Genomic DNA, 115,343 nt, shown 5'->3' with positions numbered 1-115,343 from the left:
TCGCCCCTCCCCTCCCATGCAGTTGCGCGTCAGGGCCCAATAGTTCGCGACTGTACGGCTAAAAGCAATGCCCGCTGTATGACAAGGATCAAGCGCGCCCGCGTTAGTCTGAAAAAACTGCTTACACATGGACAAGGACTTACCCCATGACCGATGCCACTTCCGCACGCCTGCGGCCCCTGGCAGACAGCTCCCCGTCGGCGGTGGTCGCCGGTTTCATCGCCATGCTCACCGGCTACACCAGCTCGCTGGTGCTGATGTTCCAGGCCGGCCAGGCGGCGGGCCTGACCAACGCGCAAATTTCATCCTGGATCTGGGCCCTGTCGATCGGCATGGCGGTCTGCAGCATCGGCCTGTCGTTGCGCTACCGCACGCCGATTACCATCGCCTGGTCGACGCCCGGCGCGGCGCTGCTGATCACCAGCCTTGGCGGGGTCAGCTACGGCGAAGCCATTGGCGCCTACATCACCTGCGCCGTGCTGGTACTGATCTGCGGACTGACCGGCAGCTTCGAGCGCCTGGTCAAACGTATTCCGGCCTCGCTGGCCTCCGCCTTGCTGGCCGGGATCCTGTTCAAGATCGGCAGCGAGATCTTCGTCGCCGCGCAGCACCGCACGCTGTTGGTGCTGGGCATGTTCTTCAGCTATCTGCTGGTCAAGCGCCTGTCGCCCCGTTATTGCGTGCTGGCCGCATTGCTGGTCGGCACGGCGTTGTCCGGCGCCCTTGGCCTGCTGGACTTCAGCGGTTTCAAACTGGAAGTGGCTACGCCGGTGTGGACCACCCCGAGCTTCTCGCTGGCCGCAACCATCAGCATCGGCATCCCGCTGTTCGTGGTGGCCATGACCTCGCAGAACATGCCCGGTGTGGCCGTGTTGCGCGCCGATGGCTACCAGGTGCCGGCTTCGCCGCTCATTTCGGCCACTGGCTTTGCCTCGCTGCTGCTGGCGCCGTTCGGCTCGCATGGGGTCAACCTGGCGGCAATCAGTGCAGCCATCTGCACCGGGCCGCATGCCCATGAAGACCCGAGCAAGCGCTATACCGCAGCGGTGTGGTGCGGGATTTTCTACGGCATTGCCGGGGTGTTCGGCGCCACGCTGGCAGCGTTGTTCGCCGCGCTGCCGAAGGAGTTGGTGCTGTCGATTGCTGCGCTGGCGCTGTTCGGCTCGATCATGAATGGGCTGACCGTGGCCATGGGTGAGGCGCGGGAGCGGGAGGCGGCGTTGATTACCTTCATGGTGACGGCTTCGGGGTTCACCCTGTTTTCCATTGGGTCGGCGTTCTGGGGGATCGTCGCCGGGGTGTTGACCTTGCTGATCTTGAGCCCGCGTAAGGGCTGAAGGTTTGCACCGTTTGTACCGGCCCTTTCGCGGGGCAAGCCCGCTCCCACAGGTACTGCACTGCGCTCCAGACCTGTGGTGTACCTGTGGGAGCGGGCTTGCCCCGCGAAAGGGCCGGTCCAGGCAATCACAAACGGAAGTGCCCCACCATCCCCTTCAAGTCACTGCCCAATTGCACCAACTCGATACTCGACCGGGCATTGCCCTGCATCGCCAACGCCGCCTGGTCCGCACTGCCGCGAATCTGCGTGACACTGCGACTGATCTCCTCCGCCACCGAACTCTGCTGCTCCGCTGCCGCTGCAATCTGCTGGTTCATCTGCTGGATCAATGACACCGCCGCCGCAATGCTGCCCAAGGCACTTTCGGTCTGCAGCGCGTCGGCCACGGCCAGACGCACCAGCTCGGTGCTGCCGCGAATCTGCGCCACCGACTGCTGGGCATTGCCGCGAAGACTGGCCACCAGCCGTTCGATTTCCTCGGTTGACTGCCGGGTACGCCGGGCCAGGGCCCGAACTTCATCGGCTACCACCGCGAAACCACGCCCCTGCTCGCCCGCCCGGGCCGCTTCGATGGCCGCATTGAGCGCCAGCAAGTTGGTTTGCTCGGCCACGCTCTTGATCACCGCCAGCACGTCGCCAATGGTATGGATCTCGGCACTCAGGCTCTCGATGCCGGTACTGGCGGTTTCTGCCGCCGCGGCCAGTTGCTCGATACGCTGCATGCTTTGGCGCACGACCTGCTGGCCGCTATCGACCTTGGCATCGGCGGCCTGGGCGGCCAGCGCCGCCTCTTCGGCATTGCGCGCCACATCGTGCACGGTGGCTGTCATCTGCTGCATCGCGGTGGCCACCTGCTCGGTCTCTTCCTTCTGACTGCCCACTTCACGGTTGGTCTGCTCGGTCACCGTCGACAGCGCCTGGGCGCTGCCCGCCAATTGCTCGATCCCCTGCTGCAAGCCGCTGACGATGCCCGACAGCGCAATGGCCATGTGCTGCACGGCCTGCGTCAGTTGCCCGACCTCATCGTCACGTGCCGCTTCTGGCTCCAGGCTCAGCTCCCCGGCAGCGATGCGCTGGGCCCGGCCAATCACACGCTTGAGCGGGCCGACCACCGCGCGCGTGATCAGCCAAGCGGCCAGCACGCCCACCAGCAGCGCCAGAACGGTCGCAGCAGCGATGGCCAGCGCGTTACGCGTCAAGTCGCCCTGCATTGCCTGCTCCTCGCCGACATAGGCTTGCTCCACCCGCCCGGTGACCTGCTCGGCACGCGCCTGCAACTGCGCCTTGAGGCCTTGTTCCTTACCCAGCAGGTCGGTGTATTCGTTGAGCTTGTCGGTGAATCCGGCAATGTGCCCGGCCACCTCGCCCAGCACGCCCTGGTAACCGGCGTCGGCAACCACTGCCTTGAGCTGATCGACCAGGGCTGCGGCCTCGACCGTCTCGGCGATGCGCCCTTGACTGGCGTCCGCTTCGCCCTTGCGGCTCTGTTCCAGGCGCACCCGGGCCTGGTCCATGGCCTGCAGCATCAGGCGCGACACTTGCGCCACCTGCGCGGACTGTTCGAGGAACTCACTGCCTTGCTGGCCCTGGGACTGTTTGAGGGTGTAGGCCCCGTCATCGGCCAGCCCTGCCTGCATCACGTCGAGGTTGTTGGCCACGCTGGACACCGACCAACTGGCCATGTCCAGCGCCAGCTCCTTGGCCTGCACCACCTCGACGAACGCGTCGAACGCCTGCCCATAGGCCGCCAGGTCAGCCTCGGCAGCCGTCAGTGCCGGCAGGCCTCGGGCGCGCTCGCTCAGGTTGCCCAGGCCGCTGCGCAAGGCCTCGGCCTGCTCGCTGTCGGAGCGCAAGGCGAAGGCTTGCTCGTGCAGGCGCAGCCGCAGCAGGTCGGTATTGAACCGGCCCAGCTCGCGCAGGCTGTCGAAACGCTGGCCGACACTGTGCAAGGCGCCGATGCCGATGGCCGCCACCGCCAGGGTCAGCAGCAACACCAGGGCAAACCCCAGCCCCATCTTGCGGGCCATGCCCAGGTTGGCCAGAACACCGTGCCTGCTCGCCGCCATCGCCGATCCCCCTTCACCTTGTCAGGTTTTCCCGAGGGCCAAGCGTGGCAACCTTGCCGACCCACGCACAAGCGGTCGACGCCACAATAGTGTCAAATGGCTATGTGCGTGTCGTTTTCAGCGCGCTGAAGGTCGCCCTGCGTGCAGAAGGAAGGCCTGGGCGCGGGTGTCCTGCCCGTAAGCGACATTGATCCGCAGCCAGTCGCTGGGGGCGCCTTGGTAGTCGAAGGCGCTGCCGGGTGTCAGCAGCACGTCATGCTCAGCCGCCAACCGCTCCAGGCTGGCGAAATCGCGCCCAGGCACTCGCGCCCAGACGAACATGCCGCCGCACGGCTCGCAGAACACCTCCCAGCCGTAACCCTCCAGTTGCCCGAGCAGCTTGGCCATGTGCTGGCCCAGGCGTACCCGCAGGCGCTGCACGCTTTTGCGGTAGCTGCCATTGGCCAGCATCTGCCCCACCACCTGCTCGATGAAGCGCGAAGTGCCGATCCCGCTGACCATCTTCAGCTCCGCCAGGCGCGCCAGCAGCGGCGAGTCGGCCACCAGATAGCCGACCCGCAACGAACTGCTCAGGGTCTTGGAGAAACTGGCCAGGTAGATGACCCGCTGTTCGCTGTCGAGAGTGGCCAGGCGGGTGGCCTGTCCTTCCTGGAAATCGGCATAGATATCGTCCTCGACGATACGCAGGTCGTGCTCTCGCGCCAGCTCCAGCAGTCGATAGGCCACCTTGGGCGTCAGGCTGGTGCCGGTCGGGTTCTGGTACAGGCTGTTGATGAACAGACAGCGCGGGCGGTGTTCGACCAGCAACCGCTCAAGCTCCGTGACATCCGGGCCGCTTGGCGTGCGCGGCAACGGCAGCATGCGCACCTGGTGCTGACGCAGCAGGTTGTACAGGTTGTAGTAACCGGGGTTTTCCACCAGCACCGTGTCGCCGGGGCGCAGCAGGGTGCGCACCAGCAGATCGAGGCCATGGCTGGCGCCCTGGGTCGTGAGGATGCGCTCGGGGCCAGCGGCGATGTCGAGACGCGCCAGGCGCTTGTGCAGTTGCAGGCGCAGGCTGGCCAGGCCCAGTGGCGGGCAGTAGTCGAACATGTCCTGCGGGTTGCCGCGGCTGACCTGGCGGATCGCCTGGGCCAGTTCGGCGTCTGCCCGCCAGGCTGTGGGCAGCCAGCCGCAGCCTAGCTTGAGCAGCTCGTCGTGGCCCTCACGAAACTGCCGCCAGCTGCCATCGGCGGCTTCGCCCCAAACGGGCTGGTCCTGCAGGGCCAGGCCAGGCTTGCGCTCGGCGACGAAGAAGCCGGTGCCGTGACGCGCCTCCAGCCAGCCACTGGCGACCAGGCGATCGTAGGCTTCGATCACGCAGGACGCGCTCACGGCCTGGTTGCGTGCCAGGGTGCGAATCGACGGCAGGCGAGCGCCGGGGCGCAGACGCTGCTGTTCGATCCAGGCTTGCAGGTGGTCGGTGAGTTGCTGCACCAGCGGGATCTGGCTTTGACGGTCGAGGGGCAAGTGCATGGCTTAGCTGTTTGGCTGTTTTGAGCGAACAGTTAAGCATAAATGGGTGGTGCGTGTGCCTTGTTGGGAGGTTGGCTTGATAGCAAGGTTGCCAGTACCGGCCCTATCGCCGGCGAGCCGGCTCCCACAGGTACTCCACAGCCAGTGAGTCCTGTGCTTTACCTGTGGGAGCCGGCTTGCCGGCGATAGGGCCGGCACAGACAACTCAAAACCAGGATCAGCCCCATGCCCTCCCACCCCGCCCTGCTGGCCTTCGCCTTGTGCCTGATCACCCTCGCGGTCAACCTGCAGGCCCCGCTCTACATCACCTACGCCGACCTCTCCGGGCAAGGCGCCACTGCCACCGCCGTGGCCTTCTCCGGCTATGTCCTGGGTGTATTGCCCGTGCTGCTGGCCCTCGGCGGCCTGGCCGACCGGGTCGGGCGCCGGCCACTGATCCTCGCCGCGCTGCTGCTGTCGATGCTCGCCACCCTGCTCATGCTGCTGGCCCCCAGCCTGCAGACCCTGGGCCTGGCCCGCCTGTGCCTGGGCCTTGGCACCGGCCTGGCCTCGGCCACTGCCACGGCCTACATGGGCGAACTGATGGGCGCCGACAGCACTGCCCGCGCCGCCAACTGGGTGACCGCCAGCACCTCGCTGGGCTTTGGCCTGGGTGCGGCGCTGACCAGCCTGTTCCTGCTGCGCGGCCCGAGCCTGACACCGGGCAGCTTCCACCTGCAGCTGGCGCTTGCCGCCGTGGCCCTGGCGCTGGTCTGGCGCCTGCCCGACCCACGCCCGACGCAACGCAGCGCCATGCTGCGCTTGCCTGGCTACCCAACCGGCAGCGTGGTGTATGGCCTGGCCATTCTGCTGGCCTGGGCCTGTGTCGGGCTGGTCATCGCCCTGCTGCCAGGGATTCTGCGCCAGCACGGCCTGAGTGACTGGTCGGGCTTTTCGACATTCTGCGTGATCAGCTGTGGCCTACTGTTCCAACCCCTGGCACGGCGTATGGCCTGCGCCAAGGCTACGTTGCTGGGCCTGGGAATCTTGCCGTGCAGCTATGCGCTGCTGGCCTGGGGTGCCGACCGTGGGCAACTGGGTGCCGTCCTGCTGGGGGCGGTGGCGGCGAGCAGCGCGTGCTATGGGTTCATCTACCTGGGCGGGCTGGCGGCGGTGAACCAGCTGGCAGGAAGCGAAAAGACCCGGGGCAGCGCCGGGTTCTTCCTGCTGGCTTATCTTGGGTTCAGTGTGCCGGTGATCTTTACCGGGGTGCTGAGTGACCAGCTGGGGCCACGCGTGGCGCTGCTGGCGTTTGGTGGCGTGCTGGTGCTGGGGTGTGCAGCGGTCGCGCTGGCATTGGTGCTGTCTGCGCGGGCAAGCCCGCTTGCGCAGTCCTGCTGAAAAGCACAATCCCCTGTGGGAGCCGGCTTGCCGGCGATGAGGCCAGGGCAGGCAAGCAGCGGCTCGGGCGCTATCGCCGGCAACCCGGCTCCCACAGGATTCTCGACAGGCCTGGAGCTTCCATGGCGAGCTTGCAGCCTTGAGCTTTCAGATTGCAGTAGCCCCGCCATCCAGAGTCAGACTGTGCCCCGTGGTGAACGCCGCGCCATCACTGCACAGGTACAGCACCGCGCTGGCGATCTCCTCGACCTTACCGATGCGCCCGACCGGGTGCATGGCTGCGGCGAACTCGGCCTTGCGCGGGTCGGCCTCATAGGCCCGGCGGAACATGTCGGTATCGATCACTGCAGGGCACACCGCATTCACCCGGATGCCCTTCTTGGCGTACTCGATGGCCGCCGACTTGGTCAGGCCGATCACCGCATGCTTGGACGCGCTGTAGATGCTCATCTTCGGCGCCGCGCCCAGCCCGGCCACCGACGCGGTATTCACGATCGCGCCGCCGCCCTGGGCCAAGAGCAACGGCAGTTGATACTTCATGCACAACCACACGCCTTTGACATTGACGCCCATGATGGCGTCGAACTCCGCTTCGCTGCCTTCGGCCATGCGCCCCTGCTCGATCTCGATGCCTGCGTTGTTGTAAGCGTAATCCAGGCGGCCGTAGGCTTGGATGACGCGCTCATGCAACTGGCGCACCTGGGCATCCTGGGTCACGTCACACGCCACGAACAGCGCCTGGCCACCGGCCTCGACGATTTGCACCACCGTGGCCTCGCCGCCGACCGGGTCGAGGTCGGCCACCACCACCTTCAGGCCTTCGCGGGCAAAGGCCAGCGCCGTCGCCCGGCCGATTCCCGCCGCGCCGCCGGTGACCAGGGCTACTTGCCCGGAAAAGGTCATGCTCATGGTTCGCTCCTGATCGTGAAATATCGGTCATGAGTCTAGTCAGCCCACCACCCGGCTGGGCAGCATCATCAGGGCAACGGTTGGGCTACCATGCTTACCAGTGATTTTGCGCACCTCCCTGCATCAGCAGGCTAAATTCATCGCTTTCGCCTACCGCCCTCAAGGACCTGCCATGACCCAGACCAACCGCCGCTTCCTGCTAGCCAAACGTCCGGTCGGCGCCGTGCGCCGTGACGACTTCACGTTCGAGACAGTACCCGCCGAAGCGCCCGCCGAGGGGCAGATCCAGGTGCGCAACCTGTACCTGTCGCTGGACCCGGCCATGCGCGGCTGGATGAACGAAGGCAAGTCGTACATCCCGCCTGTGGCCCTCGGCCAGGTGATGCGCGCGCTCGGCGTGGGCGAAGTGGTGGCCTCCCGGCACCCAGACTACAAAGCTGGCGACCACGTCAGCGGCGCGCTGGGGGTACAGGACTATTTCACTGGCGAGCCCCAGGGCCTGCACAAGATCGACCCCCGGCTTGCGCCCCTGCCCCGCTACCTGTCGGCCCTGGGCATGACCGGCATGACGGCCTATTTCGCCCTGCTCGAAGTGGGCCAACCCAAGGCCGGCGATACCGTGGTGATTTCCGGTGCAGCAGGCGCGGTGGGCAGCATCGTTGGCCAGATCGCCAAGCTCAAGGGCTGCCACGTGGTCGGCATTGCCGGTGGCGCGCAGAAGTGCCAGTACCTCAAGGACGAACTGGGGTTCGACGGCGTCATCGACTACAAGGCCGAGGACGTGCTCGCCGGCCTCAAGCGCGAATGCCCCAAGGGCGTGGATGTGTATTTCGATAACGTCGGCGGCGAGATCCTCGACGCGGTGCTCACCCGCATCAACTTCAAGGCCCGCATCGTCATCTGCGGCGCAATCAGCCAGTACAACAACAAGGAAGCGGTCAAAGGCCCGGCCAACTACCTGGCGTTGCTGGTGAACCGTGCGCGGATGGAAGGCTTCGTGGTGATGGACCATGCCAAGGACTATGGCAAGGCGGCGCAGGAGATCGCCGGGTGGCTGGCCAGCGGCAAGGTCAAGAGCAAGGAAGATGTGGTGGACGGGCTGGAGACGTTCCCGGAGACGTTGCTCAAGCTGTTCAGCGGGGAGAATTTCGGCAAGCTGGTGCTGAAGGTCTAACCCGAAAGCAGGGGCTCAGCACCTCCCCTCCTGTGGGAGCCGGCTTGCCGGCTCCCACAGGGATCGCGCAAGCTTTGCTCCCCCAGATCTTGTAAGATCACCCATCGCCACTGAAACCAGTGACTGGGATTTGCAGAGAAAGAACATGATCAAGATCACCCCAACCATCGAGTGCTCCAACAACGCACCTTTCGTCCTCTTCGGTGGCATCAATGTCCTCGAATCCGAAGACCTGGCCCTGAAGGCCTGTGAAGAATACGTGCGCGTCACTCAGAAGCTGGGCATCCCCTATGTCTTCAAAGCCAGCTTCGACAAGGCCAACCGCTCCTCCATCCACTCCTACCGTGGCCCGGGCATGGAAGAAGGCCTGCGCATCTTCGAAAAGGTAAAAGCCGAATTCGGCGTGCCGATCATCACCGACGTACACGAGATCTACCAGTGCGCGCCGGTCGCCGAAGTGGTCGACGTGCTGCAGCTGCCGGCCTTCCTGGCCCGCCAGACCGACCTGGTGGTGGCCCTGGCCAAGACCGGCAAGCCGGTCAACATCAAGAAGCCGCAGTTCCTCAGCCCTTCGCAGATGCAGAACATCGTGCAGAAGTTCAAGGAAGCCGGTAACGACCAGCTGATCCTCTGCGACCGCGGCACCTGCATGGGCTACGACAACCTCGTGGTCGACATGCTCGGCTTCGGCGTGATGAAGCGCACCTGCGACAACCTGCCGATCATCTTCGACGTCACCCACGCCCTGCAGAACCGCGACCCGTCCGGCGCGGCCTCCGGCGGCCGTCGCGAACAGGTCGTCGACCTGGCCCGTGCCGGCATGGGTGTTGGCCTCGCCGGCCTGTTCCTGGAAGCCCACCCGAACCCGGACCAAGCCAAGTGCGACGGCCCAAGCGCCCTGCCGCTGGACAAGCTGGAGCCGTTCCTGGCCCAGATCAAGGCGCTGGACGACCTGGTCAAGTCGTTCCCACCGCTGGTCATCGCGTAATAAAAAAGGGGCTGCACATGCAGCCCCTTTTCTTTTGTCGACCTGTCAGCCGCGGATTTCCGCCACCACCGCCGCCAGCGCCTGGGCCGGGTCAGCCGCCTGGCTGATCGGGCGACCGATTACCAGGTAATCGGAGCCGGCATCCAGTGCCTGACGCGGGGTCAGGATGCGGCGCTGGTCATCCTGCGCGCTACCGGCCGGGCGAATACCTGGCGTCACCAGCTGCAGCGATGGGTGCGCCGCCTTCAGTGCCGGCGCTTCCAATGCCGAGCACACCAGCCCGTCCATGCCCGCCTTCTCGGCCAGTGCCGCGAGGCGCAGCACCTGCTCCTGCGGGTCGACATCCAGGCCGATACCGGCCAGGTCCTCACGCTCCATGCTGGTCAGCACGGTCACACCGATCAGCAGGGGCTGCGGGCCGCTGCGCTTGGCCAGTACCTCGCGGCAGGCCGACATCATGCGCAGGCCACCGGAACAGTGCACGTTCACCATCCAGACGCCCATCTCGGCCGCCGCCTTGACCGCCATCGCGGTGGTGTTGGGGATGTCGTGGAACTTGAGGTCGAGGAATACCTCGAAGCCCTTCTCGCACAGGGTCTCGACAATGCCCGAAGCACTGCTGGTGAACAGCTCCTTGCCAACTTTTACCCGGCACAGGGCCGGATCGAGCTGGTCGGCCAGCTTCAGGGCGGCGTCACGGGTGGGGAAATCCAGGGCGACGATCAGGGGCGTCTGGCAGGCGGACATGGTCAGGGTCTCTTGGCAAGTCGAAATCGGCGCGCATTGTAAACGAAGTGGCGCAGGCTTTGGGGGCCGCGGGTCATCAGAATTGGCCCGACTGGGCATGGCCCCTATAATTGAACCAATGGTCAAGGAAATCGCTCAACCGTTGTACACGCGAAGCCCTCGACGTCCACAGGAGAACGACAATGCCCTGGTATGCCTGGCTGATACTCATCATAGCCCTCGGCTCGATCGTCGGCGGGTTGATGATGCTGCGAGATACGGCGAAAAAACTGCCGCTGACCGAAGAACAACTGCGCAAGGTGCATGAACGCAATGCCGAGGCGGATGCCAAGGATGCGCAGGACCGGTAGTCGAAGTTGAATTCTCTGGCCTCTTCGCGGGCAAGCCCGCTCCCACAGAGTGGGAGCTGCCCTTGAGGCTTGCACAATCACCCTTGTGGGAGCCGGCTTGCCGGCGATGAGGCCATGGCAGGCAACGAAGCGGCTAAGGCCCTATCGCCGGCAAGCCGGTTCCCACAAAAACCAACCAGCCTTATTCCACCATCACCCTATCCCGATTGCGCTCCAGCAGCGCGCTGCCGATCCCTTTGATTTCAAGCAGCTCATCTACTGTGGCAAACGGCCCGTGGGCCTCCCGATACGCCACGATCGCCTCGGCCTTGGCTTTGCCGATCCCGTTCAGCGCCTTCTGCAACGTCAATGCATCGGCCGTATTCAAGTTCAACCGCTCCACTGATGCTTGCGCTTGGCTCACCACCGGTATCGGCTCCAGCGGGACAACGGCAGCACCAGGCGCGGCACTGAGGGAAAACGACAATCCCGCGAACAGTGGCAACAGCAGGTAATTGAGGACGGTATTGCGCATGAGGGTCACTCCTGTGAGTTGAAGTTGCATGCAGCAGTTTCCTTGGCTGCCCCTACAACCTAGCGGCTCACAGGCACTTGTTCCCAGTGGGCAATGGTTACCAAATCAGACGTCACAACATGTTGCACGCCTGCTGGATAAATATCCTACGCCAGGCGTGCACAGTGCCTTCAGCCCTGCAGGACAGGGTCGCGCAGCAACCGCAGCAGGTACTGCCCATAGCCATTCTTGCGCATCGGCGCGGCCAGGGCTTGCAGCTGATCCGCATCGATCCAACCCTGACGGAAGGCCATTTCCTCAGGGCAAGCGACCTTGAGGCCTTGCCGACGCTCGAGGGTGGCGATGTAACCGCTGGCTTCGAGAAGCGAATCATGGGTGCCGGTATCGAGCCAGGCGTAACCACGGCCCATCACCTCCACCGACAAGTGCCCCCGTTCCAGATAGAGCCGGTTGATGTCGGTGATTTCCAGCTCACCGCGCGGCGACGGTTTCAGCCCCTTGGCCATCTCGATCACGTCCTGGTCGTAGAAGTACAGCCCGGTCACCGCATAGTTGGACTTCGGCTGCTGCGGCTTCTCTTCCAGGCTGATGGCCCGTCCACGGGCGTCGAACTCGACCACGCCATAGCGCTCGGGATCGGTCACATGGTAGGCAAACACGCTCGCCCCTGCGTCGCGCGCCATGGCACCGTCGAGCAACTTGTGGAAATCGTGGCCGTAGTAGATGTTGTCACCCAGCACCAGCGCCGACAGGTCGTTGCCGATGAAGCGCTCGCCAATGATGAACGCCTGGGCCAGGCCATCCGGCGATGGCTGTACCGCGTAGGTGATGTTGATACCCCACTGGTGGCCATCGCCCAGCAATTGCTCGAAGCGCGGCGTGTCCAGGGGGGTGGAGATGATCAGGATATCGCGGATACCCGCCAGCATCAGCGTGGTCAGCGGATAGTAGATCATCGGTTTGTCGTACACCGGCAGCAGCTGCTTGGAAATCGCCAGTGTCGCCGGGTGCAGGCGCGTGCCCGAGCCCCCGGCCAGAATGATGCCTTTACGCTGTTTGAGTGTGCTCATATGTCGTGCTTCCCTGAACGTGCGCTGTAGTTCTTTTCTACCCATTCGCGATAACTGCCCGACTGCACGCCCTCGACCCAGGCAGCATTGTCCAGATACCACTGCACCGTCTTGCGGATACCGGTTTCAAACGTTTCGGCCGGCTTCCAGCCCAGCTCGCGCTCGAGCTTGCGCGCATCGATGGCATAGCGGCGGTCGTGGCCGGGGCGGTCGGCGACGTAGGTGATCTGAGCCGCATAGGGTTTGCCGTCAGCCCGTGGGCGCAACTCGTCGAGCAGGGCACAGACGCGCGTGACGATTTCCAGGTTCGGCTTCTCGTTCCAGCCACCGACGTTGTACACCTCGCCCACCGTGCCGGCTTCCAGCACGCGGCGGATGGCACTGCAGTGGTCCTTGACGTACAGCCAGTCGCGAATCTGCTGGCCATCGCCATACACCGGCAACGCCTTGCCGCCCAGGGCGTTGACGATCACCAGCGGAATCAGTTTTTCCGGAAAGTGCAGTGGCCCATAGTTGTTCGAGCAGTTGGTGGTCAGCACGGGCAGGCCGTAGGTGTGGTGATAGGCGCGCACCAGGTGGTCGCTGGCGGCCTTGCTGGCCGAGTAGGGACTGTTGGGCTGGTACTGATGGGTTTCGGTGAACGCCGGCTCACCGGCCTTGAGCGAGCCGTAGACCTCATCGGTGGACACATGCAGGAAGCGGAACGCCTCGCGCGCCGCTGGTTCAAGGCCTTGCCAGTAACCACGCACCGCTTCGAGCAACTGGAAGGTGCCGACCACATTGGTTTCGACGAACGCCTGCGGGCCATGGATGGAGCGGTCGACATGCGACTCGGCGGCAAAGTTGAGCACCGCGCGCGGCTGATGCTCGGCCAGCAGCCGCTGCAGCAGCGGCCCGTCGCCGATATCGCCGTGCACGAACACATGCTGCGGGTTGCCTTGCAGGCTGGCCAGGCTTTGCAGGTTGCCGGCGTAGGTCAGCTTGTCGAGGTTGATCAGGGTTTCGCCCGATTGGCTTACCCAATCCAGTACGAAGTTCGCACCGATGAAGCCGGCGCCGCCGGTAACCAGGATAGTCATGGGTTCAGGTCGATCTCATGCGGGTCGGTAGGAAGATGCCGTAAGTGTAAACGGGATCGCTGAAAGCGTTATCGGCCGGGAGGGGTTTGTCGTTAGATGTTCTGTACCCTCGCGATCAAGGGCCGCCCGCACGGGGCTAGCGTCGCTTCCACAGCTTTGAACTCACTGCTCCCACAGGGAAGGCGCTGGCCCGATCGATTTTGACCAGGTCAGTGTCATTGCGACGTCCAAACCCCTTCTGAAGAGCGCCACCAAAATTGCCATTCGAGCATCCCGCCACAACAAACCCGACATACGGCAACTTGGGCCGAAATACCCTCATTGGATCCAACATGAAACACGATCAACGGCGATATTCACCAAACAGACGGTCTGAACTTTCGTACCAAAACGTGGTATTCACTTGACGCTTATGCCATCCCGCGCTTAACCTCGCGCCCCTTAGAACACGGAAGTTCCGGAACACACCCTGGTCAAAGCGCCATGGGGTCGGGCCTTTCCTGAAGATGAATTCCGGCGTGCCTTGGCGCGCTGCTTTGCTTTGCGGTAAACATCTTGAAGCCTCGTTCCTCGCTCCAGATCCAGAAGTCGGTCATTTTCGCCCTCGTCCTGCGTGAAGCCCGCTCCCGTCTTGGTGACCGCCGCATGGGTGCCGTGTGGCTGCTGTTCGAACCGATCGTTCACCTGCTGATTTTCTCCTTGCTGTTCGGCATGCTCCGCGGCCGTACCGTCTCCGGCGTGGAATACCCGGTGTTCATCCTGGTCGGCATGGCCCCCTTCCTGCTCTACCGCAACACCGCCCTACGTCTGATGGACAGCCTGCGCGAAAACCGCTCGCTGTTCGGCTACAAACAGATCAAGCCCCTCGACACCTACGTCGCCCGGGTCATCGTCGAAACCTGCATCGCCGCGACCGTCTACGCCATCCTGGTATTCGGCTTCGCCTGGTTCGGCTTCGACATGTCGATCCACAGCCCGCTGCAATGGGTCGCCACCCTCCTGCTCGGCCTGCTGTTCGCCTTCGGCCTGGGCATGCTCCTGGCCCTGGTCACCCACGCCCTGCCCAGCCTGAAGATCGTCATTCGCATCGCCTTCTTCCCGCTGTACTTCATTTCGGGCGTGCTGATTCCTGCGTCCTACCTGCCTGCGGCCATGATGCCTGTGCTGTTGCTCAACCCCTTCCTGCACATCCTCGAACTGATCCGCGCCGAGGTGCTGCCGCACTACACCCCGGTCGATGGCGTATCCGAAACCTACGTGATCGCCTTCACAACGGTACTGCTGTTCCTGTCGCTGGGTGCCTACCGTGCCCGCAGGATGCACCTGATTTCCACCAAGAACGGTTAACTACAGGCCACCCGTGTTCGAGCTCAGAAACGTTACCAAGTCGTACCTCACGCCCAACGGCCGCCGGTACGTCTTTCGCAACCTGTCGCTGGCCATCCCGCCCGGCAAGAACATCGGCCTGATCGGCCGCAACGGCGCCGGCAAGTCGACCCTGATGCGCCTGCTCGGCGGTGCCGACGTGCCCGATTCCGGCACCATCGCCACCGACCGCAGTATCTCCTGGCCGGTTGGTTTGACCGGCGGCTTCCAGGGCAGCATGAGCGGCCGCGACAACATCAAGTTCGTCTGCCGCATCTACGGCGCCACCGGTGATGCGATGCGGGAAAAGATCCGCTACGTGCAGGAGTTTGCCGAGATCGGCGACTGGATCGACGAGCCGATCAAGACCTATTCCTCCGGCATGCGCTCGCGTGTGGCGTTCGGCCTGAGCATGGCCTTCGACTTCGACTACTACCTGATCGACGAAGTGATGTCGGTGGGCGACGCCCAGTTCAAGCGCAAGTGCGCCGACGTCTTCAAAGAAAAGATGCAGAAATCCAACGTGGTGCTGGTTTCCCACTCCATGCCGGAAATCGAAAAGCTCTGCGACATCGTGCTGCTGGTACGTGATGGCGGCATCCAGGTGTACGAAGACGTCGCCGAAGGCATCAAGGCCTACAACAGCTGATCAACCCTTCTTCCAATTAAGCAGCACCGTTCCACATCAAGGATGCATCCAACTATGAGCAGTACGGGTAACAAGAAAGGCTGGCGCCTGGCGTTGGCCATGGTGGTTCTGCCAATGATCCTGGCGGCCGTGTACTACGGCGTGTTCGCTGTCGACCGTTTCGTCAGCTCCGCCCAGGTGGTGGTGCGCCAGGACGGCAACAACCAGGGCGCCCAGATGCCTGGCCTGGCCACCCTGCTGACCGGTACCAACCCGGCTTCGCGCGAAGAAACCCTGTACCTGCGCGAATACATCACCTCGATGGACATGATGCTGCTGCTGGAAAACAAGCTGCACTGGATCGAGCAGTACGCCGCCCAGCGCAGCGACGTGTTCTTCTGGCTCGACAAGGAGGCCCCGCGTGAAGACCTGCTGGAGTACTACCAGCGCATGGTCTCGGCCCACTACGACGAAACCACCGGCCTGCTGCGTGTGGAAGTCCAGGCGTTCACCCCGGAACTGTCCGAGCAGATGCTGCGCGAGATCCTTCAGGCCAGCGAACACTTCGTCAACGAAGTGAGCCACAACATCGCCCGCGAGCAGATGAAGTTCGCCCAGGGCGAACTGGAAAACGCGCGCCAGAACTACGCCAAGCGCAAGACCCAGTTGCTCACCTTCCAGAATGACAACAAGGTACTGGACGGTGGCAACACCGCACAGAGCCGCGCGACCATCATCGCCGACCTCGAAGGCCAGTACACCAAAGAGCAGGCCGCCCTCACCGAGATGACCTTCAAACTGCGCGCCGACGCCCCGCAAGTGCGCCAGCAAAAGCAGAAGGTACAAGCCATCACCCAACAGCTGGCCAAGGAAAAGCGCCTGCTGGTGTCGTCGCCACAAGGCTCGCAGCTGAACGTGGTCGCCTCGCGCTTCCAGCAGTTGACCCTGGACGCCGGCATTGCCGAAGAAACCTACAAGACTGCCGTCGCCGCGCTGGATAATGCCCGCATTGAAGCGAGCAAGAAGATCCGCACCCTGGTCACCGTGGTCAGCCCGAACACCCCACAACTCGCCCTGTACCCAGAGCGTTGGTACAACCTGGCGACCATTTTGCTGGGCCTGCTGATGCTGTACGGCATTACCCGCTTCATCCTGGCTTCGATCGAGGATCACCGTGATTAAATCCCTGGCTGTCTCCAAACGCGTCAACTTGAAACTGGCAGCACTGGCCCTGGCGACCCTGGGCCTGTCGGGCTGCGGCGGCACCCTGTCTGGCGCCGGCCCGTACAAGGGCGAGATCGAATCCAAGAACGAGGCCTACAACCTCGTCGATATCAATGCCAGCACTATTGCCCCTTACATGTTTGGTGCCACCCGCCCTGCCCTGGCCACCGTGACCAAACCGGTGTCGGCGGAAGTGCGCCTGGCATCCGGTGACGTGCTCAACGTGCTGATCGCCGACACCGCGCCGGAGGGGTCCTCCCTGTTTGCACCGCTGGCCACTGGCGGTACTCAGCTGAAGTCCCGCGTCGACTCCCAGGGCATGATTTCGCTGCCTTACGTTGGCCGCGAGTTCGTGGCCGGCATGACCTTGAACCAGGTCGAGCAGATGATCCGCCGCAAGCTCAAGGGCATTACCACCGACGTGCAGACCCACGTTGAGCTGGTCGGCGACCTCTCGGGCTCGGTACTGGTTGCCGGTGCGGTGAAGACCCCAGGGCGTTTCAGCACCCTGCAAGGGCCGCTGACCCTGCTGGATGCGGTCAACCAGGCTGGCGGGCCGGTGCTGGAACCGCATCTGGTCAACGTGACCGTGCGCACCGGTAGCCAGGTGCAGCAGTTCAACTACGAGGACGTGCTGGCCGGCAACAACATGGTGCTGCGACCAAACTCGGAAGTAGTGCTGGACCGTGCGCGTCAGCGGTTTGTCGCGATGGGCGCTGTGGGTGAGCCTGGGCTGAAAGATCTGCCTAGCCAGAACACCAGCTTGCTGGATGCACTGGGTAGCGTGGGTGGGCTGCGTGAGCAGAATGCCAACCCGGAAGGTGTGTTTGTGTTCCGTATGGCCAATGGCGCCAATACCAAACCCACCGTATTGCGCTTGAACATGCGTGACCCGGCGGCTGTTTTCTACGCTCGCCAGATTGCTGTCAAACCTGACGACACCATTTATGTCACCAACGCAGCTGTGTACGAATGGCAAAAGGTTATTTCGCCGATTGTGCAGACGATGCTGTTGGGTAACGCCACTGGCGCCTACAAGTAAAATATGAACTCAATCATCAACAATAGGGAAATTAGATGATCCCCGTCGTACTTTCTGGAGGCTCAGGTTCGCGTCTTTGGCCGCTTTCCCGAGCCATGCATCCGAAGCAGTTTCTCAATATCGGCGCTGACCATTCGCTGTTCCAAGCAACGCTGATGCGGTTAGCGAAAATTCAGGGCGAAGCCTTGATGCCAATCGTAGTAAGCAGCGAGGACCATCGCTTTCACGTTGCCGAGCAGTGCCGGGCGCTGGGAGTCACACCGAGCGCCATATTGCTTGAGCCGGTTGGCCGTAATACTGCGCCAGCCATCGCCGCTGCAGTAGTGCAGGCATTGAGTACGGGCAAGGATGACTTGCTTCTGGTGCTTCCGGCTGACCATGCAATCGAAAACCTTGATGCGCTGCAGAAGGCTTTCGAAACAGGCGCCGTCGCCGCACGCGATGGCTGCATCGTGACCTTCGGCATCGTGCCCAATAAAGCCGAGACCGGATATGGCTATATTCGCGTCGCGGAAAAGGGCCAATCAGTACAACTTGTTGAAGCATTCGTCGAAAAACCTGACCTGGCGACTGCCCAACAGTATCTGGACGATGGCAGGTACTACTGGAACAGTGGCATGTTCCTGTTCAAAGCTTCAGTGATGCTTGAGCAGCTGCGCCGCCATTCTCCTCAAGTACTGCACGCTGTGGAAGCGGCGCTCGAATCGGCCAAAAGAGATCTCGACTTTACCCGTCTTGATGCCCAGGCATTCAGCGCCGCCGAGAACATCTCGATCGACTATGCGGTCATGGAGCGTTCTGACCAAGTGGCTGTCGTGCCATTGGATGCAGGCTGGAATGATGTGGGGTCCTGGTCGGCTGTCTGGGAGATCGCAGACAAGGATTCGCAAGGCAATGCCACTCACGGCGATGTGATCCTTGAAGCTACCCAGAATGCTTATGTGCATGCTGAACACCGCATGGTATCGGTGCTGGGGCTAGATGACGTTGTGGTAGTCGAAACCGCGGATGCCGTCATGGTCGCGGCGAAAGACAAGGCGCAAGACGTGAAACTGCTGGTTGACCGGATCAAGCAGGCCAAGCGAACTGAGGCCACGAGTCATCGGAAAGTCTATCGACCGTGGGGGAATTACGACTCTATTGATAATGGTCCCCGATACCAAGTCAAGCGAATTACTGTTGCGCCAGGGCAGAAACTTTCGGTTCAGATGCATCACCACCGGGCTGAGCATTGGATTGTTGTCAGCGGTACCGCCCAAGTGACTATCGATAACAAACAAATAATGTTGACCGAAAACCAATCGACGTATATCCCAATTGGTATCGTTCATGCCCTCGAGAACCCAGGAAAAATTCCTCTAGAGATGATTGAGGTACAATCTGGGACCTACCTTGGCGAAGATGACATTGTGCGATTCGAAGATAGATATGGTCGAGCGCCAGCTGCAGCGATTCAAGCAATTTAATTAACTTTCAACACTCGAGTTTGCAAAGATGAAGAACGGTGTATTTGAAATATTGGCCTTGGGCGACCGCTTTTCGGCGGCCTACAGAAGCATTGAGGAAACTATTCGCTATTTCGGCCAACTTACCTTCAGGGAAGAAGGGTCTTTCGCAAAAGCCGATGACGTTATTTCCTTCCTGCGCAACTCCTCTTTCGACATGGTCATCATGCCGAACCCTTACGGCAATGAACGCCGCCGCTGGGTCTATACGCACCTAAAAAACTTTGGCTTCCCTGTTTTGGTTTTCGATCGGGGCGCACTTCCAGGATCGTGGTTCTTTGACATTGGCTTTAACGCAGACAGCGCGACATACCACCCGATTCGCTGGGATAAACCACTCACTGCAGACGAGAACAATGCAGTTGAAGCTTACATCAGCGATGCGAAAAACCATGCCCCTCTTGAGGCACAAAGCCCAGCGATTGGTGGAGAAGCTCTAAAAAAAGAACTTGGCCTTGAGGGCAAGAAGGTTCTGTTTGTTCCATTCCAGCGCCCATCTGACACCACCATCAAGTTCTTTAGCGGCCCCGTAGGCAACTACCAGAACTTTGTAAAACTTGTTGCCGACACTAAAACCCAACTCCAACAACTCTCCAACGAATGGGTTGTAGTTGCCAAAAAGCATCCACTTGAGCAAACACGCCCAGTCGCTGATGTCATCTTTGTCGATGATGACACTCACGTTCACGATCTGATCGAAATGTCTGAAGCTGTACTACTTGTAAACAGTGGTGTGGGTGTTATCGCCGCCTTGTTCGACAAACCAGTACTCTACGCAGGTGACGCCTTCTACGCCCACCCCAACTTCAACCGTAACGTGCAAAAGCCACAAGACATCATCTATTTGTTGCAAAATGGCTTCCATTTCGACAAAGAAACCCGAAACAGATTTATCCACCACCTCGTAAACTCCGTCTACTCTTTCGGCACTTTCGAGACCGAACTCGTCGCACAGAAAGATGGATCGTACAGAAACATCACTCGAAAAATTAATTTTGACAAAGTAAACCTTCCAGACGAATTTAAAAAAAAAAGAACCTTCTCTTTGTAAGCCCTGTCATTCCGATTCCGATTAATCGGGGGAGCGCTCATCGCACTGATCAGATGATCCGAGCGCTCTTAGACTTGAATATCAAGATCAAACTTTTGATCTTGAATCAGAGCGAAGAAAAAACCTCATCCGCTGAGTTGAAAGAGCGCTTAGAAACTCACTACAACTCTATCAACCTTACGGTTGAGGTTCGCCGCCACCCCAATTACTCTGAAAAAGGAAAAAAGAAAACCCGCATCCAGAGTCTATTGGCAAAAATCCAGGATAGACTGGATAAGCTTCGTTACGAGGATGCCCTGATCAACAACAAACAAGCGCTCCCCGAAAAATTCGAGAAGCTTGTAAAGGATCAGCTCGCGAGCGGGGACTACGACCTTGCCTGGTTCAACTACATGAAAATGATGCCAAGCAATCTGCCAAAAGGGCGAACCCGTATCATCGTTGACATGCACGACATGCAATCTGCCCGCATTAAAGCTGACGTACTCCCCACCTTACCAAAAATGCGTCAAGCCAAATACCTCAAGGTATTTACCAATAGCGAAATCAAGTCTTTGAACAAGTGCGACCTGGCAATTTCGATCTCGCCCATTGAGACAAAAGCAATCGAAGATATTTACAAACCAAGCGCCAAAGTCGTAACACTAAAAGCAACAGACGACCCAAGATTTGGCTATAGCAGAAAGCGCACCTATGACATCAGCTTTATTGGCTCTAATTCCGCACCTAATGTTGATGGGCTAGTATGGTTTATCGAGCAAGTGCTGCCAATCGTCGCGGCATCCTTGCCACGGGTTCGATTCCTCATCCAAGGGAACGTGACCCGTGGAAAAATCGTGAAAGGCGCTATTGCTAACTCTCCACACCGGCAAGTGATCAAGCAACAAGGTTTTGTTGAGTCTCTAGCCTCTGTATATGCCGAATCCAAGGTAATGATTTGCCCTATCCGCTACGGTACCGGCATGAAGATCAAAGTCGTTGAAGCCATGGCATATAGCAAAGCAATTGTTGGCACCAGCATCGCCTTTGAAGGTATCGATATCTCTGAGGGATTGATTTGCCACGATGACGCTAATGCATTTGCAGAAAGTGTCATTGAACTGATTAAAAATGAAGATTCCAGACGCTCAGCTGAAAAGGCTGCAGCTGTGACATTTGCTAATCAACATTCCTATAAGTCGCTGATTGAAAGCATCCGCGACGAGGTTTTAGCAGCTAAAGAAGTATCATAACACCACACAACAGCACCGAAGCATGATCCAAGCGCTTTAACCACCATGATAAATTTGATGACAAGAAGACACACACAAACCAATCAAATTAGTGGGAAATGCTTTGGAGGAGTGCCTCTGGCTTCGAGGCTGGTAGGTAGTATCGCCTTGCGAGCCGTATCACTGGTAAATTCTTGCTCAGCCGGTGTATGCGACATCCTGGCAACATCAACACAAGAGATATTAAATTGAAAATTTCTCCGACAATTCAATGCTCCAACTCTAGCCCCTTCGTACTTTTTGGGGGTATCAACGTTCTTGAGTCTGAAGACTTGGCCTTGACTGCCTGCGCTGAGTACGTCCGCGTTACCGAAAAGCTCGGCATCCCTTATGTATTCAAAGCGAGCTTCGACAAGGCAAACCGATCCTCCATTCACTCTTATCGTGGTCCTGGCATGGAAGAAGGCCTTCGGATCTTTGAGAAGGTGAAGGCCGAGTTTGGTGTACCAATCATTACTGACGTACACGAAATCTATCAAGCTGCACCAGTGGCCGAAATCGTCGATATTTTGCAATTGCCCGCCTTCCTTGCGCGTCAAACCGACCTAGTTGTAGCCTTGGCAAAAACCGGCAAGCCTGTAAATATCAAAAAACCTCAGTTCCTGAGCCCATCTCAGATGCAGAATATCGTTCACAAATTCAAAGAAGCTGGTAATGATCAGTTGATCCTTTGTGATCGCGGCTCCTGCATGGGCTACGATAACCTGGTTGTGGACATGCTCGGCTTTGGCGTCATGAAGCGCACATGCGACGATCTACCAATCATCTTTGACGTGACCCACGCACTACAAAACCGCGATCCATCCGGTGCAGCATCTGGCGGTCGTCGCGAACAAGTTGTAGACCTGGCTCGCGCCGGCATGGCAGTGGGCCTAGCAGGCTTGTTCCTTGAGGCCCATCCGAACCCAGACCTCGCTAAATGCGATGGCCCAAGCGCGCTGCCACTGGATAAACTTGAGCCATTCTTGAAGCAAATCAAAGCAGTGGATGATCTGGTAAAGTCGTTTGCACCGCTGACCATCGCCTGAAGCCAAGCCAATCGAAGCAAGGATTGTGAAAATGGCAAGCACTGAACAACGGGTCGCGATTGTAATCCCGGCCCGCTATGGATCTACCCGTCTACCGGGTAAGCCTTTAGCAGACATCGCTGGCAAACCAATGATACAGCACGTCTATGAAAGGGCATTGCAGGTAGCTAATGCTCACGCTGTAGTCATTGCCACAGACGACGAGCGCGTTGCGCAAGCCGTACATCGTTTTGGGGGCGAGTGCGTGATGACCTCAGCCGATCATCCCTCTGGCACAGATCGCCTGGCAGAAGTAATGGCCAAGATCGATGCGGATATTTACATTAATCTACAAGGTGATGAACCACTGGTACGCCCTGCTGACATTGACTTATTGGCCGAAGGCATGCTGATCGACGCAAGCGTTAATGTTGGTACCCTGTGCCATCAAATAGATGCTCTCGAGGCTGTCAATCCCAATACAGTGAAAGTGGTATTGGCGGCCAATGGCAATGCTCTTTATTTCAGTCGTTCCCCCATTCCCTTTCCCCGTGAAAAAGAGTCAGCAACTTACCTCAAGCATGTTGGTGTATACGCCTATCGTCGGAAAGTGCTAGCCGAATATGCAGGGATACCACAGCCGATGATGGAGAATGCTGAGAAGCTGGAGCAATTGCGACTGCTCGCAGCTGGATACTGTATTCGGGCTTTCCAAGTCGAAGCTACCGGCCCAGGTGTCGATACACCAGAATGCTTAGAGCAGGTTAGAGCCATCATCAGTGGTAAGGCGGCCGTATCAAAACCGACATTAGCAGATGTCCGACTTGTAATCACCGATGTGGATGGTGTGCTTACTGACGGCGGCATTTATTATGACGCGACTGGAGAATGCCTAAAACGCTTCCATGTACGTGACGGTATGGGTATGCGTCTGCTAGAAGAGAACGGCGTACGGGTCGCCGTACTATCAGGGCGTGACTCTACCACTTTGCGCAAGCGGGTAGCCGACCTTGGCATAAGCCTTTGTCAGTTTGGCGTGAAAGACAAATTAGCAGCCTGCGAACAACTCATGACAGAAGCAGGGGTGAACAAAGCACAGACTGCTTGCATTGGTGATGACAGCATAGACCTGCCAGCTTTTGCTGCATGCGGCATATCATTTGCTGTAGCCGATGCACCTGTATATGTAAGCAAGGCAGCAACCTACACGCTGAACTCCGCCGGCGGCACCGGCGCCTTCAGAGAGGTGGCTGATGCCATTTTACATGCACAGGGCAAGGAAGAAGTTTTGAGCACCGCCACAGGATATGCAAGTGTAATGGCAAAAATGGCACAATAACCCATATAAAACCTAGTATTTCGGTTTAATACTTCGACACATAAAGCCAGGCCGACAAGGCGCAGCTGTTATGTGTCGATTCCCTAAGACCTAACGATACTATGCCGCGACAGTTTCGCTGAACTGTACCATTCAGTGTTTCCGATATCTCAATTCGAATAAATCCTCAGCCAACCCGCTTAGGACTAGCTGCCAGCCCCCATCCGCGCCCAACACACTAGGTCAAACATATACGACAACTAGCAGCTCGTGATTATTACAACGCCGACTCCAGTAGTTTGGCCGTGAAAGGCCTGAGCCTTCAACACGCACCGCCCCCCGCCTTGCAATCACATCATGCTGGATGCTGGCCGAGATTTATGATCCCCAACCAACACCTTGGTCATGACGCACGCACTGGTCAAGGTCTTAAAGGTCCAATGTCACATAAGCCGTGACGTAGGCTTGCCGGATGACAGCCCAGGCGCTTCAAACATCGGCTAGCAGTGGTTGACACTGCGAAACCCTTGCTTAGGATACTGCCCCCAGTTAGAGTCATGATCCAAGTGATCACAAATTCAACATACGAATTCTGGGCAACAAAAACTGACAATGGATAAAACTATTAGCTGCACACTCCTCGGGGGGAGCAACTCGGTTCTAAAATTTGGCTTGGGGTCCGGCTTAGAGAGCATTTGCCAAGTCACGCGCCTCGCTCTCGGCGCTACGACCTGCATCCAGAACCTTTACGAGGTTGTGAGAAACAAAGAACTGATCAGAAACTCTGACTTCATCGTCACAGAATCCAATGTCAATGACTCTCACTTCGCTTGCATGCAGCCATTATCAATAAATACGTTAGAGACAGAGATAAATGAGTACTATCGCGTACTCAGCGAGCTAAACAGAAACGTGTATGTTGTCATACTGCCAGCCAACTTTCGAGCTCGTCACATTGAATCACAATCAGTAATGAACGCAATTAATAGCATTCATTACTCAAACTGCCTTGCCTACGGATACAAGGTAATTGATCTCTCCTGGATTGCACGCGACCTTCTCGAATCAGATATTTACAACCTTATTCCTCACCCAAGGCATTTGAATGAAGGTTATTTGCATACCCTCGGCCAAAACATTGCCAACCATGCCTTGGCGAACCCATCGACTCTGACACCCACTCAGAGCTGCGGACCGGCCTATTCGATTATCTCGGCCCACGACCTAGACAAACAAAACTGTGTGGAAAAGAAAAACTCCACCTTCAAAGAGACAATATTACCGCTTAGCAAGCCATACAACCTACCCGAGTGGTCGATTGGTAACGAAATAATTGCCCTCTCAGCATGGTGCGATAGTTACTCTCAAGTCAGAGTTTCCTCCGAACCTCCTACCACCAAATGCTTCTCTAAACTTTACTCGGTTTGGGAATTCGCCACCCCAATCAGCATTTCAAGAAGCACTAAGATTGAAACCGCAACAGACAATCAACCGCCGACAGATCTCTCACGCATGAGCAAATATAATGCAACGGCAAATTGCGTACCGCTCGGATTTTCCGGACTATTAATTAGAGAGCGTACACCAATCCATAAACCGACTGCTGCACACCACAAATCCCAGGTCGATATATCAACCGAAATCACACCAGACATCAGACCATACATAAAAGCTTGCCATTCATTAATCGAGAATCGATACCTTTACACTCAAACCCATATAGATGAGTTAAAAAATGAAATTGAGGCGCTCAAGCTACAACTAGCCAAAACAAATAGCCTAGCCTAACGGGCCCGAGCGCGCCATTTCTACCCTTCACTTGCAGCGCCGTAGGACCGACTAACACAGGAGCCCTTTCCCCCATGACTGGGCTCTTGGACCTACATCTGATTTCGCCATCACATTCGAAGCATCACGGAGCCGCCCAATGACTGATATACTAGTAAGCGGAAACTATGAAGATGACATGGGTAATCGAGTGATCGCACCCGCCGGTCTGCATAAGGTTTACGTTGACTTCAAAGGAAAAAACAACACCCTACACATTGAAAGCAACAGCGGCATAAAAAACACCCTCATATCTTTCCCGTCAGACTCAGGTGTCTGCGCAGTAGGGGCGCATGGCAATTACTGTGGAAAAATACGAATCGGGTGGAAATGCACAGTAGTTGTTGGCTCCGATGTGACATGCACCACGGCGTGCGCCATTTATACCGCAGAATCTACTTGCACCATAATCGGTGACGACTGCATGATCGCCGCACACGTCATTATTAGAACTGAAGATTCACATGCGATATTTGATGTAGAAAGTGGGAATAGGTTAAACCCTTCAAGAGACGTGATTATAGGCCAGCACGTTTGGCTAGCAGAGGACTCAGTAATACTCTCAGGATCCAGGATAGGGTCAGGATCAGTAATTGGGATAAGATCAGTAGTTAAGGCATCCATCCCCAACAACTGCACTGCTGCCGGCATACCGTGCAAAGCTATTAAGCGAAACACTGCATGGGAAAGGCCAAACATTGCATTTAGTGACCCCTGGATCAGAACTAACGCTAGGGAGCAGGCGCTTATAGAGGCCAACCAATCATGGCAATTAACTGACGACAACGCCACACACATAAAAATTGGCAAGTACTCATATATGACCATAAAGGATCTTCAAACAAAAAATCCAAATCTGGCCCCTGCCTTCCTCACCGAATGATAAAGCGAGCGCCCTAAGCCCCCTGTTAGTTTTAGGAGCGAAGGGCGCCTGACTCTAATCAGTCGAAAATTTCTACTACTCCGACCACAGCATTAGCATCATCCACCACAGCCAGTGCCCGAATCTTGTTGTCCAGCATGTAGGCCTCGGCTTCAGAGAGCTGCGCATCTTCCAGAATTGTATGCGGCTTGGCCGTCATGAACTGTGCAACGCTCTCATGAACGATCCCTTCGTTATCCAGCAGCGCCCGACGCAGGTCCCCGTCGGTCACGATGCCTACGAGCTTGTTGTCGTCCATCACCACTGCCATCCCCAGACGGCTGCGGGTCATCACCAACAAGCAATCGTGGAAGCTGGTAGTCGGCTCAACGACCGGTGCTGGCGAGTGCATCACGTCACGCACACGCGTCAGCAACTTGCGACCCAGGCTGCCACCGGGGTGGTAGCGGGCGAAGTCCATCGGCTTGAACTGGATGGCTTCGATCAACGCCACTGCCAACGCATCGCCCATGGCCATGGTGGCCAAGGTCGAGGTGGTCGGGGCCAAGTTGTTCGGGCAGACCTCACGCTCGACCGAGATGTCCAGCCAGATGTCGGCGTGCTTGGCCAGGGTGGACTTGCCGTTGCCGGTCATGGCGATGATCTTGTTGCCGAACGACTTGAGGCTTGGGATCAGCTTGATCAGCTCTTCGGTCTCGCCGCTGTAGCTGATGAGGATCAGTACGTCGATGGGCTTGAGCATGCCCAGGTCGCCGTGGAAGGCTTCGGCTGGGTGCAGGAAGAAGCTTGGGGTGCCGGTGGAGGCGAAGGTGGCGACCATCTTCTGGCCGATCAGGCCGGACTTGCCCATGCCGCAGACTACGGTGCGGCCTTGGCAACCGAGGATCAGCTCGACTGCACTCTGGAATTCGCCATCCAGGCGATCGGCCAGGTGAGTGACGGCTTGGGCCTGGGCGATTAAGGCTTCTTTGGCGATGTTGAGGTGGTTCATTTTCGTCCCTGACGACTGCAGTTAATGCGAAGCGGCGAATGGTAAGGTTTTTGTCATGGTTAGCAAAGCGGCGTTAGTGGTATGGGGGCTGTGCTGGCCTCTTCGCGGGGCAACCACCGGCTTTGATAGCTGCGATGGACACTGTGGGAGCCGGCTTGCCGGCGATGGGGCCCTAACTGGCTGCAAGGGACCGTCCCGCTACCTTGTGTTTGCCTGCTCCGGCCTCATCGCCGGCAAGCCGGCTCCCACAGGAATCGCGTCAACTTTTTGAAATTGAGCAAGACAGTGGCTCCCACAGATTGAAGGGGCGTACTCCTGCTGTGGATTCAGACGTTTCCTACAAAATTGGGGTGGAGGTGTTGGGGCTCGGGAAATATCCTACGTTGTCTGTCGACGGGCGTCTGATTGCTGCGGGAAAGCTAGCACTCTAGGATTTTCGGGTCGCTGAGGGTTCAGCGATCGGGGTGTGGAAACCCCTTGCAATCTTCAAGGTGCCTGCCGTTATGGCAGCTGTGCGCGGGAGGCCGTTTGGCCTACCGGGGTTCCTTGAAGACCGGTTTTCCACCCCGCGTACAGTTGCCTCCATTCGTGTGGAAACGGAGGTGGCAGCTCCTTAATCTTCAAGGAATTGCTATGAAAAAAATAGTACCCGACCCACCTCACTCCTTCGACTTACCTCCCGGCAAAACCCTCTGTCGCGCCATTGGCGAAGGCATCGTGCCGATAGAGCATGTGCTGATGAATGTGTCCCACTACTTGATGTTCGCCTACAGCGACAGCCGTCGCGCCCTTGAGCGTATCGAGGATGAAGAGACGCGGCAGCAGCTGCAGCATGGGCTGCGGGCGATGCAAATTGCCTGGGGGCAGGCGGATGCCTTGGCTTTGGCGGTGGAGCGCAAGCCAGGGTTGCTGTATCGCTGGAAGATTGTGGGGGCCTCAAGGGGGCGCCTTGATTTTTATGGCGGATTCGAGACCGAGCGCCGCGTGGGCGGCGCTCGATCTCAACGTCACCCCAAAAACCAAGACGAACCACGCATTTTTTCATTGTGCCCCAGCGCCATATCCCGCAGCATACCCGCCCTTCACAGCTACTAATGGACCTACGGCTGCTGCCTGACCGGATGTCATGACTGACCCTTCTCGCCCGCCTGCATCGAGCAAGACGCTCTTCCGCTGGCAACGGGCCCCTCTCGAACACCACCTGCACGCGCTGATGCCCGAATGGGACCAACACGCGCTGAACATCAGTTCCCAGGACCTGGCGTCGAACGCTTCGTTCGTCAACTACGTGCGCCACCATCGCCTGATCGATCCCTGCAGCGGGCAACCGGTGGAAGTGGTGGAAAAGTCGATTCGCAAGGTAGCCTTCTTCGGCAGCCAGGAAGCGCGCTTCCACCGCGCCGAAGGCCTGCTGGCGGGCAGCACGCAGTTTCGCTACCCCGCCTGCCTGGGGGTGATCGAAACGCCTTGGGAAAGCTTGATCTTCACCGAGTTCGTGCGCGGCAAGCCACCACGCATTCACGCCATCGCGCGGCAACTGGCCCTCGGCATCGCCGAACTGGAAAGCCTCAGCCATGCCTGGCTCAAGGCGCAGCCACTGGGCAAGGCGCCGTTGTTGTGGAGCATGGACTTCTTCCGGCCGTGGTTCTTGTTACGCCCGCGCTTCAATTTCGCCCGCTGCCTGCCAGCACTGGCACAACTGGGGCGTGAAGATGAGCGCTTTGCCGGGCTGGCGGTGCGGTTCGAGGCATTCGTGCCGCTGATCCGCCAGCTGGCGAGCGCGGCACGGAAAAGTCCGCGGTGTATCAGCCACATGGATTACCTGCGCAAGAACCTGTTCGTCGACAAGGGGCAACTGCACCTGATCGACTGGAGCGAGGTGAAGGTCGGGCGGGTCGGGTTCGATGGCGGGGCGTATCTGGGCAGTCTGTTCCGGCGCAAGGACATGGCGGTGTTTCTGGCGGCGCAGCAGGAGTTTGTCGAGGCGTATCGCGGGGTGCTGGCGCCGGGCGTGGATGCGCAGCAGGCACTGGGGAATTTGCGCTATGTGTTTCTGCTGACGGCCCTGTTCCATTGCCTGCGGCCGGAGACGGTCGAGGAATATCGCGAGCGGGAGCGGATGGAGTTGTTGCGGGAGAAATATGATTATCTGCTGGGGTTGATGCAGGGCTGAGTGCCGGCCCGCGATTCGTGTGGGAGCCGGCTTGCCGGCGATGAGGCCAGGGCAGGCAAAAGCCGACCAGGTCGTTTAGCAGGGCTGCTGGATGGCCAAGCACAAGACTGTCGCCTTGAGTGGGCTGTTCTGGCCCCATCGCCGGCAAGCCGGCTCCCACAGGGAAACCACTGCTTTCAAAGCCAGTGGTGTGCCTGTGAACCACCCTACAGCCTGCCTTAGAACGCCATCCCCAGCTTCACCCCATACTCATCACGCTTGAGTTCGGTGTTGTCAGCGGCCAGCGACTCATCGTCGAGCTCGTACTTGGTCTGGATGTAGTACAGCCCCGCCTGAATGGGAAAGTCGCCCTGCTGGTTCATCAGCAAGGTGATCTCCGCATAGGGGTTGGCACGGTCCTTCGTGTCGCTGGTTTCGTCGTCAAAACCGTCCACATCGAGCTTCGCCTCGCCACCGACGGCGTAGCGCACACCGCCCTCGAGCCGCAGGGTCGCCGTGTCGAACTGGTGGTTGTAGCCCAGTGCGGCTTTGACGAACGGTGATTTGTAAGTCAGGTCGGTGTCACGCCTGTGGGACACCAGCTCGAAGCGCTGCCAGGCGTACCCCGCGCCCACGATCACGTCGGCGAAGTTGCGGGCATCCAGCGCCACACGCCAGCCCAGGTCGAGCCCCAGCCGGGCGTCCTTGAACTTGTAGTTGTCCTGCTCGGCGTATTTGCCTTCGCCACCGAGCTGGTAAACGAGCCCGGACTCGGCTGTCATCTTGTTCCCGTAGTTTGCGAATACACCGCCCTCCCCTACGTATTCGCTTTGCGATTGCCTGCCGCCGTGGAAGGTGAACTCATCGTAAGCACCTATCAAGCCTATAACGAAAAGTGGATCGGTATTGGGCGCGGCATTTGCCGCCAGTGGAGCGCCCATCAGGGCGAGAATGCAGGTGTGACGCAGCAATTTGCGTGTTCGCATGCGGGAAGTCTCCATGACAGGAATCGAGTGACGAACCCTGATTACGAGATTAGTCCTAGCGCAAAAGTTCGGATGGATTTCAACGACCGCACGCAAATCGGTGACCGATCACAAAATTGTGCAAAATCGCAGTTGATGGCATTTTGATGCCCATTCAGCGGCATTTCCGCACAATGTCTAATTTCTTTATAAGAATCCCCTCTAAAAACCCTTCGCCAAATGTGAATTTGTATTAAGATTCCCTGTCCTGATTTTGGATCCTGTCTGTGGGATCCGTCGCCTTTCCTCAGCCTTCGGTATGGAACCCTGCTGCTCGTTTATGGATGACGCGTCACCTCGCCCGCGCCTGCTGGTCCTTTCCAAGGGAGCCCAGCGCATCAGCACTTTGCCCGCCCTGTTGCCCGACTACGCGCTGCACAACGGTGCCGTGCGCGACGTGCCGGCTGCAGATTGGGTGATGGCCTGGGGCCGCAAACCCAGCGCGCTCAAGGCCATGGCCGTGGCGCGCGAGGCGAGCAAGCCGGTACTTACGCTGGAGGACGGTTTTGTCCGCTCGGTGGGCCTGGGCGCCGATGAGCCGCCGCTGTCGCTGATCGTCGACGAGGTGGGCGTTTACTATGACGCCAGCCAGCCTTCGCGGCTCGAGCAACTGATCGCCACGTCGCTCAACGCCGAACAAAGCGAACGAGCCCTGGCGCTGCGCAGCTTGTGGCAGCAACAGCGGGTGTCGAAGTACAACGACGCGCGCATTGAGCACCCTGCACTGCCGGATGACTGCGTGCTGGTGGCCGACCAGACCTGTGCCGACGCCTCCCTGCAAGGCGCCGGGGCGAACGACTTCAAGGCCATGCTCGACGCGGCGCTGGCTCGCTATCCGCACAGCACCGTACTGCTCAAGGTGCACCCGGACGTGGTCGCCGGGCACAAGGCCGGGCATTTCGACCTGGCGGCGCTGGCCGACCACCCACGTGTCCAGGTGCTGGCGCGCAACGTGCACCCGGCCGAACTGTTGCCGCGCATGCGCGCGGTGTACGTGATGACTTCGCAGCTTGGCTTCGATGCCCTGATGTGGGGGGTGCCGGTGCACACCTGGGGCATGCCGTTCTACGCCGGCTGGGGCCTGACCGATGACCGTCTGCCAGCCCCGCCGCGGCGCCATCCGGTGCCGCTGGCGCAACTGATTCACGCAAGCCTGGTGGCCTATCCGCGTTATGTGTGCCCCGAGCGCGGCACCCCCTGCACGCCTGAAGTGCTGATCAACTGGCTGGGCCTGCAGCGTCGTCACCGCAGCCTGCTACCCGATACGGTGCAGATGCTCGGCTTCAGTCGCTGGAAAGAACCGCTGGCCGACCTGTTCTTCAACGGCGCGGCCATCCGTTTCGTCAAGGCCGAGCAACCGTTGACCCGCGACCTGCCCGTGGTGTCGTGGGGCTGCAAGGGTGACGACCACCTCCACGACCACCCTCACCCGGTCAGCCGCGTCGAAGACGGTTTCCTGCGTTCGGTCGGCCTGGGCGCCGGCAAGGCACGACCGTTGTCGTGGGTGGTCGATGACCTGGGCATCTACTACGACGCCACTCGCCCTTCACGGCTGGAACGCATTCTGGCCAGCGAAACCTTCGGCGCCGAGCTGCTGGCCCGCGCCGGCGCCTTGCGCCAGGCCATCTGCCGTGCCGGTCTGACCAAATACAACCTGCCCGGGGCCAGCTGGCAGCGCCCGGCCACAGCCGAACGGGTGATCCTGGTCACCGGCCAGGTCGAGGGCGATGCCTCGATCCGCTTCGGTAGCCACAAAGTGCGCAGCAACCTGCAGCTGCTGCGCGCCGTGCGTGAGCACAACCCAGGCGCATGGGTGCTGTACAAACCACACCCCGAAGTACTCGCTGGCACCCGCGCGCGGGGTGACGACGAGGCGCAGACGGTGCACTGGTGCGACGAAGTGATCGGCGACACACCGCTACAGCAGCTGCTTGAAGTGGTCGACGAGGTGCATGTGCTGACCTCGCAGTCGGGCTTCGAGGCCTTGCTGCGCGGCGTGCCGGTCACCACCTGGGGCCAGCCGTTCTACGCCGGCTGGGGGCTGACCCGGGACATGGACCTGCAATTGCATGTGCAGGCCCGGCGCTCCCGGCGCCTGAGCCTGGATGAGCTGGTGGCCGGGACACTACTGCTCTATCCCACCTACGTCAGTCGCATCACCAACCGCTTCACCACCGCAGAACAGACGCTTTACGAACTACAGCATTGGCATGCGCTACCGCAGCAAGGAGCTACCTCTCGATGGCAGGACTTGAAACGACGCTTGAGCAGTTTGCTGGGCATGAAGCGCCCGGCCGGCTGACGTCGGGGTCGGTCCGTGGTCCGCTGCTGCGCATCCCGACTCACAACTTCCTGCTCCTGCAAGGCGTCAGCTCGCCTTTCTTCGCACGCCTGGCCAACGCCCTGCGCGGCATCGGCCAGCGCGTGCACAGCGTGCGCTTCAGTGTCGGCGACGCGCTGTATGGCGCCAGCGGCCCGTCGCTGAACTGCCCGTGTCGCGCCGAAGACAGCGAGCCATGGTTCGCCGAGGTGTTCCGCCGCCTGGACATCACTGACCTGGTGCTGTTCGGCGACTGTCGCCCGGTGCATCGAGGGGCAGTGGCGCTGGCACGCCGCCATGGCGTGCGCGTGCATGTGTTCGAGGAAGGTTACTTCCGCCCGTACTGGGTCACGCTGGAGCGCGACGGGGTGAATAACCATTCGCGCCTGCCCCGCGACCCGCAGTGGTACCGCGAGGTGGGCAAGCACATCCCGCGTTACCAGAACGGCAATGCCTTCAAGCTGTCGTTCGCCGCCCGCGCCACCCACGATGTGCTGTACCACGCAGGCGGCGCGCTGAACGCCCTGTGCTACCCGCGCTATCGCACCCATGCGCCGTTCAATGCTGCCGTCGAGTATGCCGGCTTCATCCGCCAGGGCCTGCGTCTGCTGCGGGCGCGGGTGCATGACGATGCGCTGGTGGCCGAGGTGGCCCGCGAGCGCCACCCGACCTTCCTGTTGCCGCTGCAACTGGACAGCGACGCGCAAATCCGCGATCACTCGCGCTTCCAGAACATGGAGCAGGTGATCGAGCACGTGATCGACTCGTTCTCGCTCAACGCACCGTTCGATGCCCGTCTGCTGGTCAAGAACCACCCGCTGACACCGGGGCTGATCAACTACCGCAAGGTCACCGCCCGGCTGGCGGCCAAGTACGACGTGGCCGACCGTGTCGATTTCCTGGAAAGCGGGCACATGCCCACGCTGCTTTCGCACATCACCGGGATGATCACCGTCAACAGCACCGCCGGGGCGTCGGCGATTCTTCACCATCGCCCGACCTGCACCCTGGCCGAGCCGATCTACGCCATGCCCGGCCTAACCCACCAGGATGGCCTGGACAGCTTCTGGCAGCAGCCCGAGGCACCCGATAACACATTGTTCCAACGCTTTCGCAACACGGTCATCCACACCACCCAGATCAACGGCGGGTTCTACACCGGCTGCGGCATCGACATGGCCGTGGCCAATTGCCTGGAAGTGTTGATGGCCAGAACTTCAAGAATCGAAAACTACCTATGAGCCACACAGCTTCGCCCCGCTGCATCCTTATTACCGGCGCCACCGGCGGCATCGGTGGCGCGCTGGCGCCCGCCTATGCCGCGCCGGGCGTGACATTGATCCTGCAGGGCCGGCGCCAGGACCGTCTGGACGAAATGGCCGCGCAGTGCCGCGCGCTGGGCGCCACGGTGCTGCTGGAAGCCCTCGACGTGCGTGACCTGGATGCCCTGCGGGCGATGGTGCGGCGCGTCAGCGAAACGCATCAGCCCGACCTGGTGCTGGTCGGCGCCGGGCTGAATACGGCGGTGGGTGCCAACGGCGAGGCGGAGTGCTGGGACGAGAGCCGTGCCTTGCTGGAGGTGAACGTGATGGCGGCACTGGCCACCGTGGAAGCGGCCTTGCCGGTGATGCGCGCCCGCGGCCATGGGCAGATCGCGCTGTTCAGTTCGCTGGCCGGCTGGCGAGGCCTGCCGGTGACCCCGACCTACAGCGCCAGCAAGGCGGCGATCCGCGTGTATGGCGAGGCGATCCGCGACTGGCTGGCACCGGAAGGGGTCAAGGTCAACGTGATCGTGCCGGGCTATGTGGAGTCGAAGATGTGCTTCGAAATGCCCGGGCCGAAGCCGTTCCTGTGGACGGCGGAAAAGGCAGCCAAGCGCATCAAGCGCGGGCTGGCGGCGAACCAGGCGCGTATCAGCTTCCCCTTCCCGCTCAACCTGGGCACCTGGCTGCTGGGGCTGATCCCGCAGTGGCTTTCCTCGATGATTCTGCGTGGGTTGAAGTACAGTGATTGATGTTTCCTGGCTGCCGGTTGCCCTGGCCGGCCTGGGCCTGACCGTGCTGGTCGAGCGCCTGCTGGTGCCCCGCCCGCCCCTGCGCCGGCCAACCAGTAGCTGGCTGCTGCACATGGGTTTGTGGTGCGTGGGTTTCGGCCTGCTATACGGGCTGACGGCGCGGCCGTTGTTCAGTGGCGTGAATGTGTTGCTGCTGTGGCTGCTGATCGTGCTGGTGAGCAATTCGAAGTATCACTCGCTGCGCGAACCGTTCGTGTGTGCGGACTTCGAGTACTTCAGCGATGCGGTGAAGTTTCCGCGCTTGTATCTGCCGTTTTTCGGCGTTGCCAAGGCAGCGGTGCTGGCAGTCGGGTTTGTCGTTTACCTGTGGGCCGGGTTGAGCTTTGAAGTGCCTAAGGCACGGATCGAAGCGTTGCTGCCGTTGGTGCTGGGACTGGGCTTGCTGCGCCTGGGGCATCGGCCGGTGAAGCCAAGCTTCGATGCCGAGAAGGACCTGCTGAGCTGGGGCTTGGCGGCCAGCCTCTGGCGTTACTTCTGGGCGGCACGGGCCAAGGTGGATCGGGCCGGGTTGGGGTCGCCGTTTGCCGCAATGCCAGTGCCGGCCTCACTACCCGACCTGATCTCTATCCAGAGCGAATCGTTCTTCGACGTCCGCGACCTGTGGCCAGGCGTGCGCCCCGAGGTGCTCGGCCAGTTCGACCTGCTGGCCCGCGAATCCCTGGCCCACGGCAAACTGCAGGTCGCCGCCTGGGGCGCCAACACCGTGCGCACCGAGTTCGCCTACCTCACCGGCATTCCGGCCGAACGCCTGGGCGTGCACCGCTTCAACCCTTACCGCGTGCTCGCCCGCCAGGGCTTGCCCAGCATCGCTTCGCGCCTCAAGGCCATGGGCTATCGCACCGTCTGCATCCACCCCTACGACGGCAGCTTCTACGGCCGTGACAAGGTGCTGCCAGCGCTGGGCTTCGATGAGTTCATCGATGTGCGTGCCTTCAACGCCTCGGAAAAAGCCGGCCCATTCATTGGCGACTGCGCCGTCGCCGAAAAAATCCGCGCACTGTTGCAGGCCCCCGGGCGCAAACAGCCGCTGTTCATCCACGCGGTGACCATGGAAAACCACGGCCCGCTGCACCTTGAAACCGTCGATGCAGACGAACTGCCCACGTGGTTCGACCGCCCGCTGCAACCGGGCATGAAGGACTTGGCGCCTTACCTGCGGCACATCGGCAATGCCGACCGCATGCTCGGCATGCTGCGCGAAACGCTGCTGGGGAACCCCAACGAGGCCCTGCTGTGCTTCTTCGGCGACCATGTGCCGATTCTGCCCGAGGTGTACCAGGCTATCGGCGCGCCCGCCGGAGATACCGATTACCTGCTGTGGTCCAACCGCCGCCAGCCGGGCAGCAACGCGTGTCCGATCCGCGTCGAGGCACTGTCCAGCGCGCTGCTGGCACAGGCCCATGCGCCAGTCGCCGACGCGCGGGCACGCACGGCGGCTGCCGGGGTCGCCTGACAACGTGGTGCATATCGTCCTGGGATCGGCGCTGGCCGAGCGTGCCGCAGACCCTGCACTGGCGCACCTGCTGAGCCAGGGGCGCGGCTCGCTGGCATTTCTGCTGGGCGACAGCACCTGCCGCTTGCGCTTGCTGGGCGCAGGCATCCACTGGGACCGCGTGCTGCTGGCATTCGACGGCGAACGGGCGGTGGGCTTTGCCGCGTTCAAACATCACCGACGTGGGCCGTTCGGGTTGCACTGGCGGCCATTCGTGCGTGAGTTCGGGCTTTTCAATGGCGCCGTGCGGTTCGTTGGCTTTTGCCTGAGCGAGCTGCGCGAGTGGCGCTACGGTTTCTTGTTGTACGGCTTGCGGGTAGACCGCAGCGCGCGCAACCAGGGCATCGGTTCAGCACTGGTGCAAGCCTGTTGCGCGCATGCCGCTGGCCAGGGCTTTGCCCGTATCGAGCTGGAGGTGCCGCTGAATAACCCGCGCGCCCGACGCCTTTACCTGCACAACGGATTCACCCTGCGGCGCAAGCGCTGGGTGCCTTTCCCTCCCGTGCGCGGCATGTGGAGGTCGTTGCCATGAGTTCCCCGCAAGCGCTGGTAGAGGGCCCGGGCTGGGTCGGCGTCATGTCCCAGTGGGTGGCCTGGAAGGTGCTGCACCTGCCGCAGTTTCTCGGCCCGGAAGGCCCGCCGTTCTGGCTGTGGCGCCGAGGTTCGAGCAGACCCAAGGGGCTCAAGGCCATCGCCGGTATCGGCTACAAGCAGTCGTCGGCCCATGCCCGCGTTTTGTGCCAGCGCTGGGGCCTGCCCTATATCGCGCTGGAAGACGGCTTCCTGCGTTCTTCATCGTTGGGCATCGAGGGCGACACCCCCATGTCGATGGTGGTCGATCCCATTGGCATCCACTACCTGGCCGACCGGCCCTCGTTGCTGGAGAACATCCTGCAGCAGCCCGAAGCGCTGACCGCCCCTGAACTGGCCTGCGCCCGCGAGCTGATCGCGCTGATGCGCAGCAGCGGCATCGGCAAGTACAACAATGCCCCTGACCTGCCCGACGACGACCCGCTGGGCCGTGAACGCCCACTGGTGCTGGTGGTGGACCAGACGGCCGGTGACTATTCGATCCCCGGCGGCGGCCTGTGCGAGGCGGACTACGTGCGCATGCTCGACACCGCCCTGGCGGAAAACCCCGATGCCGATGTGCGTGTGCGCATCCATCCCGACTGCCTGGGCGGGCAAAAGCCCAGCTGCCTGCTGGCAGCGGCGAAGGCCCGTGGTGTGACGCTCGAAGCGCGGCCCGTGGCCTGGGCGTCGTTGGCCAGGCGCGCACGGCGGGTGTACATCGGCACCAGCCAGGCTGGGCTCGAAGCGTTGATCCAGGGCGTACCGGTGACCTGTTTCGGCCTGCCGTTCTATGCCGGCTGGGGCCTGACCGATGACCGCATGGCCATCCCCCGACGCCAGGCCCGGCCTGACCTGGTGCAGCTGGTGGCCGCGGCGTACATCCGCTACTGCCGGTATGTCGACCCGCTGACCGGCGCGCTCACCGACGCCCTCACCGTAGCCCGGCAGCTGGCGCGCAAAAAGGCCCGCGATGCGGAGTTTGCCGGGCATACCACAGTGTTGGGCGTGAAGCGCCACAAGCAGCACAACATTCGGCGTTTCTTCGCCAGCCGTTGGGGGCAGTTGCGCTTTGCCGTGGACAGCCCTGAACTGGTAAATCAAGTGGCTGCCGAACAAGGCCGGCTGCTGCTGTGGGCCGCGCGTGAGCCGGCAGACATGGCGGCGCGGGCCAAGGCTGCCGGGGTGCCGGTATGGCGTGTGGAAGATGGCTTCCTGCGCTCCAGCGGCCTTGGGGTGAACAACAGCCCGGCGTTGTCACTGGTGCTCGACCGTGGCGGCATCCATTACGACGCAGCTTCCGCCAGCGACCTGGAACAGCTGCTGCAGCACGGCGAGTTCGACCCGGCCTGCCTGGCCGATGCGGCGCGGCTGCGTGAGCGCATCGTTGCCAGCGGCACCAGCAAATTCAACCTGCGCCAAGGGCCCTTGCCGGCCTTGCTCGGCCAACCGGGCCAGCGCCGGGTACTGGTGGTCGGGCAAGTCGAGGACGATGCCTCGGCGCTGTGCAGCGGTGGCGGTGCCGGCTGCAACTTGCGCCTGCTGCAACAGGTGCGCGCGGCGCTGCCCCAGGCGTGGGTACTGTACAAACCGCACCCGGACGTGGAAGCGGGCAAGCGCCTGGGTCAGGTAGCCAGCGAGCACCTGGTCGACCTGGCCGACCAGGTAGTGGCCGGGGCGGACATCGCCGAGCTGTACGGCCAGGTCGATGAGCTGCACACCTTGAGTTCCACGGCCGGTTTCGAGGCACTGCTGCGCGGCCTGCCTGTGGTGACCTATGGCACACCGTTCTATGCCGGCTGGGGCTTGACCCGCGACCACCAGCCCTTGCCGCGCCGAACCCGGCGCCTGACCCTGGACCAGTTGGTAGCCGGCGCCCTGCTGCGCTATGCGCGCTATGCCGACGCCCAGCAAGCCCTGCCCTGCGATGCCTGGCACGCCCTCGCCTGTCTGGCCATGCCGCGCCCTGCGCGGCTGGCTGAATACCCGCGAGTGGCACCGTTGCTCAACTACACCCGGACCATGCTCGGCTGCGGCCGAGTGTTGCTCCCAGCAAAGGACTGAACCATGCCTGTTTCGATCCAGGACATCGGCCGCTACGCGGCACTCCCTTGGCATTGCTTGCAACTGGCCACCCACGCGAAATCGTTCGAGAACAACCCCGTACTGGGCAGCGCCCGGCTCAATGCCCTGGGCCTGCACGTGCAGCGCCGTCAACTGGCCATGGCCTTGGCGACCTGGCGCCGCCAGGCGCTGGCCAAGCGGCTGGATGCCGGCGAACGCGAGCACTTCGAGCAGAACGGATTTTTCATTCGTGAGAACGCCCTGCCCGTCGAGCAGTTCGCCGCCCTGCGCGCAGAGCTGGGCGAGTTGCGCAGCACCGGCTGGGAAATGCGCCAGGGCCGCGCGGTGACCCGACGCGTCAGCCTCGATCAGGACGTGCTGGCGCGAAATCCTGCGAGTGCGGCGTTCGTGGCGGACCGCGGCGTACGCGACCTGATTGCCTATGCGTCATCCAATACCGGTGGCATCACCTATCAATTGCAGTCGATCGTGATCGATGCGGCCAGCGCCGACCAGGATCCGCAGACCCGGCTGCACGCCGACACCTTCCACCCGACGGCCAAGGCGTGGTTGTTCCTGGATGATGTGGAGGAAGACCAGGGGCCATTCAGCTATGTGCCCGGCTCGCATCGCCTGACCCCGGAGCGCCTGGCCTGGGAGTACCGGCAAAGTCTGGATGCCGCCCGTTCGCCCGAGCAGATGCACCGGGAAGGTTCGTTGCGCATCGACGAGCCTCAACTCGCCGCCCTCGGATTGCCCGCGCCCCGGCGCTTTGCCGTGCCGGCCAATACCTTGGTGGTCGCCGATACCTCGGGTTTCCATGCCCGCTGCGCCAGCCACAAGGCCAGCCACCGGGTGGAGATCTATGCCAGCTTGCGGCGTAACCCGTTCCTGCCGTGGCGTGGGGCGCACCTGTTTGCGTTGCCGTGGATTGCCAATCATCACATGCGCTGGGATGTGCGGCTGAAGCGCTTGATGGGGTTCGACAAGAAGAGCCATTGGCGCTTCATCGAGCAGTTGAATGCCTATGAGGCACCCTACATCTGAGCCTGTCCCGGCCTCATCGCCGGCAAGCCGGCTCCCACAGAGACCGCGCCGTTTTCAGGTCCCGTGTGGGAGCCGGCTTGCCGGCGATAGGGCCGGCCCTGCCTCAGCCGAGCCGCGCCATCTCCTCGGCCACCACGGCCACCGTATGCCGTATCTGCTCTTCGCTATGCTCGCACGACACAAAGAACCGTACCCGCGCCGACTGCTCCGGCACCGCCGGGTACAGAATCGGCTGCGCATTGATCCCTCGCTCGAACAACGCGCTGGACAAGCGTCCGGCCTTGAACGAACTGCCGGTAATCACCGGAATCACCGCCAACCCTGTGCTGGTCGCAGTATCCAACCCCGCTTCACGCGCCAGGCGCAGGAACAACTGCCCCCGCGCCTGGACCTTGGCCACCCGCTCGCGGTCCCCGGCCAGCAACTGCAGCGCCGCCAACGCTGACGCCGCCACCGCCGGCGGCATGCCGACGCTGTAGAGGAACCCGGGCGCCAGGAACTTGAGGTGTTCGATCAGCGCCGTGCTGCCCGCGATGTAGCCGCCGCAACTGGACAGGGTCTTGCTCAACGTCCCCATCCAGATATCCACATCATCCCCGGCCAAGCCGAAATGCTCGCCAATGCCCTTGCCGGTCGCGCCCATCACGCCCAGCGAGTGTGCTTCATCGACCATCAAAAACACTTTGTGCTTGCGCTTGAGTTCGACGAACCGTGGCAGCTCCGGGTAGTCGCCGTCCATGCTGTAGATGCCTTCGACCACCACCAGCACCCGCTCGAAATGCTGGCGCTGCTCACCCAGCAAGCGGTCGAGCGCCTGCCAGTCGTTGTGTGCAAAGCTCAGCCGGCGGGCACCGGACAGTTGGATACCTTGCAGCACGCTGTTATGGATCAGCTCGTCGTGCACCACCAGGTCACGCGGGCCGAACAGGTAGCCGATGGTGGTGACGTTGGTGGCATGACCACTGACCATCACCACCGCGTCGTCCACCCCGTACAACCGGGCCAGCTCGCGCTCGAGTTCGCGGTGCAGCGGGCGGTCGCCCGATACCGGGCGGCTGGCCGACACCGAGGTGCCGTAGCGGTCGATGGCGGCCTTGGCCGCCTCGGCCACGTGCGGGTGGCCGGAATAGCCCAGGTAGTTGTAGCTGGCGAAGTTCAGGTACTCGCGCTCGCCAATACGGGTCGAGGCACCGGCAGTGCCTTCGTGCATGCGAAAGAACGGGTTGCTCAACCCAAGCCGCGCAGCGCCTTGCTGCATGACCCGCAGTTGCTGGTAACCGGGGTGCTGGTCGAAGCGATAGAACGCTTCCGGCACCTGCAACGCAGCCTGTTGCGCCTGCTCCAGGGTCGCGCCCTGGGCCGCTTGCGCAGCCCCTTGGCTGCGCCGCGCCAGCGCTTGCTGGATCAGGCGTTGCTTGGTATCGCCCGCCAGGCCGGTTGGAGTGCTTGCAGTCATCGAAGGCTCTTAATCAATCAAACGGTTAGGCGCCACACTGGCATCGGCCAGCTCGGCGTTCAGCTCAGCCACCTGCTCGGCACTGAGTTCGCTGCCATGCCGGGCCAGCACGTTCTGCGCCAGCTGCTGTTCGCCGCTATCGGTTTCGCCGCGCAGCAGTTCCAGCAGGCGCACACTGAGCTTGTCGATGCTGGAGCTTTCACTGAGCTCCATGACCGGCAGACGAACGTCGAAACGCTCTTCCAGGGCGACTACCAGTTCCACGCTCATCAGCGAGTCGAGGCCCAGTTCCTGCAAGGGGCGCTGGGTGTCCAGGCGTGCAGGCGGCAAGCGCAGAATCTCGCAGACCTCGTGCTTGAGCATCTCGGCGAAGCGTTCGAGCAACGCAGCGTCGTCCAGCTCCGCAAGCATGCGCTGGATGTCCTCACCGTCATTGTCATCGTCCTGGTCGCCACCGTGGGCGCGGGCCAGTTCGGCGAAGCGCGGCGTGTTGGCACTTGGCAGGAAGCGTGACAAGGCCTTGAAGTCCAGTTCGAGCACGCCGTGGCCGTTGTCCCCGTCGAGCAGCATGGCTTCAAGCTGTGCCAACGCCGCCTCGGCACGCAGGGCGGCGCCGCCCATGCGGCTTTGCAGGGCGTCCTTGATCTGGCTGTTGCGGGCCAGGAAACCGACGTCGTCGATCGCCCCCCACAGCACCGCGGTTGCCGCCAGGCCCTGGGCATGGCGGTGCCGCGCCAGGGCTTCGAGCCAGTGGTTGGCCGCCACGTAGTTGGCCTGGCCAGGGTTGCCGAACAGGGTGGTGGCCGAAGAGAACATGACGAAGAAGTCCAACGCCAGGCCCTGGGTCAACTGGTGCAGGTATTGTGCGCCCTTGGCCTTGGGCTCCAGCACGCGGCGCAGTTGCTCGCCGTCGAGGTTGCGGATCAGGCTGTCGTCGATCACCGTCGCGGCATGCACCAGGCCACGCAGTGGCCACGGGCTGGCGGCGATGCGCTGGAACACACCGTGCAGCTGACTTTCGTCGGTGATGTCACAGGCCACGGCCTGCACATCGAGGCCTTGGGCGTGCCACAGCGCCAGCTGCGGCTGCGCTTCGGTGCTGGCCGGGCCACGGCGGCCCAGCAGCACCAGGTGACGGGCACCCTTGTCGATCAGCCACTGCGCCGTGCGCAGGCCGAAGCCGCCAAGGCCGCCGGTGACAAGATAAGTGGCGTCGGCCGCCAGCTGCAGCGCACGCGGGGGCTGCTCGCGGGTGTCGACCGTCTGTTCGATGGGGTTGCCGTAGGTGACCACGACCTTGCCGATCTGCCGGGCCTGCTGCATGTAGCGGTAGGCTTCGACCACCTGGTTGGCGTCGAACTCGCGGAACGGCAGTGGGTGCAGGATGCCCTGCTCGAACAGCGCCATCATTTCGCCGAACAGCCGGCGGGTGAGCTGCGGGCGTTCGCTCATCAGCTGGTCGGCGTCGATGCCGAAGTAGCTGATGTTGTTGCGGAACGGGCGCAGGCCGATGCGGGTGTTCTGGTAGAAATCGCGCTTGCCCAGTTCGAGGAAACGGCCAAACGGCTTGAGCACGCGGAAGTTGCGGTTGATCGCCTCTCCGGCCAGGGAGTTGAGCACCACATCCACACCACGCCCGCCGGTGGCCGCCAGCACCTGGTCGGCATAGGCCAGCGAACGCGAATCGTAGACATGGGTCACGCCCAGCAGGCGCAGGAAGTCGCGCTTTTCGTCGCTGCCTGCGGTGGCATGGATCTCGGCACCCAGCCACTTGGCGATCTGGATCGCGGCGATGCCGACGCCACCGGCGGCGCCGTGGATCAGCACCTTCTCGCCCGGTTCCAGGCGCGCCAAATGGTGCAGCGCGTAGTAGACCGTGAAGAACGTACTCGGGATGGTCGCCGCCGCTTCGAACGACATGCCGTCGGGGATTCGGGCCACGGCGTTGGCGTTGGTCACCAGGCGGTTGGCGAAGCTGCAGGGGCCAAAGCCCACCACGCGATCGCCCGGGGCGAAGTCGCCCAGCACCTCGGCGCCTTTATCTTGCACCACGCCCGCGAATTCGAAGCCCAGGGTCGGGCCGGAGAAACCATTTTCGATGGCCTCGTCGGACAGCAGTCCGAGGGCGAACATCACGTCGCGGAAGTTCAGCCCGGTAGCGCGCACGGCGATGTCCAGCTCGTCGGCCGCCGGCACGCGAGGCTCGCGCACTTCCCAACGCAGGTTGCGCAGCTGGCCTGGCAGGTCGAAGCCCAGGCACACCCAGTGCTCGGCCGTAGCGCCGCGCAGGGCTCCGCTGGCCAGCACGCGCAGACGCGGCACGTAGCGGCGGCCTGCGCCATCGAGCGCCAGCTCGGTTTCACCATCGGCCTTGAGCAAGGCCGGCAACGCCAGCTCGACGGGCGCGTCAAAGGCCAGGTCGAGCAGGCGAATGCGGCAGTTCGGCGACTCGTTGGCCAAGGTGCGACCGAAGCCCCAGAACGCGGCATCGGCAATCGCGTCGATGGCGGCAGCGGTGTCGGCGCCATACAGGTGCTCGGCGGCGCCGCGGCAGAGCAGCCAGCACTGCGGGGCCATGTTCAGCGACTCGCAAGCCTGTACCAACGCTGCAGCCTGCAGGCAGCGCTCGGCCTGGCCATCGAGGCCGTCAGCGCTGTCGAAACCGGCCAGGTGCAGCACATGCTCCGGCGTCTGGCCCAGTGCCGCCAGCTGGCTGGCCAGCGCCTGGGCATCACCGGGCAGCAGCAGGCTGACCTGTTGGCCCGCTTCGCGCAGTTGCTCGGCAATGCGCTGGGCGGCGCCCTGCCCGGCTTCGGCCAGCACGGCCCAATGCTGCACGGCAGGCTCAGGGGAGGCACTCGTTTTAGTCGTTGCCGGCTTGTCGGCCAGCAGCAGGTAGCTGCCGCAAGCGTTGCCCGGCAATGCATCGACTGTGCGCAATGCGCTCAGGCCGTAGCGTTGCAGTTCATGGCGCCAGAACGCCGGGCCTTGCTGACGCGACAGCGCCTGTTCAGGGCCGGCCAGCCACCAATCGGCCTGGGCACCGAAGACAAAGTCGGCCCAGCGCGCCGGGTACTGTCCCAGCAGCGCCAGTTGGCCATGGGGGTTGAGCTGCGCCGCCGCCTGGCGCAAGGCATCGCCGACTGCGGCCAGGGCGCCCAGGTCACTCGGCAGCAGCACCCAGTCGAAGTGGCCGGCCTCGGCCAGTTGCGCGGGGGCCAGCACCGTCAGCGCCGGGCAATCGTCGCGCAGGCGTTGTTCGAGGTCTGGCTCGGCCACGCAGTACAGGTAATCGATACGGTCGAAGTCCAGCCCGGCATACAACAATTCGGCAAACGACGCCCCGCCAAAGCCGAACTCCAGCACCCGCAGGCGCTGTCCGGCCGGCAACCGCGCCAGACGCTCGGCCAGGGCCTGGCCGATACCGGCGAGCAGGCGCTGATGGCCCGCCGCGCCGAGGACCAGGCGGGCCAGGCTGGCGGCACTGGATTCGCGTGGCAGCAGGCTGTCGAGCACCTGGCTGCCGTCGAGCAGCGCCGGCAGGTGGCGACCGATGCGGCCCACCGAGTGGATGATCTGGAAGTACTCGGGGTAGCTCTGGAACAGCTCCTGCCAGATCGCCTCCGACGCCGGACGCTCGCCACTGTCGGCCAGTTGCCAGCTGCCATCGGCGCCGCGCAGCAGGCTGCCATCCTGTTCGACCTGGCGCAGCAACGCCGCCAGGAAGTCGCCCTGGCCTTGCGACCACAGCGCGACCTGCTCGGCACTCAGGCGACCACCGGCCTGCTCGACCAGGTCGAGCACGAAGCTTGCGCACAGCACGTCGAGCAGCGGCTCGACCTCGTTGAGGTAGCGCACTTGCGCCGGCTCGTCCGCCAGGCACTGCAAGGCATTGGCCAGCGCCGTGGAGGCCACGGCATGGCGCTCGATCGGCACCACCGCGCCCGGCGCAGCCAGGCCGACGTGGCCCAGGCGTTTGATTTCGCCGTTGCGGTCGTACTGCAGGCGCACGGCGCGCAGGCGCGCCTCCTTGATCGCCAGCACGGCATCGCCGTTGCCATCGAACAAGGTCACGTCCACCAGCAACGAATGCTCGGTGCGCTTGAGTTGGCGCACCTCGGCCAACGCCGGCACACCACCGGCCTTGGTGAAGGCGATGCGGCCCAACTTGACCGGGATGAACGCCAGCCCCGGGTTGCGGCCCGGGCGGCTGGCCAACAGTTCGGTGATCAGCTGGAAGGCGCCGTCGAGCAAGGCCGGGTGCAGGTGCAGCCCGGCAAGCTCAGCTTCGATGGTAGCCGGCACAGCCAGTTGCGCCAGTACCCGATCGGCCTCCACCCAGGCCGCCGCCACCGTCTGGTAGGCCGGGCCATAGTTGAGACCGACCGCGCGGGTCAGGGCCAGGTGCTGCTCGGCGCTGAAGTCCGCCGGGCGCTGCGGCAAGGCCGGCGCACGGCAGCCCAGCATTACGCCGCAGGCTTCGCCAGGCAGGCGCGCGACCACGTGTTGCACCCAGTCTTCGCGCTGAGCCAGGGAACGCGAGGTGATGCGCAGGGTGCCGTCGGCCTCTTCGACCTGCACGCGCACCTTCTTGCTGCCCTCGCTGCCCAGCAGCAGCGGGTTGTGGATTTCCAGCTCCTCGATGTCGACGAATTCGCCGGGCTGATGCAGCTGAGCAACGGCCAGGGCCAGCTCGGCAAAGCCAGCGCCCGGGAACAGCACCGACTCGCCGACCTTGTGGTCGGCCAGGGTCGGGAACAGTTGCGTGTCCAGCCGGTTTTCCCAGGTCAGCGCATGGCCCAGCAGCGGGTAACCCAGCAGCGGATGCACGCGTTCACGGCTCAGGGTACCGAGGGATTCGGCGCTGACCGGCAACTGGAAGTGGTCGCGCTGCCAGGCGTAGTTCGGCAGGCTGACCGGACGCCCGGTGACCGGGAAGCGTTGCGGCCACTGCGGTTCGGCGCCGGCCAGCAGCAGGCGCGCCACACTGCGTTCGAGCAACTGCGGACTGTGGTCGTGGCGCTTGAGGGTGCCGATCACCTGCCCAGGCTGCTCGCACTGGGCCAGCACGTCGTTCACGTAGCTGCGCAGGATCGGGTGCGGACCGACTTCGACGAACAGGTTCAGGCCGTTGCGTACCAGGGCATCCAGGGCGCCCTGGAACAGCACCGGGTAACGGATGTTCTGCCACCAGTAGTGGCTGTCCAGGCGCTCGCCGGCCAGCTCGCCACCGACCACGGTGGAATAGAACGGAATCTGCGTGGCACTTGGGCGGATGTGCGCCAGGTCGGCGATCACTGCCTGCTCGATAGCGTTCATCGCTGGCGAATGGAAGGCGTAGTCCAGGTCCAGGCGGCGAGCAAAGACCTGGCGCTCGGCCAGGGCTGCTTCCAGCACGGCCAGGGCCTCGACCTCGCCGGCCACGGTCGCACCACGGGCGCTGTTTTCACCGGCCACGACCACACGACCCGCCAGCTGCAACGTTTCGATCAGCGCCGCAGTGGCCTCGCCTGACAAGCCGACTGCCGTCATCTGACCGGTGCCACGGGTCATGCCTTGCAGGCGGCTGCGGTGGTAGATGACCTGGGTCGCGTCTTCCAGGCTCAGGGCACCGCTGGCCCAGGCGGCGGCCACTTCACCCACGCTGTGGCCCACCACCGCGACCGGACGAATGCCCTCGGCCGCCAGCACACGGGTGACCGCCACTTGCAGGGCGAACAGCGCCGGCTGGGCGATTTCAGTACGGGCGTAGCGGCCTTCGCCGTTCTCGCCCAGCAACTCGGCGCGCAGCGAATAACCCGCCAGCGGCTGGAACAGCGCATCCACTTCTTCGACGGCTGCGGCGAACACGGGCTGGCCGAGCATCGCCCGGCCCATGCCTTGCCACTGCGAACCGTTGCCGGAATAGACGAACACCGGCCCACTGGCCGCCTCCAGTACCTGGCCGGCCTCGAGCACCGCGCTCAGCTCGCTGAGCGTCGGGTCCTGGGCGTAGTCGTCCAGCGCCTGGGCCGCTTCGGCAGGCGTGTCGCAGACCAGCAGCAGGCGATGGCCATGGGCGTCGCGGCGGAACATGGACTGGTAGGCGACATCGTAGTAGTCGACTTCAGGAAGCTCGGCCAGATAGGCGGCAAACCGCTCGGCCGTGGCGCGCAGGCCCTGCTCTGTCTTGGCGCTGAGCAGCAGCGGCACCCGCGCGGCATGCGAATTGGCCGCTGCAGCCTGGGCAGGCTCCGGGCTTTGCAGGATCACGTGGGCGTTGGCGCCGCCAAAGCCGAACGAGTTGACGCCAACGGTCAACTGTCCTTCGCGCTTGAGCGCCAGCGGCTCGGTGACCACTTGCAGGTTGAGATCGCCGAACGGGATATTCGGGTTGAGCGCCTTGACCCCGATGGTCGCCGGCACGGTGCGCTCGGCCAGGCAGTTGAGTGCCTTCATCAGGCCGGCCACACCCGAGGCTGCCTCCAGGTGGCCAAGGTTGCTCTTGACCGAGCCGATTGGCAGCGGGTTGCCGGCGCCACGCGCCTGTCCCAGCGCTTCGCCAATGGCGCGCGTCTCGATCGGGTCACCCACCGACGTACCGGTACCGTGGGCTTCCAGGTAATCCAGCTGTTCAGGTGCAATGCCGGCCTTGGCGTAGGCCTGCTTGAGCAGCGCTGCCTGGGCGTCGGCATTGGGCAGGGTCAGGCTGGACTTGCGCCCGTCGGTGTTCACCGCACTGGCCGCGACCACGGCGAGAATGGTGTTGCCATCAGCCAAGGCCTGGTCGTAATCCTTGAGCAGGAACAGTCCACCGCCCTCGGAGCGTGCATAGCCATCGCCGTTCTCGTCGAACGACTGGCACCGGCCAGTGCGCGAGAGCATGGTCGCCTTGGAGAAGATCATGAAGCCGAACGGGTGCATGTGCAGGCTGATGCCACCGGTCACGGCCTGGTCCACATCACCGCAGAGGATCGCTTGGCAGGCCTGGTGGAAGGCCACCAGCGAGGACGAACAGGCGGTGTCGATGGCCATGCTCGGGCCACGCAGGTCGTAGAAGAACGACAGCCGGTTGGCGGCGATGCTCATGGTGTTGCCGGTGGCCGTGGCGCCGTCGATGGCCGCCATGTCATCGACCAGGCGGTAGGCCTGCTCGACACTGGCGATACCCAGGTACACACCACAGTTGCTGCCACGCAGGCTGGACGGCTTGACCCCGGCGTTCTCGAAGGTTTCCCAGCACATTTCCAGGAGGATGCGCTGTTGTGGGTCCATCATCCCCGCCTCGCGCGGGGAGATATTGAAGAAGCCCGCATCGAACGCACTGACATCGCCCAGGGAGCCCGAAGCGAAGGTGTAGCTGGTGGCGGGGTTGGCCTTGTCCGGGTGCAGGAACTCGGCCTTTTCCCAACGCGAGGCGTCAACCTGGGTGACCAGGTCACGCCCCGCCATCAGGTTTTGCCAGAAGCTGGCGGCGGTAGAGCCAGGGAAACGGTACGAACAGCCAACGATTGCAACCTTTCTACGCTTAGTCAAAACCCATTCCTTTAACACTCATCGGCACCGTCGCATCGTGCGGACGGCTGGCGTGCCTGGCCTTGCCATGAAACTGGCTGGTCGTGGTGTGTCGCTGATGATCGATTGGTATCTGAAACTGCTTTGCACGCTGGGTGAGTTTAACTTTTGGACCCAGGCTGGCGTGAGGCGGTTTCAGATTTGTAAAGCGAGATGATACGCGGGTTGGCGGGGGTGGGAAAACCCTGGCATGGCGTGAAGGGGACCTGGCGCAATCTTTGATTCAGCTGCCGTAACAGTAACGCATCATTGGTCCGGCTCTGAGCCTTTAGATCGAGCCGCACGCGAATCGCCTGACGACCCCGGTCCTTACAATTGCAAGGACCGATGTGTTCTGCCGTAGATTACCTTACTTGATCTTGCCCCGAGTCGCGGACCTTAGCGGGGGCCGTTCCTATACCTCCTGACGGCGCTGCTGATAGACCCAGTCAACAATCTCACCATCGGGCGTATAGCCAATGACGGTTTCACGAAGCAATTGCCGAACACGGACAAAGTCATCCTCTTCCACTGCTCTGAGCAACTGCTTTAAAGCATCTTTGAACATATCCCACGGCAGAAAATCTTCGGCGGCACTCATTATCATCGGATGACCGGTGGCGATCACGTTATCCCCGATCAGCAGTTCTTCGTAGAGTTTTTCGCCAGGACGCAAGCCTGTGAATTCGATGGCAATATCACCTTTGGGGTTACCTTCAGAACGCACACTGAACCCGGAAAGGTGAATCATCTTCTCCGCCAGTTCCACAATTCGCACCGGTTCGCCCATATCCAGCACAAACACGTCACCGCCTTGCCCCATGGAGCCTGCCTGAATCACCAACTGCGCAGCCTCGGGAATGGTCATGAAATAGCGGGTAATTTTCGGATGAGTGACGGTAACTGGACCGCCCTCCTTGATCTGTCGATGGAACAGTGGGATGACCGAGCCGGACGAACCCAGCACGTTGCCGAAGCGGACCATGGTGAAACGAGTCTTGTTGACGTGCGCGACATTGCTTTTGTCGCCGTACAGTACCGGAGCCAACTCCTTGCTCAATGCCTGCAATACCATCTCCGACAGCCGCTTGGTACTCCCCATCACGTTGGTCGGGCGCACCGCCTTGTCAGTAGAGATCAGCACGAAATTGGGCACGCCCGCCTGCACTGCCGCCTGGGCGGTGTTCAGCGTACCCATGACGTTGTTGTGAATTCCTTCGGCGATATTGTGTTCAACCATCGGAACATGTTTATACGCTGCGGCGTGATAAACAGTTTCGACTTGCCACGTCCGCATGACATCCAGCACCTGGTGCGGATTACGTACTGAGCCAAGAATGGGCAGCACCTTCGTCGATAACGACTCGCGAACCACGCGCTGATCCATTTCTGAAAGGATGCTGTATAGATTGAATTCACTGTGCTCAAGCAGCAACAGCACGCGCGGCTTGAGGGTAAGTATCTGTCGGCATAGTTCGGAACCGATCGAACCGCCCGCCCCGGTGACCAGCACGACTTGATTGTGTACGCAACGCGCCATCAGGTCTTTCTGTGCCGGCACTGCATCACGGCCCAACAGGTCGGCGATATCCACTTCCTGGATATCGTCTACCTTAACTCGACCGCTGGCCAGATCCATGAACCCAGGAATGCTGCGTACGTGCAGCGGGAAGCCTTCAAGGAAGCCGAGGATCTCACGCCGACGAACACGGTTGATCGACGGCAACGCAAGCAATAGCTCTTCGGCACCGGTCAGTTCGATCATCTGCTGGATCTGAGCGGGGCTGTATACGTGCAGGCCGGAAATCACCCGATCTGTGATACTGGCATCATCATCTATGAAAGCCACCGGGCGCATGAGTTTACCCACGCGCAGTGCGGCAACCAACTGGTTGCCCGCTGCTCCCGCGCCATAAATCGCGACCTTGGGCAGGCCGTTGTCACGGCTGCCGAACGGAACGTTTGGTGGCATCCCGAACCAGTCACCCAGAAAATACTGACGCATGGCCAGGCGCAAACCGCCAACCATGATCAAGCTCAGCCACCAGTAATTGAAAACAATCGAGCGCGGTACCAGTGGGCGGTGATTGCTGTACCAGAAAATCACCAGACCAAGAATCAGCGACGACAGCGTCACCGCCTTGACTATAGCGATCAACGCGTCGTTGCCTAGATAGCGCATTACGGCCCGATACATACCGAAGCGAATGAACAGGGGAATCGCTGTCAGTGGAGCGCTGAAAAACAACCAGGGGTGCTCCGTGATCGGATTGTCCATTTCACTTAAGCCGAGGCGCACGGCGAATGCCAGCCAGAGTGCGACCCACACCAGCACCACGTCGGCGGCCACTTGGATCAGCCGCTTTTGGCCACGCGTCAGGTTCAGCAACCTTGAGCGAATCGTATCCATATATCCCTCTATACCATTTCGCGTCCAGGCATCACGAGACTCAGTGAGCCACCGCGCGCCCCATCACCGAAACCAGCGCTTGGCATGACTGATCGATTTGGCCATCCGTCAGGGTCGGGTGAACCAGGAACATCAGACTGGTCTCGCCCAACGCCTGGGCAACCGGCAACGGCTGCTCAGGACGCCACCCGGTACCATCGAAGGCCTTCTCCAGATAGACCTCGGAGCACGATCCAGAGAAGCATGGTACGCCGGCTTCATTGATTTCCCGTGCAATACGATCACGATCCCAGCCATCTGCCAGCGCCTGCGGCTCAACGAACACATAGCACTTATAGGCAGCATGGCGGATGTCGCTTGGCACCTCCGGCACACGCAGGCCTGGTAGTTGCTCTGCAGCCCTCCAGATGCGTTGGGCGTACTCAAGGCGTTTCTCCTGCCATTGTGGCATCCACTGCAATTGCAGCCGGCCAATCACCGCCTGGACCTCGAGCATCCGCCAGTTGGTGCCGAAACTCTCGTGCAGCCAGCGGAAGCCTGGTGGATGCTGACGCTCGTAAACTGCCTCCCAGCTCTTGCCGTGATCCTTGAAGGACCACATGGCAGACCACAGTGCCCTGTCGTTGGTGGTGACCATGCCACCTTCCCCCCCGGTGGTCATGATCTTGTCCTGGCAGAACGACCAGGCCCCCACATGACCAATGGAGCCAATCGAGCGGCCTTTGTACAGCGCGCCATGGGCTTGGGCACAATCCTCAATGACTTTCAGGTCATGCGCTGCGGCAAGCGCCATGATCGGGTCCATATCGCATGGCCAGCCGGCCAGATGCACGCAGATGATCGCGCGTGTACGCTCTGTGAGAACGGCGCGGATCGTCTCGGCAGTAATGTTCTGCGAATCAGCATCGACATCGGCAAACACCGGTACGGCGCCCGCGTTGACGATAGATGAGACCGAGGCCAGGAAAGTGCGCGAGGTGACGACGACTTCATCGCCAGCACCGATACCCAACGCCTTGAGTGCCAGGTCGAGGGCGACCGTGCCATTAGCTACAGCGACAGCATGATCGCACTGTGCCCACTTGGCGAACTCCCGCTCGAACTCCCGGCATTCCTGACCGGTCCAGTAGTTGACCTTGTTGGAGAGAATCACATCACGAACGGCATTGGCCTCTTCTTCGGTGAAGGACGGCCAAGGAGCAAAAGCAGTATTCAGCATAGCAATATGTCCATTATTCGGTCAGTGGCAGCAGTATCAAGGTCACTCGTTGCTGCCCAAGGAACGTGCGGGTACGCCCACGGCAGTGATGCCGTTGGCTATAGATTTGACGACAACGGCTCCAGCGCCGATCACTACCTCGGATCCGACCTGGATCATCTGGCGGATGCACGCGCCTATGCCTACCCAACTGAGATCGCCAACAGTGACGCCGCCTGCCAAGCGCGCCCCAGGACTCAGATGAACGAAATCACCAAGAATATTATCATGGTCGACGCTACAGCCCGTATTGAGGATGGCCCCCAATCCAATACGCGAATCGATGTTGACCACCACGCCCGCCATCACCACGCTACCGATACCGAGGGTGCTGTGACAGCTGATGACGGCCTGTGGGTGGATGAGCGAAACCAGAGGGGCCCCTGCCGCAGCAAGCTGTCGCTGCTTGTCGTGACGCACTTGATTATTGCCTATGCCGACAATCACACCATCCACATGCGGCAATTGCCCAAGCAGTGCAGCGCTGTCGCCGACAATAGGCCAATGGCCATTGACCTGCCGCGCAGGCCAGGCATCGTCGAAGAACACTACCTCTGCCCAGCCGCAAAGTTCTGCAATATCGGCTAGCACTTTGCCGTGACCGCTGGCACCGAGGATTGCCAAGCGATTCATGGGTGGTTACCGGTGAACTTGCTCATGGTGACCTCGCCGTCAGCGCTGATACCGTCTTTCTTCACCACTTTCTTGATCGTAAGGAACAGGATCTTCAAATCCAGCCAAAGGTTTCGGTTATCCACATACCACACGTCAAGCCGAAACTTGTCCGCCCAGCTCAGCGCGTTCCTGCCATTGATCTGCGCCCAACCGGTAACACCGGGGCGGACATCGTGACGGCGATACTGCTCGGCAGAGTACAGCGGCAAGTATTCCATCAAAAGCGGGCGCGGCCCTACCAGGCTCATGTCGCCTTTGAGCACATTCCACAACTCCGGCAGCTCATCAAGGCTGGATGCGCGCAGGAAACTGCCGAACGGCGTCATGCGCTCAGCGTCAGGCAGCACATTGCCCTGCGCATCAACGGCATCGCGCATGGTGCGGAACTTGACCATTTCGAAAGGCGCGCCGTTCATGCCTGGGCGTACCTGCCGGAACAACACTGGCGAGCCCAGCCGTCGGCGAATCAGGTACGCAACGACAGCAATGACCGGCGACAACAGAAGTAAGCCCAGGCTAGCAGCTACAACATCGAACAATCGCTTCAACATCTCAATTCCTAACTGCATCAACTGATTGGCAAACTCTGCAGGACTATTTGCGCAAGCGCCGGAAATGCTCGCCAAACCGTCCTGCACCAACTTTCAATGACAACTCGCGCCGATAGAACTGAGCCGCCCGCTCTCCCATCCGAGCCCGCTCCTGGGCACTCAGGGCAGCCAAGGCCATACACGCATCCGCCAAGGATTGCGCATTTTCCGGTTCAGCGACCACACCACAGCCCGCCTCTCTCACCAAGTCTGAGGCATCACCTTCAACCGCCATAAGGATGGGCTTGCCAGCCGCCATGTAGGCCTGGGTCTTGGACGGAATGGTAATAGTGAACAAAGGGTCCTTTTTCAGATGGACGAGCAATGCATCCGCACTGGCCAGATAAGGACCAACATCGGCCATGGGCACCCCTGGCAGGAAGGTGACGTTGCTCATATCACGCTCCATTGCCAAGGCTTTCAGCCGCGACGCATCTACCCCGCCACCGAGGAATACGAGAGAAACGTTGGGCGCCCGCTGCTGGAGGATAGCTGCTGCCTGAATGACCGCATCCAAGGCCTGGGCCTTGCCCATGTTTCCGGCAAAGAGCACACGAAAACGTGAAGCATCCGGAAACCCCGCAGGCGTCGCCACATCCCCAGCACTCAACACGTCTTCGGCACACCAGTTGAAGATCACATCGATTTTCTCGGCCGTCACCCCCCTTTCGACAAGCAGCCGCTTGAAGCCGGGAGACAGGACTACGATCTGGTCCGAACGCCGATAGACCCAGTCACAAACCCGGCCAACCAGGCGCAGCGCCCTTTCATTGGAGAACATGCCGGTCGCCCTCAATGTGTCAGGCCACATGTCCTGAATGTCATAGACCACCGGGACCCGGCGGAACATTCTGATCAGCGCCGCCGACATACCGACCGTCAACGGTGGATGATAGGCATAGATGACATCGGGCTTGCGGGCACCGAACAGCCCATAGAACAGGCTTGTAGCAGCAAAACTCACGTAATTGAGAATCCGTCCGAGCCCACTCTGACCGTGACTGGGATAGAGCGGAACCCGTGTCACCGTGACGCCGTCGACCACTTCTCGCTGAATGAGCTTGAGCCGATAGCCAGGGTAAACCTTGCCCCCAGGGTAGTTGGGGAAGCCAGTGATGACTTCCACCTCGAACCCTTGGGCGACCAGTTCTCGGGCAAACACCAGCCCCTTGAAGGTCGGCTCGGGGTCGAACCACTGAGTCAGCAGCAGGATGCGTGTAGCCATGGCCGATCAGTACCTTCTCCAGACTGTACGCATCACGTAATCGCGATAGCTGTGGATGATCCGCACGACCTTCTCGGACACGTTGGGCATGCTGTAATCTTCGACTAGGCGCAGGCCGCGCAGGTCGCCGCGGGGTTGGCTCTCCAGCAACGCCAAGCCTTGCAGCACGCGCTCGACTTCAAGGCCTGCCATCATTACTGCCGCCTCTTCCATGCCTTCAGGGCGCTCGTGCGCCTCACGCAGGTTCAGCGCCGGGAAGTTGAGGATAGAGGATTCTTCATTGATCGTGCCGCTATCGGAGAACACTGCCTTGGACGACAGCTGCAGCTTGTTGTAGTCGGTGAAACCCAGCGGCTTGAGCAGGCGTACATTGGCGTGGAACTTCACACCCAGTGCATTGACGCGCTTTTGCGTACGAGGGTGGGTGGAGACGATTACCGGCAGGTCGTACTGTTGCGCCACCGTATTGAGCACGTCCACAAGCTTGAGGAAGTTCTGGTCGGTGTCGATGTTCTCTTCGCGGTGCGCGCTGACCACAAAGAAGCGCCCTTCTTCCAGGCTTAGGCGCTGCAACACATCTGAAGCTTCGATGGAAGGACGATAGTGGTTAAGCACTTCGAACATCGGGCTACCGGTTTTGATCACCATGTCTGGAGACAGGCCTTCACGCAGAAGGTAATCACGGGCGATGGTGCTGTAGGTGAGGTTGATGTCAGCCGTGTGGTCTACGATGCGACGGTTGATTTCCTCGGGCACGCGCATGTCGAAGCAGCGGTTGCCGGCTTCCATGTGGAACGTGGGGATCTTGCGGCGCTTGGCGGGAATCACGGCCATGCAGCTGTTGGTATCGCCCAGCACCAGCAACGCCTCGGGCACAACCTCTGCCAGGACCTTGTCGACGGCAATGATCACATTGCCGATGGTCTCGGCGCCGGTGGCGCCGGCGGCATTGAGAAAGTGGTCCGGTTTGCGGATACCAAGGTCCTGGAAAAAGATCTCGTTCAGTTCGTAGTCATAATTCTGACCGGTGTGAACCAGCACATGGTCACAGTGCTGGTCCAGGGCCACCATCACGCGCGACAGACGAATGATTTCCGGGCGTGTACCGACGACGGTGACAACCTTCAACTTTTTCATGGGGATTCCTTGGATCTGAGCGGTCAGGCGTTCAGCGGTTTGGCATAGGTGTCGGGGAGTTCGCGATCGAAGATCTCGTTGGCCCATAGCATCACGACCATCTCTTCATCACCGATGTTGGTGATGTCGTGGGTCCAGCCTGGGACGGTCTCGACGATGACCGGTTTATCGCCCGTGGTCTGCAACTCATAAAACTCGTCGGTCACCATGTGACGGAAACGGAAGCTCGCCGTGCCCTTGATGACCAGAAACTTCTCGGTCTTGGTGTGATGGTAGTGCCCGCCGCGGGTGACGCCAGGGTGCGCGGTGAAATACGAGAACTGGCCGCTGTCGCCAGTCTTGAGCATTTCGACGAACACCCCGCGCTCGTCACCGTACTTGGGCACTTCATAGGTGAAGCGCTCCTGCGGCAGGTAGCTAACATAGGTCGAGTACAACGCACGGATGAAGCCAGTGCCTACCGGTTCGGTGATCAGGCTCTTGCGGCTGTCACGGAATGCGTGCAGATGCTCGGCGATCTCGCCGACACTGGCGTTATATTGCGGCTCGACCTCGACGAACGTGTCGCCGGCGCGCTCGCCGTGCATCACCTGCAAGAAGCAGCGGATCACGTCATCGATGTACACCAGGTTGACGCGCGCCTGCGGATCATTGATCTGGATCGGCAAGTCCCGTGCAATGTTGTGGCAGAACGTGGCAACGGCCGAGTTGTAATTGGGCCGCGCCCATTTGCCAAATACGTTGGGCAGACGGAACAGATAAACCGGCGAGCCGGAAGCTGCCTGAAGCTCCTGCAAGAGTTTTTCGGCACCACGCTTGCTGGCACCGTAAACGTTGTCCGCAGCCGCCTGGGTCGACGAGCTGTAAAGCATTGGCACAGACCGGCCACTCGCCCGAATGGCATCGGCCAAAGCTCGAGTCAGGTCGACGTTGCCCGTGGTGAACTCTTGCGGATCCTGGGGGCGATTGATGCCGGCCAGGTGGAAGATGAAGTCGGCACCGGCGACCTTGCCAGGTAGCGAGGCCACATCATCGCCACGCGTGAAAGTATCGACGGTAACATTCTTCAATTCCCGCAGATGCACCAACAGGTTTTTGCCGATGAAGCCGTCGGCACCGGTAATCAGGACGTTCATCGATCACTCCTCCGGAACAACGTGCTCACCACGCTGGATCGCCTGCATGAATTCGAGCTTGAGCAGCAGCTTCTGCATGCCCGCGACATCCAGACGCTCAGTATTGTGGGAGTTGTAGTCTTCGGTACGGGAAATTTTCTCTTCGCCCTGCTCGACGAACTTGGCGTAGTTCAGGTCGCGCAGATCAGGCGGCACTCGGTAATAGGCGCCCATATCCTGCGCACAGGCCATTTCTTCTCGGCTCAACAAGGCCTCGTAGAGCTTTTCGCCATGGCGCGTACCGATCACCTGAACCGGATGCTCCGGTTTTCCAAGCAGGGAGGTCAACGCCTTGGCCAGCGTTTCGACTGTCGCCGCAGGCGCCTTCTGGACAAACAGGTCACCATTATTCCCATGCTCGAATGCATACAGGACAAGGTCCACAGCGTCCGCCAGGGTCATCATGAACCGAGTCATATTGGGATCGGTGATGGAAAGCGGCTTGCCGTCACGAATCTGATCGACGAACAACGGTATCACCGAACCACGCGACGCCATCACGTTGCCATAGCGCGTACCACAAATAACGGTTTTGATTGGGTCTACGTTACGCGACTTGGCGACCATGACCTTCTCCATCATCGCCTTCGAGATGCCCATGGCGTTGATGGGATAAACGGCCTTGTCCGTGCTCAGGCACACGACGCGCTTCACTTCGTTCTGAATTGCGGCCTCCAGTACGTTGTCAGTGCCGACGACGTTGGTCTTGACCGCCTCCATGGGATGGAATTCACAAGAAGGCACTTGCTTCAAGGCGGCGGCGTGAAAGATGTAGTCAACTCCGCGCGTGGCATTCAAGACACTTTGAAAGTCGCGAACATCACCAATGTAGAACTTCAGTTTCGGACTGGCATAACGCTTGCGCATGTCGTCCTGCTTTTTTTCATCGCGGCTGAAAATTCGAATTTCGGCGATATCTGTATCCAAAAAGCCTTTCAGGACGGCGTTACCAAACGATCCGGTCCCGCCAGTAATCATTAACGTTTTGCCAGCAAACATACTCTATCTCCCGAAACTGTCTTTTCTATCTGCGCGAATTCTATCGCATGGCTAAATGCTTGGACACCAAATCTTAGCAGTTCTCTACTGTGCCGGCGAGGGCGCAACCGAGCGGAGTATCTGGTCGGATATCTTGCTTACGGTCATGCGCTCTGTATACCACTCTTGCCCTGCATGCCCTGCCGAAAAAAGCGCTTCCCGAGGTGCTTGAGCAACTGCTTTGAAATGCTCCACAAGAAGATGTTGATTACTCGGTGAGGCGCTCCACCCGGCACCTATCTCGCGCTCGAGGATCGCGCCAAAATCCGTCGCATCTTCAACATAAGCCAAAACGGGCACCGCTGAGCGGAAGAAGTCGATGGCCTTTGAGGGAAAAGTCGGAACCTTCACATCACCCGAGTTGAACACCAAACCCAAATCCGCGCCGAGCAGAAACTCAAGATATTCATCACGCGGTTTGAAACCCATATAGAGAACAATATCATCCACGCCATGACGTGCCAGATCTTCAAGAATGCGCTGGCGCTCGGGCCCGTCACCAAAAATATAAAACCTGGCATCAATACCGCTTTGTTTAGCGAATAGCGCCAATTCAATCACCTTGCCGATTCCACGCCCTCTGATCAGCTGCCCACCAAATACACAGACGAGCGACTGGTCGATACCATGCTGCACACGGACCTGGCGGTAGCGCTCAGGAGTGCGATGAGAGACTTCATCAGGCCCCCAAAGATACAAGACCTCTGCCGCCACTGCCGAATGCAAACGATAGTTCGACTTGAGAAACTCCAGATTCTTTGGAGACATCACACCGACTGTATCGTAATTGTTATAAACCCTATTTTCCAACGCATGCAATGGCGACGCCAGAATACTGGGCACCAGCCCCAACTGATGATGATAAATAGGGAAAAAGTCCCACAACACCAAGTAAGACTTTGCAATACTGGCGTCAAGCATCTTCCGCAACGGATCCATGATCAACGCCGGAGAAAAATTCAGCACCAGATCAAACTGCTGGCCGGAAAGTATTTTTTTGACAGGCGCCTTGATTGCTCGCGCGGCAAAGAACCACTTCAACAACTTACCCGCCTTGCCTTCGTAATACTTGCTCCTGGCCGGAAAAACATGCACAGAAACACCACCCCTTTGTACCTCGCAAGGTGTCTCTGTCTTGCCGGACCAGTCCAGATATATCACGACCACTTCATGCTTCAACGCCAAATGTTCGGAAAGACTATCGACCAACCATGAGTGCCCACGGCTCAATGAATAAGCTGTACAGAGAACTAGAATTCTCATTGTGCGCGTCTCCTGAAATAATCAAACACGTAGGCGAACATCATACAGAAACACAGCGCGTAGGTAATCAGATACGCGCCCCCAACACCTTGAACCTGCCCCCAACCGCTCATCCAGTAGAACAACATGACAAAAATGCCTCCCTGCATGAGCTCAAACATAAGCGCCCGGCCAAACCTGTCTACCGAGATGAGCGTGAACACGCAAAACAACGCCGCCATCCGGAAGTAGTCGCCCACCAGATAGTAGACAAAATATTCTCTGGCCTCGTCGTAGCCACTGCCAAAGAGCAGGAAAATGATTTCATCTCTAAAGATATAAATGACAGTAGCCGCACCCGCATACAGCAAGGAAAGTAACGCAAGCCTGGCCACCCAACCCTTGAACCTGAATAGACCAACATGCCTGGAAAGATAGGGCAATAGCAACGTCGCACAAAAGGTCCCAAAGAACTGCTGCTGCGCGTCTGAATACTTAACCGCCACCTGCCAATAGCTCAAGGCCAGATTACCATAGTCACGATTGAAAGCCTCGCGGACAAACATGCTGACCAACGGCACAGAGATTAACCCTGCGTATACGATCAAGCAGTAACGGAACACCTTCTGAAACCTTGACCATTCCACCATACACCTCAGGTCAACCCTGATCTTTCCGCCATATGCCCCCCGCATGAATACGACTGGCAACACATAAGAAAGCGGTATCAACCAATAGGCCAAATAGGAGGCATCGTAATGCACAAGCAACGCAGCACTTATTGCATAGACCACCGCCCCCCCTACAATAGACAGGGCGTACAAGGCAATCCTGCCCTGAGCGAGCGCAACACCCATCAGGCATCCATATATATTGGACACGTAAAACAACACAAGGAGATACGCGACAAACCACCAACTGACTTTTTGATAGAAGACGTACTCTTCAAGCGGCACCTTGAAAACGACCAACATTATGGCCAGCAGTAAAAAGAAGACCAACCCGTAGCTGAACACCTCGGAAATCACCTTATCCAGATGATTATCCCCCTCCGCTTGGGACAGCGATTTCACCAAGTAATTGCTTGCCCCCCCCAAGGACAAGCCAAAGACAACAGCCAAAAAAGCCATATACTGGGTGAGGTAGCCAAACCCTTCATCACCGAAACCGGAAGCGAGAAAGCGTACTACAATCAGAGCACACAGAGTTTTCAGGGCAAACGCACCCCCAATGTAGATGACCTTATTCACCCCCGCTCTCCAACCATTGAGCGTTGTAGTCTTCGTAATATTTCATCGTTCTTTCTTCACCATCATTTTCCTGCCCCCCCAACCATCGCTCTGCGATGTTGTAGTACGGCGTATACGGATAAAATAACGGACCACGGACCTCATGCACAAGCACAGCAAGACTTATCAGCATAAACCCCATACCCACGAGGCCGCGCTCATGAATCTTCTGCCTCATAACAACCATTAATAGCAAGTGAAAATACGGCACCAAAACAAAGTACTTGATACGATCATGAAAAACCGGATACTTCCAGAACAAGAAAAGGAAAACGATGTAGATAAAGCCTAAATTGACAAGATACCGCTCAAGATCATTTCGCCAGTCGGCACGCACAAATACATAGAAAAAAATACCCAGCATCAATAATTTATAGAGAAACTCCCCAGCCCCACGCACATACAACTGACTCGTCCTGAGGTAGATTTCCACCTTCGACGCGATGAAGGCCGGCATATACCCCAACGTTTGTTCGAGCCCGATTCCGAAGACATCCAGACCCAGCCCATACAAAATTACAACAACTGATAACACGCTTGCGACAAATGTTCTAGAGAACCTTAACTTTGCACACAGCACCACGACCCCGATCGCCAATGAGAACAAGTGCACCGTTGTCGACACAGCCACCAGAAGCGCGAAGACCAGATACCGTCCTCGCAAGAGTGCAATCATCCCCAGGATCAGCAAAGATAAAGCGACTGACATTCTCATCACCGCCATTTGCAGAACCAAGAACAGCCAGCAGTAGTAAACAAAGAACCCGGAAACCAGCCCCATCCCAAGAAGGCTGTTCAAACGCACAAACGCATAAAAATTGAACAAACACACGAGGGCCTGTACCCCCCAAAAACTCACACCGCACAACCCCAGCAAATACAGAAGGACCGAAAAGCCTGTCTCGGCCCCATTTTCGTTCCCGAATTGAATAGCCGCGAGAAGCCCATCGGAGCTCTCAACCCCTTCATATATTTTCTTATAAACGTACCAGTCATAACCGGTATCGTCCCGAAAACCGGCAACGAATACAAAATAGATGAATGCAATCAAAACCAGAAAGCCAGCCGTGACGCGCGCCTTGGGCGCCCCCCAAACCTCCAGAATATAAAATGGAACTAACACCACGGCCAGGAAAATATAAAAGAACACTCGAACTCCGCCATGCAGCTTTATTTATTCACCGACCCGAACAGCAAGCCAGTGGCCCCAGCACCTTTGCCAGCATCCTTTCTACCGAAAACGGTGAGAATGTTCACACCCCCACCGTTACTCACTCAATAGCCTCTGCTGGCAAACTAGGCCTTCTTGAACACTTTTCTGCTCATGTTTCTTAACAGCGCAACCAGCAACCCGAATGCCCCACCCACTAACAACCCGATGGCGACAATCAATCCTTTTTGAGGCTTGACAGGTCTATCGGGCTGCTCAATCTCCCCGTCAAGCTGAAACACGGATATCTTGTCGGGGTTCACATAAATACCCTTATACGTCTCGAATCTCATCTGCAAGTCGCGCAAGCTCACGAGAAAAGGATCATCATATTCACGCCCTTCGAGATTTTTAATTTCAGCTTGCAGCGCCTGGGTACCCCTCATATAGGTCAGGTCGCCAGACATCCCCGTGGAAATTTCCTCAGACAACCTGCCGCCCAGCATAGGAGGCTTCTCCAACCCTACAGACTGCGCAATCGCGAGCGCTTCTTTCAGGCGAACAATACGATCCTCCTTAGCGACCTTCGCATTTTGACGCAATAGCGTTATTTGCTGCCCCAAGTTTCGAGCCCGAACATCTACTTCGCGATTGACGTTTTCAACCAGCTCTTTTTTTGCTGCAGCATCTGCCTTACTGACAAAGGCGTTCGCCCATTCGACTGCGCCTTGAGGACTACCATTGAGTACACTTACCGTAACTCGCTCGGTAGGGCCTCTACCCTCAGGACTGATAATAATTTTCTTAACATAGCGAGCATACAGATCATCCAGAGAGCTATTGCGCGCCTCTTCACCTAATGAAGGCAGGTAGACATTTCTGAAAAAATCACGACGCAGTGACTCGGCCTGTACATTCCGCTGAAAAACCTCATAGACATCCTTGACACTGTATTCAGCTAGCTCGGTATCCTTGATGCGCCCCAAGTTTAGCTCGGCAATACCATTCTTCGGAGGTGGCATAAGTATCATTGTCGCCTGATAGACAGGCGAGCTTAGAAAAGCATAGGCAGCGGCGAGCACCCCCCCCAACACCGCACCTATCATGATCGTTGCTTTTTGATTCCACAGCCCCACAATAAATGCTGTCAGCTCATCCTGATCATCAGGCAGACCTATAGCTCGATTTGCACACATCTTCAGCTCTCTTCCCTTCACCAATTCTTGTATTTAATCCCCAAACCTAGATTTCAATTCGAGCTCAGTAGATTCTACCTCCAACACCGTTACATGCTCGAACTGCATCGAAGCTGTCCTTATTGCCAATCACATCTTATTTCAACTTAGTTCCGGCGGACTGGCTTGACAGCGGCACCCACAGCCCCTGCTTCGGTCGTCGTCGCTCCGACCTAATGGCACATAGGCCAGAATGGAAATCACAGAGGCCATCGCCAGGAGTGGCTAGGTAACCACGGGCAGCGCAAGGAGGGGAAATGGATATTGACGGTAATCGAGATGCGTAAATCATCGCGCAAAGCCCACCCGAAGGAACGGCGCGCCCCGCAGCGATTCACTGACGCGAGCGAGATATTCTCGGTGCGAGGTGATACCTTCAAGCATGCATGCTCCATGCACCTCGAAATCCTTGATGCGGATCAGCGCTAGATGGCAATTGCCTGGCAGCATCTCACATCTCACTGGTCGGTCAGCCATGCAGGCAAATCGCCACCTCCAGCTGATGCCGCGCTTGCGAGACACGCCCAGAATCGCGAAGGACATTGACACAAGAGGCATCATGGCCAGCCCTCTTTGAAGCAGCCCCCCACTCCCCCCTGTCATTGTCTTGGCAAAGCCAGAGGTTTCGACTCTCACCATGTACCCACGACTTTTACGCATCTATCCAATGTTCCTTGGGCTTATCATTTGTTTTTATCTAGCACACAGAGCACCCAATGCTCCCGACGCACTCATCCGCCCCATGGAAACAGAAAAGGAGAGCCCCCCCCCACAATACCGCACAGATTGAAGTGTGCCAGCGAAAACATTCGTCAGAGCAGAAAATCACTCATCGGGCTCCATACAATAGGAACATTAGCGAGCGATGTCGATCCTCCATGAGCGACTCCTGCCGCAGCACGTAGCTCCAATGCCGCGGCCAACGCAGATACAGCGACGCTCGCCCCATGCGCCAGGATGATTTTTTTCCGGCCATCGGGGAATACTTTCGACGAACTGCAACAGCCCGAACTGATCAGCGCTCAGAGTAGCCGCCGTTTGTGACCGCTTTTGCCTTGACCTCATGCATCTAGCCATCGAGATCGACCTGCACAAGCCTTTCGACCTCCGCAATCGCCTGGATCACAGCGCCCGGTGTTCCATGTACCTGGTATCCAACGAACATCACTTCATGCCGCGAGTCACCGAGCATCGCCTTGAGGTAGTTGGCAATCCGCCCACCCAAACACATTCCATTTCATTCACCGCAATTACAATTGCCTGCCGTCCAGTGCTCTTGAGGTAGCTCACCAATCGCTGGGGCTGCTCGTGGGTTTCGATGCAAAGCAGCTGACAGAACCCCAGTGACGCCCTACCCCCTGCCTGCCTTTGCCTGACCTCGCAACTCCAGTAATCGTGCCGCGCGGGATAGGCCTTGGCGACCCGTTGAGCCAGGGGGGGGGCAAGGCTCACCAGCAAGCGACCCCGGCCGACGAAGACAAGCGCATCATCGCCCCTCTTCTCGACCTGCCCGCTCAACAGCGCCTTGCGATATAGAATATCTCCAATCTCGTACAGCAGCTCCTTTGTACGCCCCAGACTGAACGCCGGCATGAGGATGGTGCCGCTATCATTTAGCACGCGCTCGATAGCTGACGATTGCTGCGATTCGGCTGCAGACGATCACCACAGGTGCTCTCCACCAGAATGTCCGCCCGCTCAAGCCACTGAGCTACGCGTAGCTAAGGATTGCAGGGCGCACCCAGATCTCCGGAAAACAATACCCGCGAACTGGGCTCGATATTTGGATAACGAATATCACATTCCCCGCAGGCCGAGCGAAGTAGATGGCCGGTTCGCTGCAAGCGAATGGAGCAGCCACCCCACCACTCAACGCCATTGCTCGAACGGCAAGGCTTCAACTAGTCGCTGCAGCAGCTAAAGGTAGCGCTCAAACTGCACAGGATCAAAACTGATACCTAGTTTGTAGGCGTCCTCAAGCACCAGCGGGAGAAGCTTGGCAGAAGGCTCACCGCAAAGGGTGGGCCACGATCGCCCGCTGCCAGCAATGTCGGAATACAGCCTAAATGGTCGAGATTTAAGTGAGTGGCAACCAGCGCCTAGATGCCGGCGATCGCAATGCCAATCGGTGAATGCTCCGCCCCCGGGCGCCGCACTAGCCCGCAGCCGATCAACAAGCTGAATGCGTCGCCCAGGTGCAGCAGGTGGCAGGAACCGGTTACGCCGCGCGCACCAGTACCGATGAGAAACGACAGTAAAATCTATTCTGCCAAGTCGACAATGAAGAGCGCTTCACCCATTGTCGCCGCATGCGCGCACAGACGAGACTTTCTTACAATACCGCGGAAATAATCTCTAGTTACTGCTCAATACCGCCTGCCGCGCCGAGGCACGAATCTTGCGCTTGCTGCGCTGCACACCGTAAGCCCCCAGCAGCGGCCCAACCGCCAACCCCACAACCAAGGCAGCGAGTACCGGCACAGCAACGGGCAACGCCGGCGCCGACCAACCAAACAGCACCAACGACACGGTCTGCTGGTTCTCCAGCACAAAGAACAGCACCACAGCCGCCAACAGCAGCACGAACAACGCCGCCAGGGCGCGCTTGAGGTTACGCATCAGACTGCTCCTTCATCGCTCAGGGGTGCTCGTGCTCGTCTTCATTGACGCGGTCACGCAATTCCTTGCCTGGCTTGAAATGCGGCACGAATTTGCCTTCGAGCTCGACCGACTGGCCGGTCTTGGGATTACGCCCTACCCGCGGTGCGCGATAGTGCAAGGAAAAGCTGCCAAAACCACGGATCTCGATGCGATCGCCGGTGGCCAGGCATTGGGACATCTGCTCAAGCATGGTCTTGATGGCCAGCTCGACGTCCTTGGACGAGAGCAGCCCCTGATGGGTGACAATACGTTCGATCAGCTCCGACTTCGTCATATTTTTCCCTTCGTTATCAAGCAGCTAGATCATTGCTTAATCAGTTTGTAGCACGCCGGGAGGGATTTGAACAGGGTGGATCTTGACTTAATAAAAAAATTCAAGATCGGGGTGCAGGGAAACTAGCGTAGGGCTGCCTGGCAGCCCATCGCCGGCAAGCCGGCTCCCACAAGGGGCGACGGTGGCGCGAAGGAGAATCAGGCATAAAAAAAGGGTGGCCCGAAGGCCACCCTTTTTTACCGATCAAACAGAACTCAGTTCTGCTTGGCCATTGCTTCGCGCAGCAGCGCAGCCATGGTGGTGTCGGCAGCAGCTTCCGGAGCGTTTTTCAGGCTCTGGATAGCTTCGCGCTCTTCAGCGTCGTCTTTCGATTTGATCGACAGGCTGATAACGCGGGACTTGCGGTCAACGCTGATGATCTTGGCTTCGATCTCTTCGCCTTCCTTCAGGACGTTACGCGCGTCTTCAACGCGGTCACGGCTGATTTCGGAAGCTTTCAGAGTGGCTTCGATGTCGTCGGCCAGGGTGACGATGGCGCCTTTGGCGTCAACTTCTTTCACGATGCCCTTGACGATAGCGCCCTTGTCGTTGACAGCAACGAAGTTGGAGAACGGATCGTCTTCCAGCTGCTTGATGCCCAGGGAGATGCGCTCGCGCTCTGGGTCGACCGACAGGATGACGGTTTCCAGCTCGTCGCCCTTCTTGAAACGACGTACGGCTTCTTCGCCGGTTTCGTTCCAGGAGATGTCGGACAGGTGAACCAGGCCGTCGATGCCGCCGTCCAGACCAATGAAGATACCGAAGTCGGTGATCGACTTGATGGTACCGGTGATCTTGTCACCCTTGTTGAACTGGCCGGAGAAGTCTTCCCATGGGTTGGACTTGCACTGCTTGATGCCCAGGGAGATACGACGACGCTCTTCGTCGATGTCCAGAACCATGACTTCCACTTCGTCGCCAACCTGAACGACTTTCGACGGGTGGATGTTCTTGTTGGTCCAGTCCATTTCGGAAACGTGTACCAGACCTTCAACGCCTTCTTCCAGCTCAGCGAAGCAGCCGTAGTCGGTCAGGTTGGTAACGCGAGCCTGTACGCGAGTACCTTCTGGGTAACGCGAAGTGATAGCTACCCACGGATCTTCGCCCATCTGCTTCAGACCCAGCGAAACGCGGTTGCGCTCACGGTCGAACTTCAGAACGCGAACGTCGACTTCGTCACCAACGTTGACGATTTCCGACGGGTGCTTGATGCGCTTCCAGGCCATGTCGGTGATGTGCAGCAGGCCGTCGATGCCGCCCAGGTCCACGAAGGCGCCGTAGTCGGTGAGGTTCTTGACGATACCTTTGACCTGTTGGCCTTCCTGCAGGGTTTCCAGCAGGGCTTCGCGCTCGGCGCTGTTCTCGGCTTCCAGCACGCTGCGACGGGAAACGACAACGTTGTTGCGCTTCTGGTCCAGCTTGATGACCTTGAATTCCAGCTCTTTGCCTTCCAGGTGGGTGGTGTCGCGCACAGGGCGGACATCAACCAGGGAGCCCGGCAGGAACGCACGGATGCCGTTAACGTCGACAGTGAAGCCGCCCTTAACCTTACCGTTGATAACGCCCTTGACCACTTCTTCGGCGGCGAAAGCTGCTTCCAGAACAATCCAGCACTCGGCGCGCTTGGCTTTTTCACGGGACAGTTTGGTTTCGCCAAAGCCGTCTTCGACCGCGTCCAGCGCAACGTGAACTTCGTCACCGACCTTGATGGTCAGCTCGCCAGCTTCGTTGTAGAACTGCTCGAGCGGGATGACGCCCTCGGACTTCAGGCCAGCGTGTACGGTAACCCAGTCGCCGTCGATGTCGACAACGATACCGGAGATGATCGCACCCGGCTGAAGATTGAGGGTTTTCAGGCTTTCTTCAAAGAGTTCTGCAAAGCTTTCGCTCATTTTAATTCCTGTAGATTCGGGCGAAACATACGCCCCTAGCCACACTCCAGACAATGTGGGTTTCGTTAAGTAAAGGAAAACAGGCAGGACGTTGACTGGTGCCCCTGCCGGCTCTCCTGGCGATCAGACCAAGTCGCGCTGGGCGAGCTCGCTTCTGATACGTTGCAACACCTGCTCGATGGACAACTCGGTTGAGTCCAGCTGAATGGCATCGGCCGCTGGTTTGAGCGGGGCCACTGAACGCTGGGTGTCACGCTCATCGCGCGCACGAATCTCATCTAGCAGACTCGACAGACTAACATCTTCACCCTTGCCCTTCAACTGTAGGTAGCGGCGGCGGGCACGCTCCTCGGCACTGGCGGTCAGGAAGACCTTCAGTGGCGCGTCCGGGAACACCACGGTGCCCATGTCGCGACCATCGGCAATCAAGCCCGGTGCTTCGCGGAAGGCACGCTGGCGTTGCAGCAGCGCTTCGCGCACCGCGGGCAGGGAGGCCACCCTCGATGCACCGGCACCGACTGTCTCGGTGCGGATGACATTGCTGACATCCTCACCCTCAAGAATGATTTGCTGAAGCTTACCCGGCTCGGCGGCAATGAACTGCACATCCAGATGGGCGGCCAAGGCCTTGAGCAGCTCTTCGTTGGTCAGATCGACGCCGTGATTGCTGGCATTGAAGGCCAGCAAACGGTACAGCGCGCCGGAGTCCAGCAGCTTCCAGCCCAGCTCGCGGGCCAGAATGCCTGCGATCGTGCCCTTGCCCGAGCCGCTCGGGCCGTCGATGGTGATGACCGGTGCTTGCGAATTCACGACTTGCCCTCTTCGGCGACGCGGATGCCGACTTCGGCGCACAGCTTGAGGAAGTTCGGGAACGAGGTAGCGACGTTGGCGCAATCATGGATGCGGATCGGCGCACTGGCACGCAGCGAGGCAACACTGAAGGCCATGGCAATACGGTGGTCACCGTGACCGTGCACTTCACCGCCGCCCAGCTGGCCGCCGTCGATGATGATGCCATCCGGGGTCGGCTCGCACTTGATGCCCAGGGTGATCAGGCCATCGGCCATGACCTGGATGCGGTCGGATTCCTTGACCCGCAGCTCCTCGGCGCCGCGCAGCACGGTACGCCCTTCAGCGCAGGCAGCGGCCACGAACAGCACCGGGAACTCGTCGATGGCCAGTGGCACCAGGTGCTCAGGGATGTCGATACCCTTGAGCTTCGCCCCGCGCACGCGCAGATCGGCCACTGGCTCGCCGCCGACTTCACGCTGGTTTTCCAGGGTGATGTCGCCGCCCATCAGGCGAAGGATATCAATGACGCCGGTACGGGTCGGGTTGATGCCAACGTGTTCGAGCACCAGCTCGGAGCCCTCGGCAATGGACGCAGCAACCAGGAAGAAGGCCGCGGAGGAAATGTCCGCAGGTACTTCGATGCGGGTCGCGGTGAGCTTGCCACCCGACTGCAGCGAAGCGACCGGGCCATTGGTCTCGACCGAATAGCCGAAGCCACGCAGCATGCGCTCGGTGTGGTCACGGGTAGGCGCAGGCTCGGTGACCGTGGTCTTGCCTTCGGCGTACAGACCGGCCAGCAGCAGGCAGGATTTGACCTGAGCACTGGCCATCGGCAGCGTGTAGGTCAATGCCTTGAGCTTGTGGCCACCACGAATGGTCAGCGGCGGGCGGCCATCCGGACCGGTTTCGACCACCGCACCCATTTCGCGCAGCGGATTGGCCACACGGTTCATCGGGCGCTTGGACAGCGACGCGTCACCGGTCATGGTGACATCGAACGGCTGACCGGCCAGCAGGCCCGAGAGCAGGCGCATCGACGTTCCGGAGTTACCCACGTAGATCGGCCCGGGTGGCGGCTTGAGGCCATGCAAGCCAACACCATGGATGGTTACGCGACCGTGGTTGGGGCCTTCGATGACCACCCCCATGTCACGGAACGCTTGCAGGGTCGCCAGGGCGTCCTCACCCTCGAGGAAGCCTTCGACTTCGGTCGTGCCCTCGGCCAGCGAGCCGAGCATGATCGAGCGGTGGGAAATCGACTTGTCGCCCGGTACGCGGATTCGCCCGGACAGGCGGCCACCGGGTTGGGCCAGGAAAATCAGATCGTTGGCGTTCATAGCGTCCACATAGGCCCGGCGGGCCAGGATTTTACTGAAATGCTCGCGGGCAACGCGTGCGCGGGTAAATACCCCCAGCAGCTGGTGCCCGTCCCCAGCATCGACCGCGTCGCGCAAGGCGTCGAGATCGCTGCGAAATGTATCAAGGGTGCGCAGGACCGCCTCGCGGTTGGCGAGGAAGATGTCGTGCCACATGGTCGGATCGCTACCGGCGATTCTCGTGAAATCGCGGAAACCTCCCGCAGCGTACCGGAAGATTTCGAGGTTTTCATTGCGCTTGGCCAGCGAATCGACCAGGCCGAAGGCCAGCAGGTGCGGCAGGTGGCTGGTCGCAGCGAGCACTTCGTCGTGACGCTCCACCGGCATGTGCTCGACATCGGCGCCCAGCGCGCGCCACAGACGGTCAACCAAGGCCAGGGCGGCCGGGTCGGTTTCCGAAAGCGGCGTCAGGATGACTTTGTGGCGGCGGAACAGGGTGGCGTTGGAGGCCTCTACCCCGCTCTGCTCGGAACCGGCGATCGGGTGACCAGGGACGAAACGCGGCAGACGCTGACCGAACACGGCACGCGCCTCGCGCACGACGTTGCCCTTGGCGCTGCCGACGTCAGTAATCACGGCGTTGCCGAGGTCGAGGCGAGCCAGCCGGGCCAGGACTTTTTCCATGGCCAGGATCGGCACAGCGAGCTGAATGACGTCGGCATCGATGCAGGCAGCTGCGAGGTCTTCTTCGCAGCGATCGACCACGCCCAGCGCCACGGCCTGCTTGCGCGAGGGGGCGTCCAGGTCGACACCGACCACTTCGCGGCACAGGCCGCTTTCGCGCAGGCCTTTGGCGAATGAGCCGCCGATCAGGCCAAGGCCGACGACGACCAGGCGGTCGATGATCGGTGCGGGTTTAGTTTTTGCTGCATTTACCACTGGTTCGAACCCTGTTCAGAAATCAAGACAGTGTGTGAGACCCATTGGGGCTGCTTTGCAGCCCATCGCGACACAAGGCCGCTCCTACAGGTACCGCGCACTCCTGTAGGAGCGGCCTTGTGCCGCGATGGGGCGCGAAGCGGCCCCGACAGCCTCAAATCAAAGCACCGCCTTCGGATACGACCCCAGCACCTTCAGCGCCACAGCCTCTTGGCTGATCTGCTCCAGCACCGCCTTGATCAGCGGGTCGCGGTGATGGCCGACGAAGTCGATGAAGAACACGTAGGTCCACTTGCCACTGCGCGATGGACGGGTCTCGATACGAGTCAGGTCGATGCCGTTCTCGTGGAACGGCACCAGCAGTTCATGCAAGGCACCCGGCTTATTGCTCATCGAAACGATGATCGACGTCTTGTCGTCGCCGGTCGGCGGCACTTCCTGGCTACCGATCATCAGAAAGCGCGTGGAGTTGTCCGGGCGGTCTTCGATCTTCTCGGCCAGGCGGGTCAGGCCATACAGGTTGGCTGCCATGTCACCGGCGATCGCCGCCGAGTTCCATTCGCCCTTGACCCGCTTGGCCGCCTCGGCATTGCTCGACACCGCCACCCGCTCGACATTCGGGTAATGGGCGTCCAGCCACTTGCGGCACTGGGCCAGGGACTGGGCATGGGAGTAGATGCGGGTGATGCTATCGGTCTTGGTGTTCTCGCCCACCAGCAGGTGATGGTGGATGCGCAGCTCCACTTCGCCGCAGATCACCATGTCGTGCTCGAGGAAGCTGTCCAGGGTGTGGCTGACCGCGCCTTCGGTGGAGTTCTCCACCGGCACCACGCCGAAGTTGACGGCACCGGCCGCCACTTCGCGGAACACTTCGTCGATGGCCGCCATCGGACGGCTGATCACGGCATGGCCGAAGTGCTTCATCGCCGCCGCCTGGGTGAAGGTGCCCTCGGGGCCGAGGTAGGCGATTTTCAGCGGCTCTTCCAGGGCTAGGCAGGACGACATGATTTCGCGGAACAGCCGCGCCATCTCTTCGTTGTCCAGCGGGCCCTTGTTGCGCTCCATGACGCGCTTGAGCACCGCCGCCTCACGCTCGGGGCGGTAGAACACCGGCTTTTCGCCTTCGGCCAGCGAAGCGGTCTTGACCCGGGCCACTTCCTGGGCGCAGCGGGCGCGCTCGCTGATCAGCTCCAGGATCTTCTCGTCGAGGCTGTCGATGCGTACACGCAGCGCCTTCAACTCCTGATCGGACATCAGCCGTGCTCCTTCTCGAATTCGGTCATGTAGGCCACCAGGGCTTCTACCGCCTCCAGGCCCAGGGCGTTGTAGATGGACGCGCGCATGCCGCCCACCGAACGGTGGCCTTTGAGGTTGAGCAGGCCACGGGCATCGGCGCCGGCCAGGAAGGCTTTGTCCAGGCGCTCGTCAGCCAGGCGGAACGGCACGTTCATCCACGAACGGGCATTGTGGCTGATCGGGTTGGTGTAGAACTCGCTGGCGTCGATGAAGCCGTACAGACGGTCCTTCTTAGCGCGGTTGCGCTGCTCCATGGCCTCGACACCGCCCTGTTCCTTGAGCCACTCGAAGACCAGGCCCGAGAGGTACCAGGAATAGGTCGCCGGGGTGTTGTACATGGAACCGTTGTCGGCCGAGACCTTGTAGTCGAGCATGGTCGGGCAGCTGCTGCGGGCATGGCCCAGCAGGTCTTCGCGCACGATCACCACCACCAGGCCGCTCGGACCGATGTTCTTCTGCGCGCCGGCGTAGATCAGGCCGTACTGGGACACATCGATCGGGCGGGAGAGGATGTCGGACGACATGTCGACCACCAGCGGCACGTCACCGGTCTCGGGCACCCAGTCGAACTGCAGGCCACCGATGGTTTCGTTGGACGCATAGTGAACGTAAGCGGCGTTCTGGGTCAGCTTCCACTCGTTCTGACCTGGGATGGCCAGGTAATCGTAGGGCTTGGCGCTGGCGGCGACGTTGATATTGCCGAAGCGGCGCGCTTCCTCGATGGCCTTCTTCGACCAGATGCCGGTCTCGATGTAGTCCGCGGTGCCGTTTTCCGGCAGCAGGTTCAGTGGAATCTCGGCGAACTGCTGGCTGGCGCCGCCCTGAAGGAACAGCACCTTGTAGTTCGAGGGGACGGACAGCAGGTCACGCAGGTCCTGCTCGGCCTTCTCGGCGATGGCCACGTAGTCGTCGCTGCGATGGCTCATTTCCATCACCGACAAGCCCTTGCCGCGCCAATCCAGCATTTCGGCCTGGGCACGCTGCAGTACGGCGTCAGGAAGCGCGGCAGGGCCTGCGCAGAAGTTAAAGGCTCGTTTGCTCACATCCACTCTCGCTCTGCCAAATAGAACAAAATCGTAATTCGATGTCGCCTGCATTGGGGCTGCTTCGCAGCCCATCGCTGGCAAGCCAGCTCCCACAGGGATCGCGCAACATTCAAGGCTCGCGCTGTACCTGTGGGAGCCGGCTTGCCAGCGATGGGCCGCAAAGCGGCCCCATTGACGTCTCTAATCAGTCAAACGGGGCGACCTTGGTCGCCCCGCTCGGGTTGTTGCGCTTACTTACTCTTGGGGTGCCTCTTCGGCGCCCGCATTTTCATCGTCCGCCGCATTGGCCTCGACGTCTTCCGCGTCCGCCTCGATCAGTTCATCGAGTTCGTCCTCCGACGGCTCCTGGATACGCTCAAGGCCCACCAGTGTCTCGTCGTTGGCCAGCTTGATCAGCGTCACGCCCTGGGTGTTACGACCCAGGCTGGACACCTCGCCAACCCGCGTGCGCACCAAGGTACCCTGGTCGGAGATGAGCATGATCTCTTCCCCTTCCTGCACCTGGATGGCGCCGATCAGCAACCCGTTGCGGCCCTTGGTACCCATGGCGATCACGCCCTGGCCACCACGCCCGCGGCGCGGGAACTTCGACAGCGGCGTGCGCTTGCCGAAACCACGCTCGGAAGCGGTAAGGATCTGCGCGCCGGACTCGGGAATCAGCATGGAGATGATCCGCTGCCCCTTGCCCAGCCTCATGCCACGCACGCCACGGGCGGTACGGCCCATTTCGCGGACCACGCTCTCGGCGAAGCGGATCACCTTGCCGGCGTCGGAGAACATCATGACTTCCTTGGCACCATCGGTGATCGCCGCAGCAATCAGGGTGTCGCCTTCTTTCAGCTTCAGGGCGATCAGGCCGTTGGAGCGAGGACGGGCGAACTGCACCAGCGGGGTCTTTTTGACAGTACCGGAAGCGGTGGCCATGAAGATGTACGCGCCAGTCGGTTCCGCCACCCACTCAAGGGTGTCGCCGTCTTCTTCGTCGACTTCTTCGACTTCTACCACTTCCCCTTCGATCACGCCCTCGTCGCCGTCTTCCAGCTCTTCATCCGGATCGGCGCTCTGCTGCAGGGCCTCGAGGTCGATCTGCAGCATGGCGGTGATACGCTCACCCTCCTCCAGCGGCAGCAGGTTGACCAGCGGGCGGCCACGCGCGGCGCGGGAAGCCTCGGGAATCTCGTAGGTCTTCTTCCAGTACACCTTGCCCTTGCTGGAGAACAGCAACAGGGTGGCGTGGCTGTTGGCGACCAGCAGGTGCTCGATGTAGTCCTCGTCCTTCACGCCGGTCGCCGACTTGCCTTTACCGCCACGGCGCTGGGCCTGGTAGGCGGACAACGGCTGGGTCTTGGCATAGCCACCGTGGGAGATCGTCACTACACGCTCTTCTTCCGGGATCATGTCGCCGTAGTTGAGGTCGTGGCTGGCGTTGAGAATTTCGGTGCGGCGGGCATCGCCGTATTCGGCACGGATCGCTTCGAGCTCTTCGCGGATCACTTCCATCAGGCGCTCGGCGCTGCTGAGGATGCGGATCAGTTCGCCGATCTGCTCGAGAATCTCCTGGTACTCGGCCAGCAGCTTTTCGTGCTCCAGGCCGGTCAGGCGATGCAGGCGCAGGTCGAGGATCGCCTGGGCCTGTTCCGGCGACAGGTAATACTTGCCGTCACGCAGGCCGAATTGCTCAGGCAGGTCTTCCGGACGGCAGGAATCGGCACCGGCGCGCTCGACCATGACCTGCACGGCACTGGACTCCCAGGCAGTGGAAATCAACGCTTCCTTGGCTTCCGACGGCGTCGGCGAGGCCTTGATCAGGGCGATGACCGGGTCGATGTTGGACAGCGCAACCGCCTGGCCTTCAAGAATGTGGCCGCGCTCGCGGGCCTTGCGCAGCTCGAACACGGTACGACGGGTCACCACTTCGCGACGGTGACGGACGAACGCTTCAAGCAGGTCCTTGAGGTTGAGCAGGCGCGGACGACCATCGATCAGTGCCACGACGTTGATGCCGAACACGCTCTGCAGCTGGGTCTGCTGGTAGAGGTTGTTGAGCACCACCTCCGGCACCTCGCCGCGACGCAGCTCGATGACGATACGCATGCCGTCCTTGTCGGACTCGTCGCGCAGCTCGGTGATGCCTTCGATCTTCTTCTCTTTGACCAGCTCGGCGATCTTCTCGATCAGACGCGCCTTGTTCAGCTGGTACGGCAGCTCGGTGACGACGATCTGCTGGCGGCCACCGACCTTGTCGATGTCTTCGACCTCGGAGCGCGCACGCATATAGATGCGGCCACGGCCGGTGCGGTACGCCTCGATGATGCCCTGGCGGCCGTTGATGATACCGGCAGTCGGGAAGTCAGGGCCGGGGATGAACTGCATCAGCTCATCGATGGTGACTTCCGGGTTGTCGATCAGCGCCAGGCAGCCGTCGATGACCTCGCCGAGGTTATGCGGCGGGATGTTGGTCGCCATGCCCACGGCGATACCGCTGGAACCGTTGACCAGCAGGTTGGGGATACGGGTCGGCATGACCGCTGGAATCTGCTCGGTGCCGTCGTAGTTGGGTACCCAGTCGACGGTTTCCTTGTGCAGGTCGGCCAGCAGCTCGTGGGCCAGCTTGGCCATGCGCACTTCGGTGTATCGCATGGCTGCGGCGTTGTCGCCGTCGACCGAGCCGAAGTTGCCCTGGCCGTCGACCAGCAGGTAACGCAGCGAGAAAGGCTGGGCCATACGCACGATGGTGTCGTAGACCGCAGTGTCGCCGTGCGGGTGGTACTTACCGATCACGTCACCGACCACACGGGCGGATTTCTTGTACGGCTTGTTCCAGTCGTTGCCCAGTTCGCTCATCGCATAGAGAACGCGACGATGCACGGGCTTCAAGCCGTCACGTGCATCGGGCAGCGCTCGCCCGACAATCACGCTCATCGCGTAGTCGAGGTAAGACTGTCTCAGTTCGTCTTCGATATTGACCGGGAGGATTTCTTTGGCCAGTTCGCCCATGAGAAGCCTGATTCCTTTTTCTGGTGAAACTTCGCAGCTCCATCAAGGGCCGAACGAAGCTCGCCGCCGCAGCGCTTAAGGGTGCGACGACTTACGACAAATCAATGAGTTGTGCCATGGATCTGCGCAAAATTGGCCGCCGTGATGGGCGGTCTTGGAAACTGCCGGATGTTATCACAAAGGCAGTGGCGGTGGGGAGATCTGGCGGGTTGCCGCTGGGCAATGAATATGAGGGTGTTCGCACTGGCCCTATCGCCGGCAAGCCGGCTCCCACAGGGTTCACCGTCGACCTTGCCGGCGATAGGGCCAGACCTGCTAGTGCAAACGCTTGCGACACACCAACTGGGCAAGCTTGACCGCATCCGGCCGCTCGACGATGCCGCGCTCGGTCACAATCACGTCGATCAAATCGGCCGGGGTCACGTCGAACACCGGGTTGAAGACCTCGACCTGCGGCGCCACGCGGTTGCCGGCATAATCGAGCAATTCATCAGCATCGCGCTCTTCCAGCGGAATGTCCTCGCCAGTGGCCAGGTTCAGGTCGATGCTGGTGCTCGGCGCCACCACCATGAAGCGCACACCGTGGTGCATGGCGCTGACCGCCAACTGATAGGTACCGATCTTGCCGGCAATGTCACCGTTGGCGGCAATGCAATCGGCGCCGACCACCACCCAGGTGATGCCCTTGCTTTTCATCAGGTGGGCCAGGGCCGAGTCGGCGCACAAGGTCACCGGAATGCCCTCGTTGGCCAACTCCCATGCCGTCAGGCGCGACCCCTGCAGCCAAGGTCGGGTTTCCCCGGCGTAGACGCGCTCGACCATACCTTCAAGAAAGCCCGCGCGAATCACCCCCAACGCCGTGCCGAAGCCACCACTGGCCAGCGCACCGGCATTGCCATAGGTCAGCAGGGTCTGCTCGTTGCCCTGATGGCGGCGAATCAGCCCGATACCGAGTTCAGCCATGGTCAGGTTGGCCTCGCGATCGCTTTCGTGGATGGCGATCGCCTCAGCCTCCAGGGCCGCCAGCACATCTTCCTCGGGGCGCAATCGCTGCAGGCGCTCGCGCATACGGTTGAGCGCCCAGAACAGGTTGGCTGCGGTAGGCCGTGCCTCGGCCAGGTCGAGGAAGTCCTCTTCCAGGTCCAGCTCCCAGTCGCCGCCCTCGGCCAGGCGCTCTTCCAGTGCCAGAACCAGGCCATACGCAGCCGCGATGCCAATGGCCGCGGCACCGCGCACGGCCATGTCGCGGATCGCCGCGACCACCTGCGCGACATTGTCGCAGGCCAGCCAGCGCTCCTCCGACGGCAGCAGGCGCTGGTCGAGCAGGTGCAGGACGCCGTGCTGCCAGCGAATCCCGGTCACCTTCTCCGCCGCCAAAAGTCGCTCGCGCATCGCCTCTCCCCGTCGTTCGGATATCAAAAGCGGTCGATTATAGCGACCCTGGGGCCTGGGCGCTCGGGTATACTCCGCCGCAATTCGTAGAAGTTTCAGAGGATTGTTCAATGAGCAACGTCGACCACGCCGAAATCGCCAAGTTCGAAGCCTTGGCGCACCGCTGGTGGGACCGCGAGAGCGAGTTCAAGCCGCTGCACGACATCAACCCGCTGCGCGTCAACTGGATCGACGAGCGCGTCGCCCTGGCCGGCAAGAAGGTACTGGACGTGGGCTGCGGCGGCGGCATCCTGAGCGAAGCCATGGCCCTGCGCGGCGCCACCGTCACCGGCATCGACATGGGCGAGGCACCGCTGGCCGTGGCTCAGCTGCACCAGCTGGAATCGGGCGTGCAAGTCGAATACCGGCAGATCACTGCCGAGGCCCTGGCCGAAGAAATGCCCGAGCAGTTCGATGTGGTCACCTGCCTGGAGATGCTCGAGCACGTACCCGACCCCTCTTCGGTGATCCGCGCCTGCTACCGCATGGTCAAGCCCGGCGGCCAGGTGTTCTTCTCGACCATCAACCGCAACCCCAAGGCTTACCTGTTGGCCATCGTCGGCGCCGAATACATCCTCAAGATGCTGCCGCGCGGCACCCATGACTTCAAGAAATTCATCCGCCCCTCCGAGCTGGGCGCCTGGAGCCGCGTTGCCGGCCTTGAAGTCAAGGACATCATCGGCCTGACCTACAACCCGCTGACCAAGCACTACAAGCTCAGCAGCGACGTCGACGTCAACTACATGATCCAGACCCTGCGCGAGGAATGAGCATGCGTTTGCGAGCAGTACTCTTCGACATGGACGGCACCCTGCTCGACACGGCGCCGGACTTCATTGCCATCTGCCAGGCCATGCTGGCCGAGCGCGGCCTGCCGGCCATCGACGACAAGCTCATCCGGGACGTGATCTCGGGCGGCGCCCGCGCGATGGTCGCCGCGACTTTCGCCATGAACCCTGACGACGACGGCTTCGAGCCGCTGCGCCTGGAGTTCCTCGAGCGTTACCAGCGTGACTGCGCGGTACACAGCAAACTGTTCGACGGCATGGGCGAACTGCTGGCCGACATCGAGAAAGGCAACCTGCTGTGGGGCGTGGTGACCAACAAGCCGGTACGTTTCGCCGAGCCGATCATGCAGCGCCTAGGCCTGGCCGAGCGTTCGGCCCTGCTGATCTGCCCGGACCACGTGAAGAACAGCAAGCCCGATCCCGAGCCCCTGATCCTGGCCTGCAAGACCTTGAACCTGGACCCGGCCAGCGTCCTGTTCGTCGGCGACGACCTGCGCGACATCGAGTCCGGTCGCGATGCCGGCACCCGCACGGCAGCGGTGCGCTATGGCTATATTCATCCAGAAGACAACCCGAACAACTGGGGCGCGGACGTGGTGGTGGACCACCCACTGGAGTTGCGCAAGGTGATCGACAGCGCCCTGTGCGGCTGCTGAGCTTAACGATCAGCAGCGAACTCTGTGGGAGCGGGCTTGCCCCGCGAACACGGGCGCAGCCCGTGCCAGGCACCACGGTGCCTGCTTTCGCGGGACAAGCCCGCCCCCACAAGGCCCGTGTCAGCCCATAGAGATAGGGAATAATCAATGTTCGACTACACCGCCCGCCCCGACCTGCTCAAGGGCCGGATCATCCTGGTCACCGGTGCCGGCCGCGGCATCGGTGCCGCCGCCGCCAAGGCCTATGCCGCGCTGGGCGCCACCGTGCTGCTGCTGGGCAAGACCGAAGCCAACCTCAACGAGGTCTACGACCAGATCGAAGCCGCCGGCCACCCCCAGCCCGTGGTGATCCCGTTCAACCTGGAAACCGCCCTGCCCCACCAGTACGACGAACTGGCGGTGATGATCGAGGACCAGTTCGGCCGCCTCGACGGCCTGCTCAACAATGCTTCGATCATCGGCCCGCGCACGCCGCTGGAGCAGCTCTCCGGCGACAACTTCATGCGCGTGATGCACATCAACGTCGACGCCACCTTCATGCTCACCAGCACCCTGCTGCCGCTGCTCAAGCTGTCGGAAGATGCCTCGGTGGTGTTCACCTCCAGCAGCGTCGGGCGCAAGGGCCGGGCCTACTGGGGCGCCTACGGGGTGTCGAAGTTCGCCACAGAAGGCCTGATGCAGACCCTGGCCGACGAGCTTGAAGGGGTGGCACCGGTGCGCTCCAACAGCATCAACCCGGGCGCCACGCGCACGGCGATGCGGGCCCAGGCCTATCCGAGCGAGAACCCGCAGAACAACCCGCTGCCCGAAGAGATCATGCCGGTGTACCTGTACCTGATGGGGCCGGACAGCACCGGGGTGAATGGGCAGGCGTTCAACGCCCAGTAACATCTGTACTGGCCTCTTCGCGGGACAAGCCCGCTCCCACAGACACATCACATGCCCTGAGGCTGCACTGCATTTGTGGGAGCGGGCTTGTCCCGCGAAGAGGCCAGTATTGATCAGCCAGCAGCCAGCGCCGGGCGCATACGCCCCTGCTGCCGCCCTTCCAGCTGCATGCACCGTTCCAGGAACAGGTACATGCAGTCATAGCTCTTGCAGATCGCCTTGCGCAGTTCGTTGCGCAGCCCCAGGGTCGGGTTCTCGCCGGCCAGGGTACAAATGATCTCCAGCGCCTCCCACGGGTGGGCGTCGTCATACTGGGCATGCATCTTCAGCCACTTCATGGCGCGCTTGCGCTGGTCCTCAGGGAACCCCATGGCGTAAGTGTCCTCGGCGCAGACCACCGCCGACCACTCCCCGGTCGCACCTTCGATGGCGTAGTTGGTCGCCGCCATGGCGATCGCCAGCGACTCGGTGGTGCACACCCGCCAACACCAGTCATTGAGCCCGTTGAGCTCCGCCGGCACCTCCTGGCCCTGCAGTTCGTGCAGGTGGATACCGTGGGCATTGCACCAGTGCATCCAATAGTCGGCATGGTTGAGCTCGACGCGGATATTGCGCATCAGCCAGCGCCGCGCCATGTCTTCGCCAGGATGGCGGGCGTAGCGGGTCTTGGTCAGGTTGTGGGCCATGTACAGCGAGAACTGCTCGACCACCGGCCAGCCACCGATCAGGTACTGGCGAATGGTTGCCTGACGCAGTTGGCCGTCGCGCAAGCGCTGGTAGAACTCATGCTCGACCACCCGACGCTTGCTCTCTCGGCAATCTTCGATCAGCTGCTGAGCCCACTGGGGATAACTGGCGGGATCCATCAAAGGCCCGATCCGAACGAATGCATCAATCACTTTCAGCTCCTTGATCCCTGTGATCTGCCGATGTTTTGTTCAGCGAAACGTTCCAGGCGCCCGATACAGCAGGGGCCGTGCAGCAATCCGTTGGCGCTGCAGACTGTCGCAGGTGAACACCTGCGGTCTTTCGATCAGATAGCCCTGGGCGTAATCCACGCCGATCTCCTGCAAGGCCTGCTCGATCAACGGTGTTTCCACGAACTCGGCGATGGTCCGTTTGCCCATGACGTGGCCAATGTGGTTGATCACCTCGACCATGGCCCGGTTGACCGGATCATCCAGCATATCTTTGACAAAACTTCCGTCGATCTTCAAGAAGTCGACAGGTAAATGTTTCAAATAGGCGAATGACGACATCCCGGCACAGAAGTCGTCGAGGGAGAACTTGCAGCCGAGCCCTTTCAATTCATTGATGAATCGAATAGCGCTGCCAAGGTTGGCGATGGCGCTGGTTTCGGTGATCTCGAAGCAGATCAGCCGTGGCGGAATGGCATATTCGACGAACAGCCGCTGCAGGTACTCAAGGAACATGTCATCGCCGATGCTCGAACCCGACAGGTTGATCGCACACATCGCCAGGGGGCCTTCCCGCCCTTCATCCAGGCCCTGGCGGATGACCTGGAACACATTGCGCACCACCCAGCGGTCGAGGGCGGTCATCAGGCCATAGCGCTCAGCTGCCGGGATAAAGCTGTCAGGCAGGATGGTGCGGCCGCTCTCGTCGTGCAGGCGCAGTAGGATTTCGATATGGCCAGGGCCTTCGAGGGTGGTGAGCGGGGCGATTTCCTGGGCATAAAGGCAGAAGCGGTTTTCTTCCAGCGCTACATGCAGGCGCTGAATCCAGGCCATTTCGCCGAAGCGCATGGACAACTCGCTGTCATCGGCGTGGTACACCTGGACCCGGTTGCGCCCCTTCTCCTTGGCCATGTAGCAGGCCATGTCGGCCGCGCGCAGGGAAGCCTCCAAAGTAGTGGGCGCCTGCGACAAGTTGACCAGGCCGACACTCACGGTGGTCACGAACGGCCTGCCCTTCCAGACGAAGTGCAAGCTCTGCACGGCTTGGCGCAGATTCTCGGCAATGCGTTCGGCCTGATCGGACGGGCAGTTTTCCAGCAACACGCCGAACTCATCGCCGCCCAGCCGGGCCAGGGTGTCACCCTCACGCAAGCCCGACTGCAGCACGGCGCAGATGTGCCGGAGCAGCTCATCACCGGCGGCATGGCCACAGGTGTCGTTGACCAGCTTGAACTGGTCGAGGTCGAGGAACATCAGCGTGTGCCGCCCGGCCTGGCGCGCCAGGCCATTGAGCGCTTGCTCCAGGCGGTATTCGAACTCACGGCGGTTGGCCAGGCCGGTCAGGGCGTCGTGGGTGGCCTGCCACGACAGGTTGGCGATGTACTGACGCTCCTGGGTCATGTCGTGCAGCACCAGCACGATGCCGGCCAACTGCCCGTCGTTGATGATCGGTGAGCCAACCAGATTGATCGACACGGTGCTGCCATCCAGGCGCTGGATCAGCCGCGCATGCTCAGAGCCGCCCTTGAGGGTGCCGCTGAGCACCTGTTCGAGCAAGGTGCTCTCATCGTGCTCGGCCTGCTCGTCAACGAGGCTGAACAGCGCAGTCAATGGCAGGCCCTGGGCCTGCCCGGCCTGCCAATGGGTCAACTGCTCGGCAGCGGGATTCATATAGCCGATGCAGCCTTCGACATCGGTGGTGATCACCGCATCGCCGATCGCTTGCAGGGTGATCTGGGCCCGCTCCTTTTCTTCCTGCAGGGCGTTGGCGAAGGCCTGACGCTGAGCCAGCAGCTTGCTCGAACGGCGCCAGGCGATGGTGATGAGGAACAACGCTGTCAGCAGGTTAGTGATCAACAGCACGCGCAACAGCATCCGCGAGCCTTCGCCCAGGGCGTCGCTGAAAGCTTTGGCCGCAGGCGTCACGCCTTCGTTGACGGCAACGATGCGGGCGCGCCAGTCGCTGACCCGAGCAGGTGTGGCCTGGCCACTGGCAAAGCCATCGCGCATCTCGTTGGCCAGCACGTCCAGCCGGTTCAGGTAATCGTCGCCGACATTCCAGTAGGCGATCGCCGTCTGCATGTAGCTGACCTGGCGGAAGTTGCGGTAGAACCAGATGATGCGGTCGACGTCGTCAGGGTGGTTGCCGCCTTGCAGCACAGCCTGGCGTGCGGCCTCGATGTCCGGGTTGGACTGGTCGAGCACCTCGCGCAGCAGGTGATCGCCCTGCGGCACGGCGATGACTTGGCGATAGCGCTCGTAAATGCGCGCGTCGCCGCTGTCGGCATACAGGTTCAGGTAATAGATGGCGTCTTTCTGGGCCTTGGACCACAGGCTCTCGCCCGCAACATAGGCACGCACGGCCGATAACGCGTAAAGGCTGAGGCTGCCCAGCAAGACCTGGAAGACTACAACGGCGATGAAGGGCCAGATGATACCCAGCAACCTTGGCGCCTCTAACGTGCGATTTCCCTTCATGTAGTCCCTGTCACAGAGCAGATAAGGCTCGATTCAACCCAGACAAGCTCAGCGTAGGCCATTTGCCATCTACGTGACGGGGAATTTTGTGGGTGGGGATTTGGGATTGGAGCTGACAGTACCGGCCCTATCGCCGGCAAGCCAGCTCTCACAGGGTCACCACTGCACCTTTGTGGGAGCCGGCTTGCCGGCGATAGGGCCAGAGCAGACAGCCGTAGCGTCAGGTTTGCTGCAAATGCCCATACAACTTGGCATACAAGCCACCTTCGGCAATCAGCTGCTGGTGGCCACCGTCCTCGGCCACATGCCCACCATCGAACACCAGCACCCGGTCGGCCTGCTTCACCGCCGACAGGCGGTGGGCAATGATCAGCGTGGTCCGGCCACTGAGGAAGCGCGCCAGGGCCTGGTGCAGGTTGTACTCGGTGGCCGCGTCGAGCGCCGAGGTGGCTTCATCGAGAATCACCACCTTGGGCTCGGCCAGGACCATGCGGGCAATTGCCAGGCGCTGGCGCTGACCGCCAGACAAGCGCACCCCGGACCGGCCGACCACACTGTCCAATCCTTGCGGCAGCGCCGCGATGGTGGCGTCCAGCTGGGCGATGCGCAGCGCCTGCCAGCAGGCGTCGTCGGTGCATTCGCGGCCCATGGTCAGGTTGGCGCGCACCGTGTCGTTGAACAGCGAAGGGTGCTGCAGCACCACCGCGACATTTTCCCGCAAGGTCTCCAGGCCGATTTCATGCAGGCTCGCGCCACCGAAGCGAATGGTCCCGGCCTGGGCGCTGTACAGGCCCAGCAGCAACTGGACCAGGGTGCTCTTGCCACCGCCGCTGGCGCCGACAATGGCCACCTTCTCGCCCGGCGCAATAGACAGGTCGAGGTGCTCGAGCACCGGTTCTTCGGCATAGGCGAAGCGCAGGTCGCGCACCTCGATACCCACCGTTTCGCGGCCGGCGAACGGGTCGCTGGCCGCCGGGTATTGCGGCTCGTCGTCACGTGCCAGCAGCTCGTTGAGCCGGCTCAGCGCGCCACCGGCGGCGTAATAGGCGTACTGCAGGTTCAGCAACTGTTCGACCGGGCCGATCATGAACCACAGGTAGCTGAACACCGCCAGCATCTGCCCGATCGACAGGTCGGAGAACAGTACCGTGAGCATGGCCGCGGCGCGGAAGATATCGATGCCGAACTGGAACAGCAGACCACTGGCGCGGCCGCTGGCGTCGCTCTTCCACTGCGAGTCCACGGCGTAGTCGCGCACTTCGCGGGCGCGCAGACCCAGGCGGCCGAGGAAGTAACCTTGGCGGTTGCTGGCACGGATCTCCTGAATCGCATCGAGGGTTTCCGCCAAGGCCTGGGTAAAGCGCGAGGTGCTGTCGTTCTCGAGCTTTTTAAGGTGCTTGACGCGCTTGCCCAACTGCACGGTGAAGTAGATCACCAGCGGGTTGAACAGCAGGATCAGCAGCGCCAGCTTCCAGTGCATCCAGATCAGGATCGCCGCCGTACCGGTCAACGTCAGCATGGCGACCAGGAAGCGACTGAGGGTTTCGCCAACGAACTTGTCGAGGGTATCCAGGTCGGTAACCAGGTGCGTGGTCACGGTGCCGCTGCCCAGGCTTTCGTATTCCTTGAGCGAGATTCGTTTGAGCCGCTCGATCAGGCGGATGCGCAAGCGATAGACAATGTCCTTGGCAAGGCCTGCGAACAGTTTGGCCTGTACCACGTTGAACGCCAGCGCGGACAGGCGCAGGCACAGGGTGACCACCAGCATCAGACCAATGTAGCCGGCCGCCACCTGCCAGCCGCTGGGCAACAAGTGATTCATGAACTTCAGGGCCGCATCGCCATGGCCAAGCAGGACTTCGTCGACCAGCAACGGCAGCAACAGCGGAATCGGCACACTGCAGCAGGCCGCCAGGACGGCGACCATGTTGGCGGTCCACAGGTTTTTCTTGTGATGCAGTGCCAGGCGGCGGATTTCCGCCCAGCTCAGGCGATCAGGCACAGCAGCGGGCTTCCCTGGCACAGGGTCGGGAGACCCTGGCAGGTCAAGCACAGGCGGCCTGCTGTAGCCAGCGGCCAAGCAGGGGTTGCAGGCTGTCCAGCGGCTGGTAGCCGTTGGTCAGCAGGGCCAGTTGGCCATTGCGCTCGGCCAGCAGGGTCGGGAAGCCGGCAATGCCCAGGTCCTGCACCCAGCTGAAATCCGCTGCGGTGGCGGCGCGGGTATCGGCACGGGTGAGGGCCTCGGCGAAGGTGGCGCGGTCGAAACCGGCCTGCTCGGCCAGCTCGACCAGTTGCAGCACCGTGGTGACATCCATGCCCTGTTCGTAGAACGAACGCTGGATCAGCTGCAACAGCGGCCACGCGCGCTCGGCATCCAGCTCGCGGGCGGTGACCAGGGCGCGGCAGGCCGGCTCGGTGTCGTAGACGAACCCATCGGGCATGGCGCCGTCGAAACGAAACGGCTGCCCGGTGGCCTCGGCGACCGCCTGCCAATGCTCGAGGATGTAGCGCCGGGTCGAGGCATCCAGCGCGCTGCCGCCGCTGCGCAGGCCGCCCAGCACCAGCCGAGTCGGCACGCCTGCATCACGCGCCTGGGCGATCAGGGCGGTGGCCACCGGCGCAAAACCCCAGCACCAGGAGCACATCGGGTCCATCACATAGAGCAGGCGTGCAGTCATGCATCAAGCCTCGGCTTTGTAGTTGTAACCGATCGGGTGTGGCAGGTTGCGCGCCTTGGCCAGCTCGATCTGCTTCTGCCGGTCGATGGCGCTGCGCCGGGTCTTTTCGCTCAGGCTGTCCCAGCAGTGCGGGCAGCTCACACCTGGCGAATAGTGCTCGGACGCGCGGTCCTGCACATCGATCGGGTGGCGGCAGGCATGGCACTGGTCGTACTCGCCTTCGCTCAGGTCATGGCGCACCGTGACGCGGTTGTCGAAGACGAAGCAGTCGCCGTCCCAGAGGCTTTCTTCCTGAGGCACTTCCTCGAAGTATTTCAGGATGCCGCCCTTAAGATGATAGACCTCATCAAAGCCTTCACCGAGCATGTAGCTGGAAGCTTTTTCGCAACGAATGCCGCCGGTGCAGAACATGGCAACCTTCTTGTGCTTGCTCGGGTCGAAGTTGGCCTTGATGTACTCGGGGAACTCGCGGAAGGTCTCGGTCTTCGGATCGATGGCGCCCTTGAAGGTGCCGATGGCCACTTCGTAGTCGTTGCGGGTGTCGATCAGCAGCACTTCGGGGTCGCTGATCAGGGCGTTCCAGTCCTTGGGGTCGACATAGGTGCCGACCGCCTGGTTCGGGTCCACGCCGGGCACGCCGAGGGTGACGATCTCTTTCTTGAGCTTGACCTTGGTGCGGTAGAACGGCTGTTCGTCGCAGTAGGATTCCTTGTGGTCGACATCCACCAGGCGCGGGTCGCTGCGCAGCCAGGCGAGCAGGCCGTCGATGCCTTCGCGGGTGGCCGAGACGGTGCCGTTGATGCCTTCATGGGCGATCAGCAGGGTGCCTTTGACGCCGTTGTCGAGCATGGCCTTGAGCAGTGGCTCGCGCAGTTCGACGTAGTCTTCCAGGGTGACGAACTTGTACAGCGCCGCCACGACGATCGGTTGGGACATGTAAGTGAATCTCCAGGTGGTTGCCCTCGTAAGGGGCGGACCGGGTTTGACATGAAACAGGGGGCTGCTGCGCAGCCATCGCTGGCAAGCCAGCTCCCACAGGTGCGACATGCGCTGTACCTGTGGGAGCTGGCTTGCCAGCGATGGCCGCGCAGCGGCCCCCTTTGGGATGTTGCGGATTGTACCAGAACGACGAAACGGATTCAGTGCCCGCCGCCAGCACACACCGGCGATGCCGGTGCAGCGCCCACCTGGGCCCACTCCTCGGCGGTGTAGGTGTGGATTGCCAGGGCATGAATTTCGCCCATCAGCTCACCCATGGTGGCGTACACCTTCTGGTGACGCTTGACGCTGTTGAGCCCCGCGAACTGCTCGCTGACGATCACCGCCTTGTAGTGGGTCTCCTGGCCACGGCTGTGCATGTGGCTTTCGTTGAGCACTTCAAGGTGCTGCGGGGCCAGCGCGGCCAGCTGCTGCTCGATGCGTTGCTGCATGCTCATCGGTCGCTACTCACTTCTTGGCCGGTGCGGCCTTGCCAGCGTTGGGGTCGAGTTCCTTGGTCATGTCTTCGAGCAGCTTGTTCACCACCGGTACCGCAGGCTCCAGGCTCTGCTGGGTCAGCTGGGCCGACTGCTGGGTGACCTTGGGCATCTCGCGCAGGACTTTCTTGCCCAGCGGCGACTCGTAGAACTTGACCAGGTCCTTGAGCTCCTGCTCGGTGAAGGTCTGGGTGTACAGGTCGACCATCTTCGGCTTCAGCTTGTTCCAGCCGATGGCACTGTCCAGCGCAGCGTTGGCCTTGGCCTGGTAGCTCTGCAGCACGGGCTGCTTGGAGGACGGCGCCTTGGTCTGGGCGAAACGCTGGGCGAACATCTGCTGGACCTGCATGTACACCGGGGTGCCCAGCTTGTCGGCATTGGCCAGGGTCAGGAATTTCTCGGCGGCAGCGTTGTGGCTGGCGGTGGCAGCGAGCACCTGGCCGCTGGCACAGGCCAGGGCGACGGCGGCACAGAGGACACGGAGACGGGTCATTGCATTTCCTTCAAGGAGGGGAGGCGAAACCTCAGAGTAGAGCATTCTGCTCCCGCAAGGGCGCAGCGCTCAAGTAGCACGACGAGCGATTGAACCGCTTGTTCGCATGAGGGCCTAAACTGCTGATTCTGACTGACAAAGGAGTGAACGCAGCATGAGCCGTATCGAGACAGACAGCCTGGGCCCGGTCGAAGTTCCGGAGGACGCCTACTGGGGGGCGCAGACCCAGCGCTCGCTGATCAACTTTGCCATTGGCAAGGAACGCATGCCGCTCGCGGTGCTGCACGCCCTGGCATTGATCAAGAAAGCCGCGGCGCGGGTCAACGACCGCAACGGCGACCTGCCGGCCGACATCGCCCGGTTGATCGAACAGGCCGCCGACGAAGTGCTCGGCGGTGAGCACGACGACCAGTTCCCGCTGGTGGTCTGGCAGACCGGCAGTGGCACCCAAAGCAACATGAACGTCAACGAGGTGATTGCCGGGCGCGCCAACGAGCTGGCCGGCAAGGGCCGCGGTGGCAAGGCCCCGGTACACCCCAACGACCACGTCAACCGCTCGCAGAGCTCGAACGACTGCTTCCCTACCGCCATGCACATCGCCGCGGTACACGCGGTGCACGACAATCTGCTGCCCGCGATTGCCGAGCTGTCTTCCGGGCTGGCCGAGCTGTCGGCACGCCACCACAAGCTGGTCAAGACCGGCCGCACGCACATGATGGACGCCACGCCGATCACCTTCGGCCAGGAAGTTTCCGCCTACGTCGCTCAGCTCGACTATGCCCAGCGCGCCATCCGCGCCACGTTGCCGGCGGTGTGCGAGCTGGCCCAGGGTGGCACGGCGGTGGGTACCGGGCTGAACGCGCCGCACGGTTTCGCCGAAGCCATCGCCGCCGAGCTGGCCGCCCTCTCCGGCTTGCCGTTCGTCACTGCGCCGAACAAGTTCGCCGCCCTTGCCGGCCATGAGCCGCTGACCAGTCTGGCCGGGGCCCTGAAGACCCTGGCGGTGGCCTTGATGAAAATCGCCAACGACCTGCGTCTGCTCGGCTCCGGCCCACGCGCGGGGCTGGCCGAAGTGCGCCTGCCAGCCAACGAGCCGGGGAGCTCGATCATGCCCGGCAAGGTCAACCCGACCCAGTGCGAGGCGCTGTCGATGCTGGCCTGTCAGGTGCTGGGCAACGACGCGGCGATCGGCTTTGCCGCCAGCCAAGGGCACCTGCAGCTGAACGTGTTCAAGCCGGTGATCATCCATAACCTGCTGCAGTCGATCGAGCTGCTGGCCGATGGCTGTCGCAACTTCCAACTGCATTGCGTGGCCGGGATCGAGCCGGATGCCGAGCAGATGGCGGCGCACCTGGAGCGGGGATTGATGCTGGTGACGGCGCTGAACCCGCATATCGGCTATGACAAGGCGGCGGAGATTGCCAAGAAGGCCTACGGCGAAGGCAAGACCTTGCGCGAGGCGGCGCTGGAGTTGAAGTACCTGACCAATGAGCAGTTCGATCAGTGGGTACGGCCGGAGAACATGCTGGCTCCCGGAGGCAAGGGCTGATCTGTACCGGCCCTATCGCCGGCAAGCCGGCTCCCACAGGATCACCACAACCTTGAATATTGTGGGGTACCTGTGGGAGCCGGCTTGCCGGCGATAGGGCCGGTAGCGTCAACCCGCAACCCTGGCCATGCGCGCCCGCCACCCCGCCACCAGCGAAGGCCCCACCGCCACCAGCGTCGACCCCAGCACCACCGTCACCGCCCCCACATACCCCAGGGCATTGATGTCCTCGGCATGCACATAGTCAGGCCACACCCAGGCCGCCAGCGCTACCGCCACGAACGTCACCAGCGGCGTCATCGCCAGCGTGGCACTCACCCGCGAGGCCTCCCAGTGCGCCAATGCCTCGGCAAAGGCACCATAGGCCACCAGGGTATTGAGGCAGCAAGCGAGCAGCAGCCAACCCTGCAGCGGTGTCAACTGCAGCGCCTGCAGCGGATGCACCCAGGGCGTCAGCAACGCGGCGCAGCCCAGGTAGATCACCACCATCACCTGCTGCGAATGCCACACCGTCAGCAGCTGCTTCTGGCTCAGCGCGTAGAACACCCAGATGCTGGTCGCCAGCAAAATGGTCAGCACACCGGTGGTGTAGGTGCCCAGCGAGGTCAGCAACTCTTCCAGACGCTGGTTGAAGAACAGGCCGAAACCGCCCAGCAGAATCAACAGACCGATCCCCTGCCCCAGGCTGAAGCGCTCCTTGAACACGAACACGCTGGCCACCAGCAGCAGCACCGGGCCGATCTGCACCACCAGCTGCGCGGTGCCCGGACTCAGCAGGTTCAGGCCGATCAGGTACAGCACGTAGTTGCCCAGCAGGCCGAACACGGCGACCACCAACAGGCCTTTGCCCTTGGCCGGCAACTTGCCCACGGCCGGCAAGCGCCGCTTTACACCCAACCAGCAGAACAGCAGGCCGCCGGACACCAGCAGGCGGTACCAGGTGACGGTCACCGGGTCCATCACCTGCAATACCTGCTTGAGCTTGATGGGCAAAATGCCCCACAGCAGCGCGGTGAGCAGTGCCAGGAACAGGCCATAGACCCAGCGGCCGGAAGTCTTGTGCATAACGTCCTCGATCGAACCCGGGGTGGGGGTGCCTGGATTCTAAGGACTTCCGGGAAAAATGCCGGGAAAAGAATTCATCAGTTCATTCCCCGACGGCATGTCAGGGCTATTTCTTGTGCTTGGCGAACGCCGCTTCCAGTGCATCGTTGATGGTGCGCAACACCTTCACCCGGGCCCAGCGCTTGTCATTGGCTTCCACCAGGGTCCACGGCGCGATCTCGCTGCTGGTACGGTCAACCATGTCGCCCACCGCATCGACATACAGGCCCCATTTGTCGCGATTGCGCCAGTCGTCCTCGGTGATCTTGTAGCGCTTGAACGGGATCTGCTCACGCTCCTCGAAGCGCTGCAACTGGGTCTGCTGGTCGATCGCCAGCCAGAACTTGACCAGCACCACGCCAGCGTTGACCAACTGCTCCTCGAAGTCGTTGATCTCGCTGTAGGCGCGCATCCAGTCACTGGGCGTACAGAAGCCTTCGACCCGCTCCACCAGCACCCGCCCGTACCACGAGCGGTCGAAGATGGTGAACTTGCCGCGTGCCGGGATATGCCGCCAGAAACGCCACAGATAAGGCTGCGCACGCTCCTCTTCGGTGGGCGCGGCAATCGGCACGATGCGGTACTGACGCGGATCGAGCGCCGCCGCCACGCGACGGATCGCCCCGCCCTTGCCGGCGGCATCGTTGCCTTCGAAGGCGGCCACCAGGGCATGCCGGCGCATGTGCTTGTGCCGCAGCAGGCCAGCCAGGCGGGCCTGCTCGGTCACCAGTTGCTCCTGGTAGTCCTGCTTGTCCAGGCGCAAGGTCATGTCCAGCGCGCCCAGCAGGTTGCGATCGTCGATGCTGCGGCCCAGCGGCGCGATATTGCCCTGGTGCTTGCCCTTCGGGTTGACGGCCAGCGCCGCCTGCAGGCTATCGAGCAGGATGCGCCCGACCGCCAGGCTGCGGTAGTGCGGGTCGACCCCTTCGACGATGTGCCACGGCGCATAGTCGCGGCTGGTGCGGCGCAGCACGCGCTCGCCGAACCGCACGACGCGGTCGTAGGTTTGCGATTGCTGCCAGTCCAGCGGACTGATCCGCCAGCTGTGCAACGGGTCGTCCTTGAGCGACTTGAGGCGATCCTTCATTTGCCGCTTGGACAGGTGGAACCAGAACTTGATGATCAACGCGCCTTCGTCGCAGAGCATCTGTTCCAGGCGCTCGGCACCGGCGATGGCCTGGTCGAGCACGGCATCCTTGAACACACCGTGCACCCGCCCCTGGATCATCTGGCTGTACCAGTTGCCGAAGAACACGCCCATCCGCCCCTTCGGCGGCAATGCCCGCCAGTAGCGCCAGGCCGGTGGCCGGGCCAGTTCCTCGTCGGTTTGCTGGTCGAAGGTGAGCACATCGATCATGCGCGGGTCCATCCACTCGTTCAGCAGCTTGACCGTCTCACCCTTGCCAGCGCCTTCGATGCCGTTGATCAGCACGATCACCGGGAAACGCGCCTGCTGCTTGAGTTCGTACTGGGCTTCGAGCAGCGCCTCGCGCAGGGCGGGCACTTCGGCCTCGTAGGTGTCCTTGTCGATGCTGTGACCGATTTCCGCGGATTCGAACATGCTGGGCTCCTTCATTGGATTAGCAAGACTAGCGGATTTTTGTGCGGGTCTGTAATGGCCCTATCGCCGGCAAGCCGGCTCCCACAGGGTTCAGCGCGCCCCCCTGTGGGAGCCGGCTTGCCGGCGATGAGGCCGGTACAAGCACAGCGCAAACTTCGCAGATGACATAAAATCCGCACATCCGCTGCAACCGAGCCAACCATGTCCACCCTCCTCCAGCACGCCCAGATCGACTGGGACGACCAGGGCCGCCCTCATTCGCGGCATTACGACGACGTCTACTTTTCGAAAAACGAAGGCACCGAGGAAACCCGCTACGTGTTCCTCGAACAGACCCGCCTGCGCCAGCGCTGCACCGAACTCGCGCCGCACGCCTGCCTGGTGATCGGCGAAACCGGCTTTGGTACCGGCATGAACTTTTTCTGTGCCTGGCAGCTGTTCGCCGAACACGCCCCCGATGACGCCCGCCTGCATTTCGTCAGTGTCGAGAAGTACCCACTGGGTGCCGATGACATGGCCCGCGCCGTGCGCCTGTGGCCGGAACTGGCCGCCTTCACCGAGCCCTTCCTCAAGCAGTACGTGGCGGTGCACGCGGGCTTTCAGCAGTTCACCTTCGACCAGGGCCGGGTCACCCTGACCTTGCTGATCGGCGATGTGCTGGAACAGCTGCCGCAACTCGACGCTTGCATCGACGTGTGGTTCCTCGACGGTTTCGCCCCGGCGAAGAACCCCGACATGTGGACTCCCGCCCTGTTCGCGCAACTGGCGCGGCTGTCCCGTGCCGGGACCGCGCTGGGCACCTTCACCACCACAGGCTGGGTTCGACGCGGGTTGATCGAAGCCGGTTTCACCATGAAGAAGGTGCCTGGCCTGGGCAAGAAATGGGAGGTGATGAGTGGGGAGTACACCGGTCAGCCTCCAGCCGCCATGGCAGCGCCATGGTATGCCCGGCCTGCCCCGATCGAAGGGCCGCGCCAGGCGCTGGTGATAGGCGCCGGGCTGGCCGGCAGCGCCAGCGCCGCCAGCCTGGCCGCGCGCGGCTGGCAGGTAGTGGTGCTGGAACGGCACGACGCACCCGCACAGGAAGCCTCGGGCAACCCGCAGGGTGTGCTCTACCTGAAACTTTCCGCCCATGGCACGGCCCTGTCGCAGATGATCCTGTCCGGCTTCGGCTACACCCGGCGCCAGCTCGAACAGTTGCAAAAAGGCCGGGACTGGGATGCCTGCGGGGTGCTGCAGCTGGCCTTCGACAGCAAGGAGGCCGAACGCCAGGGCAAGCTCGCCGAGGCCTTCGACAGCGGCCTGCTGCGTGCGCTGGAGCAGGCTGAAGCCGAGGCGATTGCCGGCGTGGCACTGCCTGCGGGCGGCCTGTTCTATCCCGAAGGGGGTTGGGTGCACCCGCCCGCGTTGTGCCAGGCACAGCTGCAGCATCCGAATATTCAGGTGCAGGTCCATCGCAACGTGGTGGAGCTGCGTCGAGCCGACGGCCTGTGGCAGGCCTGGGATGGCGAACAGTTGCTGGCCAGTGCACCGCTGGTGGTGCTGGCCGGCGCCGCCGATGTACGCCGTTTCGAGCCGTGCGCGCAATTGCCACTCAAGCGAATCCGCGGGCAGATCACCCGTCTGCCGGCCACCGAGACAAGCCGCGAACTGCGTACCGTGGTCTGCGCCGAGGGCTATGTGGCGCCACCACGGGGTGACGAACATACGCTGGGGGCCAGCTTCGATTTCCATAGCGATGACCTGGCACCCACCGTGGCCGAGCACCAGGGCAACCTGGCGTTGCTGGACGAAATCTCCACCGACCTGGCCCAGCGCCTGGGCACAGCAAAGCTCGATCCTGAGCAACTGCAAGGGCGTGCGGCGTTTCGCTGCACCAGCCCGGATTACTTGCCGATCGTCGGGCCGGTTGCTGATCCAGAGGCGTTCGTCGAAGCCTTTGCCGTGCTGGGCAAGGATGCGCGGCAGGTGCCCGAGGTGCCCTGCCCTTGGCTGCAAGGGCTGTATGTGAACAGTGGGCATGGTTCGCGAGGGTTGATCACTGCGCCGCTTTCAGGCGAGTTGATTGCGGCGTGGGCCAGTGGCGAGCCATTGCCGTTGCCCCGGGCGGTGGCCGAGGCCTGTCATCCGAACCGGTTTGTGTTGCGCAGGGTGATTCGCGGGAAGTGAAATTGGTGGGGCTCGGCGTTGGATATTTGGCGCTCGATCTCAAAATCCCCACCAACCTAACGCCATGCACCACCGCCATATAACAGATCGATCTAAAACTCTCACAAATCACCTAGGTCAGTTCCTTACAGGTGCCCTAATCCGGGGCACTGATTCCCCAACGGACAAACCGGTAAGGACCTATGTGCGGATTAGCAGGAGAGTTGCGTTTCACCCCTATCGACCAAGCCCCTCGCCCGGCGGACCTCGCCGCGGTAGAGCGCATGACCCATCACCTGGCGCCACGCGGACCAGACGCCTGGGGCTTCCATAGCCAGGGCCCGATCGCCCTCGGCCACCGAAGACTGAAGATCATGGACCTGTCGGACGGCTCGGCCCAGCCGATGGTCGACAACCCCCTGGGTCTGTCGCTGGCCTTCAACGGCGCCATCTACAACTTCCCGGAACTGCGCCAGGAGCTGCAGGCGCTGGGCTACACCTTCTGCTCCGACGGCGACACCGAGGTGCTGCTCAAGGGCTACCACGCCTGGGGCGCGGCCTTGCTGCCCAAGCTCAACGGCATGTTCGCCCTGGCCATCTGGGAGCGCGACAACCAGCGCCTGTTCCTGGCCCGCGACCGCCTTGGCGTCAAACCCCTGTACCTGTCGCGCAACGGCGAGCGGCTACGTTTTGCCTCGACCCTGCCCGCATTGCTCAAGGGTGGCGACATCGACCCGATGATCGACCCGGTGGCGCTCAACCACTACCTCAACTTCCACGCCGTGGTGCCCGCCCCGCGCACCCTGCTGGCCAACGTGCAGAAGCTCGAACCCGGCACCTGGATGCGCATCGACCGCCACGGTGAAGTCGAGCGTCAGACCTGGTGGCAACTGCACTACGGCCCCAACCCGGACGAGCGCGACCTCGACCTGGAAGGCTGGACCACCCGCGTGCTGGACGCTACCCGCGATGCCGTGGCCATCCGCCAGCGTGCAGCCGTGGACGTCGGCGTGCTGCTGTCCGGTGGCGTCGATTCGAGCCTGCTGGTCGGCCTGCTGCGGGAAGTCGGCGTGGATGACCTGTCGACCTTCTCCATCGGTTTCGAAGATGCCGGTGGCGAGCGTGGCGACGAGTTCCAGTACTCCGACCTGATCGCCCGTCACTACGGCACGCGCCACCACCAGCTGCGCATTGCCGAAAGCGAAATCATCGAACAGCTACCGGCGGCCTTCCGTGCCATGAGCGAACCGATGGTCAGCCACGACTGCATCGCCTTCTACCTGCTCTCGCGAGAAGTGGCCAAGCACTGCAAGGGCGTGCAAAGCGGCCAGGGCGCCGACGAGCTGTTCGCCGGCTACCACTGGTACCCGCAGGTGGACGGCGCCGAGGATGCCTTTGGCGCCTACCGCGACGCCTTCTTCGACCGCAGCCATGCCGAGTACCGCGACACGGTGCAGGCGCCATGGCTGCTGGAAACCGACGTGGCCGGCGATTTTGTCCGCGAACACTTCGCCCGCCCCGGCGCCCCGGATGCGGTGGACAAGGCGCTGCGCCTGGACAGCACGGTGATGCTGGTCGACGACCCGGTCAAACGGGTCGACAACATGACCATGGCCTGGGGCCTGGAGGCGCGCACGCCGTTCCTCGACTACCGCCTGGTCGAGCTGTCGGCGCGCATCCCGGCCCGCTTCAAGCTGCCTGACGGCGGCAAGCAGGTGCTCAAGCAGGCCGCACGGCGGGTGATCCCCCACGAGGTGATCGACCGCAAGAAAGGCTACTTCCCAGTGCCCGGCCTCAAGCACCTGCAAGGCGCCACGCTGGACTGGGTGCGCGAGCTGCTGACCGACCCCAGCCAGGACCGCGGGCTGTTCAACCCGGCCATGCTCGACCGCCTGCTGAGCAACCCGCATGGCCAGCTCACCCCCCTGCGCGGCTCCAAGCTGTGGCAACTGGCGGCGCTGAACCTGTGGCTCAGCGAACAAGGAATCTGACCGATGAAAGCCCACGAAATCGCTTACGGCCAGCGCCTGCTGCGCGGCCAGGTGCCGTCCTACGAGCGCCTGCAAGCCCGCCTGGCCGGCGACGGCAGCGAGCCCCACGACCAGCCGCGTGCCCTGCACTGCGGCTGGGGCCGCCTGCTGATCGGCCACACGTACCCGGATGCAGCGAGCCTGGCCGAGGCGCTGCAGCAAGAGCAACCGGGAGAGCGCGACATTGCCTTGTACGTGGCCGCGCCCCAGCAAGTGTTGGCCCAGGCGCCCCACCAGCTGTTCCTCGACCCGTCCGACACCCTGCGCCTGTGGTTCACCGACTACCGCCAGGCGCAACGGGTGTTCCGCGGGTTTCGTATCCGCCGTGCGCAAACCGACGCCGACTGGCAAGCGATCAACGGCCTGTACCAGGCCCGCGGCATGTTGCCGGTGCAGCCTGAGCGGATCACCCCGCGCCACCTCGGTGGCCCGGTGTACTGGCTGGCCGAGGACGAAGACAGCGGGACGGTGATCGGCAGCGTCATGGGCCTGAACCACAGCAAGGCGTTCGACGATCCGGAACACGGCAGCAGCCTGTGGTGCCTGGCCGTGGACCCGCAGTGCACCCGCCCCGGTGTCGGCGAAGTGCTGGTGCGCCACCTGATCGAGCACTGCATGAGCCGGGGCCTGGCCTACCTCGACCTGTCGGTGCTGCACGACAACCGCCAGGCCAAGCGCCTGTACAAGAAGCTGGGCTTTCGCAACCTGCCGACGTTCGCGGTCAAACGCAAGAACGGTATCAACCAGCAGCTGTTCCTTGGCCCCGGCCCGCAAGCCGGGCTCAACCCCTATGCCCGGATCATCGTCGACGAAGCCTACCGACGGGGCATCGAGGTGCAGGTCGACGACGCCGCTGGCGGGCTGTTCACCCTCAGTATTGGAGGGCGCCGGGTGCGTTGCCGAGAATCGCTCAGCGACCTTACCAGCGCCGTCAGCATGACCCTCTGCCAGGACAAGCGCCTGACCCAGCAGGCCCTGCACAACGCCGGCCTGCGTGTACCGGTGCAGCAGCTGGCTGGCAATGCCGACGATAACCTGGCCTTTCTCGACGACCACGGCGCGGTAGTGGTCAAGCCGGTGGACGGCGAGCAAGGTCAGGGCGTGGCGGTGAACCTGACGACCTACGAAGCAGTCAGCCAGGCCATCGACCAGGCCCGGCGCTTCGACAGCCGGGTGTTGCTGGAGAGCTTCCACCCCGGCCAGGACCTGCGCATCGTGGTGATCGGCTTTGAAGTGGTGGCTGCCGCCATTCGCCACCCGGCCCAGGTGGTAGGCGACGGCAAGCACAGCGTCAAGGCGCTGATCGAAGCCCAGAGCCGACGTCGCCGGGCCGCGACCGGGGGCGAAAGCCGCATTCCGCTGGACGAGGAGACTGAGCGCACCTTGCGTGATGCCGGCCTCGACTACGCCAGCGTATTGCCCGCCGGCCAGCGCCTGGCCGTGCGCCGTACCGCCAACCTGCATACCGGCGGCACCCTGGAAGACGTGACCGAGCGTTTGCATCCGGTGCTGGCCGACGCTGCCGTGCGCGCGGCACGGGCGCTGGATATTCCGGTGGTGGGGCTGGATTTGATGGTGCGCGATGCCGAAAGCCCGGAGTACGTGATCATCGAGGCCAACGAACGGGTTGGGTTGGCCAACCATGAACCGCAGCCAACCGCCGAGCGCTTTGTCGACTTGCTGTTTCCACATAGCCGGCCGTTGGCGTGATTTTCACTGGCCCTATCGCGGATAAATCCGCTCCTACAAGGGCAGCGCAATCCTTGTAGGAGCGGATTTATCCGCGATAGGCCCCAAAGGAGTACCCCATGTCCCAACACCTCCCCGAACCCGACCTCGACTACCTCAAGCGCGTGCTCCTGGAGATGCTCGCGATCCCCAGCCCGACCGGCTTCACCGACACCATCGTGCGCTACGTCGCCGAACGCCTGGACGAACTGGGCATCCCCTTCGAGTTGACCCGCCGCGGCACCATCCGCGCCACCCTCAAGGGCCGCCAGAGCTCCCCCGACCGCGCCGTCTCGGCCCACCTCGACACCATTGGCGCCAGCGTGCGCCAGCTGCAGGACAATGGCCGTCTGGCCCTGGCGGCGGTCGGCTGTTGGTCGAGCCGCTTCGCCGAAGGCAGCCGGGTCAGTGTGTTCACCGACACCGGCGTGTACCGCGGCAGCGTGCTGCCACTGATGGCCAGCGGACATGCCTTCAACACGGCCATCGACCAGATGCCGGTCAGCTGGGAGCACGTGGAGGTGCGCCTGGATGCCTACTGCACCACCCGCGCCGACTGCGAAGCCTTGGGCATAGCCGTCGGCGACTTCGTCGCCTTCGACCCGCTGCCGGAGTTCACCGAAAGCGGCCATATCAGCGCCCGCCACCTGGACGACAAGGCCGGTGTCGCGGCGTTGCTGGCCGCCCTCAAGGCTGTGGTGGAGAGCGGCCGCCAGCCGCTGATCGATTGCCACCCACTGTTCACCATCACCGAGGAAACCGGCTCCGGCGCTGCTGCCGCCCTGCCCTGGGACGTCAGCGAGTTCGTCGGCATCGATATCGCCCCGGTGGCGCCCGGCCAGGCCTCCAGCGAACACGCCGTCAGCGTGGCCATGCAGGACTCCTCGGGGCCGTACGATTACCACCTGTCGCGCCACCTGCTCAAACTTGCCGGCGACCAGGACCTGCCGGTGCGCCGGGATGTGTTCCGTTATTACTTCAGCGATGCCCATTCGGCCGTCACTGCCGGGCACGACATCCGCACCGCGCTGGTGGCGTTCGGCTGCGATGCCACCCATGGCTACGAGCGCACCCACATCGACAGCCTGGCCGCGCTCAGCCGCCTGCTGTCGGGTTATCTGCTCAGCCCGCCGGTATTCGCCAGCGACTCGAACCCGGCCAATGCGTCGCTTGAGCGCTTCAGCCACCAGCTGGAGCACGATGCGCAGATGGAGAGCGACACACGGGTGCCGGCGGTGGACAGCCTGGTGGGGAACAAGGGGTGAGCAAGGGGGGGCGGGTTTCGCGTAGCATTGTCGGATTCTTCTACCAAGCCGAACGCTGCCATGTTGATTCCTTACGACCAATTGCAAGCTGAAACCCTGACCCGCCTGATCGAGGACTTCGTGACCCGCGACGGCACCGACAATGGCGACGACACACCGCTGGAAACCCGTGTGCTACGGGTGCGCCAGGCGTTGGCCAAGGGCCAGGCGTTCATTCTGTTCGACCTGGAGAGTCAGCAGTGCCAGTTGCTGGCCAAGCATGATGTGCCGCGCGAGTTGCTCGACTGATATCACGGGCCCTATCGCCGGCAAGCCGGCTCCCACAGGTGCCCCACTGTTCTCACGTTCAGTGACGTACCTGTGGGAGCCGGCTTGCCGGCGATGAGGCCGGCACTGACACAATCAGGCCGACTTGGCCTTGCTCGCCTCCCCCGCCTTGATCCGCTTGTACACCTCGGCCCGATGCACCGTCACTTCGCGCGGCGCACTCACACCAAACCGCACCGTGCCCTCGCGCATCTCCACGACCTTGATCTGAATGTCGTCACCAATGGTGATGACTTCGCCTACTTCGCGCCCTATGACCAGCATGCTTGACTCTCCGACAAGAGGAAAAACCGGAGATTGCATGTGGATATTCAGCAACTCAATACATCCACTAAAAATCAGAGCCGTCCTACGTAGGCAGGTAAAAATCCCTACAGATTCTTCCCGCAATCAACGCGTCTGCGCCTTGGCACGCATCTTCACGGCCATGTCCGCCATCTCGTCATACAGCCGCTCCGGCGCCTGCCGTTTGAGCTGCCAAGCCTGGCGCCCGGCTTCGTGCGGAAGGATCAGGAACTCGCCGGCGGCCACCTGCTGGTGGATGTAATCGGCAATATCGGCCGCGCTGATCGGCGAGCCCTCCAGCAATTTCCCCACCTGGGCCTTCATCGCCGGGTTCGGGCCGCGGAACGAATCGAGCAGGTTGGTCTGGAAGAACGACGGGCACACCACATGCACGGCCACTTCCACCTGGCGCAGCTCGACCAGCAGGCTTTCCGACAACGCCAGCACCCCGGCCTTGGCGACGTTGTAATTGCTCATGCCGGGCCCCTGCATCAGCGCGGCCATGGACGCCACGTTGACGATGCGCCCCTTGCTGCGTTCGAGCAGCGGCAGGAAGGCCTTGCATCCCTTGACCACGCCCATCAGGTTGATCGCGATCTGCCAATCCCAGTCCTCCAGCGACAGCTCGGCGAAGAATCCGCCCGAGGCGACTCCCGCGTTGTTGACGATCACATCGATGCCGCCGAACTTCTCCTCGCAGGCCTGGGCCAGGGCGGTGAGCTGGCTGTAGTCGCGCACGTCGCAGCGCTGCACGAAGCCCTCGCCGCCCGCTGCACGCACCAGGTCGAGGGTTTCCCGCAGGCCGGCTTCGTTGACATCGGCCAGCGCCAGGCGCCAACCCTCGCGCGCCCAACGCAGGGCGATCTCGCGGCCGAGACCGGATCCGGCGCCGGTGATCATGATGCGATTGTGCATGGTGGCAGGCCTTGTTCTGGTGAGATTGAGCGAAGTCTAAACAAGGCCATGGGGGCTGGCAGGGTCGATCAGGTTAGTGAATGGGGGAGCATGACTCTGTCCTGGCCCTATCGCCGGCAAGTCGGCTCCCACAAGAACTGCGCAGCACTTGGATTCAGTGGGATACCTGTGGGAGCCGGCTCGCCGGCGATAGGGCCAGGACAGGCCACATACGAATGGAATCTTTCACAAGCGGCACTGGTCCCAATTAACAAGAGGCCAGCAGTCCGAGGCCCTTGACCCTCAACCACGCAAGGACTCCGCCATGACCACGATCCTCATCATCATCCTGATCCTGCTGTTGATTGGTGGCTTACCGGTCTTCCCTCACTCGCGCAGCTGGGGCTACGGCCCTTCCGGCATCGTCGGCGTGGTGCTGGTGATTCTGTTGGTGCTGTTGTTGCTCGGCATGATATGACCCCAATGCGTTCTGCCCGGCCTGGCGCTCCAGATGCCGTTCCAGGCGACGCATGCCGTCGCCCATGGCACGGACCGCCAGGCTGAGCGCCAGCCGCTCCAGCGGTACCGCGTGGCAGCAACGTTCGACCTGCTCGCACAATGCAACCAGCGCTTCGGCGCGGGCAATGCGTGCGCCGCCCTTGACCCGGTGCGCCAGTTCGGCAACGGCGGCTGGGGCATCGCCCAGGTTTTCCAGGCGTTGCAGGTCTTCACGGTTGCTGGCCCGCAGGTCAGCAAGCAGCGCCTTGAGCGCGGCCTCGTCATTACCCACCAGATGCCTCAAGTGCTGCAGGCAGAGCACTGCACCTTCTTCCTCCTGCACAACCGTCGGCTGGGCACTGATCAGCGCCTGGGTCAGGCTGTCGAGGTCCAGCGGCTTGAACAGGCAGTCGTCCATCCCTGCCTCGCAGCTGCGCCGGCGCTCCACCTCCTGAGCGCTGGCGGTAAGGCCGATCACCTGGCAGCGCGGGCGCCCGCTGCGCCGTTCGTGTTCGCGGATGGCGCGGGCCAGGCCGTGACCGTCCAGGCGGGGCATGTTGCAATCGCTGATGACCACGTCGAAATGCTCCTTGAGCCACAGGCGCAAAGCCTGGGCACCGTCTTCCGCCACCCGCGCCTGATGCCCCAGGTAGTCCAGCTGCTGGGCCAGCAACAGCCGGTTCGCCGGATAGTCATCGACCACCAGTACCCGCAGTCGCGCCCCACCCTGCGCCGGAAGCAGAGGGACACTTTCAGGCGACGGTGCCACGGCCGGCAGCAGTGGCAGCTTGAGCTGCACATGCGCTTCGGTGCCCTGCCCCAGGGTACTGCGCAAGCGCAGCTCGCCCCCCATCAGTTGGCACAGGCTGCGGCTGATGCTCAGGCCCAGCCCGGCACTGGCGCGGGATGACTGCCTGTGGTTGCTGGCCTGGCGGAACCGTTGGCCGAGGCTTGCCAATTCGCTGGCGGCGATGCCCACGCCGCTGTCCTTGACCTGCAGCGCCACGTTCATCTGACCCTGATCAAGCATGGCCTGCAGGCTGACCACGATGCGGCCGCGCTCGGTGAACTTGATGGCATTGCTCAGCAGGTTGGCCAGCACCTGCTTGAAGCGCAGCGGGTCGAGCATCACCTCGGTGTCCACCGCGCCACTCATCTGCATCTGCAGATCAAGGCCCTTGCCACGGGCCTGCTGCTCGAACAGCTGGATCACCCGTGCCACCAGTTCGCGCAGGCGCACGCGCTGGGGCGCCAGCTGCAGGTGGCCGGTCTCGATGCGGGTGATGTCCAGGATGTCACCGATCAGCTCTTTCAGCCCACGTGCGGCATCGGTCGCCACCTCGATGGCCAGTCGGTCGAGGATGCCCTGGGCGGCCTTGCGCTGGGCCAGTTCCAGCATGCCCAGCACCGCATGCAGGGGGGTGCGGATTTCGTGGCTGATGGTGGCGAGAAACTCGGTCTTGGCCTGGTTGGCCGCATCGGCCGCACGTTTGGCCCGCCGCAACCGCACCTGCAGGCGGCGCAGGTAGCGGATCCACAGCAGGGCGAGGAACAGCAGGCCGAACGCCGTGCCAAAGCCGAACAGGATCTTGCCGCGATGGCGCGACCAGACGCCGTCGGGGACGATCATCGGGTTGCGCCAGCGGCGCACCAAGGTGCCCGTCTCGCGCGGCGTCAGGCTGAGCAAGGCGCTGTCGATGATGCCCAGCAGTTCGCTGGCGCCCCGGGCACCGGCCAGGGCGAAGTGCGCCGGTGGCAGGGCAAGGCTGGCGCTGATCTGCAATTGCCCGGGGTACCAGCGCGCGACCAGCGGACGGGCGTCGTCGAGGGTCAGCAAGGCGGCATCCACCTTGCCATCGGCGACGGCACGCAGGGCATGCAGCGGGCTCGACAACAGGCGCTGGTTTACCTGCGGGTAACGGCCTTGCAGCACCTCGACCATGGCGCTGCCCCAGACCAGCGCCACGCGCCGTCCGGCCAGTTGCTCAAGGCTCTGCGGCGCATTGGCGCCCTTGCGGCTGACCAATACCCGAGAAGCGCTCAAGTAGGCCCGGCTGAAGCCCAGGCGCTGCTCCAGGCTGGCGCTATGGGGCAAGCCGGCGATCAGCTGCGCCTTGCCCTGGCTGACCTGCTCGATCATCTGCTCGACGCCCGCCCCGGCCTGCACCTCGAACTTCAGCCCCGTGCGCCGGGTGATCAGCTGCAGCACATCCAGGGTCAGGCCGTGCAACTGGCCCTTGCTGTCGCGGTAGCTCAATGGCAGCAACTGGTCATCCACCAGCACTCGCACGCTCGGGTTGTCGCGCAGCCAGCGTTGCTGGGCTTCGCTCAACTGGACGTCGCTGATCCCCTCCAGGGCATCGTCCACCAGGCGTGGCAGCGGCGAGCCATTGTCGAGCGATGCAAAACCGATGCCCTGGCGCGGCAGGGCTGCGTGGCCGATTTCTTCCACCCCGCTCATCTGGCTACGCCCCTGCACGTAGCGTGCGATCAGGGCGTTGCCCAGGTACAGGTCGGCCTGCCCCAGGGTCAAGGCAGCCAGGGCGCTGAAGGCAGTCGGATGCACCTGCACTTGGGCTTGGGGGTAGAACTGGCTCACCTGGTCTGCTGTGCGATAGCCATTTACCATGACCAGGCGCAACGACCCTGGACGCTGGATGCTGGTTTTCAAGTCCTGGGCGAGCAGCAGCGGGTGGTCCTCGGCGTAGGGCGGCGACAGGCGCAAGCCGGCCTGTAGCGCCTGCTGGGTGGTCACCGAGCCGAGCAGGTCCACCGTGCCGTCATGCAACGCTGACACCGCGGCTTCGAAGGATTCGAACACCTGAACCTGCATGTCGAGGTTCAGGTGCTCGGCCACCAGACCGGCATAATCGGCAGTGATGCCCTCGTAGGCACGGCCTGTGCCGAGGATGTCGAGCGGTGGCTGGTCATTGCCGAGCACCCCCAGGCGCAGCACACGATGGCGCCACAGCCAGCGCAGGTCGCCGCTGTCGGGCTCGGCACGCGGCCCATCGAACGCCGCGCGACCGTGGAACACCGGCGCCGACAGGCCCGGCAAGGGAAACAGACAACACAGCAACATCAGCCAGAGTGCACGCACGGTTCAGATCAGTTGGTTGCGACGAGCGAAATCCGCCATGTCGATGAGTGAGTTCAAGCGCAGCTTTTCCAGCAAGCGGCCTTTGTAGGTGCTGACGGTCTTGTTGCTCAACAGCATGGCTTCGCCGACGGCCTTGTTGCTCAAACCCCGGGACAGGTGCTGCAGGATCATCAGCTCGCGGTCGCTGAGGCTGGCGATGCGCTGCGCGTCCGTGGCGTGCAGCTCCTGGCTGTGCACCGAACTCAGGGCTACATCGGGGAAGTAGGTGAACCCCGACAGCACCGCCCTCACCGCCTTGTTCAGCTCACCCAGGTCGTTGGTCTTGGACACGAAGCCCGCCGCCCCGGCCTGCATGCAGCGCAGGGAATAGGCTTCGGCCATGTGCGAGGTCAGCACCAGGGTCTTGGCCGGAGGCTCATGTCGCTTGACCCGGGCGATCACCTCCATGCCGTCGAGCCCGGGCAGGCTGATGTCGAGGATGATGATGTCGGGCGCCTGCTCACGCGCCAGACGCACTGCATCGATGCCGTTGTCGGTCTGGCCGACGATCTCCAGGCGCTCCTGGCGCAGCAGCATGCACACCGTGGCGCGAATGAACGGGTGGTCATCCACCACCAGTGCGCTAGCCATGGGCAACCTCCCCTGCGGGATCACGCTGCCGGCCGCTCATCCCTCCAGCACCATGGGCTTGCGCGCGATGCCCTCGTGCAGCTCGAACTGGTGCACCTTGGCCGCCTGACCGTCGAACTGGCGGGTGCGCCCGGGCAGCAGGTGGTGCTTGGTGGCGGGCTCGCAGAGCTGGTCCTGGGCCTGGCACTGGCGGAAGTGGTCGAGCACCACGGTGGCATTACCCTGATTGCTCACGGTCAGCGCGCCGCCCTGGCGGGTGATCGGGGTCTGGTAGCGGGTTTGCGCCGGGTGCACGAACAACAGGGTCCCGTAGCCGGCCAGCAGGTTGACGCCGGCCTTGAGGCTGTCGCGGTAGGCCTCGGCCTCCTGCTCGCTGACGGCAAAGCCGTCGCCCTGCTCCGGCAACACGGGGATGAAGCGCAGGCGGTAGTAGCGCTCCTGGTCCCGCGAACCGCGGTACAACAGGCGTACCGCCTGCATGCCACGGGCCGGCACGATCAGCCGGGCCGGGCTGACCACCAGGCCGCGCTGCTCCAGGGCCAGGCCGTCGAGGGCGACTTCACGGGGCGCTTCGCGGCCGTCGTAGACCAGCTCGACCACACTGACCTTGACGAAGGCGGTGGAGTCACCGCCGTTGCGTACCCGCTTGAGCAGGGTGCTCTTGCCCTCCTCCAGATAATCGTAGAGCCCGCCGACGTTCAGTTCCGGGGCCGCCTGGGCGACGCACGGCAGCAGCGTCAAGGCGAGGCAGAATGGGCGCAACAGCTTCATGGAAAAATCCTCATAGCAAAAGGCCGCTGATAGCCAATAGGCATCACGACAATCATTGTGGTCTTTTGCTTTCGCGCAAAAAGCAGGAAATTTCCCTACGGGCTGAGGAAATTTCCTAAAGACAATCTGGGCAACTCAGAGCTGCGCTTCGAATACCACCGTGACCAGGCCCTCATAGCGGCTGCCAGGATGGTCGAGCATGCTCGGGATCTCGCTGCCCGCCACCTCGAAATGCAGCTGCCCGGGCTGGTTCCAGACGGTGCTGGTCGGCTCGATCTTGAGTGCCGCCGCTTCACGGGTGGGGATCGCTTGTTTGCTGATGGGCGCGCCGTTGTGCTGCATGCTCGCCGGCAGGGTCACCGCCACTTGTACCGGCACCATGTGCCCGGCGTTTTCACGCAGGCCGCACAGCCCACCGAGTTCATACTGGCAGCGCTTGTAGAGCTTGATCGGGCCGGTGCTCCAGATGCGCAGCGGCAGGTCACGGTACAGCCGGGTCGGAGCGCCGCGCCCGCCGAGCCAGGCCATCCAGCCGCCCGGTGGCTCCAGTACCGCACGGTCTGAGCCGGGCGGGAACTGCAGGTACAGGTCGTGTTGCACGTCGAGTTCGAAATGCACCCTGAGCTGGCTGGCATTGAGGTCGGTGACGGCGTTGCCGAAGTCGAACTCCCCGCCCGGGCCGATGCTGTAGGCGATACTGCCGCGGTAGATGCCCTGGGGCATGCCGATCGGGCGCGGCATGATCAGCTCGTAGTTGACCCCGAACTGGCTCACGGCCACGTCATTGGTCAGGCCGAGATTGGTGTCGGTAACCTCGTGACAGGCTTGCGGTGCCGACGGGTTGTTGATCGACCAGCGGAATTGGGTACGGGTAGTGTTACTCACCCCGATGATCATTTGGCAACCACCCCGTGCCGACGCTGCCAATCGCCCGTTTTGAGTCAGCCTTCGCAAGTGCTGGCTGAGCGCGCGAATGCGAAAAGTAAGGGTGTAGCGCGCCCCATTGTCGTTGACGACCTCCACCTGGCGCTCACCCGGCATCTGGATGAAATGCCTGTCGCGGATATCCGGGGCCTGGTTGATGATGGTTTTGTTGTAGGTAATCGGCAGGTCAGCCGTGTAATTGTTGCCTTGCGTACACGCCGCAGGCCATACCGCACAGAACGCAGCGGGTGGCGTGACGTTTTCGAATCGTCCATCGGGCTGGCCGCGGTAGCGCATGGTCAGGGTCATGTCGATTGCCTGGCTCGCCAGCGACCAACTGCCAGAGAGCAGCAGCAATGCCAGGGACATCAGTTTGCGAACGCTCAACTTCTGTTCTCCATTTGCACGGGCGCGGCATCGGCCATGCGACCTTCGGCACACGACACATCCCCCACCAGCATCACATCCCCTTCCCGCTGCAACTGCTTCAGGTCGAGTTCGAGCAGGCACAACGCCGCGCCGCCCTTACGCACTTCCAGGGTCGGCGTCGACTCGCTCATTTCCACGGCAAAATGCCCGCCGGCCTCGCTGACACTGCGGCTGGCGTGGTTGACCACCTGCGCGCCCTGCAGGGGTTGCCCGTCACGGTCGAGCAGGCGGCCAAGCACGGTCACCGTGCGCATCACCCGCAACTTGCGGTAGCCGACGCCTCCGCGATTGAGGTGGTAATCGAAACTGGTGGGCTGGATGACCGCTGCCGTTTCGTTGTCGCCGTCGAAATCGAACTGCACGTAGCCTGACTTGTAGGCGCCCACAGGGATCACGTTGCGCCCGGGCTGCAGCGCGGCGCTCAGCCCCTGCAGGTCATCGGCGCGCAGCTTGAGGCCCTCGATATCGCTCTCGACATCCACGATCAGGCCAGCATCGTGAGGCAGGTACTGCCCCGTCATGGCCAGCTTGCCCTCGCCCACCGCCACGATGCTCTGCAGGTTCAGGCCGGTACTGACTTCGCCGTTGTAGGAAGAACTCTGGGCATAGGCGTCACCGTACAGCGCTTGGTTCTGGAACTGCGCATTGCCACCGAAGCCTGCGCCGTAACGGTCCGCCGTGACGGTTGCGCCGAGGCTGCGCACCAGCCCCAGGTCGACATCGCGCTGGTAGGCCAGCGAGGCATTCTGGTCGCGCCCGCCATCGTGCGAAGTGCGGCTGCCGATGCTGGCGGCAATGCGCTCGCCTGGCCCCCCCAAGCTCATGCTCACCGCCAGGTTGACGCCACGGTTGCGCGCCTCGCCGCTGCTGCGGGTCCCGGGGCGGTCGAACAGGCTCAGGCGCCAGTTGGCGTCGGATCCGAGAAGTTTGCCGTAGTACGACCAGCCCAGGTCCACGCCCAGGCCAGCGGCGGCGCCGGAACTTTGCGCCAGGCGGATTGTTGCCGAGCTGCGGTTGTTCAGGCGCTGGGTCAGCAACAGCGAGGTCTGGCTCTGCTCGGAATAGCGCACGATCTGGCTATGGGTCGGGCGGCTGACCGTTTCCAACCACGACCGGCTGTGGCTGAACACCAACGAGCCGTATTCATGGTTGTGAATGACCTGCAGGTCGTAACCGTTGCCCTGGTCCTCGGTGCGGTAGAGGTTGCCGTAGAGCTTGAGCCGATCGAGCGGGTCCCAGTCCAGCGATGTGCCGTACTGCATGGCCTCGTCGACCTGCTGCACGGAAAATCCGAGCACCGCCCGCGGGTGCAGCAGGTAGTTGGCCAGCACGCCGGCGCTGAGGCTGTCGTCGTGTTCTTCGTCCCAGTTGCTCAGCAGGCTGGTCTGCTGACCCAGGTACAGGTTGTAGCGCCAGCGGCTGTCGGCGTTGCGCCAGTTGCTGGGCTTGTAGACGAATTCGTCGGTGCGCGAGGTTTCCTGGCCGTCCTCGAGCAGGCGCACCTCGACCTGGTAGATGCCACCTGGCAGCACGCGAGTGTCCAGGGCTTGCAGGCCGGGTTGCACGGGCTGGCTGTTGATCAGCACGCCGTTGCGGTAGATCTCTACCACGCCGGGGCGGTTGGGGGTGACATAGATCGGCGTGGTACTGGGCTGGCCGTTGTCGATCAGCAGGCTGTCGCTGCTGCCAAACATCAGGCCGAGCGTGGTATCGGGGCTCTGGCCGAGCAGCCGGGGCTGGCGAGTCAGGCCCTGGGCGCCAGGGGTGAAATAGCCCAGGCGGAAGAAATGTTCGGCGTGCAGGCTTTCGGCGTACAGCTGGCTGACCCGATGGCGGGTCTGCTGGCCGCTGATACCGCCACGGTCGACCTGGGCGTCGGCCAGGGTCGTCCAGTTGTCGAGGCTGCCCTGCCCCTGAAGTGAAAACAGCCCGCTGGTGTCGCGCCCGTCACTCACAAGGTTGAGCTGGTTGCGCAGCAGCAGGCCACTGCCTTGTTCGGGCAGCGTGTGAAAACGCGGGGCATCGCCGGCCAGTTCAGCGGCATGAGTGAGCAATGAGAGCTGCGAATTGACCAGGCTGTAGTGGATCGCGCGCAAGCCGTCCGGACAGTCCTTCTGGCAGTCGCCGAGCGGCCGGCCGGCGGCCAGGCGCTCCTGCCAGCGGCGGCGCAAGGTGTCAGGCTCGCGGCTTTCCAGGTGGTCGGTGAATTCCAGCAACTGCACCCGCTCGTCGCGGCTGAGCACCACCATGGCATCGCCCAGGTAGCGGCCATCCAGGTCGACCCGAACCGCCAGCGGCACGTCGAAGAAGTGTTCCTCGAACTCCCGTGGCAGGCCCTGGGCCTGGCTGACCACGCCCATGGCGCTGCCTTCGGCAGCGGCAGTGAATGGGAGCACGGCAAGGCATGCCGTGAGCAGCAAAGTCTTTGTAGTTGAAAAAAAGGCCATGACCCTGTCTGCGAGCAAAACGTCGCCCTCACCCCCGGCGCGACCCAGGGGCGAAGGTGAGCAACAACGGGTGAAAGGAAAAATGTGCGAGGGCGTCAGATCACGGTGCAGCGGTTTCGAACATCATGCTGACCAGGCCTTGGTAGTTGCCTGGCTTGTAGCCACCGGCCGGTACCTGTGGCGCGACTTCGAAGTCGACGATCGCACCCGGCGCGGCTTGGGCCTCGGAGAGGATCTCGGTGGCGTTGGTGGTGAGGACGGTTTCGCCGATCTTGACGTCCAGGTCGATGGCGTCCAGGCCGCTGCTGACCACGGCCGGGGACAGCAGGTGGGCGGTGATCGGGCCGATGGTGCTCTTGGCCTGGAGCTGCTTGCGAACCGGGGTCAGGGTGCCTTGAAACGAGTTCCAGGCCATGTCTTGCGGGTCGTTCATCCAGTTGCCGCCGACGGGCTCGACGTAGAAGTTGGCAGTGGGGACAGTGGCGGTGATCAGCACCTGTTTCTCGATCGGGTCCTCGGCCATGGCGGGGCCTGCGGCCAGAACTGCGAAGGGGAGCGCCAGAAGCAATGCTTTCACGAATGTATCTCCTTGAAACCTGTAGTTAACATCTTCGAATGATCGCCAATCAGGCAAAGCGCCGTTGACAGGTGAATTATTCGGATTTGTCTGCAGGGGAAATACGGGATCGCTCCGAGCGAGTTGTTGAAATTTCCGAGGGATCGCCGGCAAGCCGGCGATAAGGCCAGTAAAAACAACAACGCCCCGACAGGCGGGGCGTTGTGTTCAAGCTACAGATGCAAGCTTAGTGCGACACCGCGCCGCTGGCACCCAGGCCAGTCTGCGAACGGACGAACTGCGGGTAGAACAGCGCACGCTCGTCATCGGCCGCCTTGGACTTGTCGGTGACCGAGAAGAACCAGATACCGGCGAAGGCAATGATCATCGAGAACAGCGCCGGGTACTCGTACGGGTAGATGGCTTTCTCGTGACCCAGGATCTGTACCCAGATGGTCGGGCCGAGGATCATCAGCGTCACCGCACTGATCAGGCCCAGCCAGCCGCCGATCATGGCACCGCGGGTGGTCAGCTTCTTCCAGTACATCGAAAGCAGTAGCACCGGGAAGTTGCAGCTGGCCGCGATGGAGAACGCCAGGCCGACCATGAAGGCGATGTTCTGCTTCTCGAACAGAATCCCCAGACCGATCGCCAGCACGCCCAAGGCGATGGTGGTGATCTTCGACACGCGGATCTCGTCCTTGTCGTTGGCCTTGCCCTTGCGCCATACGCTGGCGTACAGGTCATGGGACACCGCCGAGGCACCGGCCAGGGTCAGGCCAGCGACGACCGCCAGGATGGTGGCGAACGCTACCGCCGAGATGAAGCCGAGGAAGATGCTGCCACCCACGGCATCGGCCAGGTGCACCGCCGCCATGTTGTTGCCGCCCAGCAAGGCGCCAGCGGCATCCTTGAAGTCAGGGTTGGTGCTGACCAGCAGGATCGCGCCGAAGCCGATGATGAAGGTCAGGATGTAGAAGTAGCCAATGAAGCCGGTGGCATACAGCACGCTCTTGCGCGCTTCCTTGGCATCACTGACGGTGAAGAAGCGCATCAGGATGTGCGGCAGGCCAGCGGTACCGAACATCAGCGCCAGGCCCAGGGAGAACGCCGAGATCGGGTCCTTGACCAGGCCGCCCGGGCTCATGATCGCTTCGCCCTTGGCGTGTACCTTGATCGCCTCGGAGAACAGGGTGTTGAAGTCGAAGCCCACGTGCTTCATCACCATCAGTGCCATGAAGCTGGCGCCGGAGAGCAGCAGCACCGCCTTGATGATCTGCACCCAGGTGGTGGCCAGCATGCCGCCGAACAGCACGTACAGGCACATCAGGATGCCCACCAGGATCACCGCGACGTGGTAGTCCAGGCCGAACAGCAGCTCGATCAGCTTGCCGGCGCCGACCATCTGCGCAATCAGGTAGAACGCCACCACCACCAGCGAGCCGGAGGCCGACAGGGTGCGGATTTCCTTTTGCCCGAGGCGGTACGAGGCAACGTCGGCAAAGGTGTACTTGCCCAGGTTGCGCAGGCGTTCGGCGATCAGGAAGAGGATGATCGGCCAGCCGACCAGGAAGCCGATGGAGTAGATCAGGCCATCGTAGCCCGAGGTGAACACCAGCGCGGAAATCCCCAGGAACGAGGCCGCCGACATGTAGTCGCCGGCAATCGCCAGGCCGTTCTGGAAACCGGTGATCTTGCCGCCGGCCGCGTAGTAGTCCGCCGCCGACTTGTTGCGCTTGGAGGCCCAGTAAGTGATACCGAGGGTGAAGGCGACGAAGGCCACGAACATGGCGATCGCCGAGACGTTCAGCGGCTGCTTCTGCACCTCGCCGGTGATGGCATCGGCTGCCCACACGGCGGGTGCGAAAGCGCCGCAGGCCAGGACGGCCAGGGCTTTGGCGTGGCGAATCATTGTTGCGCCTCCTTGAGGATGGCCTTGTTCAGCTCATCGAATTCGCCGTTGGCGCGGCGCACGTAGATGGCGGTCAGGACGAATGCCGAAACGATCAGGCCGACGCCCAGGGGAATACCCCAGGTAATCGACGACTCGGGGCTGAGCTTGGCGCCCAGCAGGTGAGGACCGTAGGCGATCAGGAGGATGAATGCGCAGTAGAGGCCAAGCATGATCGCCGAGAGAATCCAGGCGAAGCGCTCGCGTTTGCTGACCAGCTCCTTGAAGCGGGGGCTGTTTTGTATCGAGAGGTAAATGCTGTCGTTCATTGTTTTTGTCCTAGCAGCACAGATAGGGGATGGAACCCACACCGTCACTTTATGCTGCCGTTGGACGCCAACCAGACGACCTTAGTCTTAGATGCAAGAGTGTTTTGCAGGATCTGTAAGAAAGCGGGGGCGCTTTGCGCCCCTTTCGCGACACAAGGCCGCTCCTACAAGGGACCGCGAACCCTTTGTAGGAGCGGCCTTGTGTCGCGAAAGGGCTGCAAAGCAGCCCCCGCATCCACCATTACTTACCGGTCCACTCCTTGACCCGCTCCGGATGCTTGGCCACCCAGTCCTTCGCAGCCGCCTCAGGCTTGGCCCCATCCTGAATCGCCAGCATCACCTCGCCGATCTCATCCTTGGATTGCCACTGGAACTTCTTGAGGAATTCGGCAACTTCCGGCGCCTTCTTGTCCAGCTCCTTGCTGCCGATGCTGTTGACCGTTTCCGCCGCGCCATACACCCCTTTGGGGTCTTCCAGGAACTTGAGCTTCCATTTGGCGAACATCCAGTGCGGCACCCAGCCGGTCACGGCAATCGACTGTTGCTTGGGATAGGCACGCCCCAGTTCCGCCGTCATGCCCGCCCCGGAGCTGGCCTGCAGCTTGTAGCCGGTAAGGTCGTAATCCTTGATCGCCTGCTCGGTCTTGATCATCACGCCGGAGCCTGCGTCGATACCGACGATCTTCTGCTTGAAGCTTTCGTCGGTCTTGAGGTCTTCAATGCTGGTTGCCTTGACGTATTCGGGGACGATCAGGCCGATCTTGGCGTCCTTGAAGTTGGCGCCGTAGTCGACCACCTTGTCCTTGTTCTTGGCCCAGTACTCACCGTGGGTGACCGGCAACCACGCCGAAAGCATGGCATCGAGCTTGCCGGTGGCCACGCCCTGCCACATGATCCCTGCAGCAACCGCCTGCAGTTTCACGTCGTAGCCGAGCTTCTGCCTGATCACTTCGGCGGCCACGTTGGTGGTCGCCACACTGTCGGCCCAACCATCCACGTAGCCGATGCTTACCTCTTTAGCCATTGCCTGCGCAGCGCTCATGGCCAATACCAGAGCGGTACCCACTCCCAGGAAACGTCGCATCTTCATCAAAGCATCCCCTCGTCAGGTCTTGGAGAATGCATCATGTGCCTGCAACCACCGTCGACCTGCTCCATCTGCGACCTGTACCCGAACCCATTGCGACAGCACTATGCCATTAGCGGCAGGGGCCCATACAGTTCTGCGCGATCCTTGCATGCCAAAGGTTTGGCGCCGGGCTACTATCTATCGTTTTGCGCCTGACGACGGACCGCCCGATGCCCAACCCTGCCCGCCTGCTGTTGCCACTCTACCTGCTCGCCTGCCTGCTCGCCCTGCTCGGGCTCGGCGCGCTCTGGTACGGGCTGGGCAAGCCGTTGCACCTGCCAGACGCCGCCAGCCCCACGCACAAGCTGCAATGCGCGTCGTACACCCCGTTCGACAAGGACCAGTCGCCCTTTGATCAGCCCTTCCGCCTGCGGCCGGCCCGCATGGACGCCGACCTGGCGCTGCTGGCCGAGCGATTTCAGTGCATCCGCACCTATTCCATGACCGGTCTGGAGGCCATCCCGGCACTGGCGCGCAAGCACGGCCTGAAGGTGATGCTCGGGGCCTGGGTGAATGCCAACCCGGTCGACACCGACAAGGAAGTGAAGCTGCTGATCGCTTCCGCCAACGCCAACCCCGACGTGGTCAGCGCGGTCATCGTCGGCAACGAGGCACTGCTGCGCAAGGAAGTCACCGGCGAGCGCCTGGCGGCGCTGATCGGCGAGGTCAAGCGCCAGGTCAAGGTGCCGGTAACGTACGCCGATGTCTGGGAGTTCTGGCTGCAGCATCCGCAGGTGGCGCCGGCGGTGGACTTCCTGACCATCCACCTGCTGCCGTACTGGGAGGACGACCCCAGTAGCATCGATGACGCCCTGGCCCATGTCGCCGAGGTGCACCAGGTGTTCGCCAACCGTTTTGCGCCCAAGGACGTGCTCATCGGTGAAACGGGCTGGCCCAGTGAAGGCCGACAGCGCGAGACCGCCGTGCCCAGCAGGGCCAATGAAGCGCGCTTCGTGCGCGGCTTCATCGCCATGGCCGAGGCCAACGGCTGGCACTACAACCTGATCGAAGCCTTCGACCAGCCGTGGAAACGCGCCAACGAAGGGGCAGTGGGCGGTTACTGGGGGCTCTACGATGCCGACCGGCAAGACAAGGGCGTGCTCGAAGGGCCGGTGAGCAACTTACATTTATGGCCGCAGTGGTTGCTGGCCAGCGTGGTGCTGATGGCCGCCATGCTGGTGCTCGCAGGGCGCCCCGCTACGGCTGCCGGCGCCCTGCTGTTGCCGCTGCTGGCGGCGTTTGGCGCAGGTTGCCTGGGGCTGTGGGGCGAGCTGATGCGTACCCATGCACGG

General features: G+C 61.8%; 87 protein-coding genes and 4 pseudogenes (2 of these 91 cut by a window edge). 36 read left to right on the top strand and 55 right to left on the bottom strand.

The genetic code is table 11. The features are described from left to right. Nucleotide 1, bottom strand: partial view of a glutathione S-transferase family protein gene (locus tag ACIPZG_RS22155; protein WP_400716908.1) — a 1-nt sliver only. It extends 602 nt beyond the left edge of the window; only 1 of the gene's 603 nt is visible here; its start codon straddles the left edge of the window (only 1 of its three bases is visible, at nt 1); the stop codon falls past the left edge of the window. 145 nt (nt 2-146) lie between these two features. On the opposite strand from ACIPZG_RS22155, the gene ACIPZG_RS22150 reads away from it, so the two are divergent. Continuing rightward, entirely contained in the window at nt 147-1,337 is a 1,191-nt protein-coding gene (locus ACIPZG_RS22150; RefSeq protein ID WP_400716905.1) for a benzoate/H(+) symporter BenE family transporter, read from the top strand. Nucleotides 1,338-1,464: 127 nt separating this feature from the next. On the opposite strand, the gene ACIPZG_RS22145 is transcribed toward ACIPZG_RS22150, so the two are convergent. The 3 genes and pseudogenes from ACIPZG_RS22145 to ACIPZG_RS22135 form a co-directional block, all read right to left on the bottom strand. After that, nucleotides 1,465-2,328, bottom strand: a complete 864-nt coding sequence (locus ACIPZG_RS22145) for a methyl-accepting chemotaxis protein (RefSeq protein ID WP_400716981.1) — start codon at nt 2,326-2,328, stop codon at nt 1,465-1,467. Then, nucleotides 2,326-2,550, bottom strand: a pseudogene (locus ACIPZG_RS22140) (HAMP domain-containing protein); the annotation flags it as partial. The gene ACIPZG_RS22145 and the pseudogene ACIPZG_RS22140, both read right to left, overlap by 3 nt. Before the next feature lie 972 nt (nt 2,551-3,522). After that, on the bottom strand, nt 3,523-4,920 hold the full coding sequence (locus ACIPZG_RS22135) for a PLP-dependent aminotransferase family protein (RefSeq protein ID WP_400716903.1): 1,398 nt from the start codon (nt 4,918-4,920) through the stop codon (nt 3,523-3,525). 225 nt (nt 4,921-5,145) lie between these two features. On the opposite strand from ACIPZG_RS22135, the gene ACIPZG_RS22130 reads away from it, so the two are divergent. Beyond that, nucleotides 5,146-6,300, top strand: coding sequence for an MFS transporter (locus ACIPZG_RS22130; protein WP_400716900.1), 1,155 nt, complete (start codon nt 5,146-5,148; stop codon nt 6,298-6,300). A 147-nt stretch (nt 6,301-6,447) separates the two neighbouring features. On the opposite strand, the gene ACIPZG_RS22125 is transcribed toward ACIPZG_RS22130, so the two are convergent. Then, entirely contained in the window at nt 6,448-7,209 is a 762-nt protein-coding gene (locus ACIPZG_RS22125; RefSeq protein ID WP_400716897.1) for an SDR family oxidoreductase, read from the bottom strand. 172 nt (nt 7,210-7,381) lie between these two features. On the opposite strand from ACIPZG_RS22125, the gene ACIPZG_RS22120 reads away from it, so the two are divergent. Both ACIPZG_RS22120 and kdsA (ACIPZG_RS22115) read left to right on the top strand, forming a co-directional pair. Beyond that, on the top strand, nt 7,382-8,383 hold the full coding sequence (locus ACIPZG_RS22120; RefSeq protein WP_400716895.1) for an NADP-dependent oxidoreductase: 1,002 nt from the start codon (nt 7,382-7,384) through the stop codon (nt 8,381-8,383). 145 nt (nt 8,384-8,528) lie between these two features. Further along, nucleotides 8,529-9,371, top strand: a complete 843-nt coding sequence (gene kdsA / locus ACIPZG_RS22115; RefSeq protein ID WP_400642214.1) for a 3-deoxy-8-phosphooctulonate synthase — start codon at nt 8,529-8,531, stop codon at nt 9,369-9,371. Between the two features lie 45 nt (nt 9,372-9,416). Here the strand turns inward: kdsA (ACIPZG_RS22115) and pyrF are convergent, their stop codons facing one another. Beyond that, a complete protein-coding gene (gene pyrF, locus ACIPZG_RS22110) occupies nt 9,417-10,118 on the bottom strand; it encodes an orotidine-5'-phosphate decarboxylase (RefSeq protein ID WP_070093724.1) in 702 nt (233 codons plus the stop codon). Between the two features lie 182 nt (nt 10,119-10,300). Here pyrF and ACIPZG_RS22105 point away from each other — a divergent pair, with 182 nt between their 5' ends. Then, nucleotides 10,301-10,468 (top strand): DUF2897 family protein, encoded by a 168-nt coding sequence (locus tag ACIPZG_RS22105; RefSeq protein ID WP_003252762.1) that lies wholly within the window; start codon nt 10,301-10,303, stop codon nt 10,466-10,468. 181 nt (nt 10,469-10,649) lie between these two features. On the opposite strand, the gene ACIPZG_RS22100 is transcribed toward ACIPZG_RS22105, so the two are convergent. The 3 genes from ACIPZG_RS22100 to rfbB form a co-directional block, all read right to left on the bottom strand. Next, the gene (locus ACIPZG_RS22100) at nt 10,650-10,982 is read right to left on the bottom strand and encodes a ComEA family DNA-binding protein (RefSeq protein ID WP_400716978.1); all 333 of its coding nucleotides are present in this window, start codon (nt 10,980-10,982) and stop codon (nt 10,650-10,652) included. A 170-nt stretch (nt 10,983-11,152) separates the two neighbouring features. Then, nucleotides 11,153-12,052, bottom strand: coding sequence for a glucose-1-phosphate thymidylyltransferase RfbA (gene rfbA / locus ACIPZG_RS22095; RefSeq protein WP_400716892.1), 900 nt, complete (start codon nt 12,050-12,052; stop codon nt 11,153-11,155). Then, the gene (rfbB, locus tag ACIPZG_RS22090) at nt 12,049-13,131 is read right to left on the bottom strand and encodes a dTDP-glucose 4,6-dehydratase (RefSeq protein WP_400716889.1); all 1,083 of its coding nucleotides are present in this window, start codon (nt 13,129-13,131) and stop codon (nt 12,049-12,051) included. The genes rfbA and rfbB overlap by 4 nt, the downstream gene beginning before the upstream one ends. A gap of 555 nt (nt 13,132-13,686) precedes the next feature. Between rfbB and ACIPZG_RS22085 the strand changes: the two genes are divergently transcribed. The 11 genes from ACIPZG_RS22085 (at nt 13,687) to ACIPZG_RS22035 (ending at nt 26,252) form a co-directional block, all read left to right on the top strand. After that, the gene (locus tag ACIPZG_RS22085; RefSeq protein WP_400716887.1) at nt 13,687-14,478 is read left to right on the top strand and encodes an ABC transporter permease; all 792 of its coding nucleotides are present in this window, start codon (nt 13,687-13,689) and stop codon (nt 14,476-14,478) included. Nucleotides 14,479-14,491: 13 nt separating this feature from the next. Beyond that, a complete protein-coding gene (locus ACIPZG_RS22080; RefSeq protein ID WP_400716885.1) occupies nt 14,492-15,145 on the top strand; it encodes an ABC transporter ATP-binding protein in 654 nt (217 codons plus the stop codon). Nucleotides 15,146-15,199: 54 nt separating this feature from the next. Continuing rightward, complete coding sequence (locus ACIPZG_RS22075; RefSeq protein ID WP_400716883.1) at nt 15,200-16,306, top strand: ABC transporter permease; 1,107 nt, start codon at nt 15,200-15,202, stop codon at nt 16,304-16,306. After that, a complete protein-coding gene (locus tag ACIPZG_RS22070; RefSeq protein ID WP_400716881.1) occupies nt 16,299-17,390 on the top strand; it encodes a polysaccharide biosynthesis/export family protein in 1,092 nt (363 codons plus the stop codon). The genes ACIPZG_RS22075 and ACIPZG_RS22070 overlap by 8 nt, the downstream gene beginning before the upstream one ends. A 35-nt stretch (nt 17,391-17,425) precedes the next feature. Continuing rightward, complete coding sequence (locus ACIPZG_RS22065; protein ID WP_400716879.1) at nt 17,426-18,856, top strand: mannose-1-phosphate guanylyltransferase/mannose-6-phosphate isomerase; 1,431 nt, start codon at nt 17,426-17,428, stop codon at nt 18,854-18,856. A gap of 28 nt (nt 18,857-18,884) precedes the next feature. Further along, nucleotides 18,885-19,946: a CDP-glycerol glycerophosphotransferase family protein gene (locus ACIPZG_RS22060; RefSeq protein WP_400716876.1), complete on the top strand. Its 1,062-nt coding sequence runs from the start codon at nt 18,885-18,887 to the stop codon at nt 19,944-19,946. 74 nt (nt 19,947-20,020) lie between these two features. Beyond that, nucleotides 20,021-21,178: a glycosyltransferase gene (locus ACIPZG_RS22055; protein ID WP_400716874.1), complete on the top strand. Its 1,158-nt coding sequence runs from the start codon at nt 20,021-20,023 to the stop codon at nt 21,176-21,178. Between the two features lie 227 nt (nt 21,179-21,405). Beyond that, nucleotides 21,406-22,245 carry a 3-deoxy-8-phosphooctulonate synthase gene (gene kdsA / locus ACIPZG_RS22050; protein WP_400716872.1) on the top strand — a complete coding sequence of 280 codons (840 nt, stop codon included), beginning with the start codon at nt 21,406-21,408 and terminating at the stop codon, nt 22,243-22,245. A 31-nt stretch (nt 22,246-22,276) separates the two neighbouring features. Beyond that, the gene (gene kdsB, locus ACIPZG_RS22045) at nt 22,277-23,563 is read left to right on the top strand and encodes a 3-deoxy-manno-octulosonate cytidylyltransferase (RefSeq protein WP_400716871.1); all 1,287 of its coding nucleotides are present in this window, start codon (nt 22,277-22,279) and stop codon (nt 23,561-23,563) included. Between the two features lie 951 nt (nt 23,564-24,514). Then, entirely contained in the window at nt 24,515-25,330 is an 816-nt protein-coding gene (locus ACIPZG_RS22040) for a hypothetical protein (protein ID WP_400716869.1), read from the top strand. 139 nt (nt 25,331-25,469) lie between these two features. After that, entirely contained in the window at nt 25,470-26,252 is a 783-nt protein-coding gene (locus ACIPZG_RS22035; protein ID WP_400716867.1) for an acyltransferase, read from the top strand. Nucleotides 26,253-26,310: 58 nt separating this feature from the next. Here ACIPZG_RS22035 and ACIPZG_RS22030 read toward each other — a convergent pair whose 3' ends face one another. Further along, nucleotides 26,311-27,243: an SIS domain-containing protein gene (locus tag ACIPZG_RS22030; RefSeq protein ID WP_400716865.1), complete on the bottom strand. Its 933-nt coding sequence runs from the start codon at nt 27,241-27,243 to the stop codon at nt 26,311-26,313. A gap of 633 nt (nt 27,244-27,876) precedes the next feature. Between ACIPZG_RS22030 and ACIPZG_RS22025 the strand changes: the two are divergent. Together ACIPZG_RS22025 and ACIPZG_RS22020 are read left to right on the top strand one after the other, a co-directional pair. Then, nucleotides 27,877-28,143 (top strand): annotated as a pseudogene (locus ACIPZG_RS22025) (hypothetical protein); the annotation flags it as partial. 226 nt (nt 28,144-28,369) lie between these two features. Beyond that, nucleotides 28,370-29,416 (top strand): phosphotransferase family protein, encoded by a 1,047-nt coding sequence (locus ACIPZG_RS22020; RefSeq protein ID WP_400716863.1) that lies wholly within the window; start codon nt 28,370-28,372, stop codon nt 29,414-29,416. A gap of 218 nt (nt 29,417-29,634) precedes the next feature. Here ACIPZG_RS22020 and ACIPZG_RS22015 read toward each other — a convergent pair whose 3' ends face one another. Further along, on the bottom strand, nt 29,635-30,381 hold the full coding sequence (locus ACIPZG_RS22015) for a hypothetical protein (RefSeq protein WP_400642236.1): 747 nt from the start codon (nt 30,379-30,381) through the stop codon (nt 29,635-29,637). A 319-nt stretch (nt 30,382-30,700) separates the two neighbouring features. Between ACIPZG_RS22015 and ACIPZG_RS22010 the strand changes: the two genes are divergently transcribed. The 7 genes from ACIPZG_RS22010 to ACIPZG_RS21980 are packed head-to-tail and all read left to right on the top strand — an operon-like array spanning nt 30,701 to nt 39,987. Next, entirely contained in the window at nt 30,701-32,722 is a 2,022-nt protein-coding gene (locus ACIPZG_RS22010) for a capsular polysaccharide biosynthesis protein (RefSeq protein ID WP_400716861.1), read from the top strand. Then, complete coding sequence (locus ACIPZG_RS22005; RefSeq protein WP_400716858.1) at nt 32,662-33,981, top strand: capsule biosynthesis protein; 1,320 nt, start codon at nt 32,662-32,664, stop codon at nt 33,979-33,981. Before ACIPZG_RS22010 ends, ACIPZG_RS22005 begins: the two co-directional genes overlap by 61 nt. Then, the gene (locus ACIPZG_RS22000; RefSeq protein WP_400642239.1) at nt 33,978-34,754 is read left to right on the top strand and encodes an SDR family NAD(P)-dependent oxidoreductase; all 777 of its coding nucleotides are present in this window, start codon (nt 33,978-33,980) and stop codon (nt 34,752-34,754) included. The genes ACIPZG_RS22005 and ACIPZG_RS22000 overlap by 4 nt, the downstream gene beginning before the upstream one ends. After that, the gene (locus tag ACIPZG_RS21995; RefSeq protein WP_400716857.1) at nt 34,747-36,267 is read left to right on the top strand and encodes an LTA synthase family protein; all 1,521 of its coding nucleotides are present in this window, start codon (nt 34,747-34,749) and stop codon (nt 36,265-36,267) included. Before ACIPZG_RS22000 ends, ACIPZG_RS21995 begins: the two co-directional genes overlap by 8 nt. Before the next feature lie 4 nt (nt 36,268-36,271). Next, entirely contained in the window at nt 36,272-36,838 is a 567-nt protein-coding gene (locus ACIPZG_RS21990) for a GNAT family N-acetyltransferase (RefSeq protein WP_400716976.1), read from the top strand. Further along, nucleotides 36,835-38,940: a capsular polysaccharide biosynthesis protein gene (locus ACIPZG_RS21985; RefSeq protein WP_400716854.1), complete on the top strand. Its 2,106-nt coding sequence runs from the start codon at nt 36,835-36,837 to the stop codon at nt 38,938-38,940. Before ACIPZG_RS21990 ends, ACIPZG_RS21985 begins: the two co-directional genes overlap by 4 nt. A 3-nt stretch (nt 38,941-38,943) precedes the next feature. Then, on the top strand, nt 38,944-39,987 hold the full coding sequence (locus tag ACIPZG_RS21980) for a phytanoyl-CoA dioxygenase family protein (RefSeq protein WP_400716852.1): 1,044 nt from the start codon (nt 38,944-38,946) through the stop codon (nt 39,985-39,987). Nucleotides 39,988-40,090: 103 nt separating this feature from the next. On the opposite strand, the gene ACIPZG_RS21975 is transcribed toward ACIPZG_RS21980, so the two are convergent. From ACIPZG_RS21975 to mtnA, 24 genes and pseudogenes are all read right to left on the bottom strand, one after another. After that, complete coding sequence (locus ACIPZG_RS21975) at nt 40,091-41,443, bottom strand: aminotransferase class I/II-fold pyridoxal phosphate-dependent enzyme (protein ID WP_400716849.1); 1,353 nt, start codon at nt 41,441-41,443, stop codon at nt 40,091-40,093. A 9-nt stretch (nt 41,444-41,452) separates the two neighbouring features. Beyond that, nucleotides 41,453-48,958: an SDR family NAD(P)-dependent oxidoreductase gene (locus tag ACIPZG_RS21970; protein WP_400716847.1), complete on the bottom strand. Its 7,506-nt coding sequence runs from the start codon at nt 48,956-48,958 to the stop codon at nt 41,453-41,455. A gap of 433 nt (nt 48,959-49,391) precedes the next feature. Then, entirely contained in the window at nt 49,392-51,386 is a 1,995-nt protein-coding gene (locus tag ACIPZG_RS21965; RefSeq protein ID WP_400716845.1) for a polysaccharide biosynthesis protein, read from the bottom strand. Nucleotides 51,387-51,426: 40 nt separating this feature from the next. Continuing rightward, nucleotides 51,427-52,605 carry a DegT/DnrJ/EryC1/StrS family aminotransferase gene (locus tag ACIPZG_RS21960; protein ID WP_400716842.1) on the bottom strand — a complete coding sequence of 393 codons (1,179 nt, stop codon included), beginning with the start codon at nt 52,603-52,605 and terminating at the stop codon, nt 51,427-51,429. A gap of 42 nt (nt 52,606-52,647) precedes the next feature. Beyond that, nucleotides 52,648-53,277: an acetyltransferase gene (locus tag ACIPZG_RS21955; protein ID WP_400716839.1), complete on the bottom strand. Its 630-nt coding sequence runs from the start codon at nt 53,275-53,277 to the stop codon at nt 52,648-52,650. Beyond that, the gene (locus ACIPZG_RS21950; protein WP_400716974.1) at nt 53,274-53,870 is read right to left on the bottom strand and encodes a sugar transferase; all 597 of its coding nucleotides are present in this window, start codon (nt 53,868-53,870) and stop codon (nt 53,274-53,276) included. The genes ACIPZG_RS21955 and ACIPZG_RS21950 overlap by 4 nt, the downstream gene beginning before the upstream one ends. A gap of 43 nt (nt 53,871-53,913) precedes the next feature. Continuing rightward, nucleotides 53,914-55,134 carry a glycosyltransferase family 4 protein gene (locus ACIPZG_RS21945; protein WP_400716837.1) on the bottom strand — a complete coding sequence of 407 codons (1,221 nt, stop codon included), beginning with the start codon at nt 55,132-55,134 and terminating at the stop codon, nt 53,914-53,916. A 6-nt stretch (nt 55,135-55,140) separates the two neighbouring features. Beyond that, nucleotides 55,141-56,271: a non-hydrolyzing UDP-N-acetylglucosamine 2-epimerase gene (gene wecB / locus ACIPZG_RS21940; protein WP_400716835.1), complete on the bottom strand. Its 1,131-nt coding sequence runs from the start codon at nt 56,269-56,271 to the stop codon at nt 55,141-55,143. A gap of 23 nt (nt 56,272-56,294) precedes the next feature. Beyond that, nucleotides 56,295-57,407, bottom strand: coding sequence for a capsular polysaccharide biosynthesis protein CapF (locus ACIPZG_RS21935; RefSeq protein WP_400716833.1), 1,113 nt, complete (start codon nt 57,405-57,407; stop codon nt 56,295-56,297). 3 nt (nt 57,408-57,410) lie between these two features. Next, nucleotides 57,411-58,445, bottom strand: a complete 1,035-nt coding sequence (locus tag ACIPZG_RS21930) for a polysaccharide biosynthesis protein (protein ID WP_400716830.1) — start codon at nt 58,443-58,445, stop codon at nt 57,411-57,413. Between the two features lie 84 nt (nt 58,446-58,529). Further along, nucleotides 58,530-59,747, bottom strand: a complete 1,218-nt coding sequence (locus ACIPZG_RS21925) for a hypothetical protein (RefSeq protein ID WP_400716828.1) — start codon at nt 59,745-59,747, stop codon at nt 58,530-58,532. Further along, complete coding sequence (locus tag ACIPZG_RS21920; protein ID WP_400716826.1) at nt 59,744-60,976, bottom strand: hypothetical protein; 1,233 nt, start codon at nt 60,974-60,976, stop codon at nt 59,744-59,746. Before ACIPZG_RS21920 ends, ACIPZG_RS21925 begins: the two co-directional genes overlap by 4 nt. Then, nucleotides 60,969-62,165: an EpsG family protein gene (locus ACIPZG_RS21915; RefSeq protein WP_400716823.1), complete on the bottom strand. Its 1,197-nt coding sequence runs from the start codon at nt 62,163-62,165 to the stop codon at nt 60,969-60,971. The genes ACIPZG_RS21920 and ACIPZG_RS21915 overlap by 8 nt, the downstream gene beginning before the upstream one ends. Before the next feature lie 146 nt (nt 62,166-62,311). After that, nucleotides 62,312-63,361 carry an LPS O-antigen chain length determinant protein WzzB gene (locus ACIPZG_RS21910; RefSeq protein ID WP_400716821.1) on the bottom strand — a complete coding sequence of 350 codons (1,050 nt, stop codon included), beginning with the start codon at nt 63,359-63,361 and terminating at the stop codon, nt 62,312-62,314. A gap of 851 nt (nt 63,362-64,212) precedes the next feature. After that, nucleotides 64,213-65,496: pseudogene (locus ACIPZG_RS21905) on the bottom strand (MBL fold metallo-hydrolase). Nucleotides 65,497-65,755: 259 nt separating this feature from the next. Next, nucleotides 65,756-66,019 (bottom strand): LapA family protein, encoded by a 264-nt coding sequence (locus ACIPZG_RS21900; RefSeq protein ID WP_400716819.1) that lies wholly within the window; start codon nt 66,017-66,019, stop codon nt 65,756-65,758. Between the two features lie 19 nt (nt 66,020-66,038). Next, on the bottom strand, nt 66,039-66,335 hold the full coding sequence (ihfB, locus tag ACIPZG_RS21895) for an integration host factor subunit beta (protein WP_008095149.1): 297 nt from the start codon (nt 66,333-66,335) through the stop codon (nt 66,039-66,041). Between the two features lie 254 nt (nt 66,336-66,589). Next, the gene (rpsA, locus tag ACIPZG_RS21890) at nt 66,590-68,266 is read right to left on the bottom strand and encodes a 30S ribosomal protein S1 (RefSeq protein ID WP_008095150.1); all 1,677 of its coding nucleotides are present in this window, start codon (nt 68,264-68,266) and stop codon (nt 66,590-66,592) included. Nucleotides 68,267-68,389: 123 nt separating this feature from the next. Then, on the bottom strand, nt 68,390-69,076 hold the full coding sequence (gene cmk, locus ACIPZG_RS21885) for a (d)CMP kinase (protein ID WP_008095152.1): 687 nt from the start codon (nt 69,074-69,076) through the stop codon (nt 68,390-68,392). Further along, on the bottom strand, nt 69,073-71,280 hold the full coding sequence (locus ACIPZG_RS21880; protein ID WP_400716971.1) for a bifunctional prephenate dehydrogenase/3-phosphoshikimate 1-carboxyvinyltransferase: 2,208 nt from the start codon (nt 71,278-71,280) through the stop codon (nt 69,073-69,075). Before ACIPZG_RS21880 ends, cmk begins: the two co-directional genes overlap by 4 nt. A 192-nt stretch (nt 71,281-71,472) precedes the next feature. Beyond that, complete coding sequence (pheA, locus tag ACIPZG_RS21875; protein ID WP_008090361.1) at nt 71,473-72,567, bottom strand: prephenate dehydratase; 1,095 nt, start codon at nt 72,565-72,567, stop codon at nt 71,473-71,475. Continuing rightward, nucleotides 72,567-73,652 (bottom strand): 3-phosphoserine/phosphohydroxythreonine transaminase, encoded by a 1,086-nt coding sequence (gene serC / locus ACIPZG_RS21870; RefSeq protein ID WP_043272844.1) that lies wholly within the window; start codon nt 73,650-73,652, stop codon nt 72,567-72,569. The genes pheA and serC overlap by 1 nt, the downstream gene beginning before the upstream one ends. A 237-nt stretch (nt 73,653-73,889) precedes the next feature. Beyond that, nucleotides 73,890-76,652, bottom strand: a complete 2,763-nt coding sequence (gyrA, locus tag ACIPZG_RS21865) for a DNA gyrase subunit A (protein WP_400716816.1) — start codon at nt 76,650-76,652, stop codon at nt 73,890-73,892. 315 nt (nt 76,653-76,967) lie between these two features. Continuing rightward, nucleotides 76,968-78,044, bottom strand: a complete 1,077-nt coding sequence (mtnA, locus tag ACIPZG_RS21860) for an S-methyl-5-thioribose-1-phosphate isomerase (RefSeq protein WP_400716814.1) — start codon at nt 78,042-78,044, stop codon at nt 76,968-76,970. 110 nt (nt 78,045-78,154) lie between these two features. Between mtnA and ubiG the strand changes: the two genes are divergently transcribed. The 3 genes from ubiG (at nt 78,155) to ACIPZG_RS21845 (ending at nt 80,415) form a co-directional block, all read left to right on the top strand. Beyond that, on the top strand, nt 78,155-78,853 hold the full coding sequence (ubiG, locus tag ACIPZG_RS21855; protein WP_008090370.1) for a bifunctional 2-polyprenyl-6-hydroxyphenol methylase/3-demethylubiquinol 3-O-methyltransferase UbiG: 699 nt from the start codon (nt 78,155-78,157) through the stop codon (nt 78,851-78,853). Nucleotides 78,854-78,855: 2 nt separating this feature from the next. Beyond that, complete coding sequence (gene mupP, locus ACIPZG_RS21850; RefSeq protein ID WP_008090372.1) at nt 78,856-79,527, top strand: N-acetylmuramic acid 6-phosphate phosphatase MupP; 672 nt, start codon at nt 78,856-78,858, stop codon at nt 79,525-79,527. Between the two features lie 147 nt (nt 79,528-79,674). Next, on the top strand, nt 79,675-80,415 hold the full coding sequence (locus ACIPZG_RS21845; RefSeq protein ID WP_008090373.1) for a YciK family oxidoreductase: 741 nt from the start codon (nt 79,675-79,677) through the stop codon (nt 80,413-80,415). A gap of 113 nt (nt 80,416-80,528) precedes the next feature. Here ACIPZG_RS21845 and ACIPZG_RS21840 read toward each other — a convergent pair whose 3' ends face one another. The 7 genes from ACIPZG_RS21840 to ACIPZG_RS21810 all read right to left on the bottom strand — a co-directional run bounded on the left by ACIPZG_RS21840 (nt 80,529) and on the right by ACIPZG_RS21810 (nt 88,456). Beyond that, nucleotides 80,529-81,314, bottom strand: a complete 786-nt coding sequence (locus tag ACIPZG_RS21840; protein WP_400716812.1) for a TenA family transcriptional regulator — start codon at nt 81,312-81,314, stop codon at nt 80,529-80,531. A 39-nt stretch (nt 81,315-81,353) separates the two neighbouring features. Then, nucleotides 81,354-83,810: an EAL domain-containing protein gene (locus tag ACIPZG_RS21835; protein WP_400716810.1), complete on the bottom strand. Its 2,457-nt coding sequence runs from the start codon at nt 83,808-83,810 to the stop codon at nt 81,354-81,356. Between the two features lie 220 nt (nt 83,811-84,030). After that, a complete protein-coding gene (locus ACIPZG_RS21830) occupies nt 84,031-85,863 on the bottom strand; it encodes an ABC transporter ATP-binding protein (protein WP_400716807.1) in 1,833 nt (610 codons plus the stop codon). Continuing rightward, nucleotides 85,856-86,488: a DsbA family protein gene (locus ACIPZG_RS21825; protein WP_400716804.1), complete on the bottom strand. Its 633-nt coding sequence runs from the start codon at nt 86,486-86,488 to the stop codon at nt 85,856-85,858. Before ACIPZG_RS21825 ends, ACIPZG_RS21830 begins: the two co-directional genes overlap by 8 nt. A gap of 3 nt (nt 86,489-86,491) precedes the next feature. Then, complete coding sequence (locus ACIPZG_RS21820) at nt 86,492-87,424, bottom strand: rhodanese-related sulfurtransferase (protein WP_400716801.1); 933 nt, start codon at nt 87,422-87,424, stop codon at nt 86,492-86,494. A 203-nt stretch (nt 87,425-87,627) separates the two neighbouring features. After that, nucleotides 87,628-87,924 carry a BolA family transcriptional regulator gene (locus ACIPZG_RS21815; protein ID WP_008096493.1) on the bottom strand — a complete coding sequence of 99 codons (297 nt, stop codon included), beginning with the start codon at nt 87,922-87,924 and terminating at the stop codon, nt 87,628-87,630. 10 nt (nt 87,925-87,934) lie between these two features. Further along, entirely contained in the window at nt 87,935-88,456 is a 522-nt protein-coding gene (locus tag ACIPZG_RS21810; protein WP_008096494.1) for a DUF2059 domain-containing protein, read from the bottom strand. Between the two features lie 154 nt (nt 88,457-88,610). Between ACIPZG_RS21810 and ACIPZG_RS21805 the strand changes: the two genes are divergently transcribed. Beyond that, entirely contained in the window at nt 88,611-90,005 is a 1,395-nt protein-coding gene (locus ACIPZG_RS21805) for a class II fumarate hydratase (protein WP_400716798.1), read from the top strand. Between the two features lie 108 nt (nt 90,006-90,113). On the opposite strand, the gene ACIPZG_RS21800 is transcribed toward ACIPZG_RS21805, so the two are convergent. Both ACIPZG_RS21800 and pap read right to left on the bottom strand, forming a co-directional pair. Next, nucleotides 90,114-91,070, bottom strand: coding sequence for a DMT family transporter (locus ACIPZG_RS21800; RefSeq protein WP_400716797.1), 957 nt, complete (start codon nt 91,068-91,070; stop codon nt 90,114-90,116). A 106-nt stretch (nt 91,071-91,176) separates the two neighbouring features. Continuing rightward, a complete protein-coding gene (gene pap / locus ACIPZG_RS21795; RefSeq protein WP_400716795.1) occupies nt 91,177-92,670 on the bottom strand; it encodes a polyphosphate:AMP phosphotransferase in 1,494 nt (497 codons plus the stop codon). Nucleotides 92,671-92,871: 201 nt separating this feature from the next. Here pap and mnmC point away from each other — a divergent pair, with 201 nt between their 5' ends. The 5 genes from mnmC (at nt 92,872) to ACIPZG_RS21770 (ending at nt 100,129) form a co-directional block, all read left to right on the top strand. Continuing rightward, nucleotides 92,872-94,839: a bifunctional tRNA (5-methylaminomethyl-2-thiouridine)(34)-methyltransferase MnmD/FAD-dependent 5-carboxymethylaminomethyl-2-thiouridine(34) oxidoreductase MnmC gene (mnmC, locus tag ACIPZG_RS21790; RefSeq protein WP_400716792.1), complete on the top strand. Its 1,968-nt coding sequence runs from the start codon at nt 92,872-92,874 to the stop codon at nt 94,837-94,839. 182 nt (nt 94,840-95,021) lie between these two features. Next, entirely contained in the window at nt 95,022-96,809 is a 1,788-nt protein-coding gene (locus ACIPZG_RS21785) for an N-acetylglutaminylglutamine amidotransferase (protein WP_400716790.1), read from the top strand. A 3-nt stretch (nt 96,810-96,812) separates the two neighbouring features. Next, entirely contained in the window at nt 96,813-98,558 is a 1,746-nt protein-coding gene (ngg, locus tag ACIPZG_RS21780; RefSeq protein WP_400716788.1) for an N-acetylglutaminylglutamine synthetase, read from the top strand. 98 nt (nt 98,559-98,656) lie between these two features. Continuing rightward, the gene (locus tag ACIPZG_RS21775) at nt 98,657-99,841 is read left to right on the top strand and encodes an osmoprotectant NAGGN system M42 family peptidase (RefSeq protein WP_400642297.1); all 1,185 of its coding nucleotides are present in this window, start codon (nt 98,657-98,659) and stop codon (nt 99,839-99,841) included. A gap of 60 nt (nt 99,842-99,901) precedes the next feature. Continuing rightward, on the top strand, nt 99,902-100,129 hold the full coding sequence (locus tag ACIPZG_RS21770) for a YheU family protein (protein WP_003252629.1): 228 nt from the start codon (nt 99,902-99,904) through the stop codon (nt 100,127-100,129). Between the two features lie 114 nt (nt 100,130-100,243). Here ACIPZG_RS21770 and csrA read toward each other — a convergent pair whose 3' ends face one another. Both csrA and ACIPZG_RS21760 read right to left on the bottom strand, forming a co-directional pair. Beyond that, entirely contained in the window at nt 100,244-100,432 is a 189-nt protein-coding gene (gene csrA / locus ACIPZG_RS21765) for a carbon storage regulator CsrA (RefSeq protein ID WP_400716785.1), read from the bottom strand. Nucleotides 100,433-100,558: 126 nt separating this feature from the next. After that, complete coding sequence (locus tag ACIPZG_RS21760) at nt 100,559-101,368, bottom strand: SDR family oxidoreductase (RefSeq protein WP_400716783.1); 810 nt, start codon at nt 101,366-101,368, stop codon at nt 100,559-100,561. A gap of 304 nt (nt 101,369-101,672) precedes the next feature. Here ACIPZG_RS21760 and ACIPZG_RS21755 point away from each other — a divergent pair, with 304 nt between their 5' ends. After that, nucleotides 101,673-101,825 carry a DUF3309 family protein gene (locus ACIPZG_RS21755; RefSeq protein WP_012271016.1) on the top strand — a complete coding sequence of 51 codons (153 nt, stop codon included), beginning with the start codon at nt 101,673-101,675 and terminating at the stop codon, nt 101,823-101,825. A gap of 156 nt (nt 101,826-101,981) precedes the next feature. Here ACIPZG_RS21755 and ACIPZG_RS21750 read toward each other — a convergent pair. From ACIPZG_RS21750 to ACIPZG_RS21710, 9 genes and pseudogenes are all read right to left on the bottom strand, one after another. Further along, a pseudogene (locus ACIPZG_RS21750) lies at nt 101,982-104,927 on the bottom strand (ATP-binding protein); the annotation flags it as partial. 21 nt (nt 104,928-104,948) lie between these two features. Then, nucleotides 104,949-105,575, bottom strand: a complete 627-nt coding sequence (locus ACIPZG_RS21745) for a response regulator (protein WP_400716781.1) — start codon at nt 105,573-105,575, stop codon at nt 104,949-104,951. 36 nt (nt 105,576-105,611) lie between these two features. After that, on the bottom strand, nt 105,612-106,346 hold the full coding sequence (locus ACIPZG_RS21740; protein ID WP_400716779.1) for a molecular chaperone: 735 nt from the start codon (nt 106,344-106,346) through the stop codon (nt 105,612-105,614). A 135-nt stretch (nt 106,347-106,481) separates the two neighbouring features. Further along, nucleotides 106,482-107,657 (bottom strand): hypothetical protein, encoded by a 1,176-nt coding sequence (locus tag ACIPZG_RS21735; protein WP_400716777.1) that lies wholly within the window; start codon nt 107,655-107,657, stop codon nt 106,482-106,484. Beyond that, nucleotides 107,654-110,146 carry a CS1-pili formation C-terminal domain-containing protein gene (locus tag ACIPZG_RS21730; RefSeq protein WP_400716775.1) on the bottom strand — a complete coding sequence of 831 codons (2,493 nt, stop codon included), beginning with the start codon at nt 110,144-110,146 and terminating at the stop codon, nt 107,654-107,656. The genes ACIPZG_RS21735 and ACIPZG_RS21730 overlap by 4 nt, the downstream gene beginning before the upstream one ends. 100 nt (nt 110,147-110,246) lie before the next feature. Beyond that, on the bottom strand, nt 110,247-110,723 hold the full coding sequence (locus tag ACIPZG_RS21725) for a CS1 type fimbrial major subunit (RefSeq protein ID WP_400716772.1): 477 nt from the start codon (nt 110,721-110,723) through the stop codon (nt 110,247-110,249). 226 nt (nt 110,724-110,949) lie between these two features. Then, a complete protein-coding gene (locus ACIPZG_RS21720; RefSeq protein WP_400716770.1) occupies nt 110,950-112,614 on the bottom strand; it encodes a cation acetate symporter in 1,665 nt (554 codons plus the stop codon). Next, nucleotides 112,611-112,922: a DUF485 domain-containing protein gene (locus ACIPZG_RS21715; RefSeq protein WP_008090326.1), complete on the bottom strand. Its 312-nt coding sequence runs from the start codon at nt 112,920-112,922 to the stop codon at nt 112,611-112,613. Before ACIPZG_RS21715 ends, ACIPZG_RS21720 begins: the two co-directional genes overlap by 4 nt. A gap of 241 nt (nt 112,923-113,163) precedes the next feature. After that, nucleotides 113,164-114,012 carry a glycine betaine ABC transporter substrate-binding protein gene (locus tag ACIPZG_RS21710; RefSeq protein WP_400716767.1) on the bottom strand — a complete coding sequence of 283 codons (849 nt, stop codon included), beginning with the start codon at nt 114,010-114,012 and terminating at the stop codon, nt 113,164-113,166. Between the two features lie 209 nt (nt 114,013-114,221). Between ACIPZG_RS21710 and ACIPZG_RS21705 the strand changes: the two genes are divergently transcribed. Next, a protein-coding gene (locus ACIPZG_RS21705) for a glycosyl hydrolase family 17 protein (RefSeq protein WP_400716765.1) crosses the window boundary here: on the top strand, nt 114,222-115,343 show its 5' portion. The gene runs 435 nt beyond the window's last position; only the first 1,122 of its 1,557 coding nucleotides appear in the window; it begins with the start codon at nt 114,222-114,224; its stop codon lies off the right edge, out of view.

The sequence above is a fragment of the Pseudomonas sp. NPDC089395 genome, from assembly GCF_044749525.1.
Taxonomy (GTDB): Bacteria; Pseudomonadota; Gammaproteobacteria; order Pseudomonadales; family Pseudomonadaceae; genus Aquipseudomonas.
This window is presented reverse-complemented; position numbering and strand designations above follow the sequence as displayed.

What these genes read in the sequence shown, in the direction of transcription:
- gyrA (WP_400716816.1), bottom strand. Translation starts at nt 76,652, where the DNA reads ATGGGCGAACTGGCCAAAGAAATCCTCCCGGTCAATATCGAAGACGAA.
- pheA (WP_008090361.1), bottom strand. Translation starts at nt 72,567, where the DNA reads ATGTCCGATCAGGAGTTGAAGGCGCTGCGTGTACGCATCGACAGCCTC.
- ACIPZG_RS22135 (WP_400716903.1), bottom strand. Translation starts at nt 4,920, where the DNA reads ATGCACTTGCCCCTCGACCGTCAAAGCCAGATCCCGCTGGTGCAGCAA.
- ACIPZG_RS21975 (WP_400716849.1), bottom strand. Translation starts at nt 41,443, where the DNA reads ATGACTGCAAGCACTCCAACCGGCCTGGCGGGCGATACCAAGCAACGC.
- ACIPZG_RS22000 (WP_400642239.1), top strand. Translation starts at nt 33,978, where the DNA reads ATGAGCCACACAGCTTCGCCCCGCTGCATCCTTATTACCGGCGCCACC.
- ACIPZG_RS22105 (WP_003252762.1), top strand. Translation starts at nt 10,301, where the DNA reads ATGCCCTGGTATGCCTGGCTGATACTCATCATAGCCCTCGGCTCGATC.
- ACIPZG_RS21775 (WP_400642297.1), top strand. Translation starts at nt 98,657, where the DNA reads ATGTCCCAACACCTCCCCGAACCCGACCTCGACTACCTCAAGCGCGTG.
- mtnA (WP_400716814.1), bottom strand. Translation starts at nt 78,044, where the DNA reads ATGCGCGAGCGACTTTTGGCGGCGGAGAAGGTGACCGGGATTCGCTGG.
- pap (WP_400716795.1), bottom strand. Translation starts at nt 92,670, where the DNA reads ATGTTCGAATCCGCGGAAATCGGTCACAGCATCGACAAGGACACCTAC.
- ACIPZG_RS21730 (WP_400716775.1), bottom strand. Translation starts at nt 110,146, where the DNA reads ATGGCCTTTTTTTCAACTACAAAGACTTTGCTGCTCACGGCATGCCTT.
- ACIPZG_RS21760 (WP_400716783.1), bottom strand. Translation starts at nt 101,368, where the DNA reads ATGCACAATCGCATCATGATCACCGGCGCCGGATCCGGTCTCGGCCGC.
- ACIPZG_RS21740 (WP_400716779.1), bottom strand. Translation starts at nt 106,346, where the DNA reads ATGAAGCTGTTGCGCCCATTCTGCCTCGCCTTGACGCTGCTGCCGTGC.
- ACIPZG_RS21935 (WP_400716833.1), bottom strand. Translation starts at nt 57,407, where the DNA reads ATGAACGTCCTGATTACCGGTGCCGACGGCTTCATCGGCAAAAACCTG.
- ACIPZG_RS22120 (WP_400716895.1), top strand. Translation starts at nt 7,382, where the DNA reads ATGACCCAGACCAACCGCCGCTTCCTGCTAGCCAAACGTCCGGTCGGC.
- ngg (WP_400716788.1), top strand. Translation starts at nt 96,813, where the DNA reads ATGAAAGCCCACGAAATCGCTTACGGCCAGCGCCTGCTGCGCGGCCAG.
- ACIPZG_RS21825 (WP_400716804.1), bottom strand. Translation starts at nt 86,488, where the DNA reads ATGACTGCACGCCTGCTCTATGTGATGGACCCGATGTGCTCCTGGTGC.
- rfbA (WP_400716892.1), bottom strand. Translation starts at nt 12,052, where the DNA reads ATGAGCACACTCAAACAGCGTAAAGGCATCATTCTGGCCGGGGGCTCG.
- ACIPZG_RS22125 (WP_400716897.1), bottom strand. Translation starts at nt 7,209, where the DNA reads ATGAGCATGACCTTTTCCGGGCAAGTAGCCCTGGTCACCGGCGGCGCG.
- ACIPZG_RS21930 (WP_400716830.1), bottom strand. Translation starts at nt 58,445, where the DNA reads ATGTTTGCTGGCAAAACGTTAATGATTACTGGCGGGACCGGATCGTTT.
- wecB (WP_400716835.1), bottom strand. Translation starts at nt 56,271, where the DNA reads ATGAAAAAGTTGAAGGTTGTCACCGTCGTCGGTACACGCCCGGAAATC.
- ACIPZG_RS21800 (WP_400716797.1), bottom strand. Translation starts at nt 91,070, where the DNA reads ATGCACAAGACTTCCGGCCGCTGGGTCTATGGCCTGTTCCTGGCACTG.
- ACIPZG_RS22020 (WP_400716863.1), top strand. Translation starts at nt 28,370, where the DNA reads ATGACTGACCCTTCTCGCCCGCCTGCATCGAGCAAGACGCTCTTCCGC.
- ACIPZG_RS21960 (WP_400716842.1), bottom strand. Translation starts at nt 52,605, where the DNA reads ATGCTGAATACTGCTTTTGCTCCTTGGCCGTCCTTCACCGAAGAAGAG.
- ACIPZG_RS21955 (WP_400716839.1), bottom strand. Translation starts at nt 53,277, where the DNA reads ATGAATCGCTTGGCAATCCTCGGTGCCAGCGGTCACGGCAAAGTGCTA.
- ACIPZG_RS21715 (WP_008090326.1), bottom strand. Translation starts at nt 112,922, where the DNA reads ATGAACGACAGCATTTACCTCTCGATACAAAACAGCCCCCGCTTCAAG.
- rfbB (WP_400716889.1), bottom strand. Translation starts at nt 13,131, where the DNA reads ATGACTATCCTGGTTACCGGCGGCGCCGGCTTCATCGGTGCGAACTTC.
- ACIPZG_RS21835 (WP_400716810.1), bottom strand. Translation starts at nt 83,810, where the DNA reads ATGAAGGGAAATCGCACGTTAGAGGCGCCAAGGTTGCTGGGTATCATC.
- ACIPZG_RS22100 (WP_400716978.1), bottom strand. Translation starts at nt 10,982, where the DNA reads ATGCGCAATACCGTCCTCAATTACCTGCTGTTGCCACTGTTCGCGGGA.
- ACIPZG_RS21815 (WP_008096493.1), bottom strand. Translation starts at nt 87,924, where the DNA reads ATGAGCATGCAGCAACGCATCGAGCAGCAGCTGGCCGCGCTGGCCCCG.
- ACIPZG_RS21945 (WP_400716837.1), bottom strand. Translation starts at nt 55,134, where the DNA reads ATGGCTACACGCATCCTGCTGCTGACTCAGTGGTTCGACCCCGAGCCG.
- ACIPZG_RS21770 (WP_003252629.1), top strand. Translation starts at nt 99,902, where the DNA reads ATGTTGATTCCTTACGACCAATTGCAAGCTGAAACCCTGACCCGCCTG.
- ACIPZG_RS21845 (WP_008090373.1), top strand. Translation starts at nt 79,675, where the DNA reads ATGTTCGACTACACCGCCCGCCCCGACCTGCTCAAGGGCCGGATCATC.
- ACIPZG_RS21900 (WP_400716819.1), bottom strand. Translation starts at nt 66,019, where the DNA reads ATGCGTAACCTCAAGCGCGCCCTGGCGGCGTTGTTCGTGCTGCTGTTG.
- ACIPZG_RS22040 (WP_400716869.1), top strand. Translation starts at nt 24,515, where the DNA reads ATGAACGCAATTAATAGCATTCATTACTCAAACTGCCTTGCCTACGGA.
- ACIPZG_RS21925 (WP_400716828.1), bottom strand. Translation starts at nt 59,747, where the DNA reads ATGAGAATTCTAGTTCTCTGTACAGCTTATTCATTGAGCCGTGGGCAC.
- pyrF (WP_070093724.1), bottom strand. Translation starts at nt 10,118, where the DNA reads ATGTCCGCCTGCCAGACGCCCCTGATCGTCGCCCTGGATTTCCCCACC.
- ACIPZG_RS21810 (WP_008096494.1), bottom strand. Translation starts at nt 88,456, where the DNA reads ATGACCCGTCTCCGTGTCCTCTGTGCCGCCGTCGCCCTGGCCTGTGCC.
- ACIPZG_RS21980 (WP_400716852.1), top strand. Translation starts at nt 38,944, where the DNA reads ATGCCTGTTTCGATCCAGGACATCGGCCGCTACGCGGCACTCCCTTGG.
- mnmC (WP_400716792.1), top strand. Translation starts at nt 92,872, where the DNA reads ATGTCCACCCTCCTCCAGCACGCCCAGATCGACTGGGACGACCAGGGC.
- ACIPZG_RS22005 (WP_400716858.1), top strand. Translation starts at nt 32,662, where the DNA reads ATGGCAGGACTTGAAACGACGCTTGAGCAGTTTGCTGGGCATGAAGCG.
- ACIPZG_RS22145 (WP_400716981.1), bottom strand. Translation starts at nt 2,328, where the DNA reads ATGGCCATTGCGCTGTCGGGCATCGTCAGCGGCTTGCAGCAGGGGATC.
- ACIPZG_RS22150 (WP_400716905.1), top strand. Translation starts at nt 147, where the DNA reads ATGACCGATGCCACTTCCGCACGCCTGCGGCCCCTGGCAGACAGCTCC.
- ACIPZG_RS21965 (WP_400716845.1), bottom strand. Translation starts at nt 51,386, where the DNA reads ATGGATACGATTCGCTCAAGGTTGCTGAACCTGACGCGTGGCCAAAAG.
- kdsB (WP_400716871.1), top strand. Translation starts at nt 22,277, where the DNA reads ATGGCAAGCACTGAACAACGGGTCGCGATTGTAATCCCGGCCCGCTAT.
- ACIPZG_RS21755 (WP_012271016.1), top strand. Translation starts at nt 101,673, where the DNA reads ATGACCACGATCCTCATCATCATCCTGATCCTGCTGTTGATTGGTGGC.
- ACIPZG_RS21745 (WP_400716781.1), bottom strand. Translation starts at nt 105,575, where the DNA reads ATGGCTAGCGCACTGGTGGTGGATGACCACCCGTTCATTCGCGCCACG.
- ACIPZG_RS22015 (WP_400642236.1), bottom strand. Translation starts at nt 30,381, where the DNA reads ATGCGAACACGCAAATTGCTGCGTCACACCTGCATTCTCGCCCTGATG.
- ACIPZG_RS21720 (WP_400716770.1), bottom strand. Translation starts at nt 112,614, where the DNA reads ATGATTCGCCACGCCAAAGCCCTGGCCGTCCTGGCCTGCGGCGCTTTC.
- ACIPZG_RS21985 (WP_400716854.1), top strand. Translation starts at nt 36,835, where the DNA reads ATGAGTTCCCCGCAAGCGCTGGTAGAGGGCCCGGGCTGGGTCGGCGTC.
- kdsA (WP_400642214.1), top strand. Translation starts at nt 8,529, where the DNA reads ATGATCAAGATCACCCCAACCATCGAGTGCTCCAACAACGCACCTTTC.
- ACIPZG_RS22075 (WP_400716883.1), top strand. Translation starts at nt 15,200, where the DNA reads ATGAGCAGTACGGGTAACAAGAAAGGCTGGCGCCTGGCGTTGGCCATG.
- ACIPZG_RS22065 (WP_400716879.1), top strand. Translation starts at nt 17,426, where the DNA reads ATGATCCCCGTCGTACTTTCTGGAGGCTCAGGTTCGCGTCTTTGGCCG.
- ACIPZG_RS21910 (WP_400716821.1), bottom strand. Translation starts at nt 63,361, where the DNA reads ATGTGTGCAAATCGAGCTATAGGTCTGCCTGATGATCAGGATGAGCTG.
- ACIPZG_RS22035 (WP_400716867.1), top strand. Translation starts at nt 25,470, where the DNA reads ATGACTGATATACTAGTAAGCGGAAACTATGAAGATGACATGGGTAAT.
- ACIPZG_RS21785 (WP_400716790.1), top strand. Translation starts at nt 95,022, where the DNA reads ATGTGCGGATTAGCAGGAGAGTTGCGTTTCACCCCTATCGACCAAGCC.
- ACIPZG_RS21805 (WP_400716798.1), top strand. Translation starts at nt 88,611, where the DNA reads ATGAGCCGTATCGAGACAGACAGCCTGGGCCCGGTCGAAGTTCCGGAG.
- ACIPZG_RS21950 (WP_400716974.1), bottom strand. Translation starts at nt 53,870, where the DNA reads ATGTTGAAGCGATTGTTCGATGTTGTAGCTGCTAGCCTGGGCTTACTT.
- ACIPZG_RS22030 (WP_400716865.1), bottom strand. Translation starts at nt 27,243, where the DNA reads ATGAACCACCTCAACATCGCCAAAGAAGCCTTAATCGCCCAGGCCCAA.
- ubiG (WP_008090370.1), top strand. Translation starts at nt 78,155, where the DNA reads ATGAGCAACGTCGACCACGCCGAAATCGCCAAGTTCGAAGCCTTGGCG.
- csrA (WP_400716785.1), bottom strand. Translation starts at nt 100,432, where the DNA reads ATGCTGGTCATAGGGCGCGAAGTAGGCGAAGTCATCACCATTGGTGAC.
- ACIPZG_RS22060 (WP_400716876.1), top strand. Translation starts at nt 18,885, where the DNA reads ATGAAGAACGGTGTATTTGAAATATTGGCCTTGGGCGACCGCTTTTCG.
- ACIPZG_RS22010 (WP_400716861.1), top strand. Translation starts at nt 30,701, where the DNA reads ATGGATGACGCGTCACCTCGCCCGCGCCTGCTGGTCCTTTCCAAGGGA.
- mupP (WP_008090372.1), top strand. Translation starts at nt 78,856, where the DNA reads ATGCGTTTGCGAGCAGTACTCTTCGACATGGACGGCACCCTGCTCGAC.
- ACIPZG_RS22130 (WP_400716900.1), top strand. Translation starts at nt 5,146, where the DNA reads ATGCCCTCCCACCCCGCCCTGCTGGCCTTCGCCTTGTGCCTGATCACC.
- ACIPZG_RS21710 (WP_400716767.1), bottom strand. Translation starts at nt 114,012, where the DNA reads ATGAAGATGCGACGTTTCCTGGGAGTGGGTACCGCTCTGGTATTGGCC.
- ACIPZG_RS21820 (WP_400716801.1), bottom strand. Translation starts at nt 87,424, where the DNA reads ATGTCCCAACCGATCGTCGTGGCGGCGCTGTACAAGTTCGTCACCCTG.
- rpsA (WP_008095150.1), bottom strand. Translation starts at nt 68,266, where the DNA reads ATGAGCGAAAGCTTTGCAGAACTCTTTGAAGAAAGCCTGAAAACCCTC.
- ihfB (WP_008095149.1), bottom strand. Translation starts at nt 66,335, where the DNA reads ATGACGAAGTCGGAGCTGATCGAACGTATTGTCACCCATCAGGGGCTG.